This is a genomic window from Georgenia halophila (genome assembly GCF_039541595.1).
Genome location: NZ_BAABGN010000011.1, coordinates 398,328 through 479,726 on the forward strand (window position 1 = coordinate 398,328; position 81,399 = coordinate 479,726).

General features: G+C 72.6%; 78 protein-coding genes, 1 tRNA gene and 2 pseudogenes (1 of these 81 cut by a window edge). 43 read left to right on the top strand and 38 right to left on the bottom strand.

Annotation, left to right across the window (positions count from 1 at the left end):
* From ABD907_RS13515 to ABD907_RS13530, 4 genes are all read right to left on the bottom strand, one after another.
* Positions 1-1,948, bottom strand: partial view of a heavy metal translocating P-type ATPase gene (locus ABD907_RS13515; protein WP_345216778.1) — the 5' portion only. Its footprint begins 467 nt before the window's first position; 1,948 of the gene's 2,415 nt are visible here — the first part of the coding sequence; its start codon is at positions 1,946-1,948; its stop codon lies off the left edge, out of view.
* A gap of 6 nt (positions 1,949-1,954) precedes the next feature.
* A complete protein-coding gene (locus ABD907_RS13520) occupies positions 1,955-2,200 on the bottom strand; it encodes a heavy-metal-associated domain-containing protein (RefSeq protein ID WP_345216779.1) in 246 nt (81 codons plus the stop codon).
* Positions 2,201-2,240: 40 nt separating this feature from the next.
* Entirely contained in the window at positions 2,241-2,522 is a 282-nt protein-coding gene (locus ABD907_RS13525; RefSeq protein ID WP_345216780.1) for a metal-sensitive transcriptional regulator, read from the bottom strand.
* Between the two features lie 219 nt (positions 2,523-2,741).
* Complete coding sequence (locus ABD907_RS13530; protein WP_345216781.1) at positions 2,742-4,235, bottom strand: hypothetical protein; 1,494 nt, start codon at positions 4,233-4,235, stop codon at positions 2,742-2,744.
* A 102-nt stretch (positions 4,236-4,337) separates the two neighbouring features.
* On the opposite strand from ABD907_RS13530, the gene ABD907_RS13535 reads away from it, so the two are divergent.
* A complete protein-coding gene (locus ABD907_RS13535; protein WP_345216782.1) occupies positions 4,338-5,261 on the top strand; it encodes a Ppx/GppA phosphatase family protein in 924 nt (307 codons plus the stop codon).
* Positions 5,262-5,319: 58 nt separating this feature from the next.
* Here ABD907_RS13535 and ABD907_RS13540 read toward each other — a convergent pair whose 3' ends face one another.
* Together ABD907_RS13540 and ABD907_RS13545 are read right to left on the bottom strand one after the other, a co-directional pair.
* The gene (locus tag ABD907_RS13540; RefSeq protein ID WP_345216783.1) at positions 5,320-6,111 is read right to left on the bottom strand and encodes a Nif3-like dinuclear metal center hexameric protein; all 792 of its coding nucleotides are present in this window, start codon (positions 6,109-6,111) and stop codon (positions 5,320-5,322) included.
* Positions 6,112-6,167: 56 nt separating this feature from the next.
* On the bottom strand, positions 6,168-6,851 hold the full coding sequence (locus ABD907_RS13545; protein ID WP_345216784.1) for a DedA family protein: 684 nt from the start codon (positions 6,849-6,851) through the stop codon (positions 6,168-6,170).
* A 151-nt stretch (positions 6,852-7,002) separates the two neighbouring features.
* On the opposite strand from ABD907_RS13545, the gene ABD907_RS13550 reads away from it, so the two are divergent.
* Positions 7,003-8,067, top strand: a complete 1,065-nt coding sequence (locus ABD907_RS13550; RefSeq protein ID WP_345216872.1) for an aminoglycoside phosphotransferase family protein — start codon at positions 7,003-7,005, stop codon at positions 8,065-8,067.
* A gap of 255 nt (positions 8,068-8,322) precedes the next feature.
* Positions 8,323-9,996, top strand: coding sequence for an HNH endonuclease (locus tag ABD907_RS13555; protein WP_345216785.1), 1,674 nt, complete (start codon positions 8,323-8,325; stop codon positions 9,994-9,996).
* Positions 9,997-10,002: 6 nt separating this feature from the next.
* Here the strand turns inward: ABD907_RS13555 and ABD907_RS13560 are convergent, their stop codons facing one another.
* Entirely contained in the window at positions 10,003-10,581 is a 579-nt protein-coding gene (locus ABD907_RS13560; protein WP_345216786.1) for a class I SAM-dependent methyltransferase, read from the bottom strand.
* A gap of 119 nt (positions 10,582-10,700) precedes the next feature.
* Positions 10,701-12,143: an adenylosuccinate lyase gene (gene purB / locus ABD907_RS13565; protein ID WP_345216787.1), complete on the bottom strand. Its 1,443-nt coding sequence runs from the start codon at positions 12,141-12,143 to the stop codon at positions 10,701-10,703.
* 210 nt (positions 12,144-12,353) lie between these two features.
* Between purB and ABD907_RS13570 the strand changes: the two genes are divergently transcribed.
* From ABD907_RS13570 to ligD, 3 genes are all read left to right on the top strand, one after another.
* Positions 12,354-12,944 carry a hypothetical protein gene (locus ABD907_RS13570; protein WP_345216788.1) on the top strand — a complete coding sequence of 197 codons (591 nt, stop codon included), beginning with the start codon at positions 12,354-12,356 and terminating at the stop codon, positions 12,942-12,944.
* A gap of 114 nt (positions 12,945-13,058) precedes the next feature.
* Positions 13,059-13,676 carry a histidine phosphatase family protein gene (locus ABD907_RS13575; protein ID WP_345216789.1) on the top strand — a complete coding sequence of 206 codons (618 nt, stop codon included), beginning with the start codon at positions 13,059-13,061 and terminating at the stop codon, positions 13,674-13,676.
* A gap of 87 nt (positions 13,677-13,763) precedes the next feature.
* Positions 13,764-14,726, top strand: coding sequence for a non-homologous end-joining DNA ligase (ligD, locus tag ABD907_RS13580; RefSeq protein ID WP_345216790.1), 963 nt, complete (start codon positions 13,764-13,766; stop codon positions 14,724-14,726).
* A 135-nt stretch (positions 14,727-14,861) separates the two neighbouring features.
* On the opposite strand, the gene hemL is transcribed toward ligD, so the two are convergent.
* From hemL to hemE, 6 genes are all read right to left on the bottom strand, one after another.
* Positions 14,862-16,211 carry a glutamate-1-semialdehyde 2,1-aminomutase gene (gene hemL, locus ABD907_RS13585; protein WP_345216791.1) on the bottom strand — a complete coding sequence of 450 codons (1,350 nt, stop codon included), beginning with the start codon at positions 16,209-16,211 and terminating at the stop codon, positions 14,862-14,864.
* 101 nt (positions 16,212-16,312) lie between these two features.
* Positions 16,313-17,299: a porphobilinogen synthase gene (gene hemB, locus ABD907_RS13590; protein WP_345216792.1), complete on the bottom strand. Its 987-nt coding sequence runs from the start codon at positions 17,297-17,299 to the stop codon at positions 16,313-16,315.
* Positions 17,296-18,087 carry a uroporphyrinogen-III synthase gene (locus tag ABD907_RS13595; protein WP_345216793.1) on the bottom strand — a complete coding sequence of 264 codons (792 nt, stop codon included), beginning with the start codon at positions 18,085-18,087 and terminating at the stop codon, positions 17,296-17,298. Before ABD907_RS13595 ends, hemB begins: the two co-directional genes overlap by 4 nt.
* A 10-nt stretch (positions 18,088-18,097) precedes the next feature.
* Positions 18,098-19,117: a hydroxymethylbilane synthase gene (gene hemC / locus ABD907_RS13600; RefSeq protein ID WP_345216794.1), complete on the bottom strand. Its 1,020-nt coding sequence runs from the start codon at positions 19,115-19,117 to the stop codon at positions 18,098-18,100.
* 185 nt (positions 19,118-19,302) lie between these two features.
* Complete coding sequence (locus ABD907_RS13605; protein ID WP_345216795.1) at positions 19,303-20,709, bottom strand: protoporphyrinogen/coproporphyrinogen oxidase; 1,407 nt, start codon at positions 20,707-20,709, stop codon at positions 19,303-19,305.
* Positions 20,706-21,725 (bottom strand): uroporphyrinogen decarboxylase, encoded by a 1,020-nt coding sequence (hemE, locus tag ABD907_RS13610; protein ID WP_345216796.1) that lies wholly within the window; start codon positions 21,723-21,725, stop codon positions 20,706-20,708. The genes ABD907_RS13605 and hemE overlap by 4 nt, the downstream gene beginning before the upstream one ends.
* A 110-nt stretch (positions 21,726-21,835) precedes the next feature.
* Here hemE and ABD907_RS13615 point away from each other — a divergent pair, with 110 nt between their 5' ends.
* From ABD907_RS13615 to ABD907_RS13630, 4 genes are all read left to right on the top strand, one after another.
* Positions 21,836-23,212: a glutamyl-tRNA reductase gene (locus ABD907_RS13615; protein WP_345216797.1), complete on the top strand. Its 1,377-nt coding sequence runs from the start codon at positions 21,836-21,838 to the stop codon at positions 23,210-23,212.
* Positions 23,209-24,330 carry a ferrochelatase gene (locus tag ABD907_RS13620; RefSeq protein WP_345216798.1) on the top strand — a complete coding sequence of 374 codons (1,122 nt, stop codon included), beginning with the start codon at positions 23,209-23,211 and terminating at the stop codon, positions 24,328-24,330. Before ABD907_RS13615 ends, ABD907_RS13620 begins: the two co-directional genes overlap by 4 nt.
* Complete coding sequence (gene hemQ, locus ABD907_RS13625) at positions 24,330-25,046, top strand: hydrogen peroxide-dependent heme synthase (RefSeq protein WP_345216799.1); 717 nt, start codon at positions 24,330-24,332, stop codon at positions 25,044-25,046. Before ABD907_RS13620 ends, hemQ begins: the two co-directional genes overlap by 1 nt.
* 120 nt (positions 25,047-25,166) lie before the next feature.
* Positions 25,167-25,742: a TIGR03086 family metal-binding protein gene (locus ABD907_RS13630; protein WP_345216800.1), complete on the top strand. Its 576-nt coding sequence runs from the start codon at positions 25,167-25,169 to the stop codon at positions 25,740-25,742.
* Between the two features lie 41 nt (positions 25,743-25,783).
* Here the strand turns inward: ABD907_RS13630 and hisC are convergent, their stop codons facing one another.
* Positions 25,784-26,884, bottom strand: a complete 1,101-nt coding sequence (gene hisC, locus ABD907_RS13635; protein WP_345216801.1) for a histidinol-phosphate transaminase — start codon at positions 26,882-26,884, stop codon at positions 25,784-25,786.
* Between the two features lie 96 nt (positions 26,885-26,980).
* Between hisC and ABD907_RS13640 the strand changes: the two genes are divergently transcribed.
* On the top strand, positions 26,981-27,358 hold the full coding sequence (locus ABD907_RS13640; protein WP_345216802.1) for a phage holin family protein: 378 nt from the start codon (positions 26,981-26,983) through the stop codon (positions 27,356-27,358).
* Positions 27,359-27,364: 6 nt separating this feature from the next.
* Here ABD907_RS13640 and ABD907_RS13645 read toward each other — a convergent pair whose 3' ends face one another.
* The 3 genes from ABD907_RS13645 to ABD907_RS13655 all read right to left on the bottom strand — a co-directional run bounded on the left by ABD907_RS13645 (position 27,365) and on the right by ABD907_RS13655 (position 29,794).
* Positions 27,365-27,853 carry a dsRBD fold-containing protein gene (locus tag ABD907_RS13645; protein ID WP_345216803.1) on the bottom strand — a complete coding sequence of 163 codons (489 nt, stop codon included), beginning with the start codon at positions 27,851-27,853 and terminating at the stop codon, positions 27,365-27,367.
* A gap of 86 nt (positions 27,854-27,939) precedes the next feature.
* Positions 27,940-29,520, bottom strand: coding sequence for a WXG100 family type VII secretion target (locus ABD907_RS13650; RefSeq protein ID WP_345216804.1), 1,581 nt, complete (start codon positions 29,518-29,520; stop codon positions 27,940-27,942).
* A 13-nt stretch (positions 29,521-29,533) separates the two neighbouring features.
* Positions 29,534-29,794, bottom strand: a complete 261-nt coding sequence (locus ABD907_RS13655; protein ID WP_345216805.1) for a hypothetical protein — start codon at positions 29,792-29,794, stop codon at positions 29,534-29,536.
* Positions 29,795-29,981: 187 nt separating this feature from the next.
* Between ABD907_RS13655 and ABD907_RS13660 the strand changes: the two genes are divergently transcribed.
* The 5 genes from ABD907_RS13660 to ABD907_RS13680 all read left to right on the top strand — a co-directional run bounded on the left by ABD907_RS13660 (position 29,982) and on the right by ABD907_RS13680 (position 35,498).
* Positions 29,982-30,791 (top strand): putative protein N(5)-glutamine methyltransferase, encoded by an 810-nt coding sequence (locus ABD907_RS13660; RefSeq protein ID WP_345216806.1) that lies wholly within the window; start codon positions 29,982-29,984, stop codon positions 30,789-30,791.
* Between the two features lie 24 nt (positions 30,792-30,815).
* Positions 30,816-31,601, top strand: a complete 786-nt coding sequence (locus ABD907_RS13665) for a fructosamine kinase family protein (protein ID WP_345216807.1) — start codon at positions 30,816-30,818, stop codon at positions 31,599-31,601.
* Between the two features lie 286 nt (positions 31,602-31,887).
* Positions 31,888-32,985, top strand: a complete 1,098-nt coding sequence (pdhA, locus tag ABD907_RS13670; RefSeq protein ID WP_425555771.1) for a pyruvate dehydrogenase (acetyl-transferring) E1 component subunit alpha — start codon at positions 31,888-31,890, stop codon at positions 32,983-32,985.
* Positions 32,982-33,980, top strand: coding sequence for an alpha-ketoacid dehydrogenase subunit beta (locus tag ABD907_RS13675; RefSeq protein WP_345216809.1), 999 nt, complete (start codon positions 32,982-32,984; stop codon positions 33,978-33,980). The genes pdhA and ABD907_RS13675 overlap by 4 nt, the downstream gene beginning before the upstream one ends.
* A 69-nt stretch (positions 33,981-34,049) precedes the next feature.
* Positions 34,050-35,498 (top strand): dihydrolipoamide acetyltransferase family protein, encoded by a 1,449-nt coding sequence (locus tag ABD907_RS13680; protein WP_345216810.1) that lies wholly within the window; start codon positions 34,050-34,052, stop codon positions 35,496-35,498.
* Positions 35,499-35,519: 21 nt separating this feature from the next.
* Here ABD907_RS13680 and ABD907_RS13685 read toward each other — a convergent pair whose 3' ends face one another.
* Genes ABD907_RS13685 through ABD907_RS13695 form a run of 3 tightly spaced genes read right to left on the bottom strand, consistent with a single transcriptional unit; the run spans position 35,520 to position 38,160 of the window.
* Positions 35,520-36,587 (bottom strand): NAD(P)/FAD-dependent oxidoreductase, encoded by a 1,068-nt coding sequence (locus tag ABD907_RS13685; protein ID WP_345216811.1) that lies wholly within the window; start codon positions 36,585-36,587, stop codon positions 35,520-35,522.
* Positions 36,584-37,102: an isoprenylcysteine carboxyl methyltransferase family protein gene (locus ABD907_RS13690; RefSeq protein WP_345216812.1), complete on the bottom strand. Its 519-nt coding sequence runs from the start codon at positions 37,100-37,102 to the stop codon at positions 36,584-36,586. The genes ABD907_RS13685 and ABD907_RS13690 overlap by 4 nt, the downstream gene beginning before the upstream one ends.
* Positions 37,099-38,160 (bottom strand): type III polyketide synthase, encoded by a 1,062-nt coding sequence (locus ABD907_RS13695; protein WP_345216813.1) that lies wholly within the window; start codon positions 38,158-38,160, stop codon positions 37,099-37,101. Before ABD907_RS13695 ends, ABD907_RS13690 begins: the two co-directional genes overlap by 4 nt.
* Before the next feature lie 40 nt (positions 38,161-38,200).
* Between ABD907_RS13695 and ABD907_RS13700 the strand changes: the two genes are divergently transcribed.
* A complete protein-coding gene (locus tag ABD907_RS13700; RefSeq protein WP_345216814.1) occupies positions 38,201-39,007 on the top strand; it encodes a UbiA family prenyltransferase in 807 nt (268 codons plus the stop codon).
* A 9-nt stretch (positions 39,008-39,016) separates the two neighbouring features.
* On the opposite strand, the gene ABD907_RS13705 is transcribed toward ABD907_RS13700, so the two are convergent.
* Positions 39,017-40,003, bottom strand: coding sequence for a helix-turn-helix transcriptional regulator (locus ABD907_RS13705; protein ID WP_345216815.1), 987 nt, complete (start codon positions 40,001-40,003; stop codon positions 39,017-39,019).
* Positions 40,004-40,157: 154 nt separating this feature from the next.
* Between ABD907_RS13705 and ABD907_RS13710 the strand changes: the two genes are divergently transcribed.
* Positions 40,158-40,304, top strand: coding sequence for a hypothetical protein (locus ABD907_RS13710; protein ID WP_345216816.1), 147 nt, complete (start codon positions 40,158-40,160; stop codon positions 40,302-40,304).
* A gap of 14 nt (positions 40,305-40,318) precedes the next feature.
* On the opposite strand, the gene ABD907_RS13715 is transcribed toward ABD907_RS13710, so the two are convergent.
* A complete protein-coding gene (locus ABD907_RS13715; protein ID WP_425555764.1) occupies positions 40,319-42,406 on the bottom strand; it encodes an alpha/beta fold hydrolase in 2,088 nt (695 codons plus the stop codon).
* Between the two features lie 48 nt (positions 42,407-42,454).
* On the opposite strand from ABD907_RS13715, the gene ABD907_RS13720 reads away from it, so the two are divergent.
* Positions 42,455-43,297, top strand: coding sequence for an N-acetylmuramoyl-L-alanine amidase (locus ABD907_RS13720; protein ID WP_345216818.1), 843 nt, complete (start codon positions 42,455-42,457; stop codon positions 43,295-43,297).
* 63 nt (positions 43,298-43,360) lie between these two features.
* On the opposite strand, the gene ABD907_RS13725 is transcribed toward ABD907_RS13720, so the two are convergent.
* From ABD907_RS13725 to ABD907_RS13735, 3 genes are all read right to left on the bottom strand, one after another.
* Positions 43,361-43,795 (bottom strand): carboxymuconolactone decarboxylase family protein, encoded by a 435-nt coding sequence (locus ABD907_RS13725; RefSeq protein ID WP_345216819.1) that lies wholly within the window; start codon positions 43,793-43,795, stop codon positions 43,361-43,363.
* Between the two features lie 82 nt (positions 43,796-43,877).
* Positions 43,878-44,357 carry an RrF2 family transcriptional regulator gene (locus tag ABD907_RS13730; RefSeq protein ID WP_345216820.1) on the bottom strand — a complete coding sequence of 160 codons (480 nt, stop codon included), beginning with the start codon at positions 44,355-44,357 and terminating at the stop codon, positions 43,878-43,880.
* Positions 44,358-44,443: 86 nt separating this feature from the next.
* A complete protein-coding gene (locus ABD907_RS13735) occupies positions 44,444-45,919 on the bottom strand; it encodes a variant leucine-rich repeat-containing protein (protein WP_345216821.1) in 1,476 nt (491 codons plus the stop codon).
* Between the two features lie 86 nt (positions 45,920-46,005).
* Here ABD907_RS13735 and ABD907_RS13740 point away from each other — a divergent pair, with 86 nt between their 5' ends.
* A complete protein-coding gene (locus ABD907_RS13740) occupies positions 46,006-46,731 on the top strand; it encodes an LmeA family phospholipid-binding protein (protein WP_345216822.1) in 726 nt (241 codons plus the stop codon).
* Here the strand turns inward: ABD907_RS13740 and ABD907_RS13745 are convergent.
* Entirely contained in the window at positions 46,715-48,793 is a 2,079-nt protein-coding gene (locus tag ABD907_RS13745) for a bifunctional copper resistance protein CopD/cytochrome c oxidase assembly protein (RefSeq protein WP_345216823.1), read from the bottom strand. The genes ABD907_RS13740 and ABD907_RS13745 overlap by 17 nt on opposite strands.
* Before the next feature lie 122 nt (positions 48,794-48,915).
* Between ABD907_RS13745 and ABD907_RS13750 the strand changes: the two genes are divergently transcribed.
* From ABD907_RS13750 to ABD907_RS13785, 8 genes are all read left to right on the top strand, one after another.
* On the top strand, positions 48,916-50,067 hold the full coding sequence (locus ABD907_RS13750) for an AAA family ATPase (RefSeq protein ID WP_345216824.1): 1,152 nt from the start codon (positions 48,916-48,918) through the stop codon (positions 50,065-50,067).
* A gap of 17 nt (positions 50,068-50,084) precedes the next feature.
* A complete protein-coding gene (locus tag ABD907_RS13755; protein ID WP_345216825.1) occupies positions 50,085-50,978 on the top strand; it encodes a DUF58 domain-containing protein in 894 nt (297 codons plus the stop codon).
* A complete protein-coding gene (locus ABD907_RS13760) occupies positions 50,962-51,435 on the top strand; it encodes a hypothetical protein (protein WP_345216826.1) in 474 nt (157 codons plus the stop codon). Before ABD907_RS13755 ends, ABD907_RS13760 begins: the two co-directional genes overlap by 17 nt.
* Complete coding sequence (locus ABD907_RS13765) at positions 51,432-52,445, top strand: vWA domain-containing protein (protein ID WP_345216827.1); 1,014 nt, start codon at positions 51,432-51,434, stop codon at positions 52,443-52,445. The genes ABD907_RS13760 and ABD907_RS13765 overlap by 4 nt, the downstream gene beginning before the upstream one ends.
* Positions 52,442-53,470 (top strand): vWA domain-containing protein, encoded by a 1,029-nt coding sequence (locus tag ABD907_RS13770; protein ID WP_345216828.1) that lies wholly within the window; start codon positions 52,442-52,444, stop codon positions 53,468-53,470. The genes ABD907_RS13765 and ABD907_RS13770 overlap by 4 nt, the downstream gene beginning before the upstream one ends.
* Positions 53,467-54,501 (top strand): PT domain-containing protein, encoded by a 1,035-nt coding sequence (locus tag ABD907_RS13775; RefSeq protein ID WP_345216829.1) that lies wholly within the window; start codon positions 53,467-53,469, stop codon positions 54,499-54,501. The genes ABD907_RS13770 and ABD907_RS13775 overlap by 4 nt, the downstream gene beginning before the upstream one ends.
* A gap of 281 nt (positions 54,502-54,782) precedes the next feature.
* Positions 54,783-55,478 carry a variant leucine-rich repeat-containing protein gene (locus ABD907_RS13780; RefSeq protein ID WP_345216830.1) on the top strand — a complete coding sequence of 232 codons (696 nt, stop codon included), beginning with the start codon at positions 54,783-54,785 and terminating at the stop codon, positions 55,476-55,478.
* A gap of 148 nt (positions 55,479-55,626) precedes the next feature.
* Complete coding sequence (locus ABD907_RS13785; RefSeq protein WP_345216831.1) at positions 55,627-56,847, top strand: variant leucine-rich repeat-containing protein; 1,221 nt, start codon at positions 55,627-55,629, stop codon at positions 56,845-56,847.
* An 81-nt stretch (positions 56,848-56,928) separates the two neighbouring features.
* Here ABD907_RS13785 and ABD907_RS13790 read toward each other — a convergent pair whose 3' ends face one another.
* Positions 56,929-57,546 carry a TetR/AcrR family transcriptional regulator gene (locus tag ABD907_RS13790; protein WP_345216832.1) on the bottom strand — a complete coding sequence of 206 codons (618 nt, stop codon included), beginning with the start codon at positions 57,544-57,546 and terminating at the stop codon, positions 56,929-56,931.
* A 153-nt stretch (positions 57,547-57,699) separates the two neighbouring features.
* On the opposite strand from ABD907_RS13790, the gene ABD907_RS13795 reads away from it, so the two are divergent.
* A complete protein-coding gene (locus ABD907_RS13795; RefSeq protein ID WP_345216833.1) occupies positions 57,700-58,455 on the top strand; it encodes a variant leucine-rich repeat-containing protein in 756 nt (251 codons plus the stop codon).
* Between the two features lie 17 nt (positions 58,456-58,472).
* Here ABD907_RS13795 and ABD907_RS13800 read toward each other — a convergent pair whose 3' ends face one another.
* The 3 genes and pseudogenes from ABD907_RS13800 to ABD907_RS13810 form a co-directional block, all read right to left on the bottom strand.
* Entirely contained in the window at positions 58,473-58,946 is a 474-nt protein-coding gene (locus ABD907_RS13800; protein WP_345216873.1) for a (deoxy)nucleoside triphosphate pyrophosphohydrolase, read from the bottom strand.
* Complete coding sequence (locus ABD907_RS13805; RefSeq protein ID WP_345216834.1) at positions 58,943-59,404, bottom strand: PPOX class F420-dependent oxidoreductase; 462 nt, start codon at positions 59,402-59,404, stop codon at positions 58,943-58,945. Before ABD907_RS13805 ends, ABD907_RS13800 begins: the two co-directional genes overlap by 4 nt.
* Before the next feature lie 25 nt (positions 59,405-59,429).
* Positions 59,430-60,332 (bottom strand): annotated as a pseudogene (locus ABD907_RS13810) (LLM class flavin-dependent oxidoreductase).
* A gap of 78 nt (positions 60,333-60,410) precedes the next feature.
* Here ABD907_RS13810 and ABD907_RS13815 point away from each other — a divergent pair.
* Entirely contained in the window at positions 60,411-61,142 is a 732-nt protein-coding gene (locus tag ABD907_RS13815) for a M50 family metallopeptidase (protein ID WP_345216835.1), read from the top strand.
* Positions 61,143-61,270: 128 nt separating this feature from the next.
* Here the strand turns inward: ABD907_RS13815 and ABD907_RS13820 are convergent.
* Positions 61,271-61,341 (bottom strand) — tRNA-Gly (locus ABD907_RS13820).
* A gap of 90 nt (positions 61,342-61,431) precedes the next feature.
* On the opposite strand from ABD907_RS13820, the gene dcd reads away from it, so the two are divergent.
* The 8 genes from dcd to mnhG all read left to right on the top strand — a co-directional run bounded on the left by dcd (position 61,432) and on the right by mnhG (position 69,660).
* Positions 61,432-62,010 (top strand): dCTP deaminase, encoded by a 579-nt coding sequence (dcd, locus tag ABD907_RS13825; protein WP_345216836.1) that lies wholly within the window; start codon positions 61,432-61,434, stop codon positions 62,008-62,010.
* Positions 62,007-62,918: a hypothetical protein gene (locus ABD907_RS13830; RefSeq protein ID WP_345216837.1), complete on the top strand. Its 912-nt coding sequence runs from the start codon at positions 62,007-62,009 to the stop codon at positions 62,916-62,918. Before dcd ends, ABD907_RS13830 begins: the two co-directional genes overlap by 4 nt.
* Before the next feature lie 156 nt (positions 62,919-63,074).
* Positions 63,075-66,095, top strand: a complete 3,021-nt coding sequence (locus ABD907_RS13835; RefSeq protein ID WP_345216838.1) for a Na+/H+ antiporter subunit A — start codon at positions 63,075-63,077, stop codon at positions 66,093-66,095.
* On the top strand, positions 66,092-66,637 hold the full coding sequence (locus tag ABD907_RS13840) for a Na(+)/H(+) antiporter subunit C (protein WP_345216839.1): 546 nt from the start codon (positions 66,092-66,094) through the stop codon (positions 66,635-66,637). The genes ABD907_RS13835 and ABD907_RS13840 overlap by 4 nt, the downstream gene beginning before the upstream one ends.
* Positions 66,634-68,193, top strand: coding sequence for a Na+/H+ antiporter subunit D (locus ABD907_RS13845; protein WP_345216840.1), 1,560 nt, complete (start codon positions 66,634-66,636; stop codon positions 68,191-68,193). The genes ABD907_RS13840 and ABD907_RS13845 overlap by 4 nt, the downstream gene beginning before the upstream one ends.
* Positions 68,190-68,807, top strand: a complete 618-nt coding sequence (locus tag ABD907_RS13850) for a Na+/H+ antiporter subunit E (protein ID WP_345216841.1) — start codon at positions 68,190-68,192, stop codon at positions 68,805-68,807. Before ABD907_RS13845 ends, ABD907_RS13850 begins: the two co-directional genes overlap by 4 nt.
* Complete coding sequence (locus ABD907_RS13855) at positions 68,804-69,217, top strand: MrpF/PhaF family protein (protein WP_345216842.1); 414 nt, start codon at positions 68,804-68,806, stop codon at positions 69,215-69,217. Before ABD907_RS13850 ends, ABD907_RS13855 begins: the two co-directional genes overlap by 4 nt.
* The gene (gene mnhG / locus ABD907_RS13860) at positions 69,214-69,660 is read left to right on the top strand and encodes a monovalent cation/H(+) antiporter subunit G (RefSeq protein WP_345216843.1); all 447 of its coding nucleotides are present in this window, start codon (positions 69,214-69,216) and stop codon (positions 69,658-69,660) included. The genes ABD907_RS13855 and mnhG overlap by 4 nt, the downstream gene beginning before the upstream one ends.
* Before the next feature lie 54 nt (positions 69,661-69,714).
* On the opposite strand, the gene ABD907_RS13865 is transcribed toward mnhG, so the two are convergent.
* Genes ABD907_RS13865 through ABD907_RS13885 form a run of 5 tightly spaced genes read right to left on the bottom strand, consistent with a single transcriptional unit; the run spans position 69,715 to position 75,371 of the window.
* Positions 69,715-70,854, bottom strand: a complete 1,140-nt coding sequence (locus ABD907_RS13865; protein ID WP_345216844.1) for a cysteine desulfurase family protein — start codon at positions 70,852-70,854, stop codon at positions 69,715-69,717.
* A gap of 5 nt (positions 70,855-70,859) precedes the next feature.
* Complete coding sequence (gene nadC, locus ABD907_RS13870) at positions 70,860-71,720, bottom strand: carboxylating nicotinate-nucleotide diphosphorylase (protein WP_345216845.1); 861 nt, start codon at positions 71,718-71,720, stop codon at positions 70,860-70,862.
* Positions 71,702-73,297: an L-aspartate oxidase gene (locus tag ABD907_RS13875; RefSeq protein WP_345216846.1), complete on the bottom strand. Its 1,596-nt coding sequence runs from the start codon at positions 73,295-73,297 to the stop codon at positions 71,702-71,704. Before ABD907_RS13875 ends, nadC begins: the two co-directional genes overlap by 19 nt.
* Complete coding sequence (gene nadA, locus ABD907_RS13880; protein ID WP_345216847.1) at positions 73,294-74,565, bottom strand: quinolinate synthase NadA; 1,272 nt, start codon at positions 74,563-74,565, stop codon at positions 73,294-73,296. The genes ABD907_RS13875 and nadA overlap by 4 nt, the downstream gene beginning before the upstream one ends.
* The gene (locus ABD907_RS13885) at positions 74,562-75,371 is read right to left on the bottom strand and encodes an NUDIX hydrolase (RefSeq protein WP_345216848.1); all 810 of its coding nucleotides are present in this window, start codon (positions 75,369-75,371) and stop codon (positions 74,562-74,564) included. The genes nadA and ABD907_RS13885 overlap by 4 nt, the downstream gene beginning before the upstream one ends.
* 217 nt (positions 75,372-75,588) lie before the next feature.
* On the opposite strand from ABD907_RS13885, the gene ABD907_RS13890 reads away from it, so the two are divergent.
* The 5 genes and pseudogenes from ABD907_RS13890 to ABD907_RS21285 all read left to right on the top strand — a co-directional run.
* Positions 75,589-75,852 (top strand): DUF4235 domain-containing protein, encoded by a 264-nt coding sequence (locus tag ABD907_RS13890; protein ID WP_345216849.1) that lies wholly within the window; start codon positions 75,589-75,591, stop codon positions 75,850-75,852.
* A gap of 319 nt (positions 75,853-76,171) precedes the next feature.
* On the top strand, positions 76,172-77,284 hold the full coding sequence (locus ABD907_RS13895; RefSeq protein WP_345216850.1) for a thiamine ABC transporter substrate-binding protein: 1,113 nt from the start codon (positions 76,172-76,174) through the stop codon (positions 77,282-77,284).
* Entirely contained in the window at positions 77,284-79,038 is a 1,755-nt protein-coding gene (locus ABD907_RS13900; protein WP_345216851.1) for an ABC transporter permease, read from the top strand. The genes ABD907_RS13895 and ABD907_RS13900 overlap by 1 nt, the downstream gene beginning before the upstream one ends.
* Positions 79,032-80,183, top strand: coding sequence for an ABC transporter ATP-binding protein (locus tag ABD907_RS13905; RefSeq protein WP_345216852.1), 1,152 nt, complete (start codon positions 79,032-79,034; stop codon positions 80,181-80,183). Before ABD907_RS13900 ends, ABD907_RS13905 begins: the two co-directional genes overlap by 7 nt.
* A 207-nt stretch (positions 80,184-80,390) precedes the next feature.
* Positions 80,391-81,072 (top strand): annotated as a pseudogene (locus ABD907_RS21285) (ATP/GTP-binding protein); the annotation flags it as partial.
* Positions 81,073-81,105: 33 nt separating this feature from the next.
* On the opposite strand, the gene ABD907_RS13915 reads toward ABD907_RS21285, so the two are convergent.
* Positions 81,106-81,399 (bottom strand): substrate-binding domain-containing protein (locus ABD907_RS13915; protein ID WP_345216854.1); only part of this gene is annotated, 294 nt, incomplete at its 5' end.

The window sequence follows — 81,399 nt, forward strand, 5'->3', positions numbered from 1 at the left end:
CCCCGGTGAGCAGGTGCGGGGTGATGCCGAGAGATCGCAGGTCGGCAACGGCCGCTGCGGAGCTCGGCTTGACCTCGTCGCGCAGCGCCAGCACGCCGCGGGCGCGGCCGTCCCAGGCGACCACGACCGTCGTCGCGCCGTCCGACTCCGCCCGGGCGTGCAGCCGGCCCACCTGCCCGTCCGGGCCCGCACCGGTGACTCCCTGCTCGGCCAGCCACGACGGCCGGCCGACGAGGACCACCGCCGACGTGCCGCCGTCTGGCTGGTCGTCGCCGTCGTGCACGGCGGCCGTGACCCCGCGGCCGGCGTGGTTGGCGAAGTCGGACGCGCGGGGGAGTGCGCCGTCATCGGCGGCCGCCGCCTCGGTGATCGCCCGGGCGATCGGGTGCTCGCTGCCGGACTCCGCGGCTCCGGCGAGTCGCAGGACCAGGTCGCGGGGGGCGCCGTCGGGCTCGTCGCCGTCGGGGACCAGGACGTCGGCGAGCCGCATCCGGCCCTCGGTGACCGTGCCGGTCTTGTCGAGAACCATCGTGTCGATCTGGCGGGTGGACTCGAGGATCTCCGGGCCCTTGATGACGATGCCGAGCTGCGACGCCCGGCCGCTGCCCACGAGCAGGGCCGTCGGGGTGGCCAGGCCGAGCGCGCACGGGCAGGCGATGATGAGGACGGCGACGGCGGCGGTGAACGCGGCCTGCAGCGGGTTGCCGAGCAGCAGCCAGACGGCGAACGTCGCGACGGCGATCACCAGGACCACCGGCACGAAGACGGCGGAGATCCGGTCCGCGAGCCGCTGCACCGGGGCCTTCCCGGTCTGCGCCTGGCTGACCAGCCGGCCGATCTGCGCCAGCGTGGTCTCCTCACCGACGCGGGTGGCGCGCACGAGCAGGGACCCGGAGGCGTTGACGCCTCCGCCGGTCACCTCGTCGCCCTCGGCGACATCGACCGGGACGGGCTCGCCGGTCAGCAGCGAGGTGTCGACGGCGGAGCTGCCCTCGACGACGACGCCGTCGGTGGCGACCTTCTCGCCCGGGCGGACGGCGAAGAGGTCTCCGACGGCGAGCGCGGTGGTGGCCACGCGCTCCTCGGTGCGGCGGCCGCCGTCGTCGATCCGGACTCGGGTGACGTCCTTCGCGCCGAGCTGGAGCAGCGAGCGCAACGCGTTACCGGCCCGGCGACGCGAGCGGGACTCGGCGTAGCGCCCGGCGAGCAGGAACGTCGAGACGACGGTGGCGACCTCGAGGTAGAGCTCGGGCGTGCCGCCGGGTTCCGCGCGGGCCGGTAGGAGGGTGAACTCCATCCGCATGCCGATCTCGCCGGCACCGCCGAGGGTGATCGCCCAGAACGACCACAGCGTCGCGGCGGCCACGCCGAGGGAGACGAGCGTGTCCATGGTCGACGCGCCGTGCCGGGCGGCCTTCGCGGCGGAGCGGTGGAACGGCCAGGCACCCCAAGTCACGACCGGCAGGGCGAGCAGCAGCACGACCCACTGCCAGGCCGGGAACTGCAGCGCGGGGACCATGGACAGCAGGACCACCGGCACCGTGAGGACGGCGGACACCTTCAGGCGACGGCGCAGGTCGTCGGCCCGGTCGGTGGCGCCGGTGTCCTCGCCGCCGTGGGTGTGATCCACTGCCGGCTCGTCGCCGGCGCCCCCAGGGGCGTCGTCCGGGTGGGCGGCGTCGTCGTGGTGGTCGGTTTCGAGACCACGGGTGCGGGTCACCCGGCCGGAGTAGCCGGCCGCGCTGACGGCGTCGACCAGCTGGTCGACGTCGACCTGCTCGGCCAGGCTGACGTGCGCGGACTCGGTGGCGAGATTGACGGTGGCCTGCGCGCCGGGAACCTTGTTGAGCTTCTTCTCCACGCGTGCCACGCACGACGCGCAGGTCATCCCGTCGACGGCGAGGTCGACCTCGAGCAGGTTCGGCGGGTGGTTCGTGGACGTGGACATGCTCGCTCAGGCCTCGCGGCGGATGCCGGTGACGGCGTAGCCGGCCTCGTCGACGGCGGCGCGGACGGCGTCGTCGTCCAGGACGCCGTCGGAGACGACGGTCACCGGGGACACGCTGCCGGCGTTGAGCTCGACGGACACGTCCTTCACGCTCGGCAGGCCCTCGAGCTCGGAGCTGACGTGGGCGACGCAGTTCCCGCAGGTCATGCCCTGGACGTCGACGACGGTGGTGCGGGCGGTCTCGGTAGTCATGTCTCTCCCTGGTGGGTCGTATCGCTGTCGGGTGGGACGGTCAGGAACGGACGAGGCGCGCGATGGCGTCGGCGGCCTCGGTGACCTTCTCCTGACCCTCTTCCTCGGAGGAGCGGGCGGCGTCGACGACGCAGTGGCCCAGGTGGTCCTCGACCAGTCCGATGCCGACCGCCTGGAGCGCCTTGGTGACCGCCGAAATCTGGGTGAGGACGTCGATGCAGTAGGTGTCCTCGTCGACCATGCGGGCGATGCCGCGGACCTGCCCCTCGATCCGGCGCAGCCGGCGGGCGTAGTCCTCCTTGGTGCCGCTGTAACCCGGCATGACGTCCTCCGTCTCAGTGCTTTCGTACGTGCTCGCGTACGCGACCGATAGGTCGTAGATGTGCCAACATCATACCCCTTGGGGGTATTCCGTGCGGGGCGTCAGCTGTGCCCCGGCGGGGCCGATCGCGGTGCTGTGGACAGGTTTTCGGCCGGGACCCGCGCGCCCAGGGTCGAGCGCGCCGATGAGGCGGTATTCAGGCGCTCCGCTTCGGGGCGCCTACTCCTCGGCCTCGTCCAGCTTCTCGCGCATCCAGTCCGGGATGTTCTCCGCCTCGCGCGGGTAGCGCTTCAGGTCCTCGGTGTAGTCGCCGGGCTCCGGCGGCTTGGTCCACTTCTGCTCGCTGGAGCGGTCGATATTGAGGGTCAGCTTGCCGCCGCGCTCCAGGGTGACGAGCGCCGCGAGCCACGTGCCCTTGCCCTCCTCGTAGCTGGCCTGCCGGATCTCGGCCATGGCTCGGCCGACATCGGCAGGCAGCCCGGTCAGGGCCTTCTGGTTGCCCTCCTCGTCCGTGTAGGCCGCAACGATCTCTCCGCGCTTGCCGATCATGCGAGCGAGCACCCGTGCACGGGTCCAGCCCGCGGGCGCGGCGTTGACGAGGCCCTGGGCGACCCGCTGGAGCTGAGGGGCGTGTCTGGTCATCGGGTTGGCGCTGGCGTCGGCACCCTCCGGCACGTCGAGCTTCGGCGTCCCGACCGTCGGCGCTCCGCCGGAGGTGACCGGGGGAACCACCGACGTGCCGCCGTCAGCCTTGGCCGCGTGGTCGCGGGCCTTCTCGAGCTGGGACGGCCGCGCCCAGGAGCGCGGGACCCGTTGCGCGTACGTGGTCTCGCTCAGCTCGGGCAGCGCGACCGTCTTCTCGTAGACGCCGACGTCGAGCTTGTCCATGCCGAGACGCTCGGCCGCCAGCGCGTCATGGAGCAGGGAAGTGATGTGCGCGACCTGCTCGCCCTCGGCGTTCGGGCCCTGGTCGACGATGCGCACCGGGACGCCCCGCCACTTCGCCGTGGCGTGCATCTCGAAGATCTCGACGGCGTCGTCGGCGGGGATGCGCTTGGCCCACACCCCCGCATCCGTGCGGGTGAAGTCCTTGCCCTCCGGCTCGACGTGGGTGACGAGCGTGATGACGGTGGGCCTGCCGTCCTCGTCCGTGGTGACGTCGGCCGCGTAGGTACCGGCCTCGGTCTTGGCCACGTGTCCGACGAGCTTCGACGGCGGAACGGCACGGAAGGCGTCGTCTTCCAGGTGGTTCTGCCAGCCGAAGGCGACCCCGTGGTAGCTGCCGATCAGCTGCGGTTCCTCGCCGTCGGACGTGAAGCGCCACAGGCGCGAGCCGGACGGCAGGCGGGTGTGCTCCACCCAGGACAGCGGGACCACGGCGTCCTCCGCCGTCGTGAACCCGGTACCGGTGAAGGGTGGACGCTCGATGAAGGTTCCGCCGGTCGCCTTGCGGCTCTCCTCGTCCACGCCGCCCGTCGCCGGAACGACGACCGCGGTCGGTGAGGTGGGCAGGTGCAGGATGTCGATCGGCCCCTCGGGGGAGAAGGGCGTGCCGTCGAAGTCGAGCCCGTGGAGCTCGAAGAGCCCTGCGGTCGTGGTCACCTCGGCAGCGTCGGCCGCGGGCACCACGTATCCGGCGACCCGGTCGAGCCCTCGGCCGAGATATGCGGCGGACATCTGCGGTGTGACGGCCTTCTGCAGGATGGTGCTCATGGGAAGAGGTGACATCTCCGGTCGGTTGCGGGCGTCTGCCTCGACCCTATGTCGTGCCGGGCCCGGGCGTGACGTTGCGTGCGGGGCTCTACGGTGTCCCCCATGCGACTCGGCGTTCTCGACATCGGCTCGAACACCGTCCACCTGCTCGTCGTCGACGCGGCGCCGGACGCCCGGCCCGCTCCCGCCGTCGACGAACGGTCCACCGTCCGGCTGATGCGGTACGTCGACGATGACGGCGCCATCAGCGCGGAGGGCGTAGAGGCGCTCGGCAACGCCGTTCGCAAGGCGCTCAAGGCCGCCAAGAAGCACGGCGTCGACGAGGTCATCGGCCTGGCGACGTCGGCCATCCGAGAGGCGACCAACGGCACGTCGGTGCTGGAGGAGCTCTCCGCCGTCGCCGGCGTCAAGCTTCAGGTCCTCAGCGGTGCGGCAGAGGCGGAGCTGACCTTTCTGGCGGCCCGCCGGTGGCACGGCTGGGCGGCGGGTCGGCTCCTGGTGCTCGACATCGGCGGCGGCTCCTTCGAGGTGGCGCAGGGCCTGGACGAGACTCCCGAGTACGCCGTCTCGGTGCCGCTCGGCGCCGCCCGGCTCACGAGGCAGTTCCTGGCGTCCGACCCCCCGAACGACAAGCAGCTGGACGAGCTCAAGAGCCACGTGAAGAAGCAGCTCGCGCCCGTCGCCAAGGAGCTCGCCGCGATGCCGTCGGCCGACCACGTCGTCGCGACCTCGAAGACGTTCCGGTCGCTGGCGCGGCTCGCCGGCCACCAGGTCGCCGTCGTCGGGCCGGAGGAGCGCCGGCGGATGCGGCTGGACGGCCTGCGCGACTGGACCCCGCGCCTGGCGAAGATCCCCGCCGAGCAGCGCATGGAGCTCCCCGGCATCACCGCGGAACGGACGTACCAGATCGTGGCAGGTGCCGTGGTGGCGCAGCGGGCCATGAAGTCCTTCGGGATCAACGAGCTCGAGATCTGCCCCTGGGCGCTGCGCGAGGGCGTCATCCTGCGCCGTATGGAACGGCTCTGAAGATCTGTCTTCGTGCCGAGAGAAGGTGCGCCGTCGTGGCCCGGCTACCGGCGTGCTGTCACACGGCGCGGTAGGGGTCCGGGACGCCGACGAACTCGACTGGGACGTCCTCGAGGAAGGTGCGCAACCAGCGCGCGCACTCGTCCATGCCGGCCGCCTCGGACTGCGCGTGACCGACGACGATCATGCCCTTGCCGAGCCCGAGGGCCGCGGCGTCCGTCACGTACTGGCCGATCTCCCACTCGTGCCCCTCACCGATGATCAGCACGTCCGCGTTCGCCAGGCCGCCGCGGTTACGTGCGAAACCGACGAAGCCGGGCTGGACGCTCACCCGAGCGAGAGACACCGGCAGCTCGGGATCGCCGACGACGCGCAGGGCTGAGGCGCCCAGAGCGCCTCCGACGTTCTCGGCCAGGTCGCCGAGCGTGGTCTGCGCGGTGCCGTTCGCCCCCTCGGGCGGGGCGACGTCGGCACGTTCCTGCAGCGACGCGAGCACACCGGTCAGGACTCCGTCCGGGTTGCGGTCGTGCCAGCCGTCGTGGAAGCGCCAGACGACGAGTCCGTGCTCGACGAGGAACTCTCGTTTGGCCAGGTATACGGGGTCCTGGTCCGCCTCGAGCGCGGAGTGGTCGCCGAGGTGGTCGTAGAACAGCGGCTCGTGCGAGATCACCAGGTTGCAGCCGCGGTCGACCGCGCCGCGCAGGGCGTCCAGGGTCGGCATCATGACGGTCGCGACGCCACTGACGGGTGCGTCGGGGTCGCCGGCGACGAACCCGTCGACGGTGTTCTCCCGTGGCGGTGCGCTGGCCTCGGCCAGCAGGCGGTCGGTGATCTCGCGAGCGGTCAGCATGGATCGATCCTGCCTCCTGGTCGGCCAGCGGTCATCTGCTGGGTGAGGGGCCTAGGTCACATATGCGGTGGCTCACGGCGGGTCCGCCGCTCGACGCGGATCGTGCGCACCCGGGCGATGACGAACCAGGCGAGGCCGAGCACGACGGCGACGAGGACTGTCTTCGAGAAGGTCCCGACGTAGGACTCCACCACGTGCCACTGCTCGCCGAGCCAGTAGCCGGCAAGGATCAGCGCGGTGTTCCAGACCGCGGAGCCGGCGAGCGTCAGCGCCGTGAACAGCAGCAGTGGCATCCGCGTGACACCGGCCGGGATGGAGATCAGCGAGCGGAAGATCGGGATCATCCGCCCGAAGAACACGGTCGAGCGCCCATGCCGGTCGAACCACGCCTCGGTGCGGTCGACGTCCTCGATCTTGACCAGCGGCAGCCAGTGCATGATCGCCCGGGTCCGCCGTCGTCCCAGCAGGGCACCGACGGCATACAGCATCCAGGCGCCGACGACGGAACCGCCGGTGCACCACAGGATCACCTCGACCAGCCCGAGGTCGCCCCGTGACGCCGTGAACCCCGCGAGCGGCAGGATCACCTCGCTGGGCAACGGGGGGAAGAGGTTCTCGAGCGCGATGAGCAGCGCGGCACCGAGGCCGCCGAGGCTCTCCATGACGCTCACCGCCCAGCCGGCTACGCCGTCGAGGGTCGTCTCTTCTGCGGAGGAGGCACTGAGGAGCAAGGGGGTCACGGGGCACAACGGTACGTGCGGGCGCAGCGGTCCCGGTGATGGTCAGGAGGTGGCCGGCGGCAGAGTCGTGGCAGGTACCCGTGCGGAATGGCATCATTGCGGGCCCTGCGCGGCTCCGCGCGACCTGGCAGAAGGAGACCCCGTGGCACGCATGCCCGCCGCCGAGGTCGATGTCGACGCCGCCCTCGTCCGGCGGCTGCTGATCGACCAGCATCCCGACCTCGCGGAGCTGCCGCTCGAGCTGGCCAACAACGGCTGGGACAACGTGGTGTGGCGCCTCGGTGAGGACCTGGCCGTGCGGGTGCCGCGCCGCGCCGTCGCCGCAGGCCTCATCGAGAACGAGCAGCGGTGGCTGCCCGAGATCGCCGGACGGGTCCGGGCCGCTGTGCCGGTTGCCCTCCCGGTGCCGGTGCGCGTCGGCCGCCCGACGGCGGACTGTCCCTGGCCCTGGTCCGTCGTGCCGTGGGTGGCCGGGGTCTCGGCCGCGACGGTCCCGGTGCGTAGCCGGGCTGTCGTCGCGGAGCCGCTGGCCGCCGTCGTCCGCGCCATGCACGTCCCAGCGCCCGCGGACGCGCCGTACAACGCCGTGCGCGCCGATCCGCTGATCACCCGTGACGAGCCCGTCCGCAGCCGGCTGGCGGGCGGCGGCGTGCCGCGGGCCGCACAGGTCGAGGCGCTGTGGACGGAGCTGGCGGCCACCGAGGCCTGGTCCGGCCCGCCGACCTGGCTGCACGGCGACCTGCATCCGCACAACCTCGTCCTGGACGACGACGCCGGCCTGGCCGCCGCAGGGTCCGATGTCGACGGCTCTTCTCCCTCCGCTCGTTCCTCGCTCGGGCTCGTCGCCGCAGGGTCCGATGTCGACGGCTCTTCTCCCTCCGCTCGTTCCTCGCTCGGGCTCGTCGCCGCAGGGTCCGATGTCGACGGCTCTTCTCCCTCCGCTCGTTCCTCGCTCGGGCTCGTCGCCGTCGTGGACTTCGGGGACATGACGGCCGGCGATCCGGCCACCGATCTGGCGACAGCGTGGCTCACCTTCGACGCCGCCGGCCGCAAGACCTTCCGTGGCTGTCTCGACGGGCTCTACGACGATGCCACCTGGCGGCGCGCCCGGGGTTGGGCGTTGAGCATGGCAACGGCGATGGTCACCATGTCCGACGACGAGCCGATCATCGCCCGCGTGGGTCGCGAGACGCTCGATCAGGTCCTGGCCGGCTGAGGGTCTGCGCCGCCCCTCCCCGCGGCGAGTCGTCATTCGTGTGCCGAGTCCACAGTCACTTGTGTGCTGAGTCGTCACTCGTGCGGTGACATGTCATCGCTGCATGTTGGGCCCGGCCGGGGGCCACGAAGGTCGGTGGCCCGGTGCATGCGTCCGCGGTCGCTGACGCCGACCTCAGCGACGCCGAACAGGTCGTGGTCGGCGTGGTGCCGGTGAAGGGTCGCCATGTCAGTGGGTCGTACTAGTGTTCGATGCATGGTCGACGACGCAGCTACCACCGCCCCGGGCAAGGCGCCCGGATCCTCTGGTGCTGCCACCTCCAGCACCGGCGGCAAGCAGCCAGAACCGGCTGCGGCCGTGGCCCGGGTCGGTATCGAGGAGGTCTCCGGCTGGCGAGACCGGCTGGCGTCGATGGACCGCGACCTCACCGACGAAGAGCGCATCGACCTGCTGCGGGCGCTGGAGGAGGCCACCGGGTCGATCGCGGCCGCCCAGGCCAAGCTGTCCGCCGACCTCGATGCTTCTGTGCGTGAGGAGCGCCAACGAGCCGGGGTTCCGGCCGACCAGCGAGGGGCCGGGATTGCCGCCCAGATCGCGCTGGCCCGGCGGGTCTCCCCCTCCCGCGGCGCCCGCCAACTCGGCCTGGCCAAGGTCCTGGACGGGGAGATGCCCCACACCTTGACCGCCCTGACCAACGGACGACTCAGCGAGTGGCGCGCCACCCTCTTGGCTCGGGAGACCGCCTGCCTGACCCTGGAGCATCGCCGCGAGATCGACGAGGAGCTCTGCGCCGACCCCAGCACCATCGAGGGCTGGGGAGACCGGCGCCTGGCCGGCGAGGCCCGGGCGCTGAGCAGCGAGCTCGAGCCCGAAGCCCTGGTCCGCCGCGCCAAGAAGGCTGAGAAGGACCGCCGCGTCACCCTGCGGCCCGCGCCGGAGACCATGACTCAGCTGACCGGACTGCTGCCGGTGACACAGGGCGTCGCCGTCTATGCCGCCCTGAAGCGCCACGCCGACACTGCCCGCTCCAACGGGGACGACCGCAGTCGAGGACAAGTCATGGCCGACACCCTCGTCGAACGCGTCACCGGACAGTCCCGGGCCGACCACGTCCCCCTCCAGGTCCATCTCATCATGACCGAGGGCACCCTCCTCGACGGCGGCGCCGACCCCGCCGTCATCCCCGACCACGGCACCATCCCCGCCGGCCGGGCCCGCGACCTCATCACCAGCACCCTCACTACCGGCAGCGCCGGCGCGACCGACGACGGCAGCGGCAGCGCGACCGATGGTGACGTGGCGGGCGACGACAGAGACGCGGACGGCACGACGAGAACGGCCTGCACCAAGAGAACCGCGGGCACCAAGAGAACCGCCGGCGGCAGTGTTGGTGGTGTCGGGGTGTGGCTGCGGCGCCTGTTCACCGATCCCGCCGGCAACGCCCTGGTCGCGATGGAATCAACCGCCCGGCGAGCACCCGCCGGCCTGGCCCGCTACATCACCATCCGGGACCAGACCTGCCGCACCCCCTGGTGCGACGCCCCCATCCGACACATCGACCACGTGCACCCGCACGCCCGCGGCGGAGCCACCGAGGCCAGCAACCTCGAAGGACTCTGCGAAGCCTGCAACTACGCCAAACAAGCACCCCGATGGACCACCCGAGCCAGCCCCGAGGACACAGAGAACGCGGAGAACACCGACGCTGCTGACAGGAGGAGACCGCCGAGTACTGCAGGACCGCCCGGCACAACCGGGCCACCGGTCACCACCATCACGCCCACCGGGCACTCCTACACGACCCGACCTCCAGCGCCTCCGGGAGCAAGGAGCCGGCGAGACGCGAGCCGAACAAGCACAACCGGCAGCACGAAAGCCGATACACCCGCCCGGACCAAACGCACCCGCCGACGCACCGACGCGGCCTGAGGCGCCTTAGCTGCGGACCAGCCGATATCGGGCGAGCACCGGCCGCGGCAGCAACCGCATGAGGCGCAGGCGCTTTCGGAGCGGCGGCCGCCCGGTGAAGGGTCCGTCGTCGCGGGCGGACCTGCTCAGGGCAGAGGCGTCGGTACTGGCAAAGTCATAGACGAGCAGTGTCCCGCCCGGGCGCAGCACGCGGGCGATCTCGGCCACCGCGGCGGCCTGGTCCGGCCAGTGGTGCATGCTCAGCGTGGAGACCGCCACGTCGAAGGAGGCGTCCGCATAGGGCAGCGCCGAGACGTCACCGACGTCCACGGCGATCCCGGTTCCGGCGGTGTTGCGGCGGGCGACGGCCACCATGTCCGGCGAGATGTCGATGCCGGTCAGCTCGAGGGCTGGTGCGATGTGGTGCAGCTCGAAGAGGACTCTCCCGGTGCCGGCACCGATGTCGAGCACCGACGCGTCGTGCCGAGCAGACGCTGCCGGGGCTCCCTCTGCGGCGGTCCGCTGAACGTCGGACGCGACACGGCGGTACAGGCCACGCGCGAGTCGGCCGGAGGTGCGGTCGTAGAACGTGGCGCTGATTCCCATGTCACCAGACTCGCCATGGCCATGGCCATGGCCGTGCCCGTGCTCGCCCGACCCGCGGCCATGCCCGAGAGGCACGCGGCCGCCCAGTCGGCGAAGAATGCCCTCCCTCGTCACGACGCTCAGTTTTCCAGGTGGCGGACCAGCTGGTCGGCCAGCCCCGTGTACGTTCCCGGCTCGAGGGCGAGCAACCGCTGCTCGACGTCGTTCGGCAGGCCGAGTCCGGAGACGAACTCGCGCATCGCGGGTCCGTCCACCCGGCGGCCGCGGGTGAGCTCCTTCAGTCGCTCGTACGGGTTCGCCATCCCCGTGGCGCCGGCTACCGAGGCGGCACGCATCGCCGACTGCACGGCCTCGCCCAACACCTCCCAGTTCTGGTCGAGGTCCCTCGCCAGGGTGGCCTCGTCGACGTCGAGGCCGGCGAGCCCTCGTCGGACGTTCTCCAGGGCGAGCAACGAGTGGCCGAACGCGGTGCCGATGTTGCGCTGCGTGCTCGAGTCCGTCAGGTCGCGCTGGAGGCGCGAGGTGACGAGCGTGGCGGCGAGCGTGTCCAGCAGCGCGCAGGAGATCTCCAGGTTCGCCTCGGCGTTCTCGAAGCGGATCGGGTTGACCTTGTGTGGCATGGTCGAGGAACCGGTGGAGCCCTGCGCCGACAGCCGCTGCCGGAAGTAGCCGAGCGAGATGTAGGACCACACATCGGTGGCGAGGTTGTGCAGCACCCGGTTGAAGCGGGCGACGTCGGCGTACAGCTCCGCCTGCCAGTCGTGGGACTCGATCTGGGTGGTCAGCGGGTTCCACGTCAGACCGAGATGCTGGACGAAGGTCCGCGAGACCTCCTCCCAGTCCGTACCCGGGACCGCCACGGCGTGTGCTCCATACGTCCCGGTCGCGCCGTTGATCTTGCCGAGATACTCGCCCCCGGCGATCCGGCGCAGCTGGCGGCGCAACCGCGCCGTCAGCACCGCGAGCTCTTTGCCGAGCGTCACCGGCGTCGCCGGCTGCCCGTGGGTCCGGGCCAGCATCGGGACGGCCGCGTACCGGCGGGCCATGTCGGCCAGATCGTCGACGACGGCACTCGCCGCGGGCAGCCACGCCGCCGTGACGGCGCCCTTGACCAGCAACGCATAGGCGAGATTGTTGATGTCCTCACTGGTGCAGAAGATGTGGACAATCTCGCCCACGCCGTTCCCTCCGAGCGCGGTCCCCTTTCCCAGTACCGACGGGGCCGCGTCGAGGCGGCGTCGCAGGAAGTACTCCACGGCCTTGACGTCATGCAGGGTCTCCCGCTCGATCTCGGCCAGCTCGGCGATCTCGTCCGCCCCGAACGAGTCGACGACGGCGCGCAGGTACTCCTTCTCGGCGTCGCTGAGCATCGGTGCACCGGGGAGCGCGCCGGTGTCGGTCAGGTGGATCAGCCACTCGATCTCGACGTGCAGACGCGCCCGGTTGAGCGCCGCCTCGGAGAGGTGGTCGACCAGGGGCGCGACGACGGGCCGGTATCGGCCGTCGAGGGCGCCGAGGGTGATGGACGGGGTTACGGTGGCGAGATCGACGCGCGCAGGCATGGGGGCATCATCCCATCCGGCCCGCGACCGCAGAGACCTTGACCTTCGCGATCCGGTTGGTTATGCCTGAGCCGGGCGGCGACTCGACGCCGTCGTCGACCGAGAGGACGAGCATTGGCGAACACGCCGGGGGCAGAGCCGTGGACGGACGCTGACAGCGCACGCCTCGCGGCCTGCCGTGTCCACATCGAGCTCCAGACGGGTCGCCCCGTGACGCCTCCGCTCGAGCTCGCGGTCAGCTTCCGTCCCACCTTCAGCACCGACGAGATCATGATGGCGGCCGGACCGTTCGACCTCTTCAACTTCCAGCCCGTCGGGAACGGCAGCTACCAGCGCGGCGGCGGCCTGTTCCTCGGCACGGGCCCCATCGGGCTCGCCGCCACCGGCGTCTTCGCAGCCGCTCGCTTCGCGGGCAACCGCTCGCGCAAGAAGCGCGCAGAGGCCGACGCCGTCCCACGCTGGGTGCAGGTCGACACCGGCCAGCTTATCGTCTCGGATCGGGGTTTCTACCTCGAGACCCGCAGCGGTCTCCACTCGTGGAACTACGACGACATCAACCAGGTGGAGATGGCCGCTCCGAGCCACCTGATCATGGCCGGTACCTCGGCCAACGGCCCCGTACGGTGGATCATCCGCTCCGACTGGGCGGAGCTGATCTTCGTCCTCTGGGTCAACCGGTTCGCTCCCCGGCACCCGCAGCTGGCCGACGGCAGCTGGCTGCCACCCGGCTGGGTCGAGCACGTCCGCACCCACGGGCACGCCGGTCCGATCGAGGCGTCGCGTGGAGTCCTCGGCCAGTGACTGGGCGGCATGAGGCCAGGTCTCGGCCCGCGTGAGGCAGAACCGGGCTCACGATGGGACGCTGACCCCGAGATGCCAGCTGCGCGTCCTTCGCGCTGAGACCAGGAGGTGCCCGTGTCCGAGTCGCCCCGCCAGCTCGTGATCGTCCGTCACGGCGAGACCGAGTGGAGCCTGTCCGGGCAGCACACCGGACTCTCCGACATACCGCTCACGCCTCGCGGGGAGGAGCAGGCGCGCGACCTGCTCGACAACGTCGGCCAGCGTGACTTCGCTGCCGTGCTCGTCAGCCCGCGCCAGCGCGCCTGGCGCACCGCGGAGCTGGCCGGCATCGAGGAGTTCGACATCGTCGACGAGCTCGCCGAGTGGGACTACGGCGACCTGGACGGCCTGACGACCGCGGAGTACGTCTCCCAGCTCGAGGACGCCGGGCTCGGGCCGTGGAACCTCTGGAGGGACGGCGCTCCCAACGGGGAGCACGCGGACGCCGTCGGCGCCCGGGTGGACCGGGTGATCGAGCGGGTCCGGCCGGTGCTTCTCGACGACGGCGACGGGACCGGCGACGTGCTCGTCGTCGCCCACAGCCATCTGCTCTGCGTCTTCGTGGCCCGCTGGCTCGGCCTGCCCGCCGCCGAGGGGGAGGGCTTCCTCCTCGACGCCGCCCACCGCAGCGTCCTGACGTTCAAGCGCGGCCGTCCGGTCATCAAGTACTGGAACGTCCCACCCACCCGTTGACGGCCGCCGGCGCCGGTGCCGCGCCCGGCCGGAACAGAACTCGCATTCGGGCTCCCGCTCGAGCAGAACCTGTGGTGAGGTGGGCCCATGGCCAAGGCGAGCACGCCGTCGGTCGAGCTCGACGTCGGCGGGCGGACCGTGCGCATCTCCAACCCGGACCGGGTCTACTTCCCGGGCCCGGGGCACACCAAGCTGGACCTGGCGCGGTACTACCTCGCTGTCGGGGACGGCGTCGTGAACGCTCTCCGCGAGCGACCGTGCATGCTGCACCGCTACCCCGAGGGCATCACCGGCGAGAAGGTCCACCAGAAGCGCCTCCCGCGCGGGGCCCCGGACTGGATGGAGACCGTCCGGGTGCGCTTCCCGCGGTACAACCGCACCGCCGACGAGCTGTGCGTGACCGAGCTCGCCCAGGTGATCTGGGCCGTGCAGATGTCCACGGTCGAGTTCCACCCCTGGAACAGCCGCCGGACGGACGTCGAGTGCCCGGACGAGTGGCGCATCGACCTCGACCCGGGTGACACCTGCACGTTCGCCACCGTGCGGCGCGTCGCCGCCGTCGTCCGGGAGGTCCTCGACGAGCTCGACGCCACCGGATTTCCCAAGACGACCGGCGGCAGCGGTCTGCACGTGTACGTCCGGATCAAGCCCGAGCACGGCTTCCACGACGTGCGCCGGGCCGCGCTGGCGTTCGCCCGGGAGGTCGAGCGCCGCAACCCGGAGGACGCCACCACGACGTGGTGGCGCAAGGACCGCGACCCGGCCAAGGTCTTCGTCGACTTCAACCAGAACGCCCGTGACCACACCATCGCGTGTGCCTACTCCGTGCGCGGGACACGGGACGCTACCGTCTCCGCGCCGCTGACCTGGGGCGAGGTTCCCGACTGCGAGCCCGGTGACTTCACCGTCGCGACCATGCCCGACCGGTACGCCGAGGTGGGCGACCTGCACGCCGGTATCGACGACGCCGTCTTCGACATCGCGCCCCTGCTGGAGTGGGCCGAGCGGGATGAGACCGAGGGCGAGGAGGCTCCGCCGTCGCCCGATTGAGGCGCGGCCCCGGCCGCCGGCACCTCCGTACGAGTCACCTTTCGCGGGCGGATTCCGTCGAGCCCTTGACTCGAACGCAATGGCTCCGCTTCCGCCCGCGGTCCTCGGTCTCAGGCCGACCGCCGGCCCCCGCAGCTAGGCCGGCCGGGCCGCGGCCGCGGCTCTGGCCGCCTTCGGTAGCGCCGCGAGGATCGCCTCGACGGCGTCGTCGTCGTGCGCGGCGGAGACGAACCACGCCTCGAAGACCGACGGCGGCAGCGCGACGCCCGCATCGAGCATGGCGTGGAAGAACGGCGGGTACCGGAAGGCGTCCTGCGCCTGGGCGCCGGCGTAGTCCCACACGGCGTCACGGGCGGCTTCCTCCCCGAACATGATGGAGAAGAGGTTGCCGGCCCGCTGCACGCGGTGTGGCACGCCGACCGCCTCCAGCGCGGCAGCGGCGGCGTCCGCCACCGCGTCGGCGACACGGTCGACCCGGGCGTACACGGCGTCGTCGGCCAGCCGCAGGGTGGCCAACCCGGCCGCCGTCGCGAGCGGGTTACCGGACAGCGTTCCGGCCTGGTACACCGGTCCGGACGGGGAGAGCAGGTCCATCAGGGCGGCCCGGCCACCGACCGCCGCGAGCGGCATGCCGCCGCCGACGACCTTGCCGAAGGTGAACAGGTCCGGGTTCCACGGCTCCGAGCCGGTGGCCGTGACCTCGCCGCCAGCGGCTCCGTCGAGGCCCCACCAGCCGGCCGGTCCGACGCGGAACCCGGTGAGGACCTCGTCCAGGATCAGCAGCGCCCCGTGGTCAGCGGTCAGGCGTCGGAGCGCGGCGTTGAAGCCCGGCTCGGGCGGTACCACGCCCATGTTGGCGGGCGCGGCCTCGGTGATCACGGCGGCGATCTCGGAACCGCGCTCGGCGAAGACCGCCTCGACCGCCTCGACGTCGTTGTACGGCACGACGACGGTCTCGGCCGCCGTCGCCGCCGTCACCCCGGAGGAACCCGGCAGCCCGAAGGTGGCGACACCGGAGCCCGCCTCGGCGAGCAGGGCGTCGACGTGGCCGTGGTAGCAGCCGGCGAACTTCACCACGAGGTCGCGGCCGGTGGCGCCGCGGGCGAGACGGATCGCCGTCATCGTGGCCTCGGTGCCGGTGGAGACCATGCGGACCTTCTCGGCCGGGGGCACCCGGTCCCGGATCGCCTCGGCGAGCTCGACCTCCGACTCGGTCGGGGCGCCGAAGGAGAGCCCGTGGCGGGCAGCCGCGGTCACCGCCTCCACGACTTCCGGATGGGCGTGCCCGAGCAGCCCCGGGCCCCAGCTCATGACGAGGTCGACGTACTGCTGACCGGTCGTGTCGGTGACGAACGGCCCCGAGCCCGAGGCGATGAAACGGGGGTCTCCGCCCACGGACCCGTAGGCCCGCACCGGCGAGTTCACCCCGCCGGGGATGACGGCCCGTGCGCGGGCGAAGAGGTCGTGCTGCGGGTCGGTTGTCATGGTGCTCCTTCGGGCGTGCTCGACAGGGTGGACGGCGGGCTCACGACCGTACTGGCTCCGCTCTGTGCTGCATCGTGCGGCGCGGGGAGAGAGGCAGGCGGTCAGCGCAGCCAGCCGGCCAGCTCGGTCGCCCAGTACGTCAGCACGAAGTCCGCGCCCGCCCGCTGGATGCTCAGCACCGACTCCTGGATGGCACCCCGCCGGTCGATCCAGCCCTGGGCGGCGGCGGCCTCGATCATCGCGTACTCGCCCGAGACCTGGTACGCGGCCACGGGCACGGGCGAGGAGGCTGCGACGTCGGAGAGGACGTCGAGATAGCTCATGGCCGGCTTGACCATGACGACGTCGGCCCCCTCCACGAGGTCGAGCGTCGCCTCCCGGAGGCCCTCGCGCCGGTTCGCGGCGTCCATCTGGTACGTGCGGCGGTCGCCCTGCAGCTGTGAGTCGACGGCCTCCCGGAACGGCCCGTAGAAGGCGGAGGCGTACTTGGCCGAGTAGGCGAGGACCGAGGTGTCGGTGTGCCCGGACGCGTCGAGGGCCTCTCGCACGGCGCCGACCTGGCCGTCCATCATCCCGCTGAGCCCGAGCATGTGGGCACCGGTCTCCGCCTGGGCCAGCGCCATGTCCTGGTAGCGCTCGAGCGTGGTGTCGTTGTCGACCTGACCGGCGGCGTCGAGGATGCCGCAGTGGCCGTGGTCGGTGAACTCGTCCAGGCACAGGTCCGACATGACGACGACGGCGTCACCCACCTCTTCGACCAACGCGCGCAGGCCGACGTTGAGGATCCCGTCGGGGTCGGTCGCACCGGACCCGACGGCGTCACGCACCGAGGGGACGCCGAAGAGCATCACCCCGCCCACGCCTGCCTCGGCCGCGTCGACGGCGGCGCGGCGCAACGAGTCGAGGGTGTGCTGGGTGACGCCTGGCATGGAGCCCAGAGCGAGCGGCTGCTCGGCGCCCTCCTTGACGAACATCGGCAGCACGAGGTCGCCAGGATGCGTGCGGTGCTCGGCGACGAGGCGGCGCAGCGCCGGAGTTGTGCGCAGCCGGCGGGGCCGGTCGGTCGGTCCGGCAGGGACGGTCGTCATGGCTGCTCCTGATGGTTGGCGGACAGTTCTGGGTCGAGGGACCGCAGGGCCTCGACGAGGCCGGCCGGGCTCTGCTCGGCGGCGACGGCGTGGACCGTCAGCCCCGCGCGCTCGGCCGTCTCGGCCGTGACGGGGCCGATGGCGACGACCCGGATGCCGGACAGTTTCTCGTAGCTCTCGGCGAGGGCGGCGGCCGTCGAGCCGGAGGTGAGCAGGACGGCGTCGATCTCGCCGGCTGCCAGGTCCTCGGCCAGCGCGGGGTCCGGTGGCGCCGTCACGGTGTCGTAGGCGACGACGTCGTCGACGTCCCAGCCGCGCTCGCGCAGGCCGTCGGCCAGCGTGGTCGACGCCTGTGCGGACCGCGGCCACAGCACCCGTGCCGGTTCACCGGCGGCCCGGGCCGGCCACGCCCGCACGAGGTCCGCGGCCGAGCTGGGTCCGGTCGGTCGGAGGGCGACGGCGATGCCCGAACGGAAGAGCGCGTCCGCCGTCGCGGGGCCGACGGCCGCGACCGCAGCCGGGCCGACCAGCTCCGCCGGGGTGGAGCCACGGGCGGCGGCCCGGTCGGCCAGCACCTCGACCGTGGTGGCGCTGGTGACGGCGAGCCAGGCGTACCGACCGGCGGCGAGGTCCCCGAGCGTCCGGTCGAGGTGGCCCGGCTGCACCGGGACGGTGGTCACCAGCGCGGTCGGCACCGGATCGAGTCCGGCCTCCGCGACGGCGACGGCGAGCGGGTCGTCCGGCCGGGCGCGGGGAAGCAGGACACGAGGCCGGTCGGTGCCGCTCATCGCGCACCCGTCATCGCAGCTCCGCGACCTCGGCGGCGCCCTCGGCCAGCATCTCCAGGGCCGTGCTCTCGCCCAGCTCCACGGCGCGGCCCGGGATCTGGTCGCCGAGCGTGGCCCGGCTCTGCTCGGCGAGCGGCTCACCGTCCGCCCGGGCGGGGATCTCGAGGGCGGAGGATCGCAGCAGGCTCCGCCGGCCGTTCGGGGCGAAGACTCCGGCACGCAGCTCGAGGCGGGCGGGACCGACGTCGTCGGCCCAGTGCAGCGTGGCATGGGCGCCCACGGGCGCGGTGCAGCCCGCCTCGAGGGTGCCGAGCACGGCCCGCTCCGCCAGCATCGCCAGCCGCGTCGGCGCGTGGTCGATGCGGCGCAGCACCTCGCCGAGCGGGCCCTCGAGATCCTCGGTGCGGCACTCGACCGCGAGGGCGCCCTGGCCGGGCGCCGGAAGCATCACGTCCGGCTCGAGGGTCTCGGTGGCGCGGTCCATGAGGCCCAGGCGGGCCAGGCCGGCACGAGCGAGGACGACTGCGTCGAGGTCCTTGTCCAACCGCCCCAGCCGGGTGCCGACGTTGCCGCGGATGTCGAGGACCTCGAGGTCGGGACGAACGAGTCGGAGCTGGGCCGCGCGCCGCGGCGACCCGGTGCCCACGCGCGCACCGGTGGGCAGAGTGCTCAGCGTCCAGCCGTCCCGCGCGCACAGCACATCACGGGGGTCCGCGCGGTGCGGCAGCGCGGCGATGGACAGGCCCCCGGTCTCTGCGGTGGGCAGGTCCTTCAGCGAGTGCACGGCCACGTCGCACTCCCCGGCGATCAGTGCCTCACGCAGCGCGGCGGCGAACACGCCGGCGCCACCCAGACTGGCGAGCGACGCGGAGGAGCGGTCGCCCTCGGTCTTGATCCGCACGAGCTCGACCTCGCGGTCCGAGGCGGCCCCGAGGGCCTCCGCGACCGTCGTGGCCTGCGTGAGGGCGAGGTCGCTGCCGCGCGTCCCGATGCGCAGGGCAGTGGTTGCGGGAGGGGTGAAGGCACTCACCTTCCCAGTCTCGTCACGGCACCGGGAAAAGTCGAGACGGCTTTCTGACACCACCGTCAGGAAAGTGCCCGGGCTGTGACGTGGACCATGGTTTCCGGTCGATAATACGAAATAGCCGACGCGAGCGTGCTGCAAATCACGGCGTTTGCTTTATGACGACCGGTCAGGATCGAATTGACACTCTGTCACGAAAAATTCGTGAAGCGCGCGACGGCTTCGCCGGCGGCCCGACCGTGCGGGACCGTCGAGCCGAGCCCGGTGCCCGCCACCCAGGCCCCCGTCACCGCCAGTCCCGGCAGCGTGGCGGCCCGTTCCTGCAGGTCCGCGACGGCGCCGCGGTGCGCAGGCGTCGTCGGGGCCAGCGCTCCGGACCTGTTGACCACGACCGCGTCGAGCACCTCGTCGATCGGGGCGCTGAGCAGCTGTCCGGCGTCCGCCGAGGCCAGCGCGACGTCCGCCGGGACGGCCTGCGGCTCGCCCGGACGCCCGTAGGACAGGCGCAGCAGGTGCTCACCGGGGGTGGTGGCGGCAGCCAGCCACGGCCACTTCGCCGAGGCGTGCGTCAACGCCTTGGCGCGCACGGGACCGGGTCCCGGGGCCACCAGCAGGCCGGCGCCGCGTGGCGCGTGATCGAGGGCCGGCGCGCGCACGGCCAGCGTGACGTGCGTGATGGCGCTGCCGGACGGCAGGGTCGGCAGCGGTCCGGGCAGCACGCCGTCGAGCAGGTTCATGGCGGCGCGTCCATCGGTCGCGACCACGAGGCGGTCGGTGCAGATCCGGCGCGGCCCGCCGTCGCCGGCCTGGACGTCGACCTCCCAGCCGTATCCGGGCCGGACGGCCGTCACGGTGGCGCGGGTGCGGACGTGGCCGCCGCCCGCCGTCACCGCCGCCGCGAGTGCCCGGGGGAGGCGGAACAGGCCGCCCGAGGTGGTCGCCACGGCGGGGCCGGCCGGCACGGCCGAGCGCATCGCCCGCACCGCCGCCGCCAGCGAGCCGTGGCGGCCGAGTCCGGCACGCAGCCCCGGGAGGACGGTGTCGACCGCCAGGTCGGCCGGGTCGGCGGAGTGGATGCCGCCGGCGATCGGCCCGACCAGCCGGTCCAGCACCTCTTCGCCCATCCGGGCCCGGACCAGGCCGGCGAGGTCCTCGACGTCCGCGCCGACGGACCTCTCCAGCGAGGCGTCCTGGACCGCCCGGGCGACGCCGTCGGGGGAGAGCGCGGCGCGTACGTCTTCGGCGGTGGGGTCGGCCGGGATGCCGAGGAGCGACTCCGCGGGGATCGGGAAGGCCCGCCCCGTGGCGTACACCCACGAGCCACCGGCCGGGAGCTCGACCGCCAGGCCGAGGGACTCGGCCAGGGCCCGGACCTCCGGGCGCCGCAGCGCGAACGCCTCCGCGCCCAGGTCGATCTCGTGGCCTCCGACCGTCCCGCCGACGACGAGCCCTCCGACATCGGTCGCCGCCTCGAGCAGTACCGGGCGCCTGCCGGCCTCGACGAGGGCGTGGGCGGCGGTGAGGCCCGCCATGCCGCCGCCGACGACCACGGCGTCCGCGGTCACGGTGCCGTCGGGTCCCGTCGCGAGGTCGGTCACAGCGAGTGCACGAGCTCGACGATCCGCGTCAGCACGGACGGATCGGTCGTCGGCGGGACGCCGTGCCCGAGGTTGACGACGTGCCCGGGCGCCGTGCGACCCCGCTCGACGACGTCCCGCACGTGCCGCTCGAGCACCGACCAGGGCGCGGCGAGGAACGCGGGATCGATGTTCCCCTGCAGCGGGGTGCGCCCGCCCAGGCGCCGGTTCGCCTCGTCCAGCGGGATCCGGTAGTCCACACCCACCACGTCCGCGCCGGCGTCACGCATGGCCACGAGCAGCTCGCCGGTGCCGGTGCCGAAGTGCACCCGCGGCACCTCGAGCCCGTCCAGGTGCGACAGCGCCCGCGCGCTGTACGGGGCCGCGTGGTCGGTGTAGTCGGGCAGGGACAGCGCCCCGGCCCAGGAGTCGAACAGCTGGGCGGCGCGGGCGCCGGCGCGGACCTGGGCGCGCAGGAACTGGCCCGTGACGTCCGCGGCCCACTCCATGAGGCGCCGCCACGTGTCCGGCTCGGCGTGCATGAGCGTGCGGGCGGCGAGGTGGTCCCGGGAGGGGCGACCCTCGACGAGGTACGCGGCGAGGGTGAACGGGGCGCCGGCGAAGCCGATGAGCGGGGTGGTGTCTCCGAGCTCGGCCACGACAAGTCGCACGGCCTCGGCCACGGCGGCCGGGTCGCCGGCCTCGTGCGCCACCAGCCGGTCGACGTCGGACCCCGTGCGCACCGGCTCGTCGACCACCGGGCCCACGCCGGAGACGATGTCGACGGCCACCCCGGCCAGCTTGAGCGGGATCATGATGTCGGAGAAGAGCACCGCCGCGTCCACGCCGTGGCGGCGCACCGGCTGCAAGGTGATCTCCGCCGCGAGCTCCGGGCGCAGGCATGACTCGAGCATGCTCACGCCCTGGCGGATCTCCCGGTACTCCGGCAGGGACCGTCCGGCCTGTCGCATGAACCACACTGGGAGGACCCCCGGGCGGCGTCCATGGAATGCCTGCAGCAGGGGAGGCCCGGGCATTTGTCCTGATAACCCGGCCGGAGTGTCGGAGGACACACTCGGGGGCGTCGTCGAATTCGTCACCGGGACATTGTGCCTGGCTCTCGAGAAAATGGTTCAATACTGGTCTTGTGGTGCTCCTGATGCTCTCCGCCAACCACCACGACCTGGACCTCGCCGACATCGACCGGCTCGCAACCGGTACGCACGGCCTCGGCTCCCGCGTCGTGGCCGAAGATGCTGCCGTCCGTGGTGCCGTGGTCCTGTCCACGTGCAACCGCTTCGAGCTCTACCTCGAAGCGGCCGAGGAGGACGGCGGAGAGTCCGCGGCCACGGCCGCCGCCTACCGGGCCGTCGCCGACGCCGCCGATATCTCCGTGGACGAGGTCGCCCGCCTCATGCGGCCCGTCAGCGGCGAGCAGGCCGTCTCGCACATCTTCGACGTCGCCGCCGGCCTCGACTCGATGGTCGTCGGCGAACGGGAGATCGTCGGCCAGGTCCGCCGCGCGCTCGCGGACGCCCGCGCCGACGGCACCACCACCCCGCTCCTGGAGCGCACCCTGCAGCACGCGGCCCGCACCTCCCGCCAGGTCGCCGTCGAGACCGACCTCGCACGTGCCGGCCGCTCCGTGGTCGCCGTCGCCCTGGACCTCGCGGCCGCGCAACTCTTCGGCACCGACGACCCCGCCTCGCCGGCGACGGACGGCGTCCCCCAGGAGAGCTGGGGCGGCAGCCGCACCCTGCTCGTCGGCACGGGCGCCTACGCCGGCGCCTCGCTGGCCGCCCTGCGCGCCCGCGGAGCCGCCGACGTCGCGGTCTGGTCCGCCTCCGGCCGGGCCGAGACGTTCGCCGCCTCTCACCACGTCGAGGTCGCCCCGGCCGACCTCACCGAAGCCGTGGCGCACGCCGACCTCGTGGTCACCTGCCGCGGCACCGGCACCCCGGTGCTGGACCTCAACACCGTCAGCGCCGCGGCCGCCACCCGGCCGGAGGGCGCGGGAGCGCTGGTCGTCGTCGACCTCGCCCTGCACCGCGACGTCGAGCGCGGCGTCGGCGACCTACCCGGTGTGCTGCTCGTCGACCTCGAGGCGGTGCGCGAGCACGCGCCGGCGACCACGGCCGCCGAGATCGTGCGCGCCCGGGCGATCGTCACCGAGGGCGTGCGCAGCCTCGCCGAGACGACGGCGGAGCGGCGGATGGACGGCGCCGTGGTCGCCCTGCGCACCAGGGTTGCCGACGTCGTCGCCGAGGAGCTGGGCAAGCTGCCCGCCGAGGAGACCGTCTCGACCGAGCGTGCCGCCCAGGCGCTGCGCCGCCTCGCCGCTCGGTTGGTGCACGAACCCACCGTGCTCGCCCGCGAGGCCGGCCGTGAGGGCCGGGCCGAGGAGCACCTTCGCGCCCTGGAGCAGGTGCTCGGCCTCGACGTGGGCGAGCCCGCCCAGACATCGCAGACACCGCAGACGGTCCACGTGCCGGCGAACCACGACGAGAACGAAAGAGCCCGATGAGCGACCTCACGCCCTACGACGCCGTCCTGCTGCTCTCCTTCGGCGGGCCGGAGAAGCCCGACGACGTCGTGCCCTTCCTCCGCAACGTCACCGCCGGCCGCGGCATCCCGGACTCGCGGCTGCGCGAGGTCGGGGAGCACTACTACGCCTTCGGGGGCCGCAGCCCCATCAACGACCAGAACCGCGCCCTGCTCGCCGAGCTGCGCCGCGAGCTGGACGAGCGCGGGGCGGACATCCCCATCGTCTTGGGAAACCGGAACTGGGAGCCGTACCTCGTCGACGCGCTGCGCGACCTGCACGAGGGTGGCGCCCGCCGGGTCCTGACCCTCGTCACCAGCGCCTACGCCTCCTACTCGGGGTGCCGCCAGTACCGCGAGAACATCGCCGCCGCGCTCAGCACCCTCGCGGAGGAGGGCCGGTACCTCGAGGTCGACAAGGTCCGGCCGTACTTCAACGACCCGGGTTTCGTGCAGGCCAACATCGACGCCGTCGTCTCCGCCTACGAGCGGCTCGGCGTACCGCCCTCGCCCGAGGCGCCCCTGGTGTTCGTGACCCACTCGATCCCCACCACCATGGAGGTCGCCTCCGGTGCCGGGAACCCGGCCAGCTACTCCGGCCAGCACCTCGACGTCGCGGCCGTCGTCGCCGCGCGCGCCGCCGAGCAGCTGGGGGCGCCGATCCCGTGGGAGCTGGCCTACTGCTCCCGCTCCGGCACCGCGTTCACACCGTGGACCGAGCCCGACGTGAACCGCACCATCGCCGCCCTGCACGCCGACGGCGCCGCGAACGTGGTCCTTGCGCCCATCGGGTTCGTCTCCGACCACATGGAGGTCATCTACGACCTCGACACCGAGGCCAGGGAGACCGCCGACGAGCTCGGCATGCCGATGGAGCGCGCCGCCACGGCCGGCACCGCACCGGCGTTCGTCTCCGGGCTGGTCGACCTGCTGCTCGAGCGGGCCGCATCCGAGCGGGGCGAGGAGCCCGAGCGGCGCACCGTCGGCACGCTGGGCGCCTGGCACGACGTCTGCCCGCCGGGGTGCTGCCGGCTGCGCTCGGGCGTGGACTCCGGCGTGCCCGCCGCGTGCGAGCGCACCGACGTCATGACGGTCGCCTGATGAGCGAGACCCAGCGCATCGGCGAGGGCGCCGACTCCGAGAACATCAACGCCCAGGTCAGCTACACGATGTGGGCGGTGTTCGCCACGGCGGCTCCGCTGCCGGCGGTGGACACCGAGCGTCCCGCCCTGGTCTCCGCCGCGCTCGCGAGCCTCGAGGACTCCGGTGCCACCGTCCGCGGCTGGTACGACGTGGCGGGCCTGCGCGCCGACGCCGATCTCATGGTCTGGTGGCACGCGGAGACGGTCGAGGAGGTTCAGGACGCCTACCACCGGCTCCTCGCCGCCGACATCGGCGCGCACCTGGAACCGGTGTGGTCCGTCGTCGCCCTGCACCGCCCGGCCGAGTTCAACAAGCGGCACGTCCCGGCGTACCTGGCGGGCGAGGAGCCGGGCAACTACCTGTGCGTCTACCCGTTCGTGCGCTCCTACGACTGGTACCTGCTGCCCGACGACGAGCGCCGCACCATGCTGCGTGACCACGGCATGGCGGCCCGCGACTACAAGGACGTCCGCGCGAACACGGTGGCCGCGTTCGCGCTCGGTGACTACGAGTGGATCCTCGCCTTCGAGGCCGAGGAGCTGCACCGCATCGTGGACCTCATGCGGGACCTGCGGGCCACCGAGGCTCGCCGACACGTACGCGCGGAGACGCCGTTCTTCACCGGTCCGCGAGTGGAGCTGGCCGAGTGGGTGGAGCGCCAGCCGCGGGCCTGAACCCCGTCGCCGAGAGCAGCCGATCGCACCGAGTGCTGGTGACTGAACGGCTGCTCTTGGTGCAGGTGTCCGCTCTCGGCGGGCTTGTGGTGGCGTTCTGCAACCGGAATACTCGTCGGCATGGAGACACTCGACTTTGGCACTGCCGGCGCCGCACTGACCTCCGTGGTAGCCGGTGTCCGCGAGGACGCCCTCGACCGCCCGACGCCCTGCACGGACTGGAGCGTTCGCGAGCTCCTCGCGCACGTCGACGGCCTGCTCCTCGCGTTCCGCGCCGCCGCGGACAAGGATCTCGGGCCGCTGACCGACACCGATCCGAGCCGGCAGGCGCTGGTCCTCGACGAGGGCTGGCGCGAGCGGATCCCGGAGCGGGTCGACGCGCTCGTGCGCGCCTGGAGCGCACCCGAGGCCTGGACCGGCACCACCCGCGCCGGCGGCCTGGAGCTACCCGCGGAGGTCGCCGGCCTCGTCGCGCTGGACGAGGTGACGCTGCACGGGTGGGATCTGGCCCGCGCCACCGGTCAGGAGCACCGCGTCGACGAGGCCACCACGAAGGTGGTGCTCGGGTTCGCCACCCAGACGGCCGAGGAGCAGTCGCCGATCTTCGGCCCGAGGGTCCCGGTGCCCGACGACGCATCCGACTTCGACCGTGCGCTCGGCCTGGCCGGCCGCGATCCAGCGTGGGCCCGCCCGTAGCTGCTGCGGAAGCGCATGCTCCCTTCCGAAGGCGGCGGGTCTCAGGCCTGGGCGAGCGGCGCCTGGTCGGTGGTCCAGTCCGTCGCGACCTCGAGGAACAGGTCGTTGCCGTCCGGCTCGCCGACGGAGACCCGCACCCCTTCGCCGTCGAACGGGCGCACCAGCACGCCGCTCTCGCGGGCCGCCTCGGCGAAAGCGGCGGCGCGGCGCCCGAGCGGGAGCCAGACGAAGTTGCCCTGGGCATCCGGCAGCGACCAGCCCTGCTCGGCCAGCGCGGCGGTCACCCGGTCGCGCTCGGCGACCACCTGCTCGACCCGGTCGCGGACAAGGTCCGACGACGCCAGCGCGGCCAGGGCGCCGGCCTGCGCCATCGCGTTGACCCCGAACGGGGTGGACGCGGACCGGATACCGGTGGCCAGGCGTCGCCGCGCGACGGCGTATCCCACCCGGAGCCCGGCCAGCCCGTACGCCTTGGAGAAGGTGCGCAGGACGACGAGATGCTTGTGGTCGTCCAGGAGCGCGACGCCGTCGGTGGGGTCGTCCTGGCGGACGAAGTCGATGTACGCCTCGTCCAGGACCACGAGGACGTCGTCGGGCACGGTCTCGAGGAACTGGCGCACCTCGGACTGGGTGAGCGCCGGTCCGGTCGGGTTGTTCGGGCTGCACAGCAGCACGACCCTGGTGCGATCCGTGATGGCCGCCGCCATCGCGGTGAGATCGTGGCGGCCCGCCCCGTCCACCGGCACCATGACCGGTTCGGCACCCGCGACCGGCACGGCGATCGGGTAGGCCTCGAAGGAGCGCCAGGCCATGACGACCTGGTCGCCGGGCTCGCAGACCGCCTCCAGGATGTGGGCGAGCACCGCCACGGAGCCGTTCCCGACGATGACCTTCTCGGCCGGGACGCCGAGGTGCGTACCGAGCGCCTCGGTCAGCTCGGTGGCGTACATGTCGGGGTACCGGTTCAGCTCGACCCCGGCGTCGCTCAGCGCCGCTCCGACCGCCGGCAGCACCGGGAAGGGCAGCTCGTTGCTGGAGAGCTTGTACATCTGACGCCCGCGCGACGCCCGGGCGCCCGGTACGTATGCGGGCAGCGCGGCGATCTCGGGCCGAAGGGTGACTGAGGAGCGCGTTCGGGCCATGTCCCCATGGTCGCGCATCGCGACCGTCCGCGACCACGTTCCGCACCACGGCGGTTCCGAGGGCACCCGCCTGGCCGGGATGGCAGGATCGGGGCCATGAAGTTCGTCTTGCGACTCGTGGTCAACGCCGCTGCCATCTGGCTCTGCGACTGGCTGTTCACGGGCATCGAGCTGGAACCGACGTCGTCCGTGGGCACGACGCTGCTCTCGCTCGGCGTCGTCGCCCTCGTGTTCACCCTCGTCAACATGCTGGTGCGTCCGGTGGTGAAGCTGCTGTCGCTACCGCTCTACATCATCACGCTCGGACTGTTCTTCCTCGTGGTCAACGCCCTGATGCTGATGCTGACGGGATGGATCACGGGCTTCACCGACTTCGGCATGAACGTGGACGGTTTCGGCACGGCCGTCGTGGCCGGGATCGTCATCGCGATCATCAGCTGGCTGCTGCACCTGGTGATCCCCGGCAAGCGCTGACGCCGGCTACCGGTGCACGTGTGCCCGGTTGCCCGTCCGGCTCGATATGTCGTGCTCTGCCGCCGCCATGAGCCGCTCGGCCAGCCGGTTCAGCGCACGACCCGCCGCCACCTCGTCGCCGATCACCGGGATCTCGTCGTCACCGGGGTCCTTGCGTGCGTGCCCGACGGCTCGCAGCTGTTCCGGCGCGCCGCCGACCAGGGTGGCCTCGGCGACAGTGCTGCCGGAGGACTCCACGAGCGAGAGCTGCACATGCCAGGTCGTCGTCCGGACCGACGACGTGCCACCTTCGCTGCCAGCGCTGTCGCCCTCTTCGGGCTGGACCACGCTGTCGGGGCCGGGATGGAGGATCGTCTCCTCCCCGGTGTCCGACCAGCGCACCGTGTACGGCGGAGACCCGTCGGCGTTCCTGACCTGCACCACCACGCCCTCGCGGACCGCGCCGCCCACGACGCCGGACGCCGTCACGATCCGGTCGCCTACCGTCGCTCTCATCGTGCCCTCCTCGTCGTCGAGACCCGGACACCCCCATGATGCTCCTCGAAGGGGTGACAGCGCAGCGGCAGACCGGTCGCCGGGCCTCAGTACCGCTCGACCTCGAAGAGGAACGACTCGGTGCGAGCGCCCTCGTCCCCCAGCGCCATCGCGTCGTCGTTGATGGCGAGCCAGCGCTCGACGGAGGGGTGGTCGATCTCGTCCAGATCCTCCGTGGTCTGCACGTACGGGGGCAGGTGGTGGTTCGCGCCCAGGTGGGCCGGCTCCGCACCGAGACTGGTCACCGTGGTCCGGTTCGGCGCCTGCTCGTTCGGCTCCCCGTCCAGACCGGCGAGGGGGTCCTGGCTGTCCTCGAGATGCATCAGGTTGACGTCGCTCGGGATCTCGTCGATCGTCCCGACCGGGCTTCCGGCGGTCAGCACCGACGAGAACCGGTACCGGTTCTGCAGATCCGGGTCGGCCGCGAGCCGGGTCGCCACGATCCCGCCCTGACTGTGCCCGACCAGCGAGACCGCCTCGTCCGGGGGAATGTCCAGCTGCTGCATCGCCTGCACGATGGCGCGCTCCATGTCGGTGGTCTGCCCGGCCATCCCGAGCATGTTGGTCTCCATGTCCATGGGGTTGGAGCTGCCGGCCAGCACGCTCTTGGTGCCGGGAACGAGCACCGTCCACCGGTGCTCGCCGTCCGGGGTGGTGGTGCGCAGGATCTCCACGGCTCCGACGTCATCACCGCGCCAGGACAGGTAGTCGTTCGTCTCCTGGATGCGCGCCAGGACGTCCCCCGCGTCCTGCGGCGTCGGCACCGGCCGGCCGATGGTGGTCGGCACCGGGCGGCCGAGCAGGCCGCGATCGTCGTCGTGGCGGCCCGGCCGCCGCAGGATGATCGGACCGGGCACGGGCACATGGATAGCCCGCACGTCGTCGTGCTGCGTGGTGAGCAGCCGGGACGCGACGCGCAGCCACACCAGCCCGACCAGCGACGAACGCTGCACGCTGGTCATGCCCGTGACGTCGATGGCGTGCCCGTCCTCGAGGAAGGTGTCGTTGACGACGTCACCGTTCATGTACTGCATGACCTCGGCGAGGTCGGACATCCGGCGCTGGACGGCCACGCCGTCCGGCGCGGAACCGAAGAGGACGTCCCGGTACGCCAGACCCGCGTGGACCGCCACCGTGCGGAGGTCGTGGCCCAGCATCATCAGGGATATCCCCGGCGCCAGCGGAGGAGGCATGTTGTTGCCGACCACCCGCCACCACGGCGGGTCGAACTGGGTGCTCGCCCGGCGCTCCGCCTCCTCGTACACGTAGCGTTGGTGCGTCAGGTCCTCAGCCAGCTCGCGGATGCCTTCGGCGAGCGCGTGCAGGCCTGTCGGCCCCGACCGGATGTCGGTGAGCCGCATGCGGACGTCGGCGTAGAGGTGCAGCACCTGGTGGGCGCCGCCCGAGGTCTGGATGTCGCCGTCCAGCGCCACGATCTGCCGGTCGACGGCGTCCACCAGGTCGGCGGCACCGCGCAACGTGGCCGCGTGCGCACCCAGCTCGTCGGGGTCGACGACGATCGGTGAGCCGCCGTAGACCGGCGCACCGCCGGTGACGACCACGTCGGTCATCGGGTTCGTGCCGGTGGGTCCGTGCCCGGCATCGTCCTCGACGAGGCGTGTGCTCACGGGTGCACCGTCCTCATCCGGCGCCGCCCGCGATCTGGGCGGAAGCCACGGCGTCCGCCGTGTGGAGCGCGGGCAGCACCGAGTACATCGACGCGTTGACGGTCTGGGTCCGGCCGAGCAGCAGGGAGACGGCGTCGGCGTACGACTGCGAGCCGGGTCCGGTCCAGCCCGACGTCGGCATCGACCGAGCCAGCTCCGCCCTGACCTCTTCCAACGTGCCGATCGCGCCGTCCAGACCTGCCGCCACGCTGAAGACCCCGTAGCTCCCGCTCATCTCACTCCCTTCCGCTCATGGACGCGGAGAGGCCCGCGTCGCCCAGAAGTCCGCTCCGCCTACGTCCGCCACGCACGCTAAGCAGGCCGGCCCTGCCGTCGCGCGCCTGACGGATGGCGCTGTGGAGGCGGCGGCGCCCGTGCTGCCTTGTGGACCGCGAGCGCGCCCTTCGTGCCACGATCGAGGGATGACCTCCGCACCGGCAGTGCCGCGCACCGAACCAGAGCTCGTGGCCCGGCTCCGTGCGGCCGGGTGCGTCTTCGCGGAGGACGAGGCGGCGCTCCTCAGCGCCGAGGCGAGCTCGGCCGTCGAGCTCGAGTCGATGGTCGGCCGCCGCGTGGCCGGCGAGCCGTTGGAGGTGGTGGTCGGCTGGGCCGAGCTCGCCGGGACCCGGGTGACCGTGGCGCGGGGAGTCTTCGTCCCTCGGCAGCGCTCCGCCCTCCTCGTCCGCCTCGCCGTCGCGCGCGCCGCGCCGGGCGCCGTCGTGGTCGACCTCGGCTGCGGCACCGGCGCGCTGAGCGCCGCCGTGACCGCCCGGGTGCCCGGGTTGCAGCTCTGGGCGGTCGACGTCGACCCTGCCGCCGTCGCGTGCGCCCGCCTGAACCTGCCGGCCGGCCGGGTCCTCCTCGGCGACCTCTACGCCCCGCTGGCCGACGGCCTCCGCGGCCGCGTCGATGTCCTGATCGCCAACGCGCCGTACGTCCCCACGGACGAGATCGCGCACATGCCGCCCGAGGCCCGTGACCACGAGCACCGCGTCGCGCTCGACGGGGGAGCCGACGGCCTGGACGTCCAGCGGCGGCTCATCGCGGGTGCCGAGCACTGGCTGCGGCCGGGCGGCGTCGTGCTCGCCGAGGTCTCCGCCGGGCAGGCGCCGCCCGTCGCCGAGCTGATGCGCGGTGCCCGCCTCGACCCGAGCATCCACACCGACGAGTCGATCGGCGCGACCGCCGTCCTCGGCCGGGCAGCAGGCCCGGCAGCCGGCCGGGCGGGCTGAGCGCCGACGCGCCAGGATGGAACCGTGAGCACCTACCGCAAGACCGACAGCGACCCTCGTGCCACCGAGTTCGAGGCCGCCGGACTGCGCTGGCTGGCCGACGCGGGCGGGGCCGCCGTCGCCGAGATCGTCGACGAGGCGCCCGGCGTCCTGCAGACCCGCCGGGTCGACGACGGCGCGCCGGAGCCGGCCGCCGCGGAGGCCTTCGGCCGGTCCCTGGCCCGCACGCACGCCGCGGGGGCGTCGCACCACGGCTGCCCGCCGCCGGGTTTCGACGGCGACGGGTTCATGGGGCGGGCCCCGCTGCCGCTGCGTGCCGCGAAAACACCCTCCCGCGCCTGGGGCGAGTTCTACGCCGAGGACAGGATCCTGCCGTATCTGCGGACCGCCGTCGGGAACGGCTCGATCGACACCGCGGGCGCGGCCACGGTCGAGCGCTGCGCGGACCGGCTCGCGGCCGGCGACTTCGACGCCCCGCAGCCGGCACTCGTCGATCCGGCCGGGGCGGCGCGGCTCCACGGCGACCTGTGGTCCGGCAACGTGCTCTGGGGCTCCGGCGGAACCGTCGGCACGCTCATCGACCCGGCCGCCCACGGCGGTCACGCCGAGTCCGACCTGGCCCAGCTCGGCGTGTTCGGTGCCCCGCACCGCGACCGGATCGTCGCCGGCTACGACGAGGTCTCACCGCTGGCGGACGGCTGGCGCGAGCGGGTGGGCCTGCACCAGCTGCACATCCTCATCGTGCACGCCGCCCTCTTCGGCGGGTTCTACGGCGCCCAGACGGCGCGCATCGCCGCCCGGTACGCCTGACGACTCAACGGGGCCGTGCTGTGGAATCCCACAGATCATGGACAGAATCTCATCGTCGACACGCTGTTCTTTGGAGGTATCCACGAAACTGAACCGACGGTTGCGTAGCCTACGCTGGCGTAGGTTTCAGGTCGCCACCATGACCAGACCGACCGCCGCGCTCGCTGCGCCACCCATGCCGCGAGCGCGGCGGAACACCGAGGACCGACCGGCGCGGAAGCGCCTTCGCCGAGGAGGACCGCCGTTGCCAGATCCGCTCACCACCATCGAGAAGACCACCGACGCCATGACGATCCAGCTCCTCGACGCCGAGGGACGCCGCCACCAGCACGCGGAGTACGATCCGCTCGTCGACGACCTCGACGCCGGTGCCGTCCGCGAGATGTACCGCGACATGGTCCTCACCCGCGCCTTCGACGCCCAGGCGACCTCCCTGCAGCGCCAGGGCGAGCTGGGCCTCTGGCCGCCGTCGCTCGGGCAGGAGGGCGCCCAGGTCGGGTCGGCACACGCCCTGCGGCCGAAGGACTTCGTCTTCCCGTCCTACCGCGAGCACGGCGTCGCGCAGGTGCGCGGCATGGAGCTGCCCAAGCTGCTCGCACTCTTCCGCGGCACCCGGCACGGCGGCTGGGACCCGCACGAGCACAACTTCCACCTGTACTCCATCGTCATCGGCAGCCACACCCTGCACGCCGTCGGCTACGCCATGGGTGTCCAGCGCGACGGCGACGTGGGCACCGGCGACCAGGACCGGGACCGCGCGGTCGTCACCTACTTCGGCGACGGCGCCACCTCTCAGGGTGACGTCAACGAGGCCCTCGTCTTCGCCGCCTCCAACAACGCCCCGGTCGTCTTCTTCGTGCAGAACAACCAGTGGGCGATCTCCGTGCCCGCCGCCACCCAGTCGCCCGTTCCGCTGGCCACGCGCGGCACCGGGTTCGGCATCCCCTCGGTCCGGGTGGACGGCAACGACGTCCTCGCCTGCTACGCCGTCGCGCGGCAGGCGCTCGAACGCGCCCGCTCCGGCGGCGGCCCGACGTTCATCGAGGCCGTCACCTACCGGCTGGGCGCTCACACGACCTCCGACGACCCCAGCCGCTACCGCGAGCGCGAGGAGGAGGAGCGCTGGGCCGGGAAGGACCCGATCGCTCGGCTGCGCGCCTACCTCGAGTCCGAGCACCTGGCCGACGAGGAGTTCTTCGGCGCCGTCGAGCAGGAGGCGGACGAGCTGGCCACCGCGACCCGCGACCGGTGCCGAGAACTGGTCGCCGGCCCGACCGTCGAGATGTTCGACAACGTGTACCAGGCGCCGCACCCGCTGGTCGCGGCCGAGCGCGCCGATTTCCTCGCCTACGAGGAGAGCTTCACCGACGGAGGGGACGCGTGAGCGCCACAGCCCTGGCCCGGTCGATCAACGCCGGCCTGCGTGCCGCCCTGGAGAGCGACCCGAAGGTCCTGCTCATGGGCGAGGACATCGGTCCGCTGGGTGGCGTCTTCCGCGTCACCGACGGGCTGCAGGAGACCTTCGGCAAGGACCGAGTCGTCGACACCCCGCTCGCAGAGTCCGGCATCGTGGGCACCGCCATCGGGCTCGCGATGGCCGGCTACCGTCCGGTGTGCGAGATCCAGTTCGACGGGTTCATCTTCCCCGGCTACAACCAGATCACCACGCAGCTGGCCAACCTCAGCTACCGCTCCATGGGGGACGTGAGTGTCCCGGTGGTCATCCGCGTGCCGTACGGCGGCGGCATCGGTGCGATCGAGCACCACAGCGAGTCGCCCGAGGCGTACTTCGCGCACACCCCGGGGCTACGGGTGGTGTCGCCGGCCACGGCCGCCGACGGCTACACGATGATTCAGCAGGCCATCGCCTCGCCCGACCCCGTGCTCTTCCTCGAGCCCAAGGCCCGGTACTGGGACAAGGCCGAGGTCGACCTGGAGACCGACGTCGACCTGTCCACCACCGGCGTGACGACCGGTCTGCACGCCGCCCGCACCGTGCGGAGCGGGACCCACGTGACCGTCGCGGGCTACGGGCCCACGGTCAAGACGCTGCTCGCCGCCGCGGAGGTCGCCGCCGGGGAGGGCACCGAGCTGGAGGTCATCGACCTGCGCTCGGTCTCCCCGCTCGACGTCGACACCGTCGCGGCCTCGGTGGAACGTACCGGCCGGCTCGTGGTCGCCCACGAGGCCCCGGTGTTCCTCGGCCCGGGCGCCGAGCTGGCCGCCCGGATCACCGAGCGCTGCTTCTACTCCCTCGAGGCGCCGGTGCTGCGGGTCGGCGGCTACAGCACGCCCTACCCGGCCGCGAAGCACGAGGAGCACTACCTGCCGAACCTGGACCGGGTCCTCGACGCTGTCGACCGGGCCATGGCGTACTAGTCGGTGCACCGCCGCTAGTCGGCGCACCGCCGCGCCCCACCGACCGCAGCACCACGCAGAGGAGCACACGTGCCGACCTACCAGCAGTTCCGACTCCCCGACGTCGGCGAGGGGCTGACCGAGGCCGACATCGTCACCTGGTCCGTGGCGGTCGGCGACACGGTGGCCACCAACCAGCAGCTGTGCGAGATCGAGACGGCCAAGTCCGTCGTGGAGCTGCCCAGCCCGTACGCCGGCCGCGTCCACGAGCTCCTCGCCGAGGAGGGGGCCACGGTGGCGGTCGGGTCACCGATCGTCGTCATCGACGTCGACCCGGGCGGGCCCGAGAAGCCGTCCGACGGCGGAGCGTCCGCCGGAGCCGCGGCGCCCGCTGTCGAGCCTGCGTCCGGCACGGACGACGCGCACGCCGGGTCCGACGGCGAGGCGCCGGCCGAGGAGTCGGAGAGCTCCGGATCGGTGCTCGTCGGGTACGGCACGCGGGCTCCGAGCCACGGGCGCCGGCCGCGGAAGGCGGCTGCGCCGTCGTCCGGACCGGCGGCGGCCCGGCAGCCTGCGACCGGCCAGCCGCCCGCCGAGCGGCCGGCCGCGGCACCCGCTCGCACGGCCGGCGACATCCGCGTGCTCGCCAAGCCCCCGGTACGCAAGCTCGCCAAGGACCTGGGCATCGACCTGGCGGCCATCAGCGGCTCGGGCCCGGGCGGGATCATCACCCGCGAGGACGTCGTCGAGCAGCAGCAGCGCACCGAGGTCCAGCAGCTCGCCACCTACCCGGGTGACGAGGAGCCGTGGCTCGAGGGCGGCACGGTCTCCCAGGACGGCCGCCAGACCCGGGTGGCGGCCCGCGCGGTGCGCAGGCGTACCGCCGAGGCGATGGTCTCCTCCGCGTTCACCGCCCCGCACGTGACGGTCTTCCACACCGTCGACGTCACCCGCACGATGAAGCTCGTCGATCGGCTCAAGCAGGACAAGGAGTTCGCCGACGTCCGGGTCACGCCGCTGCTGATCGTCATGAAGGCGTTCATCCACGCGATCCGCCGCAACCCCGAGGTCAACGCCTCCTGGGACGCGGAGAACCAGGAGATCGTCTACAAGCACTACGTCAACATGGGCATCGCCGCCCAGACGCCGCGCGGCCTCATGGTGCCGAACATCAAGAACGCCAACCGGCTGACGCTGCACGAGCTCGCCGCTGCGCTCGGGGACCTGACGACCCAGGCCCGCGCGGGCACGACCACGCCGAAGGACATGTCCGACGGCACGGTCTCCATCACGAACGTCGGTGTCTTCGGTATCGACAGCGGCACCCCGATCCTCAACCCCGGCGAGTCGGTGATCCTCGCCTTCGGGGCGGTCCGCCGCCAGCCGTGGGTGCACAAGGACAAGATCAAGCCGCGCTGGGTCAGCCAGCTCGCGCTGTCCATGGATCACCGGCTCGTCGACGGCGCTCTCGGTGCCAAGGTCCTGGCCGACGTCGCCAAGGTCCTCGAGGACCCCTCGCAGGTGCTCGTCTGGAGCTGACGCGAGCTGTGCCCGGCCTGCTCACCGGCAGATCTGGTGCACGGCACCGGCGAAGACGCCGGGCAGGGCCTGGGCCGTCGGCACGAGCCGGCGCCGCACCGGCGGCACCGCGGCCGCCGTGAGGAGCGCCCGGGTCAGGATCCGGTGGCGACGCACGATGCGCCACCAGGCGGTCTCGTAGTCGTCGGGCCTGCCCGCGGTGATCGCGGCGACCGCGGCCTCCGCCTGGGCGAGCGCGAGGGCCACGCCCTCCCCGGTCAGGGCGTCGACGTACCCGCTGGCGTCGCCGACGAGCAGCGCGCGTCCGGCGACGCGGCGGGTGCTGACCTGGTGCAGCGGGCCCGCGCCGCGGACGGTCGAGGTGGCCGGTGCGTCTCCGATCCGCTCGAGGAGCGCGGGGAAGGCGGCGAGCTGGTCGTCGTAGGAGCTGCGGTCGGCGGTCAGCAGCGCTATTCCCACCTCGTCCGGGCCCACCGGCGTCACGTACGCCTCGACGCGCTCGGCCCAGTGCACCTCGACCAGGTCCGTCCACGGCGCGACCCGGACGTGCCGGCGCAGCCCGTACCGCCGCGGCCTGCGGGGTGAGCCCTCCAGCTGCAGGCGACGGCGCAGCGGCGAGTGCAGCCCGTCCGCGACCACGAGGAACCGGGCCGCGGCGCCGTCGACGAGCACCTCCTCCTCCCGGGGCACGACGTCGCTCACGGGCTCGCTCGTGACCGTCACCCCGGCGGCGTCGACCGCCTCGCGCAGGGCGGCGTGCAGTGCGGTGCGGCGCACCCCGCGACCCACGCCGGTCCGGAACGGCGCCTCGGCCGTCGCGCCGTCCGAGCCGCCGGCGACGCGGGTGACGTAGTCACCGCCGGCGACGTACCGGATGCCGCGCAGCACCTGACCGTCGGGGCGGACGTCGAGGTCGTCCAGCCGGCCGACGGCGGACGGCATCAGTCCCTCGCCGCACGCCTTGTCGATCGGCCCCCGGCGCGGCTCATGGACCACCACCGACAGCCCGGCCCGGGCGGCGTACAGCGCCGTCGCGAGACCAGCCGGGCCGCCCCCGGCCACCACGAGATCCGTCGTGCCACCGGTCACGGAGCGGTCCCCAGAGCCCGGTTCTCCGTGCGGATCCGCACGCCCAGCAGGAAGGCGTTCGCCACCGAGAACACGACGGCGGTGATCCACGCCGAGTGGACCAGCGGCAACGCGAAGCCCTCGATCACGACGGCGACGTAGTTGGGGTGGCGGAACCACCGGTACGGGCCCCCGTCGACCAGCGGCAGGTCCGGCACCACGATGACCCGCGTGTTCCATCGCGGACCGAGTGTGGCGATGCACCACCACCGCAGCGCCTGGGCGCCGACGGCCAGCACGAGCATCGGCCAGGCGAGGGCGGGGACGGCGTCCGGCCGCCGCAGCCAGACCTCGGCCAGCGCACCGAGCAGCAGGCCCGTGTGCAGCACGACCATGACGGGGTAGTGGCCGGAGCCCGACTCCACGCCGCCGCGGGCGAAGCTCCACGCCGCGTTCCGCCGCGCCACGCGCAGCTCGGCCAGGCGCTCGCAACCCACGGCGAGCACCAGCACGGTGAAGAGGATCTCGCTGGTCATGCCCGCAGCAGCACCATCTCGAGACCGAAGCCGGGGCCCATCGCGAGCATCATGCCGTACGTGCCGGGCGTCGGTGGGCGCTGGTCGAGGGTGTCCCGCAGGATGTGCAGCACCGAGGCCGAGGAGAGGTTCCCGACGCGCCGCAGCGAGTCGGTGGTCAGCGCGAGCTCGTCGGGCTCGACGCCGAGCGCGTCCACCATGGCGTCGATGACCTTGGGGCCGCCCGGGTGGCACACCCACCAGCCGATGTCCTCGACGGTCATCTCCTGGTCCGCGAGGAAGGCGGCGACGTCGCGGCCCACGTGCCCGCGCACCAGCTCCGGCACCTCGACGCCGAGCACGATCCGTAGCCCGGAGGCCCGCACGTCCCAGCCCATCGTCGCCTCGGTGCCGGGGTAGGTCCGGCTCCCGGCGGCCACGACGTGCGGCCCGGCCGTGCCCGCCGCCGGGTGCTCCGGGCCGACGACGACCACGGCCGCCGCGCCGTCACCGAAGAGCCCGGAGGCGACGAGGTTCGCCGTCGAGGGGTCGCCGTGCTGGACGGTGAGCGAGCACAGCTCGGCCGAGACGAGCACCGCGACGCCGTCCGGGCGGCCGTGCAGCAGGTCGCGCACGCGGCCCAGACCGGCGGCACCGGCCATGCAGCCCAGGCCCATCAGCGGCACGCGGACGAGGTCCTCGCGCATCCCGAGGCGAGCCGCGATCCGCGACTCCAACGACGGCACGGCCAGGCCGGTCACGGTGGTGGAGACGACGACGTCGACCTCCTGCGGCGCCAGGCCCGCACGTTCCAGCGCACCGGCGACCGCCTCCGCCCCCAGATCGACCGCGGCGGCGATGAAGGCGTCGTTGGCGGCGCCGAAGTCGGTGAGTGCGGCGTACCGCTCCAGGGGGAGGGCCAGGTGTCGCTCGTCGACGCCGGCGCCGGCGTGGATCTTCCGCATCACCGCGGCACGGCGAGAGTCGAGGCCGATGAGGCCGACCAGCGCGTCGGTGATGGTCGCCTGGTCGTAGCGGTGCTCGGGCAGAACGGCCGCCACGCCCGCGAGGTGCGTCATCTGTCGAGCGTACGGTTCGGGCGTTCCCTACGCTTCCCGTGTGCCCGCCACCGCCGGCGCGCTCGTGCGCGCAAGCCATCCCGCTCCCGCGGCGGCGGTGACGGTCCTCGCCACCCTGGTGGCAGTGGTCGCCGGGCACGGGGTCGCGGTCGTCGTGCTGGTCACCGTGGCGGTGCTGCTCGGACAGCTGACGATCGGGTGGTCCAACGACCTGGTCGACGCGGACCGGGACCACCAGGTGGGGCGCCGGGACAAGCCCGTGGCGACCGGCGAGCTCAGCGAACCGGTGCTGCGCGCGGCGCTGGTGGGGGCGAGCGTGCTGTGCGTCGCGGCCTCGGCGCTGCTCGGACCGGCCGCCGGCGCGGTGCACGTGGTGCTGCTGGTCGGCTCGGGCGTGGCGTACAACCTGTTCTTCAAGCGCACCGCGCTGTCCTGGCTGCCGTACGTCGTCGCGTTCGGCTCGCTGCCGGCGGTGGCGTGGCTGGCCCTCGACCCGCCGGCGCCGCCACCGGTGTGGATGATCGCCGTCGGGAGCCTCCTCGGTCTCGGAGCTCACCTGGTGAACGTGCTGCCCGACCTGGCCGACGACGCCGCGACCGGTGTCCGTGGCCTGCCGCACCGGCTCGGCGCGCGGACGACGACGATCCTCGCCCTGCTGGCCCTGACGGTCGGGTCGGCCGTGGCCGTGCTGGGCCCGGCCGGTTCGGCGCCGGTGTGGGCGTGGGTGGTGCTGGCGGTCGTCGTTGCGCTCGCGGCCCTCGCCCTGGCGCGCGGCGGCCGGGCGCCGTTCCGAGCCGCCCTGGCTATCGCCGTCGTCGACGTCGTCGTGCTGCTCGTGCGCGGCTGAGCATTGCCCCTAGGCGTCGACCCAGCCGTGCGCGACGGCCTTGACGCCGAGCTCGAAGCGGCTGCTCGCGCCCGCCTTGGTGCTGAGGTTGTTGGTCATGCGCCGGACGGTGCGGATGGAGACGCCGAGCGAGCGAGCGATCGCCTCGTCCTTGTCGCCGCGGGACAAGAGCTTGAGGAGGTCGCGTTCCTCGGGCTTGAGATCCTCGTAGTCGGCGGCCGGGAGACCGAGCTCCTCGGCCGAGGACCACAGGAGCTCGAAGTAGGCCTGCAGCGTGGTCACGGCCCCCGGCGTGTTGAGCACGATCGCGCCCTGACGGGTCGTCAGCGGGTCGGAGAGGAACAGCGCCACGTCCCGGTCGAAGAGCACCAGCCGATTCGGCAGATCGAGCGCCGTGCGGATCTGGCCACCCTTGGCGCTGAACCAACGCGCGAAGTCGAGGGCGTCCTCGTTCTGCCGCGCCTCGGGCTGGTAGATCGCCCGGACTGCGATCCCGCGATCGAGCAGCTCGCCGTCGTCGACCCTGGCCTGGTCCAGGCCATGCTTCGCCGGGAGGTTGGGCACGATCGAGTCGACGGACACCTTGGCGGCCCTGGCGAGCGCACGCATCCTCGTGACGATGTCGTCCACGCCGACGAGCCTCTCGAACTCGCCGTACGTCGAGCTGGGGCTGGACCGGTTGAGGTCGTCCACCAGCTCCGCGGCCTTGGCGCGCCACAAGCTCAACCGCTCCTGCGCGCGATGCAGGTCGCGCTCCTCGTCGCCGAGCAGGCGTTCGAACGCGACCTGCGGCGGCTCCGCGTGGAACCGGTCGGCGGCGGTGTGCGAGCGGCGCAGGAATCCGCGCTCCTCGAGGACACTGAGCGAGCCGGACACGTCCTGCTCGTCAGCGCCGGCAATCACGGCGAGGTCGGACTCGCCGGCGTCCGGGTCCGCCAAGAGCGCGCGATAGACGGCTATGTCGCGCGCGCCGATCCCCAGTGGTTCGAACATCATTCCCCTTGTCTGGAACCCGATGCTATCGCCGCGGTCGGCACCATCACGCCGGAGATCGCCTAGTTCTTGGTCATATACTCGGGTGCGACCGGAGCGACCACGCTACCGTTGGCCTTCCCAGGCCTTGGGTAGACGAATCGATCGGAGACAAACGATGTTCGAGCGCGTACTGGTCGGCGGACTGCTGACCCTCCTGCTCTCTGTGTTCGGCCTCAGCTCGACGGACGCGAACGAGGGAGCCGATCAGGCCGGCGGCTTCTCGCCGATGTGCGTCAGCTGTCTGGGCGAGAAGCCGGACTGAGTTCGGTCCTCTCCTCAGCCCAGTAGCTCAGGGAGTTCACCGGTCTGATTCAGCACGTGCTCGGTGAGGAAGCCGAGCACCACCTGGTACCAGACCTTGGCGTGCTGCGGGGCGAGGACCCAGTGGTTCTCGTCCGGGAAGTACAGGAAGCGGTGCGGCGTCGAGCCGTCCGCAGCCTGTGGCAGCCCGGACGAGGCCAGCACCTCGTACCAGAGCCGCAGGCCCTCGCCGATCGGCACCCGGTAGTCCTTGTCGCCGTGCACCACGAGCATGGGCGTGCGGATCTGCGAGACGAACCGGTGCGGTGAGTACGTCTCCTGCATCTTCGGGCTCATCTCGCGGGACCAGTGGTACGCCGCGTCCGTGCTCGGTCCGAAGTTCTCGAGCGACCACAGGCTGGCGTGGGTGACGATTGCCTTGAACCGGTCGGTGTGCCCGGCCACCCAGTTCGCCATGTAGCCGCCGAACGAGCCGCCCATCGCCCCGGTGCGCGTCTCGTCGATGTCACCGCGTGCCACCACGGCGTCGGTCGCGGCCATCAGGTCCGTGTAGGGCTCGGCGCCCCACCGAGCCCAGCCCCGCTCGATCATCTCCTGGCCGTAGCCCGTTGACAGCGCCGGGTCCGGCAGCAGCACGGCGAAGCCCTGCGCGACCATCAGCCACGGGTTCCACCGCCAGCTCCACGCATTCCACGAGCCAAGCGGCCCGCCGTGGATCCACAGCAGCAGCGGCGCCGGCGCTTCCGCGGAAGCGCCGGCGGGCAGCGCCAGCCAGGACCGCACCCGGGTGCCATCCTCCGCAGTCGTCTCGACCTCGGTGAGCCGGCCCGGAAGTTCCGGGCGGTCGACCGGGGCACGCAGCGCGGTCACCGTCACCGCGGACAGGTCCGCGAGGTCGAGGCGCACCACCTCGGCCGGGTACCCGTAGGAGGAACGCAGCGCGTAGGCGGCGCGGCCGTCCGGCGCGATGACGACGTCGGAGTAGGCGCCCTCGTCCGTCAGGCGGGTGACCGCTCCGGAGGCGACGTCGACGTGGAAGACCGGCGCGCGACCGTCCTCGTCGGCCACGACCAGCAAGCCGCCGGAGTCCGGCAGCCACCGGGTCTGGCCCGGCCATCTGTCCCAGCCCTCCGCCACGGGGCGGCTATCACCCGTTGTCAGGTCGAGGAGCCACAGCGTCGGTCGCGGCGCGTGCTCCGCCGTCGAGCGCTCGCGGCGCACGTACGCGAGGAGACCTCCGTCCGGGCTGATGCGGGGGGAGCCGTACTCGACGGTCTCGTCGGCGGTCAGCAGGGTCGTCCGTGCACCGGTCGCGACGTCGATCCGGACGAGGTCCGAGCGCAGGCTCGCCCGTCCCTCCGGTACGCGCCACTCGCTCACGAGGAACGAGGAGTCCGGGGCGACGTCGTGCCCCGCCCGGACCAGATGCGTCCCGGCGTCCGGGGTCAGGTCCCGCAGGGGGAGTGGCTCGTCCGCGGTGGCCGCGCTGACCGTGCCTGCCACGGCGCCGCCGTCGGCGAGCGTCAGCGCGTACAGCCGCGGTGCGGCCGGGCCGAGGTCGTGGTCCCAGTGCCGCACCGGGTACCCGGTGTGCAGGATCGCGGCGACCTTCTTGTCCTTGCGCGCCTTGCGGAGCCGCTCCTCGTCCGCCAGGCCTGCCGCCCGCGGCATCGCGGAGGCCTGGACGACGACGGCGACGCCGGTCTGGCCGGTCTGCGTCGCCTCGACGCCGCCCGGGTGCGTCGCCAGCACGCGTGCCTCACCGCCGTGGGACGGGATTGTCCACAGCGCCGGCTTGTCGTCCGCGTCGGAGCCGTCCGGTCGGGACGCGACGAACAGCAGGTCACCCGCGGGCGTGAAACGGGCCTGCGACTCTCCCGTCGCGCCGCGCGTGAGCCGGTGAGCCGGCCGCTCGCCGCCCGGGTCGATCTCCCACAGCGCCGTGACGTACCTCGTGGCGTCGTCGTCGAGCACGCTCACGCCGGTGACGAGCCGGGTGCCGTCGGGCGAGAGGGTCAGGCCGGCGAGCCGGGGGAGTGCTACGTACTCGTCGAGGTCGTGAAAGGGGGTCGACTGCTGGCGCGGCTGTGTCACGCGGCACATCCCACCACGGAGGCCGGCGCCACCGCGAACAGGTGTCAGGATGGGGCCGTGCCAGCTCGCCCTTCCCGCCTCCTCGTCGTCCTGGGTGTGCTGGTCGCGCTCGTGGCCGCGGCGGTCGGGCTGCGGATCGGGTCGGCGCCGCTACCGGCGCCCGAACCCCCGGCGCCCACGACGGCGGCGTCCTCCCCGACACCCACGCCCAGTCCCACACCCGAGCCGCCGCCGCCTCCGCTGGACGGCGTGCACATCGTCCTCGATCCCGGCCACAACGGCGGCAACGCCGACGCCGTCGCGCAGATCAACGAGAGCGTCGGCGACGGTCGTGGCGGCACCAAGGCCTGCAACACCGTCGGAACGTCCGCCGCGTCCGGGTATCCCGAGCATGCCTTCACGTGGGACGTCGCCATCCGCGCACGGGACCTGCTCGAGGACGACGGCGCCACCGTCACCCTCACCCGCGACAGCAACGACGGCGTGGGGCCGTGCATCGACGTCCGTGGCCGCTCCGCGCAGGAGTCCGGTGCGGACGTCCTCGTCTCGGTCCACGCCAACGGCTCTGAGGACCCGGCCGTGCGGGGCTACTTCGCCATCGTCTCCGACCCGCCGCTCAACGACGCGCAGGGCGAGCCGTCCCGGGTGCTCGCCCGGCACCTCCTCGACGCGCTCGACGACGCAGGCTTCACGCCGTCGACCGCCGTGCCGGACGCCCTCAGCGAGCGGCCGGACCTCGGCACCCTGAACTGGGCCGAGCGTCCGGTGGTGATGCTCGAGCTCGCCGAGATGCGCAACCCCGAGGAGGCCGCGCTCGTCGAGAGCGAGGAGGGTCGGCAGCGCTACGCCGAGGCGATCGCCGCCGGCCTGCTCGACTGGGCGGCCGAGCGGGCGGACTGACGATGCCTCAGGAGCGCCGACTCGGACGGGCTGGCGGCGCCGGAAGCCCTCTCGCGGCCGAGATCAGTCCGCGCTTGGCCGTAGGTGCGTCGTGATGCTTGACATGTTCCAGGTGTTGATCGTGCCGACGGCGATGACGAGATCGGCGCGCCGCTCCTGCCCGAGGAGCCTCCCAGCCGCCTCCCACACGCCGTCGTCGATGGCGTCGACGCCACCGGTGAGGGCCTCGGCGAAGGTCAGCGCGACGCGCTGGTCGTCGTCGAAGAACGGGCTCTCGCGCCACGCGGCGACGCCGTGGACCGTGCGGGTCGGCACACCCTGCTTCTCGAGGTCGGCGGCATGCTTGTCGACGCAGTAGGCGCAGCCGTTGAGCTGGGACGCGCGGAGCTTCACCAGGTCGTAGAGCACCGGGCCCAGGGAGCTCTTCAGGCGGCCGTCGAGCGCTACGAGGGTGCGGAACGTCTCCGGCGAAGCCCGGCGGGTGGGAGTGCGGGACATTGCTCTTACTCTCCTTAAGGTGGACGTCTGATGTCCAGGTTCGGTTCGGTTCGGCGAACGAGAACGTCGGGAACGGTTTCGGTCAGGCGCTACTGAAGTGCCGCCGGGCGTGCTGGGCGACGGTCGAGGGGGTCGACGCCGAGAGGTCGGCGATGGTGGTCGCCGCGAGCTGCCTGCGCCAGGCGAGCTCGGCCGAGCGCATCGCGTGCGCGATGCCGCACGGCTTGGCGAAGTCCCGTGCGGGCCGTTCCGCGTTCATGCCGCGCTGCCGGATCTCCGTGCAGCTGAAGGCCTCGGAGCGACCCTCGATGGCCGTCACGACGTCCATGAGCGAGATCCGGTCGGCGGGCCGGGCGAGCCGGACGCCGCCGCGGACGCCGGGGACCGATTCGGTGATTCCCGCCCGGGTCAGCGCCTGGAGCTGCTTGACGAGATACGGAGCCGGGAGGTCGTACGCCTCGGCCAGCCGGGCTGCCGGGACCGGCGCGGTGTCCCCGGCCTCGAGCCAGTGCAGCAGGACGCAGACGTGGGCCGCCCACTCCACGCCCTCGCTCATCTTCATGCCCGCTCCCGTCTTAACCTGGATAGAAGATATCCAAATTCGCGGCGTCGGGCAAGAGCGTCCGGCGGGTCACCGGTGCCTCGCGGTCAGAAGGTCTCGTAGCCCGCCCGGGCCATCGAGAAGCCGTGGCCGGTCAACGTGTTCCAGCAGGTCATGCCCGTCTCCTCGCTCGTGCACGCGTAGAAGTCGGAGACGCCGGAGTCTCCGTACTGCAGAACGTCGCCCTGGGCGCCCACCGGTGAGTCGCACCGGTTCGAGACCTCCCCGTCCATCGGCACGGCGAGGGTGGTGCCGTCGTCACACCCCTGCGGGGCGTCGAAGTTGTGCTCCAGGATGGTGCACCGCGCCAGGTCGCCGCCCAGGTCGCACTGGATGTTGCCCGACGGCGACGCGAACGTGGAGATCTCGGTGGCGCCGTCGGGAGCCGGTCGGGCGAAGTCGACCCAGTCCGTGCCTGCCTCGCTGACCGTGGACGCGAGCACCTCGGGCGTCCCCTCCCCCTCGGTCAGTGCCCCGGCGACCGAGACGGCGTAGACGTTGGAGCAGGACTGCTGCAGGCCCTGGAGCGTGTCGATGACGAGCTGGCTGTCGGACTCCTGCGCCCACGTCCCGTCCGGGGCCGCGGCCGCGGCGAACGTGCCGAAGGTGCCGGCGTCACTGCTCGGGTCCTCGCACGAGGTGGACTCCGGCAGGGAGGTCAGCTGCTCCCGGGCGGCCTCGACGTCGGTGGTCTCGCCCTGCCCGGTCTGCTCCGGCTCGTCGGCCTGATCCTGCGTCTGCTCGCCGGTCGGGGCCGGCGGCTCCGGCTCGTCCTCGCCGCCGGTGAGCTGGATGATGACGATGATGACGAGGATCGCGGCGAGCACGGCGAGGAGGGCCAGGGGCACCCACGAGCGTCGCCGAGCATCCTCGTGCTCGTCCCGAGCGGCCGCGCCGAAGAGGGCGCCGGACTCGGACGGCGGTTCCCAGGAGGGCTCGGCCGGCTGGTGGGTCGGCTGCCACTGCGCCGGCCGAGTCGGTTGTGTCGGCTGGGTCGGTGGGGTCTGCGGCGGCCGGGCGGGCGGCATCTGCGTGGCACCCCATGCACCCGCACCGGCACCCGCCTCGGCCTGCTCGCCCCGGCCGAGGATCGAGCGGCGTTCCACGGGCTGCGACCCGTCCGCCGACGGTTCGCCGCGGTCGGCCGCCCGTGCCGGTGGCTCGGCCTCGGTGGGGGGCTCGATCGCCTCTGTCGGCGGACCGGCGGACGGTTCCACGACCGGCGGGGTCTGCCCCAGGTCCGGTTCCGGTTCTGCCCCTGGTTCGGCCTCGGGCGGAGGCGGCGGTGCCTGCACGGCCTGCCCGGCCTCGGCCCGGCGGGCGAGGGCGGCGTCGACGTCGGGCATGCCCAGCCTGCCGAGCCACTCGAGCAGGCCCGGGTAGGTCGCCGGGTTCTCGGCGATCGCTGCGCGCAGCTCCGGGTGGTGCTGGGCGAGGGTCTGCAGAGTGGCCAGCGGCGTGCTCGGATCAGCCGCCTGCGCTGCCAGATCTGGCTGCCCGGCGTTACCGTCAGCGCCCGTCATGCGGCCGTCACCTCCTCGAACCCGCGTCGATCCGGCCCCGACACTACACAGAAGCCCTCCGCGGCGTGGCTGCCTAGGCTGGCTCGGTGAGCCGCATCACCACCCGTCCAGGCCGCCGCGGGCGGCGCATCGTCGTGGCGGCGGCGCTCGTCCTGCTGCTCGTCGTCGCCGCCTGGGCGGCCGACCGGGTGCTCCACGCGCGCACCGAGGAACGCGTCGCCGGGCAGCTTGCCGGCTCGTTGGACCTCGCCGAGGAGCCCCGCATCGCGGTCGAGGGGTTCCCGTTCCTCACCCAGGTCGCCGCCGGTGAGCTGGACAGCGTCCGGGCCGAGGTGGACGCCGTGGTCCTCGATGAGACCGCCGGCGTCGACGGCCTCATGCTGCGCGAGGTGAGCGGCCACGCGCGCGGCGTGACGGTGCAGGCGCCTTCCGTCGTCGACCGGCTGGAGCTGACCGGTACGCTGCCGGACGCCTCGGTCGAGGCGCTGGTCCAGCGCGAGCACCCCGGCGTGAGCGTGCGCACCGACACCGACGGCCTGCGCCTGAGCACCGAGCTGATGGGCATTGACCTCGCGCTGCGCGCCGAGCCCGCGGTCACGGACGCCGGAGTGGTCGTCCGCGTGGTCGAGGCGGAGCTCGGCGGCGCCACGGTCGAGCGGTCGACCCTGGCCGCCGTCGTGCCCGACGGGTTGCTGGAGACCGAGATCGACGTCGGCGAGCTGCCGCTGGGACTGCGCCTGGTCGGTGTGGAACCGGTCGACGGCGGGCTGCGCCTGAGGTTGACCGGCGAGGACGTCACTCTCGAGGAGTGACGTCCTGACCGCCCGCCCGGCGCGCGCGTTCGGTGAGCATGGCGTTGTAGGCGCGCAGCTCGGCGTCGTCGTCCCGGTCCGCCTTGCGGTCGGAGCGCCGCGCCGTGCGGGTGTCGTCCTTCGACCAGGCCACCGCGACGCCGATGGCCAGCGCCAGCGTGGGCAGCTCGCCGATGCCCCAGGTGATCGCCCCGCCGCGGGCCTGGTCGGCCAGTGCGTCCACTCCCCACGGCAGCCCGAGCCAGCCGAAGAAGTTGCCCGCCAGCAGGGTGGTCTGCGAGATCAGCGTGACGCCGAAGAAGGCGTGAAAGCCCATCGTCGCCAGCAGCAGCACCAGCCGCAGCGGGTAGGACGGTCGCGACGGCCCCGGGTCCACCCCGACGAGCGCGTTCGCGAAGAGGTAGCCCGCCATCGTGAAGTGCCCGACCATCACCAGGTGGCCGACGTGGGTGGTCAGGGCCAGCTCGAAGAAGTCCGTGTAGTAGAAGACGATCAGCGAGCCGGCGAAGTTGACGGCCGCGACGACCGGGTGGGCCAGGAACCGGGCCACGGGCGCGTGCACGATGGCCAGCAGCCACTCGCGCGGCCCGCGGGAGCCGTCCTGGCGGTGCGGCAGCGCACGCATGGCAAGCGTGACCGGTGCCCCGATCACCAGGAAGATCGGCACCACCATCGCCAGGAGCATGTGCATGAGCATGTGCGCGCTGAACAGCACCGCCCCGTAGACGACCGGACCGCCGTTGGTCACCCACGCGAACAGCGTCCAGCCGGCGATCCAGGAGACCGTGCGGATCGCCGGCCAGGTGTCGCCGCGGCGCCGCAGCCGCCGTACCCACATGAGGTAGACCACGACGGCGGACACGGTCCCGAAGAAGAGCAGCGGTTCCAGCCGGGTCTCGGTGAGGTAGGTCAGCGGCGTCGGGTAGGGCGGCACCGGGTAGCCGGTGATGAGGTACGTCGGGCTCGCGTCGGTGATCGGGTCCTGAGGCACGGGCGGCGCCGAGGAGGCCAGCGCCGCGCCGATGCCCATCGTGGCGGCCATGACCAGGACCTCGACGCCGGCCAGGCGCCAGAAGGCGCGGCCGGCGCGGTGACCCGCCCCGCCAGCGCCCGCCTCGGCGTGCGCCCGGATCGCCGGGAGGGTCGATCGCCGGTGCGCCCAGCCGGCGGCCCCCAGGGCGGCCGTCAGCACGATCTTCACCGCGAGCAGCTGGCCGTAGGGATGGGTGAGCAGGTCCAGCGGCGAGGACAGCCGGATCCAGGCGTTCGCGATCCCGGAGAACGCGACGGCCAGGAACGCCCACAGCGCCGTGCGCGAGTACCGCTCGGCGGCGTCGGGCAGATCCGGTCCCAGGCGGCCGGAGAGCACGCACAGCACCGCCAGGCCGCCCACCCAGACGCAGATGCCGACGATGTGCATCCACCACGAGGACACGGCGAGCGAGTGGCTGGCCGCCCCGGAGGCGTGCCCCGTCAGCGCGAGCGGCACCAGCGCCACGAGCGCCAGCACCACCGTCAGCGCGGCTGAGCGGAATCCGGTGACGGCGGCCGCCACCAGAGCGACGACGGCGCTCAACGCCGTGGACCACAGCAGGTCTTGGCCCAGCTCGAGCTCGGTGACGAACTGCGCCAGCTGGGCACCGAACTGCGGGCCGCCGAACGCGCCGGCGACCGAGCCGTAGGTCAGCAGCAGGTGAGCCAGCTGAGCGAGCGCCCAGACGACGGCGGCGCCGGCCCCGACGCGCGCGGCGAGCGACCACGCCCGGCCGTCCGCCGTCGTCCGTCGTGCCGTCTGGCGCTGCCCCGACTCCCGGGGCACGGCGGTACCGGCCGGCAGCACCAGGGCGCACAACGCGAACGCGCCGACGGTCCCCGCGGCCGCGGCGTCGGCGAGCGCGGAGACCATCGGCAGACCCCAGCGCACCACCGAGCCGGGGTCGATCACCGTCGGGGCAGCGGCCCCGGTGGTCACCACCCCGGCGAGGACACCCAGCAGCAGGACGGGGAGAGCGCCCACCGCCCAGGCTCGCGCACGGGCCGTCGGGGTGGTCGTCTCAGGCACTGGACCAGCGTATGCCGCGCACACGCCGAGTTCTGTCCGGTGCCTCCGTCGCCCAGGACTCAGCCGGGTGCCATACCCTCGACCACGATGAACGACGGCTGGTCACCAGAATCGGGGGGACGATGAATCCGCAGCGATCGGCGCACGAGGCCGGCCGGCCCGACGAGGCCGCCGACCGGGGCGCGGCCGGGCCTTCCGGCTGGAACCCGCAGCCACCACCCGCGCAGCCGCCGCCCGCGCAGCCGCCCACGCAGCACGCGCAGCAGAACACCGATCCGGCGCCGGAGAACGCTCCGATCAGCGAGACCGAGATCCAGCGTGCGACGTCGCTGGTGCAGCGCGCCATCACGATCTTCGGCGAACGCGTCATCGGTCAGGAGGGCCTGCGCACGGCGCTGATCTCCACGCTGCTCTCCGGCGGCCACGTGCTCCTCGAGTCCGTCCCCGGTCTGGCGAAGACCACCGCCGCCTCCACGCTCGCCGCCTCGGTCTCCGGCTCGTTCCACCGCATCCAGTGCACGCCGGACCTGATGCCGAACGACATCGTGGGCACCCAGATCTTCAACTACTCCACGAACGACTTCTCCACCCAGCTCGGCCCCGTCCACGCGAACTTCGTGCTCCTGGACGAGATCAACCGGTCCTCGGCGAAGACCCAGTCGGCGATGCTCGAGGCGATGCAGGAGCGACAGACCTCCATCGGCGGCGAGATCTACCCGCTGCCGACGCCGTTCATGACGCTGGCGACCCAGAACCCCATCGAGGAGGAGGGCACCTACGTCCTGCCCGAGGCGCAGATGGACCGCTTCCTCATGAAGGAGGTGCTGACCTACCCGACGCCGAGCGAGGAGGTCGACATCCTCGAGCTGACCTCCTCCAAGGCGTACCGCCAACCCATCGAGCACCAGCCGATCACTCTCGAGGACGTGCTGTTCCTGCAGGAGCTCGTCGGGCGGGTGTACGTGGATCTCTCGATCCGGCAGTACATCGTGGCGCTCATCAACACCACGCGCGGCGGCGGGCCGCGTCCGCTGCCGAACTTCAACCAGCACGTGCGCGTCGGCGCCTCACCCCGCGGCGGCATCGCGCTGATGCGGGTGGCGCAGGCCGTCGCGCTCCAGGAGGGCCGTACCTACGTGGTCCCCGACGACGTCAAGAAGCTGCGGCACCCGGTGCTGCGGCACCGGCTCGTGCGCACCTACGACGCGCTGGCCAACAACGTGGCCCCGGAGTCCCTCATCGACGCCGTCTTCGCCACCGTTCCGACTCCCTGAGCGAGGAGCGAGCCTGGATGTCCTCGACCACCTCTCGACTGGAGAAGGTCCGTGCCCGCCTGGACCTTCCCACGGTCCGCCGCGCCGCGGGCCTGCTCGAGGGGCGCCACCGGTCGATCTTCACCGGGCACGGACAGGACTTCGACGACCAGGTGGAGTACCACCCCGGTGACGACGTCAGCGACATCGACTGGAAGTCCTCGGCGCGCGCCGGCATCCCGATCATCCGCCGTTTCGTGCGTGAGTCGAACCTCTCGCTCGTCCTCATGGTCGACACCGGGCGGAACATGGCGACGGCGGCGCCCTCCGGTGAGCCGAAGTCCCGGGTCGCGATGTTCGCGGCCGACGTCGTCGCGTACCTGGCGCGGTCCCGCGGCGACCTCGTCGCGCTGCTGGCCGGCGATGCCGAACGGATGTCGCAGCTGCCCGGCCGGGCCGGCACCGAGCACATGGAGCTGCTGCTGCGCATGGTGGAGCGCGCGTTCTCCGTGGACTCGCCGCCGTCGGACCTGGGCCGGCTCCTCGACCGGGCGCGGACCTTGTTCAGCCGCCGCTCCCTCATCGTGATCATCACCGACGAGGCACGGCCGGCGCCGGAGCACGAGCACGCGCTGCGCCGCCTGCGCACCCGCCACGAGATCATGGTCATCTCCGTCGCCGACGCCTTGCCCACCACCCCCGGCATCGGCCCGACGGCGGACATCGACACCGGCGCCGACCTGCCGGCCTTCCTGCGGGACGACAAGGCGTTGCACGCCGAGGCGGTCGCCGCCGTCGAGGCACGCAAGTCCGAGGTCCTCGCGATGCTGCGCCGTCGTGGCATCCAGGCGGTGACGGTGACGAGCGAGGACGACCTGATCGACCAGCTCATCGACCTGCTGGGGAGACAGCACCGTGTCGCCCGTCGCTGACCTGCTGCCGCCCGAGGCCTACGCGTGGTGGGTACCCACGGTCGGTGCGGTGCTGCTCGCCCTCGTCCTGGCCTGGTACATCTTCGTCCACGTCTGGACGAACCCCGAGAGGGTGGCGGCCCGTGCCCGCAAGGACTGGGCCCCCTCGCCGATGCCGCCGACGCTGCGCCAGCGCTACGCCGCCGAGGTGGACGCACACCACGCCAGGTACGCCCGGGGTGAGTACGACCTGCGGGTGCTCCACCTCGAGCTGTCCGCGACCATGCGCAAGTTCGCCTCGGAGCGCATCGGTACCGACGTGACCGCCTGGACCCGTGGCGACATCGGCGGCTACGACCCGACCCGCCGTGTCGGTGAGGTCCTCGCCGTGTACGAGGAGCCGAGCTTCGCGGTGCGCTCGGACGCCGAAGCCCTGGTTTCCGTGACCAACGCCAAGGAGGTGATCACGCGGTGGTGACGCCATGGCTCGTGCCGGTCATCCTCGGCGTGATCGTCGTCGCGGCGCTCGTCGGCTGGTACCCGCGGCGCCGCGGCGTCAGGCGGACCGCGGTGACCTGGGTGGCGAACTCCGAGTACGTGCGCTCGCTCAAGGGCTACCGGCGCCGCATGAAGATGCTGCGGTGGGGCCTGGCCCTCGGCGCGTCCGCGCTCGCGCTGACCGCGGTGGCCTCCTCCGCCCTGACCGCGCGGCCGGTCGACCGTGACATCCGCTCGGAGCAGCTCGCGACCCGTGACATCGTCCTGTGCCTCGACGTCTCGGGATCGATGATCGAGTTCGACACCGAGATCGTGGAGAAGTTCTCCACGATGGTGGAGTCCTTCGAGGGCGAACGCATCGCGCTGAGCGTCTGGAACAACACCTCCCGCATGGTGTTCCCGCTCACCGACGACTACACGCTCGTGCAGGAGCAGCTCGACTCCGCCGCGGTGGCGCTGGACTTCGACATCGACGCCTTTATCTACGACCAGGAGGACCTCGAACGGCTCGAGGACTTCCTCGCCGGGACGGTGTCCTACTCGACCAGCGCCTCCTCGCTCGTCGGCGACGGGCTCGCCAGTTGCGCCCTGGCCTTCGACCACGCCGACGCCGACCGGTCGCGCTCGATCATCCTGGTCACCGACAACCTCGTCATGGGCGAGCCGGTCTACACGCTCCCCGAGGCCGCGGATCTGGCCGCCGAGCGCGACATCGCCGTTCACGGCCTCTACGCCTCGGCCTCCGACGCCAGCTCGGAGGAGGCGCGCGCCGAGTACGAGCGGGTGATCACCAGCCGCGGCGGCCTGTTCTACGAGGCCGACGACCCGGCCGCCGTCGAGGGCATCGTCGAGAGCATCGCCGCTCAGCAGGCCGTCGAGCTCGACGCCGACCCGGAGGTGGTGCACACCGACCGCCCGGACCGCTGGTACGGGTGGCTGGTCGCCGGGCTCGGCCTGTTCCTCCTCGTGGTCTGGAGGCTGCGCGCATGATCCTGCGGATGGTGTGGCCGGTCTGGGCGCTCGTGCTCGTGCTCGGGCCGATGCTCGTGCTGTGCGGCTGGTCGTGGTGGCGGGCGCGCCGTACCCAGGACGGCACGGCCACCGCCTGGGCGCGGCGCAGCGCGATGGCGCTGGCGACGTTGGTCATCGGTCTCACTCCCGCCATGCCGGCGGCCACGGAGCAGGTGCAGTCCAACGCCGAGATCTTCTTCGTCGTCGACCGGACCGGTTCGATGGCCGCGGAGGACTACAACGGCGACCAGCCGCGGCTGGAGGGCGTCCGTCACGACATCGGCGCGGTCGTCGAGGCTCTCCCCGGGGCGCACTACTCGGTGATCGCCTTCGACTCCCAGGCCACCAGGCAGCTGCCGCTCACCACGGACTCGCGCGCCGTGCTGTCGTGGGCCGAGACAGTGCGTCAGGAGATCACCTACTACTCGGCCGGCTCGTCGATCGACCGCCCGCTCGGCGCTCTGACGAACGCCCTGGAGGGAGCGGCCGAGCGCAACCCCGGCAACGTCCGCCTCGTCTTCTTCATGTCCGACGGCGAGAACACCGACGGCGACGACTCCTCCACCTCCGGGGGGAGGCAGAGCTACGCACCGCTGAACGACGTCATCGACGCCGGGGCAGTGTTCGGCTACGGCACTCCCGAGGGCGGCCGGATGCGCCAGTACGACGGCACGGAAGACTCCGGGGCCGGGTCCGACGCGCCGTACATCACGGACGACACGTTGCCCGGGGCACCGCCGGCCGTCTCCCGGATCGACGAGGAGAACCTTCGGCGGGTCGCCGAGGAGATGGGCGTCGAGTACACCCACCGCGTGGAGCCGAGCCCGGTGGGCCACATCACCGACGGCATCAACATCGAGGAGATCGCCTCGGACGGCCGTCGGTCGGTCGAGACCTACCGTGACGTGACGTGGCCGGCCGGTGCGCTGCTGGCCGGGCTGGTCGCGTGGGAGGCGTTCTACCTGAGCGGCCGCACCCGTCGGCTGCGGGAGGTCTCCGCATGAGCGCGCAGCAGAAAGGTCTGGGGTACGCGGGCACGAGGCCCCGTCCGCCGCTGCCGCCGCACCTGGCACTGCGTCGGCGCATGCTGCTGTGGTCGGCACCGGTCGTGCTGACGCTGCTGCTGGTGGGCAGCCTGCTGCTGGGTGTCACGTTCGGGAACCTGCACGCGCGGGCCGCGTACGACGAGCAGCGGTACCCCGAGGCCGCGGAGCGGTACCGCTGGCAGCAGACGTTCACCCCGGTCGTCATCGAGCCGTGGAAGGCGTGGTTCAACAGCGGTACCGCCGAGCTGCAGGCCGCCGAGCACTTCCCCGCCGCGGAGGACCTGCGGGAGGCTCTCGAGCTGGTGCCGCTGGGGACCACGGACGCCGAGGGAAACCCCGACCCGACGACGCCGGAGTGCCGCGTCCGCCGGAACCTCTCCCTGGCGCTGGAGGCCATGGGTGACGACTCCCTCGCGGAGGGTGACCCGGCGATGGCCATCACCCACTACGACGAGGCCCTGAACGTCGTCGGGCCGTGCAGCTCCGACGGCGAGTCGGAAGCCGGCGAGCAGCAGCAGGACCAGCAGCAGCAGCCACCGCCCGACGAGCCCAGCGGGGAGCCGAGTGGTGAGCCGTCGGGTGAGCCCAGCGGGGAGCCGTCCGGTGAGCCGTCGGGTGAGCCGTCGGGTGAGCCCAGCGGTGAGCCGTCCGGTGAGCCCAGCGGGCAACCCTCCGGTGAGCCGAGCGGCGAGCCGACCCAGGACCCGAATCAGCAGCAGGACCCCGGTACGCCCGACGAGACCGAGCAGCGCCAGCAGCAGAAGCGCGGGCAGGCGCAGCAGGAGTCCGAGGACCAGGGTGGCGACAACCAGGAGAGTGAGGAGGGCCAGGAGGGGCAGGAGGGCCAAGAAGAGCAGGAGCAGCCCACCGAACCGCCGCCGGATCCGCAGCAGGAGGAGCTCGAGGAGCGCAACGAGGACGCCGAGCGCGACCGGCAGCAGCAGGAGCAGCAGGAGGGCGGCGGCTTCGGCGGCGGACAGAACTGGTGACGCGCAGAGCTGGTGACGCGCAGAACAGGTGACGGGTGACCGTGCCGGAGGGACGCTGGTCGTCCTCGGCCCGCCGGCGGGGAGATCTCCCCATCGGCAGACCGTCGCCCCTGCCATAGCGTTCCCCTGAGACACCGGGGGAGCAGGATGACTGGGGAGCAGCAGGAACCACGGCGCATCGGTGCGCCCGGCTACCTGTCGTCCTGTTCGCCTCCAGTGGCCGAGTCCGGGAGGGTTCCGGCGAGGCGTGCGCGGACGTGATCTGAGACTTGACGCAGCAGATGACCAGGTCGATGCCGTTCACCGCCCGGCAGGCGCACGACCCGAGCACACCGCCGGAGGTCCTCGCCCGGATCGCCGGTGATCGCCCCGACCTCCGTGCCCTCGTCGCCGGCAACCCGGCGACGGAAGAACCCGTGCTGGAGTGGTTGCGCCGCCTCGGCGACGTCGGTGTCGATGCAGCGCTGAGCGGACGACCGCCGCTGACGCGCTCGGTCGACGGCGCGCACGAGCGGGCGCCCGAATCGCCAGTGCCGCCGTGCGCGGACGCACCGTTGGACTGGGCCTTGCTCATGCCGGTGGCGGCGACGCCGGCCGTGGAGGAGGCGCCGCAGTCGCGCAGGGGACGTGCGCTGTCCCGGGCGGCCGTATCGATGGCGGCGACCGCCGTGGTCGTCGGCGTCCTCCTGATCGTCCTGCTCCTCCCGGACGGTGCCTCACCCGGTCCGAAGTACGAGCCGGCGACAGAACGCAACGGCGCCCCGCTCCATCGATCGGAGGACGCGCCGTTCACCTACGGTGAGGACCGTCGCCTCGACGAGCTCTGGGAGGCGTGCGACGGGGGCGATCCCGGCGCCTGCGTGGACCTGTACGGCTCCGCGCCGGTGGACTCCGAGTACGAGCAGTTCGGGTGGACCTGCGGGGGACGAGCAGCGGAAGGGCTCCTCGCGAGCGACGTCTGTTCCGGCGTCTTGTGAGGGAAGGCACCGGGTAGTCCTCCCCATCGGCCGAAGCCGCGATCGCCCCCTACCGTCGAGGTCGGCGGGTGGCAGACCTCTCGGTGCGTCCTGAGCCGAGTGTGTGATCTAGTCTCGCCGAAGACTGTCAGCGATTGGGGAAAAGACGATGACCAGCCCAGCCCAGTTCTCGGCGTACGAGGCCGGCAATCCGGCGACACCCCCGGAGGTGCTGGCCCAGATCGCCGAGACCCGGCCGGACCTGCGGGCTTTGGTCGCCGGCAACCCGTCGACGCCGGACTACGTGGTGCAGAACCTCGGCGCCCTCGGTGATCCAGGGGTTGATTCCGCGCTACGGAACCGGCCAGGCGCCGTCGAGGATGTTCGGCCGTCGGACACCGGCGCTCCCGCCGAGGAGCCGCCGCCGAGCCCTGAAAGCTCCCCCGCTGCGGCGGAGGGCCCGAGCGATCCGCGCGTCGAAGGAGACGCCGGCGAGGGCGCCGAGGCGGCGAGCCACGACGCCGGATGGGGTGCTTCGCAGGGCGCGCTCGGTGAGCCCTTCGCTGCTCCGTCCGCATCCAGCTCCGCCCCGGTGCCGCAGTGGGACCAGCAGGGCCGGCCGCAGTGGGACCAGCCGGGCTACGGTCAGCCAGGCGGGCAGCCGCCGTACGGCGCCACGCCGCAAGGGCAGCTCGGCTACCCGTACCAGGACCCCCAGAGCTCCTGGTACGGAGACCAGCAGGCGGGCCCGCAGAGCGGCTACGACCCTCACGCTCAGCAGCAGTACGGGCCGGGTCGGGATCCCTACGGTCAGCAGCAGTCTGCCCAGCCGGGCCAGGCCCCGTACGGCCAGCCGGGCCAGGCCCCGTACGGCCAGCCGGGCCAGGCCCCGTACGGTCCGCCCCCCACGCAGAACCCGTACGCCCAGCCCGTCCAGAACCCGTACGGCCAGCAGTACGGTCAGCCCGCCGGCGCCAGCCCTTGGGCGGCGAACGAGGCGTCGGGCAGCGGCGCCCTGAAGTGGATTATCGGCGGCGGCATCGCCGTCGTCGTGGTGATCGCCGTCGTGGTCGCGCTCGTCCTCGGCTACCAGGACAGCGAGACCGACCCGGCGGCTGGTCCGGCGACCGACCCGACCCCGGAAGCTCCGACGTCCGAGGCGCCGGCTACCGAAGAGCCCACGGAGGAGGGTGGCTCGGGCGGCGAGCCCCAGACCTATGGTGACGACCCGCAGCTGGACGCCCTGTGGGACGAGTGCGAGCAGGGCGACGCACAGGCCTGCGACGAGCTGTATCTCCAGTCTCCGATCGGCTCCGAGTACGAGGCGTTCGGCGCCAGCTGCGGCGGACGGCACACGGGAACCACCGAGATGTGCGTCGACATCGAGTGAAAGCTTCGGCGACGTGACTTGACCTGCCCTGCCGAGACGGCAGGGCGGGGCCCTTCTCTGGTCGGTGCACGACCTCCGCGCTCAGGCGACGGGGGCGGGTTCCACTGCTGCCGAGGCGCCGACGGCCCGCAGCACGAAGGCCTCGGTGGTCTCGGCAAAGGCCGAACGCTCGGGTTCCTCCAGCGGCGCGGGACGACCGCTCAGGCAGGAGTGCACGAGCGGCACGACGGCGTCGAGGTCCTGCTCCGGGATGTCACCAGCCTCGATGGCACGGGTGAGGATGTCACGCAGCAGCGACTCCACCTCAGCCACGTGCGCCCGCAGGTTCCGCAGTCCTTCGTGCGAGACCACCTGCCGCAGATCGGGTCCGGGCGCGAAGTGGTACGACGGCGCCAGCGAGAGCTGCTGGCGGACGTAGACCCGGAGCTGCTCCACAGGAGCCGAGACCTGGGCGAGCGAATCCTGCAGCCCGGCGAGGTACGCAGCGGTCTCGTGCTCGATGAAGGCCAGGAGCAGCGTCTCCTTGTCCGGAAAGTGGTTGTAGACGGCGGTCCGGCCGATGCCGGCCCGGGCCGCGATGTCCGCCAGGGAGATCGCGTCGAAGCCACGTTCACTCATGAGTGAGGAGAGCGCCGCGAACAAGGCGTCGCGTGTGCGCTCACGGTGCTCGGCCAGCGAGCTCCCGAGGATCTTGGGCATGGACGAATCATGCCACTTGCTGACGAGGGTGACCGAACCGTCGTGAAATCCGACTGCTCTGAGGGAGAGCTCGTGGGCACTGCTCCCCATCGGTCGGGAAGGCCAGAATGACTTAACCTCCCATGTCGGCATCGATCACGAGGGGCACGGAGCATGAGCACGCCGGAGCAGTTCTCCGCATTCCACGCCAGCAACCCGGGCACCGCACCCGAGGTGCTGGGTCAGATCGCCCAGCAACGTCCGGACCTGCGCGCCCTCGTTGCCGCCAACCCGTCGACGCCGGACTCGGTCGCTCAGTGGCTCAGCGGGCTCGGTGACGTCGCGATCAACGCAGCACTGCGACGCCGAAGCGCCCGGTCGTACCCCGCGAACCCTGCAGAGCCATTCGCGGCACGGGCGGAGGACCCGGGCGCCGGTCCGGCACACTCCTGGGCACAGACCCCCGGCAGTGCGCTGCCGAATCCCTACGGTCAGCAACCCCAGCCCCAGCCGCCGGGCTACGGCCAGCCGAACCCGTACGGTCCGCCACCGCAGCAACCCCAGCAACCCGACCAGCTCTACGGGCAGCCCAACCCGTATGGTCCAACTGGCTATGGTCCGACCGCGCCCTGGGACCCCGGGCCGGTCAAGAGGAGCCCGGTCAAGTGGATCGTCGGCGGCGCCGCCGTCGTCGTCGTGGTGATCGGCGCCATCGTGCTGGGGAACCTCATCTCCGGGCTGAACGGGCAGGACGGCTACGGCGACGACGCCCAGCTCGACGTCCTCTGGGACGCCTGCGAGGAAGGTGAAGCGGTGGCCTGTGACGATCTGTACAAGCAGGCGCCCGAGGGCTCGGAGTACAAGCAGTTCGGGGCCGACTGCGGTGGTCGGTTCCCTGGTACCGACGACTGGTGCGAAGACATCATGTGAGCCGGCGGGGACGAGAATCAGGCGGGAGAGCCGTACGCGCCGGTGCCGGTGCGGTCCTGAGGAATCGTCGCCGCCTGGAGCGCGCGTGCGATCGGACGGTCGGGATCCAGCCAGTCGAGATCCTGGAGGTCCGCGGGCGCGATCCACGCGAGCTCGTCATGGTCCTGCAGGGGCTTCGGCGATCCGGCGACGAGCTCCGCCATCCACACCCGCATCCGAAGATGGTGCAGGATCGGCCAATCGCCGCCGTCGTCCGCGGGGATCACGGGACCGAGGCGAACCCGGGCACCGAGCTCTTCGGCGAGCTCCCGGTGGAGGGCCTCCTCGGCCGACTCGCCGGGCTCGACCTTCCCACCGGGAAGCTCCCACCTGCCGGCGAGCGCCTCGGGCGCGGACCGGCGGGCACAGAGGATCGCCGTCGGCGCGTCGAGCGAGTCGACGACGGCGGCGGCAGCGACCAGTCGCCGCTCGCTCGCCCGCGGGGAGGTCACGCGAGGCGGGCCGGGAACCCGCCGGTGGCGATCGGTCCCCACCGTTCGACCGTGACCCGGATCAGGGACTTGCCCTGGTCCACCATCGCCTGGCGGTACTCGTCCCAGTCGGGGTGCTCGCCGGAGATGCAGCGGAAGTAGTCCACGAGCGGCTCGAGCGCCTCCGGCAGATCGAGAACCTCCGCCGTGCCGTCGAGCTGGATCCACGGGCCGCCGAAGTCGTCGGACAGGACGCACAGCGAGGCGCTCGGATCCTTCCGGAGGTTCGTCGCCTTGGCGCGCTCCGGGTAGGTCGAGATGACGACACGGCCGGCCTCGTCAAGGCCGCACGTCACCGGGCTCATCTGCGCCCCGCCGCTCGCTCGGTGGGCGAGCAGCACCGCGTGGTGGCGCGGCCGGACGAAGTCCTCCATCTCGGCGCGCGTGGCGGTCGTCGTCGTCGCGATCGTCCTGGCCATGTCCGTCAGCGTAGTCGAGGGCGTGTCAGCCCTCGCGGAGGGCAGGCAGGACCTCGGTCGCGGCCACGTCGAGCCAGGGCCCCTGCTCCTGGCCGACGTGATGGAGGTAGATCTCGTCGAAGCCCAGCTCGGCGTACTCGCGGATCCAGTCGACGTGCTGAACGGGGTCGGCGGAGATGCGCACCGACTGCTCGACAGTGGCCAGCGTGACGTCGCTCGCCGCGATGTCGTAGTGCTCCGGCGTGGGCAGGTCGAGGCTCAGCGGTTCCGCGAAGACGTTGGTGCGCCACTGGTCGTGTGCGATCGCCCCGGCCTCCTCGTCGGTCGGCGCCCACGAGAGGTGCAGCTGGAGGGCGAGGCGCCCACGTCCGCCCTCGTCGCGGTAGGCGGCGCTCACGTCCTTGAGCTTCTCGTGAGGCTGGTTTAGCGTGATGAGCCCGTCGGCCCAGGCGGCGGTTCACGCCGCGGTCGGTGGGGTGATGGCGCAGGCCAGCAGCGGGACGGGCTCGACCGGGCGGTCGTAGACACGGACGACGTCCACGCACTCCTCGAGGCGGCGCACCCGAGTCTCCGTGACGGGCCACGGCTCACCCGTGACGTGCTCGTTCATCGCCTGCCCGGAGCCGAGCGCCACCCAGTCCCGGTCGGGGAACATCTCGGCGGGGGTTGTCGTCGCCTGGGCGACCAGCGTCGGGTGGTAGCGCTGACCGGGGGCGTTGACCGATCCGATCGGGAAGGACGTGGTCGCCAGCGCGGCACCGAGCCAGGAGAACGCGAACCCCGAGTGACCCTGGCGCTCGCCCCACGGCGTGATGTGGTCCGAGGACATGGCGGCGTCGAACCCGGCCCGCTCGGCGGCCTGCACGTCCGCGAGGAGCCGGCTCGGTGCGGTCTGCTCGTGCGAGGCGTGGAATCCGTAGGTGGTCACATCACCTGTGTAGAGGCAGCTCGCGCCGCTCGCCTTCCGGGAGCATGGGTTCTCAGCCGGCCGCGAGAGGATGACCGGATGGAGGACTTCATCGACGGCGCGGCCACCTGGTTCGGCCAGGCGTGGGTCAAGCTGCAGCCCGGCAGCGTGCCGCGTCCGGACGATGCCGTGCTCGCCGTGGTGGCGTTCGCCGTGCTGGTCGCTGTCGTCGTGCCGACCCTGTGGCGGGCGCTTCGCGTGGGTGTCACGGTCGTGCACGAGCTCGGCCACGGGCTCGTCGGCGTGCTGCTCGGTCGTCGCTTCACCGGACTCGTGCTGCGGGCAGACATGTCCGGGCACGCCGTGACGGTCGGGCCCGCGCGTGGAGCGGGTCGGGTCCTCTCGACCTGGGCGGGCTACCCGGCGCCGGCGGTCCTCGGGGCTCTGCTGGTCCGGGCGGCGGGTACGGGCTGGTCCGGTCCCGTGCTCGGCGCGGCCGCCGCCGTGCTGATCGTCTCGCTGATCCGCGTCCGCTCGCTGTACAGCGCCGTCGTCATGCTCGTTGTAACCACCGGTACGAGCGCACTGTGGTGGTGGGGCTCGGCGGACCTGCAGGCGGCTGCGCTGCTTGGGATCGGGTTGTTCCTGCTGGTCGGAGCGTGGCGCCATCTGGCTGCCCTGGTGACGGGCCCGTCCGCCGGCTCGGACGCGGGAGCACTGGCCCGTCTCACCCGCGTGCCGGCGTGGTTGTGGGTGCTGAGCTTCGCCGTCGTCCTCGTTGCGGCGACGTGGAACGCGGTTGGGCCGGCGCGGGCGGCTCTGGGGATGTGACGAGCGGGGCCTCGCGGGCCCGGTTGCCTGCTGACTCCCGGCGACTCCCCGTCCACACCGTCGTTCGCGGCAGGGTCGTGGCCTGAGAAGCAGCAGGCCGGCCCCGTAGGGGCCGGCCTTCGCACCTGAGCGGGTGACGGGAATCGAACCCGCGTTATCAGCTTGGGAAGCTGAAGTTCTACCATTGAACTACACCCGCAGCGCGCCGTAGCGCCCGGCCACTATACCCATCCAGCCGGAGGCTCTGCGAACAAGCAGCGTCCCCGACGGGCGATGGCAAGATGGGCGCGTGCTGCTCTCCGACCGTGACATCCGCGCCGAGATCGACGCCGGGCGCGTGCGGCTCGACCCCTATGAGCCGGAGATGATCCAGCCCGCCAGCCTGGACGTGCGCCTCGACCGCTACTTCCGGCTCTTCGACAACCACCGGTACCCCGTCATCGACCCCGCTCAGAACCAGCCCGACCTGACGCGCCTGGTCGACGCCGGACCCGACGAGCCGCTCGTGCTGCACCCCGGCGAGTTCGTCCTGGGCGCCTCCTACGAGCAGGTGACCCTCCCGGACGACGTCGCGGCACGCCTGGAGGGCAAGTCCTCCCTCGGCCGGCTCGGCCTGCTGACCCATTCCACGGCCGGGTTCATCGATCCGGGTTTCACCGGGCACGTCACGCTCGAGCTGTCGAACACGGCCACCATGCCGATCATGCTCTGGCCCGGGATGAAGATCGGCCAGCTGTGCTTCTTCCGCCTGACGTCGGCCGCCGAGCGCCCGTACGGCTCGGGCGCGACGGGTTCGCGGTACCAGGGCCAGCGGGGTCCGACGGCGTCCCGCTCCCACGTCAACTTCACCCGCGCCCCGGTGAAGTGACTGACCGCAGCCCGCCCCACGGGGGCCCCGATTCCGCCCGCCGGCTCGTCCGCACGCTGGCCGAGCCGCACCACCTCCTGGTCCTGGCCTCGGACATCGCGCCCGACGAGGTCGAGAGCCTGGTCGCCTCCCGCAGCGACAGCGCCGGCTCGGTGGGAGAGTCCGACCTCCGGCTCCTGCCCGGTGTGCACCTGACCGGGCCCTGGTCGGTCGGCAGCGACCTGCGCTCCGTCTTCGACCTGCCCGGCTGGGCGGCCCAGGCGTACCTGCTGCGGTGCCCGGTCCAGCGTGGCCATCCTCTCCCCGCGGAGCTCGCCGGCGTCGACCCTGTGCTGGACGCCTTTCTCGACGGCGTGCCCATCGGCGTCGAGCAGGAGTCCATCGATCACTTGCGGGCCGTCGGTCGCCGCCTCGGCGGAGCGCTGCGGCTGGCCGGCTCGGGCGCCGTCGTCGTCCTCGACCCGGAGTCTGCGACCGACCTGACCGTCCACGCGCCGGTCTGGCTCGAGCCCGACGCCTGCCTGCAGGTGCTGCGCGCCACGTTGCCAGAACCACGGAACCCGCTCGATGACCTGCCCGAGGGCGTCGAGGAGCTGGAGACGTACGGGATCGCCTCCGCCATCGGCGAGGACCTCGTCGACGTGACCGTCACCGGCACCGCTCACCCGCCGCTGGTGCTGCGCGACGAGCCGTGGGCACGCCGCGGCGTCGTCGCGTACGAGGTTCGCTGGCGTCCCGCGCATCCCGAGACGGCCTTCGCCTACCGGCCGCCGCTGGCGCAGCGCGAGGCGCGGGCCCGCGCCGGGGAGCTGATCGAACGGACCGCGGCCGCGATCTACGACGCTGTCGACGGCGCCGTGTGCGACGACGACGGCTTCCTGGTCGACCCCGCGGACCTGCGCAGGTGACCCCGCAGGCGTCACGGTGGACCGCTCACCGCAGGTCAGTCACGCTTTGGTAAAATCCGCAACGATCCCCCGCACGCGCCGTCGGTGCTCTGACGCCCCCTACCCTCTGGCGGACGCGCGGAGCGACCTGACCGCGACCGAGCCCTGGAGCGGCCCGTGCTGCAGCTGCTGACGATCCACCTGGTGGCGGCCCTCGCCGCGCCCGCGATCGTCGGCCGCCTGGGCCGCCGCGCCTTCCTGGTCCTCGCCGCGGTCCCGGCTGCCGCCGCGGTCTGGGCGGCGACGAGGACACCGCAGATGCTGGCCGGTGACCCGCCGAGCCAGACCGTGGCTTGGGTGCCGACCCTGCACCTCGAGCTGGCGTTCCGGCTCGACGCGCTGTCCTGGCTCATGACGCTCGTCGTCGGCGGGGTCGGGGCGCTCGTGCTCGTCGCCTGCGCCGCCTACTTCTCCTCCACCGCCACGGCGCTCGGCCGCTTCGCGGGGCTGTTCCTCGCCTTCGCCGGGGCCATGCTCGGCCTGGTCCTGACCGACAACAGCCTCCTGCTGTACGTCTTCTGGGAGCTGACCACGGTCTTCTCCTACCTGCTCATCGGCCACCACCACGACCGCCAGTCCTCACGCCGCGCCGCGCAGCAGGCGATCATGGTGACCACCTTCGGCGGCCTCGCCATGCTCGGTGGCCTCGTGGTGCTCGGCGAGGTCGAGGGCGGCTCCTACCGGATCAGCGAGCTGGTCTCCTCCGCCGCCTCCGGCGAGCTGGGTGCCGGCGCGCCGCCGGCGTTGGTACCGGTCGCCGTCGCCGCCATCTTGCTCGGCGCGTTGACCAAGTCGGCGCTCGTGCCGTTCTCGTTCTGGTTGCCGGCGGCCATGGCGGCGCCCACCCCGGTCAGCGCGTACCTGCACGCCGCCGCGATGGTCAAGGCCGGCGTCTACCTCGTCGCGCGGCTCGCTCCGGGTCTGGCCGGCCACACCGCCGCGGCGGATCTCTGGCGCTGGTCCGTGCTCGGTCTCGGCCTGTTGACGATGCTCGTCGGTGGCTACCGGGCGCTGCGCCAGCACGACCTCAAGCTCGTCCTCGCGTTCGGCACCGTTTCCCAGCTCGGGCTCATCACGGTGCTCGTCGGCCACGGCGACCGCGCCGTCGCCCTCGCCGGCCTCGCGTTGCTCCTCGCCCACGCGCTCTTCAAGGCCGCGCTGTTCCTCCTCGTCGCCGTCGTCGACTGGACCGTCGGCACCCGGGACCTGCGGAAGCTGTCCGGGCTCGGCCGCCGGATGCCCGTGGCCGCGACCGTCGGCGCGCTCGCCCTCGCCTCGATGGTCGGCCTGCCGCCCGCACTGGGCTACGTGGCCAAGGAAGCGGCACTCGAGGCCCTCGTCCACCTCGGCGGCCCGGCGGACATCCTCACGCTCGTCGCCGTCGCCGCCGGTTCGGTGCTGACCCTGGCGTACGGGCTGCGGTTCTGGTGGGGGGCGTTCTGCCGGAAGGACGGCGTGACCGAGCCGACGGCGCAGCGCACCTCGAGGCTCATCATGGCCTCACCCGTGGTCCTGTCCGTGCTCGGTGTGCTGCTCGGGCTGGCGCCGACCGCCGTCGAGTCGGTGCTGGCCCCCCACGCCGACGCCTACCCCGGCGAGGCCGGGCACCTGACTCTGTGGGGCGGCTTCGGCGTACCGCTGCTGATCACGGTGACCGTGCTGGTCCTCGGCACCGCCATGTTCGCCGGCCGCCGCGCCGTCGAGCGGTTCCAGCGTGCCTTCAGAGACACCGACGGCACCGAGGGCCTCTACCGCGCCACGCTGCGCGCCGTGGACAACCTCGCCGCCGACGTCACCGCGCTCACCCAGCGCGGCTCGCTGCCGGCATACCTCTCGATCATCCTGGTCACCGCGGTGACGGTCTCGCTCGGCGCAGCCACGGTCGACGAAGCCGGTTGGCCGGAGAGGCTGCGGCCGTGGGACACGCCCGCCCAGGGTGTCGTCGCCGTCGTGGTGGCCGCGGCCGCCCTGCTGGTCACTCGCGCCCGGCGGCGGCTCAAGGCCATCCTGCTCCTCGGCGTCGCCGGGTACGGCGTGGCGCTCCTGTTCGCGCTGCACGGAGCTCCCGATCTCGCGCTCACCCAGGTCCTCGTCGAGACCGTCACGCTGGTGGTCTTCGTGCTCGTCCTGCGCCGGTTGCCCGCCTACTTCTCGAACCGCCCGCTGGCCAGGTCCCGGTGGTGGCGCGCCTTCCTCGGTCTCGCCGTCGGCGTGACCGTCATCCTGCTCGGGGTCATGGCGACCGGCTCGCGCATGCACCAGAGTGTCGCTGCCGACTACCCGGACGAGGCGTACCAGTACGGGTACGGCAAGAACATCGTCAACGTCGCGCTCGTGGACATCCGGGCGTGGGACACCATGGGCGAGATCTCCGTCCTGCTCGTGGCCGCGACCGGGGTGGCGTCCCTCGTCTTCCTGCGCATGCGGGTGGGCCGCATCGACCGCGCCACCGACGTGCAACCGGCCAGCAGCGCCGCCGGCACCCCCGACGACCTGGCCGCCCGGCTGCGCCACGGCATCATGCTCGACCCGCCGCGCGGTGTGCGCAGCCCGGGCAGGGGCCGCAGGTGGCTCCAGGGTGCCGGCGGCATCGAGCCGCGGCGCCGTTCGGTGATTCTGGAGATCGGCGCCCGCATCGTCTTCCACACCCTCCTGGTGTTCTCGCTGTTCCTGCTGTTCTCGGGCCACAACGCACCGGGTGGCGGGTTCGCCGGCGGCCTCATCGCGGGGATCGCGCTCGTGGTCCGTTATCTCGCCGGCGGACGGCAGGAGCTCGGGGAGGCCGTGCCGCTGCATCCGGGCCACCTGCTCGGCACCGGGCTCTTCCTCTCCGCGGGCGTGGGTGCGGTGCCGTTGCTGTTCGGCGGCACGGTGCTGCAGTCGACGATCCTCGACGTGCACCTGCCTGTCTTCGGCGACGTCCACCTCGCGACCGCGTTGTTCTTCGACATCGGCGTCTATCTCGTCGTGATCGGGCTGGTGCTCGACATCTTGCGCTCGCTCGGCGCCGAGGTGGACCGGCACGGCGAGATCGAGGGCAACCAGGCCCCCGACGTGGCCTTCGACAGCCCCCAGCCCGTGCGTGAGGACGCCGTCCACGTGCGCAGCCGGGGCACGGCAGGGGAGGCGGTCCGATGAGTCCCGGCACGGCACTCGACATGTCGCCCAGCCTGGCGCTGATCCTGCTCGCCGGCGTGCTCGCCGGGACCGGTGTCTACCTGTTGCTCGAGCGGTCCCTGACCCGGGTGGTCGTGGGCATCGCGCTGCTGTCCAACGGCGTCAACGTGCTTCTGCTCGTCGCCGGTGGTCGCGCCGGCGGCGCACCGATCCTCGGCGAGAGCGACCCTGCGGAGATGTCCGACCCGCTGCCGCAGGCCATGATCCTCACCGCCATCGTGATCACTCTCGGCATGACGGCGTTCCTTCTCGCGATGGCCTACCGGTCCTGGCAGCTCAACGGCCACGACGAGGTCCAGGACGACCTCGAGGACCGCCGCATCGCTCGGCGTGCCGCGCGGGACGAGCGCTCCGAACGGGCCACGGACGATGCCGGCACCACCCTGGCCGAGGACGCCGCGACCGCCCGCGACGAGATCGAGAACGACGACGCCCGCGCCCGTGCCGGCACCGGTCACCATGCCCCCGCGCTGACCGCCGACGACGAGGAGGCCAAGTCGTGAACTGGCTCGTCGCCGTCCCCGTCGTCCTGCCGCTCATCGGGGCGGGCTTCGCCCTCGCCCTCGCCCGCTACCCCGCGGTGCAGCGGATCGTGTCCCTGACGGCACTCACCGTCGTGCTGGTCGCCGCCGTGACGATGCTGGTCCTCGTCGACGCCGGCCCGATCGTCATGGACGTCGGCGGGTGGGCAGCACCGGTGGGCATCTCGCTCGTCGTGGACCGGCTGAGCGCGCTGCTGCTCGTCGTGTCCGTCGCCGTGACGCTCGCCGTCCTCCTGTACTCCCTCGCCCAGGGCCTGGCCGACGGTGACGACGGCGCCCCGCTGGCCGTCTACCACCCGACCTTCCTCGTGCTGTCCGCGGGCGTGTCTACGTCGTTCCTCTCCGGTGACCTGTTCAACCTCTACGTCGGGTTCGAGGTCCTGCTCGCCGCCAGCTTCGTGCTCATCACGCTCGGCGGGTCGCGCGACCGCATCCGGGCGGGAACCATCTACGTCGTCGTCTCCCTCCTCGGCTCGATCATCTTCCTCATCGGGATCGCGCTCGTCTACGCCGCCACGGGCACGCTCAATCTCGCCCAGCTGGCGCTCCGCCTGCCGGACATCGATCCCGGCACACAGCTCGCCCTCCAGGTCATGCTGCTGGTGGCGTTCGGTATCAAGGCGGCCGTCTTCCCGCTGTCCGCCTGGCTGCCGGACGCGTACCCGACCGCGCCGGCGCCGGTCACCGCCGTCTTCGCCGGACTGCTGACCAAGGTCGGCGTGTACGCGATCATCCGAACGCAGGTGCTGCTGTTCCCCGACGGCCGGCTCGACCACCTGCTGATGGTGGCCGCGCTGGCGACGATGATCATCGGCATCCTAGGGGCGGTCGCGCAGGACGACATCAAGCGCATGCTGTCCTTCACCCTGGTGAGCCACATCGGCTTCATGGTGTGGGGTGTGGCCATGGCCTCGGTCGCCGGCCTGTCGGCAGCGATCTTCTACGTCGTCCACCACATCACCGTGCAGACCTCGCTGTTCCTCGTGGCCGGCTTGATCGAGCGGCGTGGCGGCACCACCTCCCTCGTCCGGCTCGGTTCCCTGGCCCGTCTCTCGCCGCTCCTCGCGCTGCTGTTCTTCGTGCCGGCGATGAACCTGGCGGGCATCCCTCCGATGAGCGGGTTCCTCGGCAAGGCCGGCCTCGTGGAGGCGGCCGCGGCGGACGGCGGAGGCCTTTCCTACGCGCTCATCGCCGGAGGGCTGCTCACCTCTCTGCTGACGCTCTACGCCATCGCCAAGGCGTGGAACATGGCCTTCTGGCAGGAAGCACCGGAGCAGCTGCCGTCCGCCCGGACCCCGCCGGGGCTCGTCGGCCCGGCGGCCGCCCTGGTGGCGTTCTCCCTCTTCCTGGCCGTGGCAGCCGGACCTCTCTACGGCTACACCAACAGTGCCGCCACGGATCTGCGCGCCCGGACGCCGTACATCAACTCCGTCCTGCCCGAGGGCGGGCGGGGCACCGGCGTGTCCGACCAGGTCAGCGACGACGGCCAGCGCGGCCAGCCTGAGGAGGAAGGATGAGCGAGCCGACGGCGACCACCGCCCGGCGCCCGCGCAACCTCCGCGCGTCGGCACTGATGGTTGCGTGGCTCACCGCCGTGTGGGTCCTGCTCTGGGGCGACCTGACAGTCGCGAACCTCGTGGTCGGCGTGGGTATCGCCGTGCTGGTCACCACGGTGGCACCGCTGCCTGGTGTGCCCTACGGGGGCCGGATCCGCCCGTGGGGCCTGATCCGGCTCGCCGCCAAGCTCCTGGTCGATCTGACACAGGCATCGTTGCAGATAGCCGCCATGGTCCTGTGGGGCCGCCGTCCACACGGCGGCGTGGTTCGGGTACGGCTGCGCTCGCACTCGGACGTGCTCCTCACCATCACGGCAGCGCTGACGTCGCTCGTCCCCGGATCGATCGTCGTCGAGGCGCACCGGCTCACCGGAACGCTGTACGTGCACGTCTTCGATCTCGACATGTACGGCGGACCGGAAGGTGCGCAGCGCATCGTCCTCGATCAGGAGGAGCGGGTGCTGCGCGCGCTCGCATCCGACGAGCAGATGGCCGACGCCGGTCTCCGGACCCGCTCGATGCTCCGGGCCGCCCGGCGGGCCGCCCTCCCCGACGAGGAGAGGGGTCGCTCGTGATCCTCTCCACGTTCGTGGACGTCGTGCTCGTCGTCTCCTTCAGCCTCCTCGGCGTCGCCGTGCTGGTCGCGCTCGTGCGGATGGAGAAGGGCCCGACGATGTTCGACCGTGTCGCCTCGCTCGATGTGGTCACCGTCACCGTGCTCGGAGGCTGCGCGCTCATGACCGCCCGCACGGGCCGCACGGACCTGGTTCCGGTGCTCGCCGTGCTCGCCGTGGTGGGTTTCGTCGGTTCCGTGGCGCTCGCCCGCTTCGCTGCCGTCGAGGCTCCCGAGGAGGCCCGCATCCTCAGCAAGGAGGAGGTCGCCCGGGCACTGGCCGCCCAGCAGGCCCTCGCCGATGCCGACGCCCCCGTGCACGACCCCGACGCACCCTCGGACGACGCCGACGCCGCGGGGGGTGGCCGGTGACCATCTCCTGGACCGACGTCGCCGACGTCACGGGCGCCGTACTGCTGCTGCTCGGTTCCCTCCTCACCCTCGTCGCCGCGATCGGTGTGGTGCGCCTGCCCGACCTGCTCTCGCGAATGCACGCGGCCACCAAGCCGCAGACGCTGGGTCTGCTGCTGCTCATGGGTGGGCTCGCGCTCTCGGTGCGCAACCCCATCGTCGTGTGGACCTTGGTTCTGGTGGTCGCCGGCCAGATGGTCACCGCACCGATCTCGGCGCACATGGTCGGGCGGGCCGGCTACCGCACGAAGGCGATCGATGCGGCCCGGCTCGAGGTGGACGAGCTCACCGAGGACCTTGAAGCTGCCGCGCAGCTGAGCGAGGAGGACGTACGTCGCCTGCTCGGCGACCGGGCGACGCGCGACGACTTCGACGACTCCCGCCCCCCGCCGAACAAGCCCTGACCACTCATCGGCCGCACCGGCAACTTAGGCCTTGCTCGGCCGGGGCCGGACGCGTCAGACGGTCGGCATGAGGGATTCCAGGGCGGCCGCCAGCTCGTCGACGAACGCGTCGAGATCATCGTCCGTGGTCTCCGCCCCGAAGGAGGCACGCACCTGCGTCCGCGCCAGGTCGGGCTCGATGCCGCAGGCGAGCAGCGCCTCAGCCGGCTCGTCCTCGCCCGCCGCACACGCCGTCCCGCTCGAGACCTGCACGCCGCGCTCGTCGAGCCGCAGCAGCACGGCCTCGCTCGTCACGCCCGGAATCAGCCAGGACAGGTGCCCCGGCAGCCGGTCCACGGGGTCGCCGACGAGGATCGTGGACGGCAGCCGCTCGGCCACGGCCGCCGCCACTCGGCCACGGCGGCGCGCGAGCGCCGCGGCCCTGTCCTCGAGCCCGTCGGTCGCGAGCCGCAGCGCGACGGCGAGCCCGACGGCGGCGGCGACGTCCTCGGTGCCCGAGCGGCGGCCGTCCTGCTGGCCGCCGCCGTGCAGCAGCGGTTCCAGCGGCAGTGACCGGCGGGCGAGGAGCGCTCCGGCACCGGTCGGTGCCCCGACCTTGTGCCCGGCGACGGACATCGCGTCGACACCGAGCTCGGCCATCGACAGCGGCAGTGCGCCCGCGGCCTGCACGGCGTCGGTGTGCATCGGTACGCCTCCCGCGCGGGCGATTGCCGCGATCTGTGCGATCGGCTGGACCGTGCCGAGCTCGCTGCTCGCGACGGCGATCGTGACCAGGGTGGTGTCGGCGTCGACGGCCGCCGCGACGTCGTCGGGATGCACACGCCCGGCACCGTCGACGGGCAACAGCTCGACGGCGAACCCGCCGAGGCGTGCGAGCGCCCGGCAGGACTCGAGCACGGCCGGGTGCTCGGTGGGGCTCGTGACGATCCGCCGTCCCCGGGGCGCCGCGAGCGCGATGCCCTTGACGGCGAGGTTGTCGGCCTCGGTCCCGCCGGCGGTCAGGATGACGTCGGATGCCCGGGCACCGAGCGAGGCGGCGATCTGCTCGCGCGCCCAGGCCAGCGCAGCGGCCGCGGTGCGGCCCGGCTCGTGGCGGCTCGACGGGTTCGCGGGCCCGCCGGCCAGATGCGGCCACATGGCGCGCAGCACGTCCGGACGGACGGGGGCCGTGGCGGCGTGATCGAGATAGGGCACCGGTGTCAGCTCCGCGGGGCGAGCACGACGTCGAGCGCGAGGTCGAGGGCGGTGACGCTGTGGGTGAGGGCACCGGCCGAGATGACGTCCACGCCCGTGCGGGCGATCCCGGCGACCGTCGTCAGGTCGACACCGCCGCTCGCCTCGACCACCGCACGGCCGCCGACGCGGCGCACGCCCTCCGTGAGGTCCTCGACGCTGAAGTTGTCGAGCATGATCGTGTCCGCGCCCCCCTCGAGCGCGGCGTCGAGCTGGTCGAGGCGGTCGATCTCGACCTCCAGGTGGACGGTATGGCCGAGCCGGCGCCGCAGCGCTCGCAGTGCCTCGACCAGGTCTGTCCCGCCGTCCTGCAGCACGGCGAGGTGGTTGTCCTTGAGCATGACGGCGTCCGAGAGCCCGAACCGGTGGTTCGCTCCGCCGCCGGCGACCACGGCGTGCTTCTCCAGCGCCCGCAGGCCCGGCGTGGTCTTGCGGGTGTCGACGATCCGGGCGGCGGTGCCCGCGACCGCCTGGACGTAACGGGAGGTGAGGGTGGCGATCCCGCTCATCCGCTGCGCGAAGTTCAGGGCGACGCGCTCGGCGGTGAGCATCCCGCGCGCCGGGCCGCGGACGGAGGCGAGCCGCTGCCCGGCAGCCACCGTCTCGCCGTCGAGGGCCTCGAGGACGACCTGGGTGCGCGGATCGACCTGCCGGAACGTCTCCACGACCACGTCCGCGCCGCAGAAGACCCCGTCCGCGCGGGCGACGAGTGCCGCCGCGGCGGTCGCGTCGGCCGGCAGGACGTACTCGGCCGTGACGTCGCCCCAGGGTGCGTCCTCGGCGAGGGCGGTCGCGACGGCGTCGGTGATCAGGCGGCGGGTGAGCATGCGGCTCCCTGGTTGGTGCGTCCGCGCACGACCGCGTGCGGCGTGGCGAGCGTGACGTCGGTGTCCGGATGGTCCCGGCGCCGGTGGGCGCCGCGGGACTCGGTGCGGTGGTCCGCGGCGATCGCGACGAGCCGGGCGAGCGCCGCCCGCTCGGCGGCGGCGTCGCGGCCCAGGGAGATCCGGTCCAGGCGGGCGACGGCGGCGCGCAGGCCGTCGGCGTCGCGTTCGACGCCGACGCCGTCGCGCAGGGCGGCCTGGACCGCGGCGAGGCGCTGTGCCGCCGTGGCTCGCTCGAGCGCGGCGAGGGCCCGGCCTGACCCGCCGCCCGACCCGGCACCGGGTCCGTCGAACGCGGCGTCGTCGACCTCGGTGGCGTCCCACACCGGCGCGTCGCGGGCGGGTCGTGCAGCGGCGCGTCCGGCCCGGGCGCCGAAGACCAGGCCTTCGAGAAGACTGTTGCTGGCCAACCGGTTGGCGCCGTGCACGCCGGTGCGCGCGCACTCGCCCGCGGCGAGCAGCCGGGGGACGTTCGTGCGGCCGTCCAGGTCGGTGCGGACACCGCCCATCGCGAAGTGTGCGGCCGGCGCGACGGGCACCGGCTCGGTGCGCCAGTCGATGCCTCTCGCCGCCAGACCACGGTGGATCGTCGGGAAGCGGGCGGCGAGCTCGACGCCCGAGACCGCCAGTCCCGTCGCGTCGAGGTACGCGGGCCGGCCGGCCTGCTCCCGGATCACTGTCGCCGTCGCCGCCGCCACGACGTCGCGGGGCGCCAGCTCGGCGCGCGGGTCGACGTCGGTCAGGTACCGGCGCCCGCGCTCGTCGCGCAGCACGGCGCCGGCGCCGCGGACGGCCTCGGAGACCAATAGACCGTCCGGCGTCGTCGTGGGATGGAACTGGACGAACTCGAGGTCGGCCAGGACCGCGCCGGCGCGCCAGGCGGCGAGGATGCCGTCACCGAGCGCGCCGGCCGGGTTGGAGGTGGCCGGGTAGAGCCGGCCGAGCCCGCCGGTGGCCAGGACGACCGCGTCGGCATCGACCACTGCGCCGCCGGCCGTGGCGTCGTCGAGCCGGACACCGGTGACCGTGCCGTCACGGCGGACGAGATCCCGCATCCGCGCGCCCTCGCGCACGTCGACCGCGGAATCCGCGAGCCGGCCGGCGAGGAACTCCGCGAGCCGCAGGCCGCTGGCGTCACCACCGGCATGCAGGATGCGGGGCAGCGAGTGGGCGGCCTCCAGGCCTCGGGCCAGATCGCCGTCGTCCGTGCGGTCGAACTCAGCGCCGGCGGCGACCAGGGCCCGCACGGCCTCCGCGCCCTCGCGGGTCAGGACCTCGACCGCCGCCGGGTCACAGAGCCCTGCCCCGGCGGCGATCGTGTCGCGGGCGTGCCGCTCCGGGCTGTCGTCCGGCCAGATCGCCGCCGCGACGCCGCCCTGGGCGCACGCGGTCGCGGAGTCGAGCAGCGTCGTCGCGGTGAGGAGGACGACGTCGGCGCCCGCGGCGGCCGCCGCGAGTGCCGCGCTCGCCCCGGCGACGCCGCCGCCGACCACTGCGACGGTCCCGTTCCTGGCGCTCATCTCGGCGTCGCGGCGAGCATGCGCTCGAGCGCCAGATGCGAGCCGTCCTGCACGTCGGGGGCCACGCGGATCTGGTTCACCGTCTCACCCGCGACGAGCCGTTCGAGCACCCAGGCGAGGTAGCCGGGATGGATGCGGTACATCGTCGAGCAGGGGCACACGACCGGGTCGAGGCAGAAGATGGTGTGCTCCGGGTGCTGGGCCGCGAGCCGGCGCACGAGGTTGATCTCGGTGCCGATCCCGAAGGTGGTGCCGGGCTCGGCCGCCGCGATGGCCTTGGTGATGTAGTCGGTGGAGCCGGACTCGTCGGCGGCGTCGACCACCTCCATCGGGCACTCGGGATGGACGATGATCCGCACGCCGGGGTGCTCGGCCCGCGCCTGCTCGATCTGGTCGACGGTGAAGCGCTTGTGCACCGAGCAGAACCCCTGCCAGAGGATCACGCGGGCGTCGTGCAGCTGCTGCTCGTCGCTGCCGCCGAGCCGCTTGCGCGGGTTCCACAGCGGCATGGCCTCCAGCGGCACGCCCATGGCGCGGGCGGTGTTGCGGCCGAGGTGCTGGTCGGGGAAGAAGATGACGCGCCGTGCCCGGGCGAAGGCCCACTCGAGCACCGTGCGGGCGTTGGAGGAGGTGCAGACGATGCCGCCGTGGTGGCCGCAGAAGGCCTTGATGGCGGCGGACGAGTTCATGTACGTGACCGGCAGGACGGGAACAAGGCCATCGGCGTCCGGTTCGGTGCCGTAGACCGCCTCGAGCTGTGCCCAGGCGTCCTCGACGTCCTCGATCGTGGCCATGTCGGCCATCGAGCAGCCGGCGGCCAGGTTGGGCAGGATCACCCGCTGGTCCTCGCCGGAGAGCACGTCGGCCGTCTCGGCCATGAAGTGCACGCCGCAGAAGACGATCGCCTCGGCATCGGGCCGCTGGGTGGCGGCGCTAGCCAGCTGGAAGGAGTCGCCGACGAAGTCGGCGTGCCGGACGACCTCGTCCCGCTGGTAGAAGTGCCCGAGCACCACGACGCGCTCGCCCAGCGTCCGCTTCGCCGCGACGATCCGCTCGTTCAGCTCGGCCTCGCTGAGGCGCTTGTACTCCTCGGGCAGCGTGCCCTGCCGGGGAGCGTGTGCGGGGATGGTGTCGTCGGCGCTCGCGCCGGGACCGTAGCCGGGCCGGGTGTCGATGGTCCAGGGATCGAGCGCGAGGTCGGTGTCGCACGTCCCGGACGCGGCGGGCGGGATCAGGGGCAGTGCCGTCAGGGTGGCTGGTGTTGTCATGCTGGGTCCCGCTTCCGGTCGGTGGTGGGGGAGTGGTCGGGGGATGGGCCCGGGGGTTCGTCGGAGAGCTCGTGCGCGGGTCGCTCGAGCAGGTCGCTCCCGGCAGGCTCGACGAACCGGTAGCAGCGTGCGGGTCGATGGGGCCCCTCACGGCGGGTCGCGCCGGTGGGCTCCAGGCGACCGGAACCGAGCATCCGGCGTCGGAAGTTGGCGGGGTCGCTCCGCGTGCCGAGGACCGCGTCGTGGACGCGGCGCAGCTCGCTGAGCGTGAACTCCTCGCCGAGGAAGCGCACGGCGACGTCGGCGTAGCCGGCCTTGGCCCGCAGCCGGTTCTGCGCGACGGTGACGATGTCCGCATGGTCGAACGCGAGCAGCGGCAGGGAGTCGGCGGGGAACCAGGCCACGTTCTCGATGGGGGAGAGCGGGGTGCGGTTGGCCAGGGCGATGAGTGCCCAGTAGGCGACGGTGACGACGCGCAGGTCGGAGGCGCTGCGCTCCGTCCCGCCGAACGTGTACAGCTGCTCGAGGTACCGCGGCGCCAGGCCGGTCGCCGCGTGCAGCGTCGAGCGCGCGGTCTCGTCGAGGGACTGGTCCCACGCCAGCGGGCCGCCGGGCAGCGCCCAGGCGTCGCGGAACGGCTCGCGGGTGCGGCGCACCAGGGGCAGCCACAGGCTGGAGGTGCCCGTGGACGCGTCCGCGCCGGTGGGCTGCCCGACCGGGGGCTGGAGCGCGAAGATCACCGTGGAGACGGCGACGACCGGCGGCGCGGTCAACCGCTCGCTCACGTTGAGAGCGGGGCGCGTCACCCAACCACCTGCCAGAACCGGGAGTAAAAGTCACGATGACTTTAAGGGTGCGGGTGGCGGCCGGTCAACCGGCGTGTGTCGTGGTGCTGGTGGCAGTGCCCGCGGTGGTCCTCGAGCGGCGGCATCGCGCTGGACGGCGCGGTCCGGCATCATCGGTACTCGCGGGGCCTCTCGCCGGCCCGTGACCGGACGCCGTCGCCACGGATTTGGAGATCGCATGGACATCGGTTGGAAGCTCGTCAGCACCGTCGCGACGATCGGGGCCACGATGGTGACGACCAAGGTGGTCACCGCCGGGTGGCGCGCCGCCACCGGTCACGAGCCGCCCGTCGACGAGGACGACCCCGAGGTCGAGTGGTGGGAGGTTCTCGCCTTCACCGTCGTCTCCGGCGCCCTGCTCGGTGTCGCCCGGCACTTCGCGCTGCGCGGTGCGACCAAGTGGTACGGCGGCCCGGTCGACAAACCCATCAAGAAGATCTGAGCCACGGCGCACCGCCGGACCTGTCGCCCTCCGGACGCCGTTCACCCGGTGGACCTAGCGTCACCCCGGGATGACTGAGGTCTCCGCACGCCAGCTGGCCCGCCGGCTCGGGAAGGAGTTCGCCGAAGTTCGCCGACCCGAGGCCCCCCGCGCTGGTGCTAGTGTCGCGGCACACGACAGGGGAGCGCCACGCGCGCTGAGAGTGCGGCCAGCCGCAGACCCTCGAACCTGCACCGGTTAGCACCGGCGAAGGAAGTCGGGACGTCTCTCCCTGCGAGCGGATGTGCGCTCGCGGGCCCTCCTGCAAGGGAGGACACACATGAGCAGGACCACCACCAGGAGCAATCACCTCGCGCCCAGGCACCATGCCCGTGCGTCGGTCGTCACGATCGCCGCCCTCGCGCTCGCCGGCTGCACCCTCGTCGGCGGCGAAGACGGCGGCGGTGGGTCGCCCACGAACGGCGGCAACGAGCAGGCAGACGGTGGCACGCTGACCGTCGTCACCCACGACTCCTTCGCCCTCAGCGACGAGCTGCTCGCCTCTTTCGAGGCCGACACCGGCTACACCCTCGAGAGGGTCGCCCCCGGCGACGCGGGTGCCCTGGTCAACCAGCTCGTCCTGACCACCGACTCCCCGCTCGGCGACGTCGTCTACGGCATCGACAACGCGTTCGCCGCCCGGGCCGTGGACGCCGGGGTGCTGGATCCCTACACGCCGGAGAACCAACCGGCCTCCGCCGACCAGCACGACCTCGGTGAGGCCCTCACCCCGATCGACTTCGGGGACGTGTGTCTCAACGTGGACCACCAGTGGTTCGACGAGCACGACGTCGCCGAGCCCACCACCCTCCAGGAACTCACCGAACCGGCCTACCGGGACCTCACCGTCGTCACGAACCCGGCCACCTCCTCGCCCGGGCTGTCCTTCCTGCTCGCCACCATCGGTGAGTTCGGCGAGGACGGTTGGCAGGACTACTGGGCGGACCTCGCCGACAACGGCGTGAAGGTGGTCGACGGCTGGTCCGACGCCTACTACGTGGACTTCTCCGGCTCCGAGGGCGCCGGACCGCGCCCGATCGTGCTGTCCTACGCCTCCTCCCCCGCCGCGGAGGTCCCGGAGGGCGGCGACGAGCCGCGGACGGGCGCGCTGCTCGAGACCTGCTTCCGGCAGGTCGAGTACGCCGGGGTGCTCGCCGGCGCCGACAACGTCGAGGGGGCGCAGGCATTCGTCGACTTCCTGCTCTCCCCGGAGGTCCAGGCGGAGATCCCCACCCAGATGTACATGTACCCGGTGGACGACTCGGTCGAGCTTCCCGAGGCGTGGGCCCGGCACGCGCCGCTGGCCGAGGACCCTGTCACGCTCGATCCGGCCAGGATCGACGCGAACCGTGAGGACTGGATCGCCACCTGGACGGAGATCGTGATCGGCTGATGGACCGCCTGTCCGCGACCGGTCGCCGGCTCGCGTGGGCCGGCGCAGCGGCGGTCCCGCTGGTCTTCCTCGGCATCTTCTTCGCGTGGCCGGTGCTCACCTTGGTCGGGCGCGGCTTCTTCCCCGACGGCGCGCTCGACCTCACCGGGTTCGCCGACGTCTTCTCGAGGCAGCGGACGTGGCGGATCGTCGGCCTGACCCTGGCGCAGTCGACGCTCGGCACGACCCTGGCGGTCCTGCTCGGGGTCCCCGGTGCCTACGTGCTCTACCGTTGCCGGTTCCCCGGCCAACGCCTGGTCCGGGCGTTCGTGACCGTGCCGTTCGTGCTGCCCACCGTCGTCGTCGGGGTCGCGTTCCGCGCCCTCCTCGCCGACGGCGGGCCGCTGGGCTTCCTCGGCCTGGACGGCACATTCGTCGCCATCGTCCTGGCACTGGTCTTCTTCAACTACACCGTGGTGGTGCGCACGGTCGGGGGCATGTGGGCGCGCCTGGACCCGCGGGCGGCACAGGCCGCCCGCGCGCTCGGAGCCTCTCCGACGCGGGCGTTCCGCACCGTGACGCTGCCGGCGCTCGGACCGGCGATCGCCTCGGCGGCGTCCGTGGTGTTCCTGTTCTGCGCGACGGCGTTCGGGGTCGTCCTCGTCCTCGGTGGCATCCGCTACGGCACCGTCGAGACCGAGATCTGGATCCAGACCACCCAGTTCCTCGATCTGCGGGCCGCAGCCGTGCTGTCCGTGGTGCAGCTGGTCGTGGTGGTGGCGGCGCTACTCATCGCGAGCCGGAACCGGACGCGCCAGGAGCGTGCCCTACGGCTGCGCACCGACGAGCAGGCCGGCCAGCCGCTGCGCCTGCTGACCCGGACCTCCCGCCGAACAAGCCCGAACTCCTCGTCCGCGCCCGTGGACGAGCAGCGAGGGCTTGTTCGGCGGACGGTGGGCCCGGGGCCGGACCTGCTCCCCGCCGTGGTGACCGCCGCCGTCGTGCTCGGCCTGCTGCTGTCCCCGCTCGCCGGGCTGGTGCTCCGCTCCCTGCAGACCCCGGACGGCTGGGGGTTCGCCAACTACGTCAACCTCGGCACCACCGGCGGACCCAACGCGTTGACGGTGACCGTGTGGGAGGCCACCATCAACTCGCTGCGAGCAGCCGTCGACGCCACCGTGCTGGCCGTCGTGGTCGGCTCCCTCGTGGCGCTGGTCGTCTCCCGCCGGCCGCGCGGGCGCCTCGCCCGGCGCGCGGTGAACTTCTTCGACGCGGCGTTCATGCTTCCGCTCGGAGTCTCCGCGGTGACCGTCGGCTTCGGGTTCCTCATCACGCTCGACGAGCCACCGCTGGACCTGCGCACCTCCCCGGTGCTCGTCCCGATCGCGCAGGCCGTCGTCGCGATCCCGCTGGTCGTGCGCACCCTGCTGCCGGTGCTGCGGGCCATCGACCCGCGGCTGCGTGAGGCCGCCGCGACGCTCGGCGCGACGCCCGGGCGTGTGCTCGCCACGGTGGACGGCCCCTTCCTCGTTCGCGGCCTCGGCCTGGCCGTCGGCTTCGCCTTCGCCGTCTCCCTGGGGGAGTTCGGGGCGACGTCGTTCCTCGCCCGGCCCGACCGGCCCACGCTCCCGGTGGTCATCTTCCGGCTGATCGGCCGGCCGGGCGCGGAGAACTACGGGATGGCGATGGCCGCCGCGGTGGTCCTCGCGACCCTGACGGCGACCGTGATGGGACTGGCCGAGCGGATGCGGACGAAGGAGGCGAGCCAGTGGTGAGCGGCCTGACGGTGCGGGACCTCGTCGTCCGCTACGGCCCGACGACGGCGGTCGACCGAGTGGACCTCGACGTGACCGCCGGCGAGGTGCTGGCCCTCCTCGGTCCGTCGGGGTCGGGCAAGTCCTCGCTGCTGCGCGCCGTCGCCGGGCTCGAACGCCTCGCCGGCGGCTCGGTCGCCTGGGACGGGCGGGACGTCGGCGACGTGCCCGTGCACCGGCGCGGCTTCGGCCTGCTGTTCCAGGACGCGCAGCTCTTCCCGCACCGCAGCGTGGCCGGCAACGTCGGCTACGGGCTCGCCGGGCAGCCGAGGCAGCGGCGCGAGGCCCGGGTGACCGAGCTGCTCGCGCTGGTCGGCCTCGAGGGGTTCGGTCCGCGCGCGGTCAGCACGCTCTCGGGCGGGCAGGCCCAGCGGGTGGCCCTCGCCCGGTCCCTCGCCCCCGAACCGCGTCTGCTGCTGCTCGACGAGCCGCTCTCCGCGCTGGACCGCAGTCTGCGCGAGCGGCTCACCGGCGAGCTGCACGACGTCCTGCGCGCCACCGGCACCACGGCGCTGTACGTGACGCACGACCACGACGAGGCCTTCACCGTCGCCGACCGCGTCGCCGTCCTCGGCGGGGGCCACCTCGTCCAGGTCGACACCCCGGCGCGCCTCTGGCGCGCGCCGGCAAGTCGGGAGGTTGCCGCGTTCCTGGGCTACGGCCCGTTCCTGCCGGCCGAGCTCACCGGCAAGGTGGCCCGCACCGTCCTCGGCGAGGTCCCGCTCGGGCACCGCTCACCCGGCGACGAGAGTGTTGATCCTGTCGCTATAGCAACCAGATCAACACTCTCATCCGGGGACGGCGCGCTGGTCGGGCTCGGTCCGGGTGCGCTCCACGTCACCACCCCGCGCGTGAGTCGTCAGCAGTTCACCGACTCGTCATCGGTTGACCCAGTAGCCGATGACGACTCAATCCGTCTCCGGGCTGAGGCTGGACCCGTCGTTCCCGTCGTCGCGAGCCGTTTTGTGCGCGGCCGCACCGAGGTGGACGTCACGCTCCCCGACGGGCAGGTCGCCACCGCCGTCGCCAGCGGCGCCACCGAGATCCCCGACCGGATCGAGGTCCGGCTCGACCCGACTGCCACGGTCGTCGTCCCCCGCAGGTGAGCGATCTCAAACTGACGCGAGACCGCTGTGGGACACATGACGAGCACGTAACGGCTGCGCCTGCGCCCGTCGTACGGCTCGCCCGATGCCGCGTTCGCGGCAGCGCTGCCGCTCGGACTGACCCCGTCTCGCCATCGGCGAGTACCGCAACCGATGAAGGACGCGCTATGAGCAAGACGCGGCCAGGAGTAGACGAACTCCGCCGCGCCGAGCCGGGCACCGCTGCGTGGCTGGTTCGGTCGTGGCCGGGGTCGCGCGGACTACGTCGAGGCGCCGGACCAGTGGCGAGCGACGACGGTGCAGGTCTGCGGACTGTGGCCGTTCTCTGCCGGCGCGGGCACACCGCTACTGGGCGCCCCGCTGGGACGCCGCCATCCCGGCGGCGCCACCGTCGCCGCTAATCCCATCACCTGGTTCCAGCACGGCATCATCAACAACCCCTCGGTCTGGTTCCTGTCCATCCCGGGTGTCGGGAAGTCCACGTGCGTGCGCCGGATGATCCTTGGCCTGGCGTCACGTGGAGTGATGCCACTGGTCCTGGGCGATCTGAAGCCCGACTACATCGACCTGATCGAACGTCGCGGGGCCAAGTGATCTCCCTCGGGGTGGTCGCGGGTACATGAACGTCCTCGATCCCGGCGAGGCGGGAGAGGCCGCCGGCCTCCGAGCGGCCGGCCATGAGAAGAAGGCGGCCGAGGTCGAGGATGAGGCGCGTCAGCTCCAGCGCGAGCCGGTCCTCGACGTTGCCGACCTCGCCGCCATGCCCAAGGGTCGCGCCCTCGTCCTCGCGTCGGGCTCGCGGCCGGCGCTGATTCGCACACGGCCATGGATGAGTGGCCCGCACGCCGACGCCGTGCGCGCCTCGATCACCGCGCACGACCCCAGGGCGAACGCGCCGGGCGTCATCAAACGTCCTCCTGGGTCAGGGAATCGGTCGCGCGAGCGTGGTTCCGCTCACGAGCGTGCAGGGCAGGGTCAGTCGGCGGTCCTCGGCGCTGACCTCGAGGGTCGGGTCCAGGAGCCGACCCAGGAGAGTGAGCGCCTCGGCACCGAGTTGGGAGCGGGGCGGGCTCACGCGAGTCAGATCCCGTGTGTTGGCAGCCCCCGGGTCGGCCAGGGTCACCAGGGAGAGGTCAGCGGGGATCTCGATTCCGTCGTGAGCGGCGAGCGCGTAGATCTCGAGAGCCTGATGGGGGTCCTCCACGAAGGCGACCGT

What these genes read in the sequence shown, in the direction of transcription:
- ABD907_RS13520 (WP_345216779.1), bottom strand. Translation starts at nt 2,200, where the DNA reads ATGACTACCGAGACCGCCCGCACCACCGTCGTCGACGTCCAGGGCATG.
- ABD907_RS13525 (WP_345216780.1), bottom strand. Translation starts at nt 2,522, where the DNA reads ATGCCGGGTTACAGCGGCACCAAGGAGGACTACGCCCGCCGGCTGCGC.
- ABD907_RS13530 (WP_345216781.1), bottom strand. Translation starts at nt 4,235, where the DNA reads ATGAGCACCATCCTGCAGAAGGCCGTCACACCGCAGATGTCCGCCGCA.
- ABD907_RS13535 (WP_345216782.1), top strand. Translation starts at nt 4,338, where the DNA reads ATGCGACTCGGCGTTCTCGACATCGGCTCGAACACCGTCCACCTGCTC.
- ABD907_RS13540 (WP_345216783.1), bottom strand. Translation starts at nt 6,111, where the DNA reads ATGCTGACCGCTCGCGAGATCACCGACCGCCTGCTGGCCGAGGCCAGC.
- ABD907_RS13550 (WP_345216872.1), top strand. Translation starts at nt 7,003, where the DNA reads ATGCCCGCCGCCGAGGTCGATGTCGACGCCGCCCTCGTCCGGCGGCTG.
- ABD907_RS13555 (WP_345216785.1), top strand. Translation starts at nt 8,323, where the DNA reads ATGGTCGACGACGCAGCTACCACCGCCCCGGGCAAGGCGCCCGGATCC.
- ABD907_RS13560 (WP_345216786.1), bottom strand. Translation starts at nt 10,581, where the DNA reads ATGGGAATCAGCGCCACGTTCTACGACCGCACCTCCGGCCGACTCGCG.
- purB (WP_345216787.1), bottom strand. Translation starts at nt 12,143, where the DNA reads ATGCCTGCGCGCGTCGATCTCGCCACCGTAACCCCGTCCATCACCCTC.
- ligD (WP_345216790.1), top strand. Translation starts at nt 13,764, where the DNA reads ATGGCCAAGGCGAGCACGCCGTCGGTCGAGCTCGACGTCGGCGGGCGG.
- hemL (WP_345216791.1), bottom strand. Translation starts at nt 16,211, where the DNA reads ATGACAACCGACCCGCAGCACGACCTCTTCGCCCGCGCACGGGCCGTC.
- hemB (WP_345216792.1), bottom strand. Translation starts at nt 17,299, where the DNA reads ATGACGACCGTCCCTGCCGGACCGACCGACCGGCCCCGCCGGCTGCGC.
- ABD907_RS13595 (WP_345216793.1), bottom strand. Translation starts at nt 18,087, where the DNA reads ATGAGCGGCACCGACCGGCCTCGTGTCCTGCTTCCCCGCGCCCGGCCG.
- hemE (WP_345216796.1), bottom strand. Translation starts at nt 21,725, where the DNA reads ATGCCCGGGCCTCCCCTGCTGCAGGCATTCCATGGACGCCGCCCGGGG.
- ABD907_RS13620 (WP_345216798.1), top strand. Translation starts at nt 23,209, where the DNA reads ATGAGCGACCTCACGCCCTACGACGCCGTCCTGCTGCTCTCCTTCGGC.
- hemQ (WP_345216799.1), top strand. Translation starts at nt 24,330, where the DNA reads ATGAGCGAGACCCAGCGCATCGGCGAGGGCGCCGACTCCGAGAACATC.
- ABD907_RS13630 (WP_345216800.1), top strand. Translation starts at nt 25,167, where the DNA reads ATGGAGACACTCGACTTTGGCACTGCCGGCGCCGCACTGACCTCCGTG.
- hisC (WP_345216801.1), bottom strand. Translation starts at nt 26,884, where the DNA reads ATGGCCCGAACGCGCTCCTCAGTCACCCTTCGGCCCGAGATCGCCGCG.
- ABD907_RS13640 (WP_345216802.1), top strand. Translation starts at nt 26,981, where the DNA reads ATGAAGTTCGTCTTGCGACTCGTGGTCAACGCCGCTGCCATCTGGCTC.
- ABD907_RS13645 (WP_345216803.1), bottom strand. Translation starts at nt 27,853, where the DNA reads ATGAGAGCGACGGTAGGCGACCGGATCGTGACGGCGTCCGGCGTCGTG.
- ABD907_RS13655 (WP_345216805.1), bottom strand. Translation starts at nt 29,794, where the DNA reads ATGAGCGGGAGCTACGGGGTCTTCAGCGTGGCGGCAGGTCTGGACGGC.
- ABD907_RS13660 (WP_345216806.1), top strand. Translation starts at nt 29,982, where the DNA reads ATGACCTCCGCACCGGCAGTGCCGCGCACCGAACCAGAGCTCGTGGCC.
- pdhA (WP_425555771.1), top strand. Translation starts at nt 31,888, where the DNA reads ATGACGATCCAGCTCCTCGACGCCGAGGGACGCCGCCACCAGCACGCG.
- ABD907_RS13690 (WP_345216812.1), bottom strand. Translation starts at nt 37,102, where the DNA reads ATGACCAGCGAGATCCTCTTCACCGTGCTGGTGCTCGCCGTGGGTTGC.
- ABD907_RS13695 (WP_345216813.1), bottom strand. Translation starts at nt 38,160, where the DNA reads ATGACGCACCTCGCGGGCGTGGCGGCCGTTCTGCCCGAGCACCGCTAC.
- ABD907_RS13705 (WP_345216815.1), bottom strand. Translation starts at nt 40,003, where the DNA reads ATGATGTTCGAACCACTGGGGATCGGCGCGCGCGACATAGCCGTCTAT.
- ABD907_RS13710 (WP_345216816.1), top strand. Translation starts at nt 40,158, where the DNA reads ATGTTCGAGCGCGTACTGGTCGGCGGACTGCTGACCCTCCTGCTCTCT.
- ABD907_RS13715 (WP_425555764.1), bottom strand. Translation starts at nt 42,406, where the DNA reads ATGTGCCGCGTGACACAGCCGCGCCAGCAGTCGACCCCCTTTCACGAC.
- ABD907_RS13725 (WP_345216819.1), bottom strand. Translation starts at nt 43,795, where the DNA reads ATGTCCCGCACTCCCACCCGCCGGGCTTCGCCGGAGACGTTCCGCACC.
- ABD907_RS13730 (WP_345216820.1), bottom strand. Translation starts at nt 44,357, where the DNA reads ATGAAGATGAGCGAGGGCGTGGAGTGGGCGGCCCACGTCTGCGTCCTG.
- ABD907_RS13735 (WP_345216821.1), bottom strand. Translation starts at nt 45,919, where the DNA reads ATGACGGGCGCTGACGGTAACGCCGGGCAGCCAGATCTGGCAGCGCAG.
- ABD907_RS13750 (WP_345216824.1), top strand. Translation starts at nt 48,916, where the DNA reads ATGAATCCGCAGCGATCGGCGCACGAGGCCGGCCGGCCCGACGAGGCC.
- ABD907_RS13755 (WP_345216825.1), top strand. Translation starts at nt 50,085, where the DNA reads ATGTCCTCGACCACCTCTCGACTGGAGAAGGTCCGTGCCCGCCTGGAC.
- ABD907_RS13770 (WP_345216828.1), top strand. Translation starts at nt 52,442, where the DNA reads ATGATCCTGCGGATGGTGTGGCCGGTCTGGGCGCTCGTGCTCGTGCTC.
- ABD907_RS13775 (WP_345216829.1), top strand. Translation starts at nt 53,467, where the DNA reads ATGAGCGCGCAGCAGAAAGGTCTGGGGTACGCGGGCACGAGGCCCCGT.
- ABD907_RS13780 (WP_345216830.1), top strand. Translation starts at nt 54,783, where the DNA reads ATGACCAGGTCGATGCCGTTCACCGCCCGGCAGGCGCACGACCCGAGC.
- ABD907_RS13785 (WP_345216831.1), top strand. Translation starts at nt 55,627, where the DNA reads ATGACCAGCCCAGCCCAGTTCTCGGCGTACGAGGCCGGCAATCCGGCG.
- ABD907_RS13790 (WP_345216832.1), bottom strand. Translation starts at nt 57,546, where the DNA reads ATGCCCAAGATCCTCGGGAGCTCGCTGGCCGAGCACCGTGAGCGCACA.
- ABD907_RS13795 (WP_345216833.1), top strand. Translation starts at nt 57,700, where the DNA reads ATGAGCACGCCGGAGCAGTTCTCCGCATTCCACGCCAGCAACCCGGGC.
- ABD907_RS13805 (WP_345216834.1), bottom strand. Translation starts at nt 59,404, where the DNA reads ATGGCCAGGACGATCGCGACGACGACGACCGCCACGCGCGCCGAGATG.
- ABD907_RS13815 (WP_345216835.1), top strand. Translation starts at nt 60,411, where the DNA reads ATGGAGGACTTCATCGACGGCGCGGCCACCTGGTTCGGCCAGGCGTGG.
- ABD907_RS13840 (WP_345216839.1), top strand. Translation starts at nt 66,092, where the DNA reads ATGAGTCCCGGCACGGCACTCGACATGTCGCCCAGCCTGGCGCTGATC.
- ABD907_RS13850 (WP_345216841.1), top strand. Translation starts at nt 68,190, where the DNA reads ATGAGCGAGCCGACGGCGACCACCGCCCGGCGCCCGCGCAACCTCCGC.
- nadC (WP_345216845.1), bottom strand. Translation starts at nt 71,720, where the DNA reads ATGCTCACCCGCCGCCTGATCACCGACGCCGTCGCGACCGCCCTCGCC.
- ABD907_RS13875 (WP_345216846.1), bottom strand. Translation starts at nt 73,297, where the DNA reads ATGAGCGCCAGGAACGGGACCGTCGCAGTGGTCGGCGGCGGCGTCGCC.
- nadA (WP_345216847.1), bottom strand. Translation starts at nt 74,565, where the DNA reads ATGACAACACCAGCCACCCTGACGGCACTGCCCCTGATCCCGCCCGCC.
- ABD907_RS13890 (WP_345216849.1), top strand. Translation starts at nt 75,589, where the DNA reads ATGGACATCGGTTGGAAGCTCGTCAGCACCGTCGCGACGATCGGGGCC.
- ABD907_RS13895 (WP_345216850.1), top strand. Translation starts at nt 76,172, where the DNA reads ATGAGCAGGACCACCACCAGGAGCAATCACCTCGCGCCCAGGCACCAT.
- ABD907_RS13900 (WP_345216851.1), top strand. Translation starts at nt 77,284, where the DNA reads ATGGACCGCCTGTCCGCGACCGGTCGCCGGCTCGCGTGGGCCGGCGCA.